The following is a 112,232-nucleotide window of genomic DNA, read 5'->3' on the forward strand; positions in this document are numbered from 1 at the left end:
CCCGGGTCTGCCATCTCACCCGCTACCTGCCCACCCTCGCGGCCCTGCCCGAGCCGCCGCGCGACGTCGCCGTCATCGGCGCCAGCCAGAGCGCGGTGGAGCTGACGCTCGATCTCGAACGGCGCTTCCCCGAGGCGCGGATCAGCATCTACGCACGCGGGCACTCGCTGCGCGAGAAGGACACCAGTCCGTTCAGCGAGGAGGGCTACTTCCCCGGCTTCACGGACTACTACTACCGGGCGAGCCGGGAGGGCAAGCGGGCCCTGGACGCCTACATGCGGCCCACGAACTACTCGGCCGCCGACGGGGACGTCCTGCGCGAGCTGTACCTGCTCATGTACGAGCACCGGCTCGACGGCGAGGAGCGCATCCGCGTCCTGGGCAACCAGCACATCACCGGGGCGGCCCCCGGCCCCGACGGCATCGGCATCACGGCGACGGAGACCATCACCGGCGAGCACGACACCCGGCGGGCCGACCTGGTGGTCCTCGCCACCGGGTTCCGCGACCTCGGCCCCGGACCCGGCCAGGAACGCTTCCCGCGCGTCGTGAGCGGCATCGCCGACCGCTTCGCGTACGACCCCGACGGCTATCCGAGCGTCTCCGCCGAGTACCTGGCGGAGCCGGCGCTCGCCGGAACGCCGCCGCTGTTCCTGAACGGCCTGTGCGAGTCCTCGCACGGCATCGGCGACGCGGGCTCGTTCAGCCTGCTCTCGCTGCGCGCCCGGACCATCGGTGACGGTCTGCGCAAGCTGGCCCACTGACCGCCGCCCGCCGCCCGCCCGCCCGAGACAGGAGAACCTCCGTGTCCGCCATCCTCGCCCCGTCCGCGCCGGACGGAACCGTCCAACTCCCCGACGCCGCAAGGGAGTCCGAGGTCCGCAGCTACAGCCGGGCCTGGCCCGTGCAGTTCACGCACGCCCGCGGCGCCCGCGTCCAGGACGTACAGGGGCGCAGCTACCTGGACTTCTTCGCCGGGGCCGGCACCCTCAACTACGGCCACAACCCGCCCGCCCTCAAGGAGGCCCTGCTGTCGTACGTGGCGGGCGACGGCATCACCCACAGCCTCGACCTGTTCACCGCCGCCCGCACGGAGCTGCTCACCGCGCTGCAACAGCACGTGCTGACCCCGCGCGGCCTCGACTACCGCGTCATGTTCCCCGGCCCCACCGGCACCAACAGCGTGGAGGCCGCGCTCAAGCTGGCCCGCAAGGTCACCGGACGCTCCACGATCGTGGCCTTCACCGGCGCCTTCCACGGCATGTCGCTCGGCTCCCTCGCGGTGACCGGCAGCGAGTCCAAGCGGGCCGGCGCGGGCATCCCGCTCGCCGGCGTGCACCGGCTGCCCTACGACGGTTTCGCGGACGGCACGGTCAACGGACCCGCGCTCCTCGACGCGATGCTGCGCAGCGGCAACAGCGGCCTGGACCGGCCCGCCGCCGTCATCGTCGAGACGGTCCAGGGCGAGGGCGGCATCAACGTCGCGTCGTCCGAGTGGCTCGGCGAACTGGCCGAGGTGTGCCGGCGCCACGGCATGCTCCTGATCGTCGACGACGTCCAGATGGGCTGCGGGCGCACCGGCCCCTTCTTCAGCTTCGAGACGGCGGGCGTGGTGCCCGACATCGTCTGTCTGTCCAAGGCGCTGAGCGGGTACGGGCTGCCGATGTCGCTGACGCTGTTCAGGTCCGAGCTCGACGTGTGGGAGCCGGGCGAGCACAACGGCACGTTCCGCGGCCACAACCTCGCCTTCGTCACCGCGGCCGCCGCCCTGCGCTCGTACTGGCAGGACAGCGCCCTGGAGAACTGGACGGAGCACCGGGCCGGACACGTCGGCGAGCGGCTGCGCGAACTGGCCGGCCGGCACCGGGACCTCGGTGCGCGGGTGCGCGGCCGTGGTCTGGTGTGGGGCGTGGAGTTCGACGACCCCGAGCTGGCCCGCCGGGCCGGCCGGGCCGCCTTCGCCCGCGGGCTCCTGGTGGAGACGTCCGGCGCCCGGGACGAGGTACTCAAACTGCTGCCCCCGCTGACCGTGTCCGACGCCGAACTCGACGAGGGCCTGGCGATCGTCGCCGAGTCGGTGGCCGCCGCGGCCCGCACCCCCTGGGAGACCCGCACACCATGACGACTGTTTCCGTTCCCTTCTCGACCCGTGCCGAGGACGTCGAACTGACCCGTGACACCCGCTTCCCCGGGGAGGTGCTCGCGGGCGACCCCGTGATGAGCACCGCCGTGCTGTGGGCCTCCGCGGACCGGGCGGTCGTGCGCGGCGTCTGGAACTGCGAACCGGGCAGGTTCACCTGGGAGTTCCCGCGCAACGAGACCCTGGTCGTCCTGCGCGGCCGGGCCCGCGTCCGGGTCGAGGGCGGCCCCGAGCTGACGCTCGAACCGGGCGCCATGGCCGCCTTCCGCGCCGGCGACAGCACGGTGTGGGAGGTCACCGAGTCCCTGCGCAAGGTGTTCTTCATCGACTCGGAGGGCTGACCGGCAGAACCGGCACGAGAGCCGGGAAAGACTCAGGGCCCACCCCGCGACCGGCCGGCGCGGGGTGGGCCCTGAGGGGGTTCAGGCAGCCAGCACGCGTGAGCGCGTGCGCGTGTGCACGTACGCGCGTCGCAGGTCGCGCAGCACGCTGGTGCGCTTGAGCCAGCGGTCGGTGCCGTCGTAGCGCGGGGTGAAGACGTCCCTGCCGTGCACGACGCGGTAGTTGTCGAGGAAGGCGACCGTGCCGGGGCGCAGCACCAGCCGCCGGGTGGCCGAGGAGAGCCCCCGCGCGCACTGCTCCAGGGCCCGCTGCGCCTCCGTGTCGCCCGGCAGCGCGCTCGTGAAGTCCGCGTCGATCCGCAGGTACGGTGCCTCGCCGGGCCCGAACAGCACGGACGCCTCCTCGTAGGGGCGCTCGCCCTCCTCGGCACCGGTGCCGTACGCGTCGGGCAGGTGGGAGTCGTCGGCGTAGAACCGGAACCGGTCCTGGCGCAGCACCTCGCGCACCGGCTCGGCGAGGTCAGCGGTCTCGACGCCCGCGATGCTGGTGCCGACCCCGTCGGGGTTGCGCAGGCACATCAGCACCACGTAGTCGCCGCGGCAGCTGTGGAAGACGTCCTCCGTGTGCAGCGTGAGCTCGGCCCTGCTGCTGGCGCTGGTCAGGGAGGTCTCCTGGCCCTGCGACGGGCAGACGTCGTGCACCAGGCGTCCGTCCTGCTGCCCGGACCAGGAGAACGGGTCGCCCAGCACCGAGGCGACAAGCAGCAGCACGACCTCCTCCCGGAGCGCCGCGTTCTCCTTCTCGGCGACGCGCCAGCTCGCGGGCGTCGGCACGAGGTCCGCGTCGACGGGCAGGTTCGACACCGTGATCACCGCGTCCTCCGCCGCGCGTGCCGCGACGAGGAACTGCCGCAGCCCGAGCGGCAGCCGTTCGGCCTCCACCCGGACCGCGTCGGCCCGCTCCACGGCGTCCCAGGCGGGATGTCTCGCCAGGAGTCCGTCGGCGAGATCCGCTGTCGCGTCCTTCTCACCCTCGCTGAGCACGTACTCGACCATGAGGCGCTCCCCTTTCGGCACATGAGGCACTTGAGGCAGATGTCTGCGCCTCGATCCTCAACGCGTGCCGTGCGGGAAAGAAGGCGGTGCCGGTGGCCTCAAGTGCCCTTGGCGCCAATCGGTCACGGCCCTGATCACGGACGCCCCGGCCGCCGTCGCCCCGGCGGTCCCGGCCAGCACCATGATCACGCCGACCATGTAGAGGCCGCTGGCGTCGTCCGACCAGTCGTAGAACGCGGCGCCGGTCAGGCCCGCGGTCAGGCCGGTCACGGCCGTGCCGGTGGTGCGGCGGGTCGCCGCCCAGTACAGGGCCGGAAGCAGCGTCACGACGAGGCCGAGGACCTGCCACGCCTCGTAGGGGCCGGTCGACGAGCCGTCCGGGTGCTCGTCGCGGTGCTGGTCCCAGCCGAGCCAGCCGGCCCAGGCCGCGGCGGCGAGGACGGCGAGCGCGAGGGTGGGCAGCAGTTGCTCGCGCGGCGCTCTGAGGTCTTCTCGGTTCATGGCCCCAGCGTTCCGCGGCGCCGCCGGGCCCGACAGCGTCCTCGTACTCACGCCCGTACTCAGATCGGGGACGGCGTGTACCCTTGACGGAGCAAGCGAAGGGGAGTAGCCCCGCGAACCGGTCGTCGACACACTGGAACCCCCGGGTTCCCGGTGGCCGGGCCCCACCACTGCGGTGCGGGCGGGCGAGACCTTCGATCAGGCAGCCGTACGCGTTCCCATGCGCCGCTGCCGGGTCGAGTGGTCCCCCGGAGCGGGTGGCGTCACAGGGCCCGGCCGTGGCCCGGACAGAAGGACCCGACCCCCGATGCATCTCGATCTCGATCCCGTGGCGATCATCACCGCCTTCGGGCTGATCTTCCTCGCCGAGCTTCCGGACAAGACCATGTTCGCGTCGCTGGCCATGGGCACGCGGATGAAGCCGCTGTACGTCTGGTTCGGCACCTCCGCGGCGTTCGCCGTGCACGTCGCCATCGCGGTCGGCGCCGGATCGCTGCTCGGGCTGCTTCCGGGCTGGATCGTGAAGCTGGTCTCCGGCCTGATGTTCCTGTTCGGCGCGTTCATGCTGCTGCGCGGCGGGGACGACGAGGACGGCGACGACGAGGCGGGCGCGAAGACCGTCACCGGGTTCTGGCCGGTGTTCGGCACCGCCTTCATGGCCGTGTTCATCGGCGAGTGGGGCGACCTGACCCAGATCACCACCGCCAACCTGGCCGCCACGAACGGCACCTGGTCGACCGCGATCGGCTCGTTCGCGGCGCTGATCTCCGTCTCCGGCCTCGCCCTGATCGCGGGCCGTTTCATCGCGAAGCGCGTCCCGCTCAAGACCGTCCAGCGCGTCGGCGGTGTCTTCATGCTGGGGCTCGCGGTGTGGTCGTTCGTGGAGATCTTCGCGGGCTGAGGCGGGGAGTACCGAGGGCTGTCCGTGGTCGATCTCCTGATAGCGGCGACGGCAGCGCACCACGGGCTCACCGTGCTGCACGACGACGCCGACTTCACGACCCTCGCGCGTACGGCACCGGATCTGCGCGCGCGCAGCGTCCGGGACATCTGAGTCCGCGCACGCCCCACGCCCCTTGTGGATACAGGAACGTATCGAATACGTTCCTGTATCCAACCGGCGACGGAGGCGACGATGCCCATCACCACGCGGCGCGCCCGCACACGGCAGCGGCTGCTCGACGCCGCCCTCGACGTGTTCGCCGAGGCCGGCTTCGGGCGGTCCACCGTCGAGCAGGTCTGCGAGCGGGCCGGCTTCACGCGCGGCGCCTTCTACTCCAACTTCTCCTCCCTCGATGAGCTGTTTCTCGCCTTGTGGGAGGAGCGTTCGGCGCGGATGCTCGACGATGTGCGGGCCGCCCTCGCCGGAATCGACCCCGGTGATCCCGAGACCGCGGTGCGGGCGGCCGTGGACGCCGCCCCGGTCGACGACGCCTGGTACCGGATCACGGCCGAGTTCACCGCGCACGCACTGCGCAACCCCGGCCTGCGGCGCGTCATGGCCGCACGCGAGAGCGCGATCAGGGACGCGATCCTGCCGGTGCTCACCGCCGCCCTGGAGCGGCTCGGGCGCCGGGTGACCGACGAGCGGGCCCTCGGGGACGCACTGGTCGCCGTGCACGACGGAACGGCCGTGCAGGTTCTGCTCCAGCCCGGTGACGACGCCGTACGGGAACGCCGCCGGGCCCTCTTCATGAACGTACTGAACGCCTACAGCACCCCCTGGGAGAGCGCATGAGTGACACCAACGCCGATGTCATCGTCGTGGGAGCCGGGCTCGCCGGGCTCGTCGCCACGTACGAACTGACCCGCGCGGGCAAGCGCGTCGTCCTCGTCGACCAGGAGAACGCGGCGAACCTGGGCGGCCAGGCGTTCTGGTCGCTCGGCGGTCTCTTCATGGTCGACAGCCCCGAGCAGCGGCGCATGGGCATCAAGGACAGCTACGAACTGGCCCTCGCCGACTGGATGGGCTCGGCCTCCTTCGACCGCGAGGACGAGGACCACTGGCCGCGCAAGTGGGCCGAGGCGTATGTGAAGTTCGCGGCCGGCGAGAAGCGGGACTACCTGTACGGGCTCGGGCTCAAGGTCACCCCGAACGTCGGCTGGGCCGAGCGCGGCGCGGGCACCGCCACCGGGCACGGCAACTCGGTGCCGCGCTTCCACCTCACCTGGGGCACGGGCCCCGAGGTCGTGCGCGTCTTCCGCGAGCCGGTCCTCGAGGCAGCCTCGCGGGGCCTGGTCACCTTCAAGTACCGCCACCAGGTGGACGAGTTGATCGTCGAGGACGGGGTCGCCGTCGGCGTGCGCGGCTCGCTGCTCGAACCCTCCGACGCGGCGCGCGGCGTCGCCTCCTCCCGCGAGACCGTCGGCGACTTCGAACTGCGCGCGCGGGCCGTCGTCGTGACGTCGGGCGGCATCGGCGGCAACCATGAACTGGTCCGTAAGAACTGGCCTGTTGACCGCGTGGGCTCGCCGCCTGAGTCGATGGTGACCGGCGTCCCCGCGTACGTCGACGGGCGGATGATCGGGATCACCGAGAGCGCCGGCGCCTCCGTCGTCAACCGCGACCGCATGTGGCACTACACCGAGGGCATCAAGAACTGGGACCCGATCTGGCCGGGCCACGGCATCCGGATCATCCCCGGCCCGTCGTCGCTGTGGCTGGACGCCGAGGGCAAGCGGCTGCCGGCCCCGCTCTTCCCCGGGCACGACACCCTCGCCACGCTCAAGCACATCACGGCGTCCGGGCACGACCACACCTGGTTCATCCTGACCCGGGCCATCGTGGAGAAGGAGTTCGCGCTCTCGGGCAGCGAGCAGAACCCCGACATCACCGGCAAGGACCTGAAGCTGGTGCTCCAGCGGGTCAAGAAGGGGGCGCCGGGTCCCGTGCAGGCGTTCCTCGACCGGGGCGAGGACTTCGTCGTACGGCGGAACCTGAAGGACCTGGTGGCGGGCATGAACGAGCTGACGCCGTCAACTCCCCTGTCGTACGAGCAGGTTGAGCGCGAGATCGTCGCCCGCGACCGGGAGGTCGACAACGGGTACTCCAAGGACCTCCAGCTCATGGCCATCAAGAACGCCCGCTCCTACTTCTTCGACCGCGTCACCCGCGTCGCCAAGCCGCACCGCCTCCTCGACCCGGCGCAGGGCCCGCTGATCGCCGTACGGCTGCACGTGCTGACCCGCAAGACGCTGGGCGGCCTGGAGACGAACCTCGACTCGCAGGTCATGCGGCCCGACGGCACCGTCTTCGAAGGGCTGTACGCGGCCGGGGAGGTCGCCGGGTTCGGCGGTGGCGGCGTCCACGGCTACAACGCGCTCGAAGGAACGTTCCTCGGCGGCTGCATCTTCTCCGGCCGGGCCGCCGGGCGCGCCCTCGCGCGGAGCCTCGCGTGACCGGGACGGCGCTCGTGACGGGCGCGTCGTCGGGCATCGGAGCGGCCGTCGCGGCGGCCCTGGTGCGGCGCGGGTACACGGTGTACGGCACGAGCCGGAACCCGGAGAAGGTCACCTCCCCCGTTCCCGGGGTGACTTACCTCGCCCTCGACCTCGCCGACGACGCCAGCATCGAGGCGTGCGCGGCCGCCGCGGGCGCCGTCGACGTCCTCGTCAACAACGCCGGCGAATCGCAGAGCGGGCCGTTCGAAGAGCTGCCGACGGACGCGGTGAAGCGGCTCTTCCAGCTGAACGTGTTCGGCGCGGTGCGGCTCAGCCAGCTGCTGCTTCCCGGGATGCGGGAGCGGCGGCGCGGGCGCGTCGTCATGGTCGGCTCGATGCTGGCCAGCTTCCCGCTCGCGTACCGGTCCTCGTACGTGGCGTCGAAGGCGGCGATCAAGGGGTTCGCCAGTGCGGCACGACGGGAGTACTCGCCGTACGGGGTCGCGATCACGACGGTCGAGCCGGGGTCCATCGCCACGGGGATCAGTGAGCGGCGCACCCAGTACGTGCGGGAGGACTCGCCGTTCCGTGCCGCGTACGACACGATGCTCGCCGCTCTCAACTCCAATGAGGCGAAGGGGATTTCGGCGGAGAAGGTCGCGGCGAAAGTCGTCTCCGTGGTGGAGGCGGGGCGGGTGCGGCCGTTCTATGCGGTGGGGAGTAACGCGCCGGTCGTCTTCGCGCTGCGGAGGGTGATGTCGCGGGGCGCGGCTGAACGGATGGTGGCTCGGCGGCATGGGCTGAGGTAGGGGGTCGGTCGTCGGGTGCGGGTTCGGAGGGGGCTGGTCGCGCAGTTCCCCGCGCCCCTGAGATGCGCACCTTCGGTGCGGCATCTCATCGGGCGCGTTCGCGTCGGGGAAATGCGCGACCAGCCACGACGCACCCGCAGCCGCGATACGACCGCACCCCTACGGCGAAGGCGGATCATCCGTCGAGGCCCGATCCCCATGCCCGGGCCACCAAGCCGCATGCCCGATCAGCGCGGTCAGCGCCGGCGTGAACACCATCGCCATCACGAACGCCGCGATCACGATCCCGAACGACAACGCGAACCCCATCTGGGACAGCGTCGAGTTCCCGGCCAGCATCAGCGTCGCGAACGTCCCGGCGAGAATCACCCCCGCCGAACCGATGGTCGGCCCGGAATGGCGGACCGCCGTGCCCGCCGCCTCGTGCGGGGTCCGCCCCGCCCGGGCCTCCTCGCGCAGCCGGGACACCATCAGGATGTTGTAGTCCGTGCCGAGCGCGACCACGAACAAGTACATGATCACCGGCAGCATGAACATCAGCCCGGGCTGGCTGCCGATCTGCGTGAACAGGAACGACGTCGCGCCGAGCGTCGCGCCGAAGCCGAGCGCCACCGACACCATCAGGTACCAGGGCGCCACCAGGCTGCGCAGCAGCAGGCCGAGGATGACCATGATGCAGAGCGCGGCGACGGGGAAGACCACCGAGTAGTCGCGGTCCACGGCCTTGTTGATGTCGACGTACACCGCGGTGATGCCGCCGACGACCGCCTGCGTACCGTCGGGCGCGTCCGCGTGGGCGGCCGGGCGCAACGCGTCGCGGACGGTGTTCATCGCCGCGTCGGAGGCCGGCGGGTCGTCGAGGACGACGCTGTACGCGGCGGCCGTGCCGTCCGCGCTGAGCGTGGCCGCGCCGACCGTGCCGACGCCGTCGACCTCGGTCAGGGACTTGCGGAACGCCGCGGTCTGCGCGACGCCGAGACGGTCGTCGGAGGTCAGGTACACGCTCGTCGGGTCCGTGGCACCGGCCGGGAACCCCTTCTCCAGGTCGGCGAGGGCCACCATGGACTCCTTGTCCTTGGGCAGCGCCGACGAGGCCAGGTCGAAGTTGGCCTGGTAGCCGAGGGCTCCGAGGGCCAGTACGCCCATGAAGAGCGCCGACACCAGCGCCCACACGGCGGGCCGGCGCGCGATCGCCGAGCCCAGCTTCGCGAAGCCCGTGCCCTGCGGCTCGCGCTGCCAGGACTTCGACGGCCAGAACACCTTCGTGCCGAGCAGCGAGACGACGGCCGGGACCAGGGTGAGGCCCGCGCACAGCGTCACGAACACGGCGATGGCGAGCGCCGGGCCCATCGACTTGAGCATGCCGAGCGTGGACAGGGCGAGCGCAGCGAACGCGACGATGACGGCGCCGGCCGCGGAGGTGATCGCCTCGCCGACCCGTTCCACGGCGTGCACCATGCCGCTCTTGGGGTCCTCCCCCGCCCGCAGCGCCTCCCGGTAGCGGAAGAGCAGGAACAGGATGTAGTCCGTGCCGACGCCGAACAGGACGACGGTGAGGAGTTCCTGGATCGACGAGTCCGCCTTCATGTCGAAGGCCTTGTTGGCGGAGGCGATCAGGCCGGTGGCCAGGGGGGAGATGAGGCCGATCAGGACGACGGGGAGCAGCGCGATGATCGGGCTGCGGAAGATGATCAGGAGCAGCACGACGATGATGACGATCGTGCCGACGCCGACCAGGATCCCGGCCCGCTCCGACGCGTCGGCCTCGTCGAGCGCGGTCGCCGCCGAGCCGGTGATGCCGGCCTTCAGGCCGGTGCCCTTGATCTCGTCCTGGAGGTCCGTGCGCAGCGTCTTCACGGCGTCCTGCTGCGAGGTGTCGGACGGGTCGGTGAGCTTGGGCATCGCGACCATGGACGTCTGCACGAGCCCGTTCGGCGACGGCTTGCCGGGCACGACAGCCTCGACCTCGGGGATGTCCTGGCCCGCCAGCTCCTTGGACACGCGGACCACTTCGGCCGAGTCGGCGGCCGTGAGGCGCTCACCGTCCGAGCGCTGGAAGACGATGACCGCGCCGATGTTCTGCTGCCGCGGGAACTTCGCCTCCTGGATGTCGGACGCCTCGATCGACTCGTAGCTGTCGGGCAGGAAGCTCGCCTCGTCCGAGCTGGACGTCAGCTTCGGCGCCATCGAGATCACGGCGGCCGCCACCACGACCCAGCCGAGAATCACCCACCAGGGCCTGCGGACCACGAACCGACCGAGCGCTGCGAACATCCCTGGACACCTCTCGTCACCGCCCCCCGGGTCACCCCGTCAGCCTCACCCGCACCCCACGGGCCCGCCACTCGGGGCGGCCCGACATGCGCGTTCCGTACCGTCGTCGGATGCTGGGAGCTGCCTGTTCGCCGACCGTGTAGCCGACCGTGTACGGGGGAGCGATGACACACGAACCGCCCGGCAGCCGTCCGTCCTGGGGGCGGCCGAGAACCGTCGTGGCCGTGCTGGCCGCGGTCTTCCTCGTGATCTCCGCCGTCTGCACGGTGACCATGGACGAGCCCATGCAGGACCTCCTGGGGACGGGCCTGCGCTCCACCGCCGCCCTGCTGTGCGGGGTCGTCGGCCTGTGTCTGCTCGCGGCCGCGGTGCTGTGGCCGACCCCCGCCCGCCCCCGCTCGCTGGCCCTGATGAGCGGCGTGATCAGCCTGGTCTGCCTGGCGGCCACGGTCCTGATCTGGGTGTGCGTCTCCGTCGACGACCAGCTGCACTCGATCCCCGGCACCGCCGTCTCCACCGCCGCGCAGGCCGACGAGGCGCTCGCACAGCAGGGGCTCGCGCGCGGCCGTACGGCGATCCCCACCGGCGTGATGATCGAGACGATGCAGTACACGAGCAGCAACAACGTGAAGCTGACCGGCTACGTCTGGCAGCGGCTGCCGAAGGACGACGCGAAGGGCCCGCAGATCGACCTGCCGAACGCCGTCGACGGCGGGATCGGCGAGGAGATCTACCGGGACCCGTCCCCGGGCGGCAAGGAAGTCGTCGGCTGGAAGCTGAACACCACGGTCCGCGAGTACTTCGACTACAGCAACTACCCGCTCGACCGGCAGGTGGTGTGGCTGACGATGTGGCCGCAGCACTCCGCCGTGAACACGCTCGTCCCGGACTTCTCCGCGTACCCGCCGTGGCAGACGCATGACTCGTACGGCGTCTACCACGACCTGGTCAGCGGCGACTGGCACCAGCAGTTCTCGACGTTCAGCATCGGCGCCGGCACCGCCAAGACCAACTACGGGCGTCCCGGGCTCTCCGTCGACAACAAGATCCCGCAGCTCTCGTACTCGATCGGCGTGACCCGCGCCTTCCTCAGCCCGCTGCTCAACCGCCTGGTGCCGCTCGCCGTGATCGCGATGCTGGTCTTCGCGTCGCTGTTCGTCGTCACGAAGGACTCCGACCGGCGCTCGCTGTCCGGGTTCAGCACGTGGGCGGTGATCGGGTTCTGCGGCTCGATGATGCTGGTGGTGTCGGTGCAGCACGGTTCGCTGCGGTCCGACACCGGCTCCGGCGGCGTCGTCTACGCCGAGTACTTCTACTTCATCCTCTACCTGGTCATCGGCTTGGTGGCGCTGAACGCGGTGGAGCACACCTCGGACAAACGCATCCGGCTCGTCGACTGGCGGAACAACACCGCGGCCCGGCTGCTGTACTGGCCGGTGACGTGTCTGCTCCTGTTCGCGGTGACGGCGGCGGTCTTCGTGGTCACGTCGACGACGACGTAGCGCCCCTCAGCCGCGCACCGTCCAGCTCACGCTGTTCGAGGCCGCCTTCCGTACAGCCGGGTCGCGCAGCGCCGCGCTGTGGTCGACGGCCGTGGCCGTCACCGTGTGCGTGCCCTTCCTGACCCCCAACGCCCGCGCGGTCAGGCCCGTTTCACCCTTCGCCTTCGCCACCTCCACGCCATCGACGGACCAGGTGACGGTGGTGGCGGAGAGGCCCTCGGCCAGCGGGGCGAGGTCGACGCGCAGCGCGTCGGTGGTGCTCAGCGTGCGGGCGGTGGAGGTGCGGGCGGTGAGCAGGTCGGCGTCGCGGTAGAAGCCGGCGATCATCGCCTCCTGGCCGGGCAGGTTGAACTTGTCGGTGTCCAGGGCCCGCATGATCGAGTTCGCGGTCGGCCGGTAGATCCCGTACTCGTAGTAGCCGCCGCCCTCGTACGTGCCGACGGTGCCGCCCGACGGGTCGCTCTCGCCGAGCCACCGGTACCACTTGGTCCTGCTGTTGAGCATCGCGTCGGCGGTCTGCTCGGTCGTGTTGGGCTCGGCGGGCTCGGGGCCGTCGTAGGTGCCGTAGCCCGCGTACTGGTACTCGTCCGCCAACAGGCCTATGGAGTGGCCGAGTTCATGGGCGCCTATCAGGTACGAGCGGTCGTTGTCGGACGACATGGTGGCGATGCCGGTGTGACCGGCCGTCGAGGTCAGTCCGCTGTAGCCGGCGCCGCCGTACTTGGTGGAGTTCGAGACGACGAAGACGATGTCGGAGTCCGGGGCCGCCTGCGCGTACGAGTCGACCTTCTTCTCGTCGACGCACAGGAGCCGCTCGATGCCGTCGCAGAAGAAGTAGCTGTTGACCGCGGTGTCCTTGACGACGTCCTGGGTGGGGTCGCCGGAGACACCGGAGTCGTTCGACACGGCGTCCACGAGCCAGAAGTTGAAGAGGCCCTTGTAGCTCTTGTACGGCTCTATCGCGAAGATCGCGTCCAGCTTGGACTGGGCGTCCTCCTGGAAATCGGCCTGCTGGGCGGCCGTGTAGCCGTCGCCGATGATCACGAGGTCGAGGCGGCCGTCGGAGGGCCCCGTCTTCTGGAGCGGGGTGACCTGGGCGGCGCCGGGGGCCTGGGCGGGGGCGCCCTTCTCGCGGGCGATGCGGTCGGGGACGGCGGTGGAGACCTTGGTGTGGCGGCCCTCGCCGTGGGCGTTCGGGAAGTACTCGACGGTGCGGGTGCCCTCGTCACCGGCCGCGTGCGTCACCGAGCCGGCCGCGCCGAGCGCCGCCACCGCGAGGGAGCCTGCGGCGAGCGCGGAGAACAGGGGGATGCGGACGCGCACGAGGACCTCGCAGTAAGTTGCCGGGCGACAGTGAGAGACAGCAAGGGCGGCAGTAAGTCAGCGGTTAAGCTGAATTAACTTCCCTTAACTGGTCGCACAACCTAGGGGGTTGGCGGGACCGAGGGCAAGAGGTGAGACTCACGGCATGCCGGAAGAACCAGCCCCGCACGACGACACGGAGCACGTGGGCCGCCGCGTCCTGCGGCTGCGCACCGAGCGCGGCCTCACCCAGCGCCAGGTCGCCGAACCCGCGTACACCCCCGCCTACATCTCCACCCTGGAGGCGGGCCGGGTCCGCCCCTCCGAGGCGGCACTGCGGCACATCGCGGAGCGCCTCGACGTCACGTACGAGGAACTGGCGACGGGCCGCTCCGCCCACCTGGCCACGGACCTGAGGCTGCGCCTGACCGAGGCGCAGCGCGCCCTCGCGACAGGGGCGGCGAGCGAAGCGGCCGTCTCCTACGGGGAGCTGAGCGCCGAAGCCGAACGGCTCGGGCTCGACGCGGAGCGGGCGGCGGCCGAACTGGGGCTCGGCGAATGCGCCCTGGAAATGGGTGAACTCCCCCTCGCCCGCGCACACTTCGACACCGCCGACGCACTGCTCACCGGGGCGGGGGCGCCGCTGCCGCAGCGGGCACCGGTGATCCGGGCGCGGGCCGTGGCCCACTACCTCTCCGGGTCACTGCGCTACGCCTGCTATCTCCTGGAGACCGCACTCGACGAGCTCAACACGTCCGGTCTCCACGACCCGGACGCGCTCGTGCTGCTCTACACCGCGTCCATCGCCCCCTACATGGACATGGGCGCCCACGCGCGCGCCGCACAGGCCGCCGAACTGGCCCTCGCGCTCGCCCCGCGCGTCGGCGACCCCGCGCTGGTGGCGCAGATGCACCGTTCCGTGGCCCGCACCCTGCTCGCCGAGGGCAAGGTCGCCCAGGCCGACGCGTCCCTCGCCAAGGCGGCCGAGCTCTACCAACAGCTCCAGATCCGCACGGAGTTGGCGCACTGCCACTGGATGCGCGGATACGTCCACGGGCAGGCGGGACGGCTCCAGGACGCGGAGAGCGAGCTGAGGACGGCGCGGGACATGCTCTCCGCCAAGCGGGCCGCTCTCTACACGCAGCAGGTCGAGGTCGAACTGGCCGATGTGCTGAGGCGGTTGGGCCGCACCGGGGAGGCCGAGCGGATGCTCCGGTCCCTGCTCGGCGCGATCGGCCCCGAGCGCGGCGCCGTCCACGCGGCGGGCGCGCACCGCATGCTCGGCCTGATCGCCCAGGAGGCGGGCCACGGCGAACGCGCCGAGGAGCACTACGTCACCGCCCTCAGCCTGCTCGAACGCGCGGGCGCCGCAGGGGACCTGGCGGACCTGTGCCGCCTCCTCGGCGACCTGTACCGGCGCACGGGGCGGATCGAGGCGGCCCTCGACACCTACCGCACGGGCCTCGGACACCGCGCGGCCCCCGGCACGACGACCCTGGGCCCCGCACCCGCGCGCCCGCCCCTGTAGATAAATGCTCCTGCGGGTATTCCTGGACGGGCCCCGCGGGCGTACATTCCCCTCACCGCCGCCGCACACCTGAACGCGGATGAACCGTGTCGGTGCAGTTCATCCCGCGCACGCGGACCGCGGCGGCCGACGGCAGGCGAAGATCCAGCGGGAGCACCTGCGAGAACCTGCCGCCCAGGACGGACCCGGCCGCTCCCCTCAGCACCACAGGGCCGGGTTCCGTCGGGGCGTCCGCTCAGCGGTTGCCCTGCCGGCGGGACTGCGCCTTCTGCTGCATGCCGCGTGACTTCGCGGACACCGAGTCGAGGTTCCGCCTGGCCTGCTGCGCCCGCTGCTCGGCCGCGTCGTTCCTGGCCTTCTGCGACTGTTCCCTGGGGTTCCTGCTCTGCTTGGCCATGGCACCTCTCCTGGCTCGGCCGGCCCCGAGACGGACCTCTCCACTGTGCCCTCGCGGGCAGGGATCGGCATCCGGGGGCGTGCCCGGCCGGGCCGCGGCGTGGCGCACTATGGGGCCATGACGAGTCAGAGCAATGGGTCCATGCCCGACTGGGAGAAGCGGTTCCGTGCGCCGCGCGTCTCACTGCCCGACTGGGCGGAGGACGCCCCCCATCGCAGCCTGTTCGTGTCCAACGCCACCGGTACGTACGAGATCTACGCGTGGGACCGCAGCACCGGCGAGCAGCGGCAGGCGACGGACCGGGCGAACGGGACGACGGACGGCGTGCTGTCCCCCGACGGCGACTGGATCTGGTGGTTCAGCGACACGGACGGCGACGAGTTCGGGGTGTGGCTGCGGCAGCCGTTCGCAGGGTGGGAGGGCGGGAACAGCGCAGCCGGCCCGGACGTCGAGGCCGTGCCGGGGCTCGCGCCCTCCTACCCGGCCGGGCTCGCCCTCGGCCGCGACGGGCACACCGCCGTCGTCGGGCGCTCCACGGACGAGGACGGGACGACGATCCACGTCGTGCGGCCCGGCTCCGACGGCCCCGTCGAGATCTACCGGCACCGCGAGTCCGCCGGCGTCGGCGACCTCAGCCACGACGGCACCCTGATCGCGATCGAGCACACCGAGCACGGCGACGCCATGCACTCGGCGCTGCGCGTGGTCCGCCTCGACGGATCGACCGTCGCCGAGCTGGACGACACCGAGGGCGGCGAGAAGGAGCTCGGCCTCGAAGTGCTCGGGTTCGCGCCCGTCGCGGGCGACACCCGGCTGCTCGTCGGGCATCAGCGGCGCGGGCGCTGGGAGCCGATGGTGTGGGACGTCGCCTCCGGCGAGCAGACCGACCTCGCCCTCGACCTGCCGGGCGACGTGTCCGCCGAGTGGTACCCGGACGGCTCCGCGCTGCTCGTCGCCCACGAGTTCGAGGCCCGCGGCGACCTGTGGCGGTACGAGTTCGCGACCGGCGCCCTCACCAAGGTCGACACCCCGGTCGGCACCGTCTCCGGCGCCTCGGCCCGCCCCGACGGCAGCGTCGAGTACCTGTGGTCGTCGGCCGAGCAGCCGCCGGTCGTGCGCTCGACCACCGGCGGGATCGTCCTCGATCCGCCGGGGATGAAGGCGCCCGCCTCCGTGCCGGTCCAGGACGCGTGGGTGGAGGGTCCCGGCGGCCGCGTCCACGCCCTCGTACAGCGTCCTGCCGGGACGACCGGGCCGCTGCCCACCGTCTTCGAGATCCACGGCGGGCCCACCTGGCACGACTCGGACGCGTTCGCGGCGGGCCCGGCGGCCTGGCTCGACCACGGGTACGCGGTGGTCCGGGTCAACTACCGCGGCTCCACCGGCTACGGGCGTGAGTGGACGGACGCGCTCAAGCACCGGGTCGGCCTGATCGAGCTGGAGGACATCGCGGCGGTGCGCGAGTGGGCGGTCACGTCCGGGCTCGCCGACCCCGAGCGGCTCGTCCTCGCGGGCGGCTCCTGGGGCGGATACCTGACCCTGCTGGGCCTCGGCACCCAGCCCGGCGCGTGGGCCGTGGGCCTCGCGGCGGTCCCGGTCGCGGACTACGTGGCGGCGTACGAGGACGAGATGGAGGCCCTCAAGGCGCTGGACCGCACCTTGTTCGGCGGCTCCCCCGAGGAGGTCCCCGACCGCTTCCACGCCTCGTCCCCGCTCACGTACGTCGACGACGTGAAGGCGCCGGTGCACATCTCGGCGGGGCTGAACGACCCGCGCTGCCCGATCCGCCAGATCGACAACTACGTGGACCGGCTCGCCGCCCGCGACGCCGTGCACGAGGTGTACCGGTACGACGCCGGGCACGGTTCGCTCGTCGTCGAGGAGCGCATCAAGCAGGTCGCCCTGGAGCTGGACTTCGTCAAGCGCCACCTGCCGAGCTGACCGCGCGCAGACGGGGGCCGCGAGCGGGGCCTTCACATCGGACCCGTACCTTTGAAGGCGTGTACCGGTTCCTGCTGACCCCCCGCTGGTGGGGGATCAACATCTTCGTCCTGCTGGCGATCCCCGTCTGCGTCTTCATGGGCTCGTGGCAGCTCAGCCGTTTCGAGGACCGGGTGCAGGACCACCGGTCCGCGAGCGAGCGCAGCACGGCCAACGAGAAGGCGGCCCCCGAGCCGCTCGCCTCGCTGCTGCCGGTGAGCACGGAGACCGCGGGCAAGCGCACCACGGCGACCGGCCGCTACGACAAGCAGCTCCTGATCCCCGACCGCGACCTCGACGACCGGACCGGCTTCTACGTCGTGACGCTCCTGAAGGTCGACGGCACCGGCAAGGCGCTGCCCGTCGTCCGCGGCTGGCTGCCCGGCTCCGCGTCCGCGTCGAAGGTGCCCGCACCGCCGAGGGGCGAGGTCACCGTGGTCGGCGCCCTCCAGGCCTCGGAGTCGGCGGGCTCGAACGGCGTGCGGGCGGCCGGCGGCCTGCCCGCCGGACAGGTCAGCATGATCAACGCGGCGTCGCTGGTGAACGTCGTCCCGTACGACGTCTACGACGCCTGGGTCACCCTCGACAAGGCCGACGGGCCGATGACGGCGGTCCCGGCCACGACCCCGCAGGGCAGCGGCCTGGACCTGAAGGCCTTCCAGAACCTCGGCTACACCGGCGAGTGGTTCGTCTTCGCGGGCTTCGTCGTGTTCATGTGGTTCCGCCTCGTGCGCCGCGAGGCGGAAGCCCTGCGCGACGCCGAACTGGGTCTCACGGAAGAAGCCGCCTGAGGCTTCGTACGAGCTACGACGCGGGCAGGACGCCCGTGTGGTAGACCGTCCCGGCGCACGCGTCCGGGATCTTCGCGGAGACGACGGGCGCGCCCGGCTCCGCCGTGTGCGAGACCACGACGCTGCCGTCGGCGGTGTCCTCGGTGCCGAGCTGCGTCGACAGACCGGAGTCCGTGCTGTCCGAGGTGGAGGGGGCCGTCTCTCCGGTCGGCGTGGGAGTCGGCGTCGGCGTCGGCGTGGCCTCGCCGCCGGAGGAGCCCCCGGTGCTCCCGCCGCCCGAACTGCCGCCCGTCGCGGGGCACTGCCCGGACGGCACGAACGCGAACCGCACCTCGTACGCCATGCCGGGCTCCAGGATGACCTGGCTCGGCTCGGTCGACGGGTCGGGCAGGCCGCTCGCCTGGTCGCCCGACGTGTGGTCCACGACGGTGACCCTGGCCGGGTCGGCGGCGCCCTGCGCGATGGTGGAGACACTGCCGGGGCTGTCGACCGTGCAGTTGGCGTCCGAGACGTTCGTGACGCGGAACGTGCCGTAGACCGTGCCCGAGCTGTCCGGCGACGAGACGGTCGGGACCGGCTGGCCCAGCTCGTCCGCGGCGCAGACCGGGGAGCTGGCGGCGGCCGTGGACGCCGGGTCGCTGCCGGCGGTGGCGCCGCCGGATGCCTTCCCCTTGTCGCCCTTCTTGCCGTCCTTGCCCTTGCCCTTCGACGCCGACGGCGAGCCCGAACCGTCCTGGCCGCCGCCCGAGGCCTTGTCGACGCCTGCGGTGCCATGGGAGTCCGAACTGTTCCCGGCCATCGACGGGTTGGCGCCCGAGGAACCCGAGTTCGCCACGTGCACCACCGCGGGCACCGCCATCGCGACGAACACCCCCGCGGCGACGGCTCCCACGAGGGCCTGCCGCTTACGGGCCCTGCGCGCCGGAACCGCGCGGCGCAGGTGCTCCAGCACCTCGTCCCGCGGCTCGATCTCCTGCACCGCCTGACGCATCATGCGCCGCAGTGCCAGCTCGTCGACGCCGAGGCCGGTGGCCCCGAGGGTGTCGGGTCCGCTCGCGTCGTCGGCCGCCGCATCGGCCGGACGGCGGGGTCCGTCGTTCACAGTTGCGTTCCCAGCGTGCTCGTCCTGCAAGTCCTGCTCGTACTTCCTGAACCGCTTGTCCGGATCGCGGTGGCGGGAGCTCATACCGGCTCCTCCATGGCGACCCGCAGAGCCGCGATGCCGCGTGAACCGTACGCCTTCACCGAGCCCAGGGATATCCCGAGGGCGTCGGCTACCTGCGCCTCGGTCATGTCCGCGAAGTAGCGCAGCACGAGCACCTCGCGCTGGCGCCGCTGAAGGCCCTTGAGCGCCTTCTTCAGCGCGTCCCGCTCCAGGAGGTCGTACGCACCCTCCTCGGCGCTCGCCATGTCGGGCATCGGCTTGGTGAGGAGCTTCAGCCCGAGGATGCGGCGGCGCAGGGTGGAACGGGAGAGGTTGACGACGGTCTGGCGCAGATACGCCAGCGTCTTCTCCGGCTCCCTGACCCGCTTGCGTGCCGAGTGGACGCGGATGAACGCTTCCTGCACGACGTCCTCGCACGAGGCGGTGTCGTCGAGCAGGAGCGCCGCGAGCCCCAGCAGCGAGCGGTAGTGGGTGCGATAGGTCTCGGTGAGATGGTCGACGGTGGTGCCTGCTGCCTCCATCGCCTCGTCAGCGCCCTGCGCCTGCGCCGGAACACGCGTGGGTCGCGTCACTGGCATGGGGGCGATCACCGGCATGCCGCCGGCCGCGCCCCCGCGGGGCCGACGAGTCCCGAGGGGAGCGAGGGGCGGACGAAGGGCCGCGCCCCTCGCCTGCACCGCTGTGAAGTCCAGTACCTCTGCCACGCTTGTTGGACACGCTTCCCCCCGTCAGGGTTGTACGCGTCCGGCGCCCCATTTGCGACAGACTTCGTCATCCCCACCGATGACGATGTGTCAGTTGCCGACATGCGTACCTGCTCTTCCCCTATGCCCCAATTGCCCTTTGCGGCCGATGCCCCGAAGACGGTGCCCCTGAAGGCGTGCGCCGGCCTTTTGAGCTACCGCAAAGACGCTCCCCGCCCTGCATGCGGTTGCAGGACGGGGAGGGAAATTCCTGGGAATCTTCCAACGTTCAAAGACCCGGGTTCAAGTGGTATATACCAACGTCACATGAGACGTCACCCACACAGAACTTACACAGATCCTACGTTCGGATCCGGATATGTGAAGGGGGTGACCGCTAAGCGGACCCGGCCACGACCAACTCGGCGATCTGCGCCGTGTTCAAAGCGGCACCTTTACGGAGATTGTCCCCGCACACGAAGAGTTCGAGCCCCGTCGGATCGTCGAGCGAGCGCCGCACGCGCCCCACCCACGTCGGATCCGTACCCACCACGTCGGCCGGCGTCGGGAACTCACCGGCGGCCGGATTGTCGAAGAGCACGACACCGGGCGCGGTCGCGAGGATCTCCCGCGCCCTGCCCACGGTGACCTCGCTCTGGAAGCGGGCGTGGACGGTCAGGGAGTGCGTGGTGACCACCGGGACGCGCACACACGTGACGGCGACCGGCAGCTCGGGCAGCCCGAGGATCTTGCGGGACTCGTCCCGCACCTTCATCTCCTCCGACGACCAGCCGTCCTCGGCCAGCGAACCGGCCCACGGCACGACGTTCAGCGCGACCGGCTCCGGGAACGGACCGGTCTGCTCGCCGACGACCCGGCGCACATCGCCCGGGCTGACCCCCAGCTCCGTACCGGCGACGAGGGAGAGCTGCGCCCGCAGCGTCTCGACCCCGGCGCGGCCCGCGCCGCTCACGGCCTGATAGCTGGAGACCACCAGCTCGCGCAGCCCGAACTCGGCGTGCAGCGCGCCGACGGCCACGATCATCGACAGGGTCGTGCAGTTGGGGTTCGCGATGATGCCGCGCGGACGCAGGCGCGCGGTGTGCGGATTGACCTCGGGGACGACGAGCGGCACGTCCGGGTCCATCCGGAAGGCGGCCGAGTTGTCCACGACCACCACGCCCTTGGACGCGGCGATCGGCGCCCACTGGGCGGCGACGTCCTCGGGCACGTCGAACATCGCGACGTCGACCCCGTCGAAGACCGACTCCTCCAGGGCGACGACCTCGACCTCCTCGCCGCGCACGGTGAGCTTGCGCCCGGCCGAGCGCGCCGAGGCGACCAGGCGGATCTCGCCCCAGATGTCCGCGTGCTGCGACAGGATCTGGAGCAGAACGGCACCGACACTCCCGGTCGCTCCCACGACCGCGAGCGTCGGACGCCGCGCTGTAGCGATGGCCATCAGCGGCCGGTGCCTCCGTAGACCACGGCCTCGTCGGAGTCCGAGTCGAGCCCGAAGGCGGAGTGCACGGCGCGCACCGCCTCGTTCACGTCGTCGGCCCGCGTGACCACGGAGATGCGGATCTCGGACGTCGAGATCAGCTCGATGTTGACGCCCGCGTCGGTGAGCGCCTCGAAGAACCCGGCCGTGACACCCGGGTTCGTCTTCATACCGGCGCCCACGAGCGAGATCTTGGCGATCTGGTCGTCGTAGCGCAGCGAGTCGAAGCCGACGTTGGCCTTCTGCTTCTCCAGGGCGTCGATGGCCTTGCGGCCCTCGCTCTTGGGAAGCGTGAAGGAGATGTCGGTCAGACCGGTGGAGGCGGCCGAGACGTTCTGGACGATCATGTCCAGGTTGATCTCGGCGTCCGCGACGGCCCGGAAGATCTTCGCGGCCTCGCCCGGCTTGTCCGGAACGCCGACGACGGTGACCTTCGCCTCGGAGGTGTCGTGCGCGACACCGGAGATGATCGCCTGCTCCACGGACTCTGCCCCTTGCTTCTTCACGAGCGGTTCGTTGCTGACCCAGGTCCCCTGCAGCCCGCTGAACGAGGACCGCACGTGGATCGGGATGTTGTAGCGGCGGGCGTACTCCACGCAGCGGTGGAGCAGCACCTTCGAGCCGGAGCTCGCGAGCTCCAGCATGTCCTCGAAGGAGATCCAGTCGATCTTCCGCGCCTTCTTCACGACGCGCGGGTCGGCGGTGAACACACCGTCGACGTCCGTGTAGATCTCGCAGACCTCGGCGTCGAGCGCGGCGGCAAGAGCGACGGCGGTCGTGTCCGACCCGCCACGGCCGAGCGTGGTGATGTCCTTCTTGTCCTGCGAGACGCCCTGGAAGCCGGCGACGATCGCGATGTTGCCCTTGTCGAGGGACTCGCGGATCCGGCCCGGCGTGACGTCGATGATCCGGGCTTTGTTGTGGACGGAGTCGGTGATGACGCCTGCCTGGCTGCCCGTGAACGACTGGGCCTCGTGGCCCAGGTTTTTGATCGCCATGGCCAGCAGGGCCATGGAGATCCGCTCTCCGGCGGTCAGCAGCATGTCGAACTCTCGTCCGGCAGGGATCGGGGATACCTGCTCGGCGAGATCGATCAACTCATCCGTCGTGTCACCCATCGCGGACACCACGACAACCACCTGGTTGCCGTTCTTCTTGGCGTCGACGATCCGCTTGGCGACCCGCTTGATGCCCTCGGCATCTGCAACGGAGGAGCCTCCGTACTTCTGCACGACAAGGCCCACGTGCGCTCCTCGCTCAGTCCGTCTGTCACCGCATGTACGTATGCGTACTGCGGTCGGCTCAGTTTAACGAGCGGCCGAAATCCGCCCCGGCCATATCGCATCGTGAGATGTCCCGCTCACGACGTGATCACCGGGTTTCCTGGGTACGGGGCCGGCCGCTCCGAACGAGCACATGCCCAGCTCCTCCGAGGACAACCGGAAAGGTGGCCCGGGTCACACTGGCCCGCGCGGCGGAGCCGCAGGACGACACAGCCCCGCGCCCCCTACGGGGCGCGTCTCACTTGACGGGGCGGAGACCGAGCGGCCCGGCGATCTCCTCCGCCATGACCCTCCCCGCCTCCTCCTCCAGGGTGGCCTCGGCCGTCGAGAGGTCCTCGTCGGTGTCGAGGCCGTCGAGGTCGTCGAGCGGCTGGTTGAGCCGGACATGCGCGACCAGGGACTGGAGGGCGCGCAGCGTCGCCGAGGCCGTCGAACCCCAGTTGGAGAAGTACGAGAACTGCCACCACCACAGCGCCTCGGTGACCCGGCCCGCACGGTAGTGGGCCATGCCGTGGCGCAGATCGGCGACGACGTCGGCCAGGTCGTCCGAGATCCGGGCGGCGACCGGCGCCTTGCGCGGCTCGTACGGGTCGAAGACCTCCGAGTACACGTCGACCGGGTCGAGCAGCCGCGCGAGACCCTCGCGCAGCACGTCGACATCCGCCTCGGGGCCCAGGTCCGGCTCGTAGCGCTCGTCCGGGACGATGTCCTCGTGCGCGCCGAGCCTGCCGCCCGCGAGCAGCAGCTGAGAGACCTCGAGCAGCAGGAACGGCACCGCCGAGTCCGGCTCGTCGCCCTTGGCGATCTCCGTGACCGCGACGATGAACGACTCGACCTGGTCGGAGATCTGGACCGCGAAATCGTCCGGATCCTGGGCGGTGGCGTGCAGCGTGGCGTCAGACATCGAGCAGTCTTCTCCCCTCGAAGGCGCGGCCGAGAGTCACCTCGTCCGCGTACTCCAGGTCGCCCCCGACGGGGAGGCCGCTGGCCAGGCGGGTGACCTTGAGGCCCATGGGCTTGATCATGCGGGCGAGGTACGTGGCCGTGGCCTCGCCTTCCAGGTTCGGGTCGGTGGCCAGGATCAGCTCCGTGACCGTCCCGTCGGCCAACCGCGCGAGAAGTTCCCGTATACGCAGGTCGTCGGGACCGACACCCTCGATCGGACTGATGGCGCCGCCGAGCACGTGGTACTTGCCGCGGAACTCACGGGTCCGCTCGATCGCCACGACGTCCTTGGGCTCCTCGACCACGCAGATGACGCTCAGGTCGCGGCGCGGGTCGCGGCAGATGTTGCACAGCTCTTCCTGCGCGACATTGCCGCACGTGGCGCAGAAGCGGACCTTCGCCTTGACCTCCATCAGAGCCTGCGCGAGACGCCGTACGTCCGTGGGCTCCGCCTGGAGGATGTGGAAGGCGATCCGCTGCGCGCTCTTGGGACCGACGCCGGGCAGCCTGCCCAACTCGTCGATGAGGTCCTGGACCACGCCTTCGTACACGGCTCCTACGCCTTCCAGTCGTCTTGGTACGTACGGTAGTTGGCGCCGGGGCTAGAAGGGGAGGCCCGGGATGCCGCTGCCGCCGCCGAGGCCCTGCGCGAGCGGGCCGAGCTTCTGCTGCTGAAGTGTCTGCGCGTTCTCGTTGGCCGCCGCCACCGCCGCGACCACCAGGTCGGCGAGGGTCTCGGTGTCCTCCGGGTCGACCGCCTTCGGGTCGATGACGAGGCCGCGAAGCTCACCCGATCCCGTCACCGTCGCCTTGACGAGGCCGCCGCCGGCCTGACCCTCGACCTCGGTCCGCGCCAGCTCCTCCTGGGCCTGCGCGAGGTCCTGCTGCATCTTCTGGGCCTGCTGGAGCAGCTGCTGCATGTTGGGCTGGCCACCACCGGGGATCACGATCAGCTCCTTTTCTACGGGGGTCCTGCGGGGGCCGTAGCCCCGCAAACGAGCCTACGTGGTCCAGGTGACGCCCGCCCCGGCACCTCACACTGCACTCTTTCGAGTGAGATACGGGGAAACGGCCCGCTTTCCTATACCTGATGAAGGCCTACTTCTGGGCGGAAAACCCGCGAAAACGGGGCCTTGGCCACCCATTGGGCGGTAGGAAGATGCTGCACATTCAGCCCCAGCCGTACCAGTCGAGGGAGTGCCGGGTGAGTCAGCCGGATATGCAGCCCGAAGGACCGCCCCAGGAGGGGGCAGGCCCGGGTGAGAACGGCGACCGGGGCACGCGTGACCTCATCGGACGGTCGTTCCCGCTCGGCGACTGGGGCGAGCCCGCGCAGCGGCTCGACGAGCTGTACCGCTGGGTCGAGCAGGGTGCACTGCGCACGGCCTCCTGGTATCTCGCCGACCGGGTGTGGAAGCGGCGGGGGGCGCGGGCGCTGCGCGGGGGCTCCGCGCTGGGGGCGGTGTGCGGGGGTGTGCTGCCGTTGCTCGATCTGACGGGGGCGGTGAGCGGGGTCGCTCCCTGGGGGTATGTGGCGCTGTTGCTCGCCGTGGCCTGCGTCGCGTGCGACCGGTACTTCGGGCTGACGTCCGGCTGGATAAGGGACGTCGCCACCGCGCAGGCCGTGCAGCGGCGGCTTCAGGTGCTCCAGTTCGACTGGGCGTCGGAGAGTGTGCGGGAGGTGCTCGGGCCGACCGACGGGACGGCGAGTGAGGCGGCCGAGCGGTGTCTCGGGGTGCTGCGGCGCTTCACGGAGGACGTGACGGAGCTGGTGCGCTCGGAGACGGCGGACTGGATGGTCGAATTCCGCTCGGGTCCTGCGCCGCTGGTGATGCAGTCCACGGTGCCGGGTGTCCCCCGCCCCGCGGAACCCTCCCAAGGCCGCTTCCCCCTCCCCCCGGGCGCCCGCCCGAACATGCCCCGCCAACGCCCTCCGGAGCCGAGGTAACCCGACGGGCCCGCCGGAAAAGCCCCCAGCGCGAAGCCCTCGCCGGGGCTGCACCCCCGGCCCCCTGAAACCCTCACCCGGCACCGGGGGCCGCCTTGCCCACCCTGCCGCCCCAGGCGGCAGATTGCCCAAGGCGACGGGCGGAACGCCCCGCCAGGGAAACGGGGCCGAGCGGGAGCGCCCCGCCAGGGACGCGGGGCCGAGCGGGAGCGCCCCGTCAGGGGCGCGGGGAACTGCGCGACCAGCCACGACGAAGCCGCGCACGAACACGCGACACCCGCCAACAACGGCGCGACGCCCCGCCAGGGAAGCAGGGCCGAACGGGAGCGCCCCGCCAGGGGCGCGGGGAACTGCGCGACCAGCCACGACGAAGCCGCGCACGAACACGCGACACCCGCCAACAACGGCGCGACGCCCCACCAGGGAAGCAGGCCCGAACGACAACCCCCCCCAGGGGCGCGGGGAACTGCGCGACCAGCCACGACGAAGCCGCAGACGAACACGCGACAGCGACCGGCAACGGCGCGACGGCAGGGGGCACGGGCAGCCAGCCCCCGTCAAAGCACCGGCCCGCCGCTAGGGTGGCCCGACGACATTGCCCAGCCGAACCGGGGGACCCGACCCGTGCCGCCCGTTCCCGACGGCCCCGCCGTCACCCGCAACACCCTGCGCCGGCAGATCGCGGACGCGCTGCGCGACGAGATCCTCGGGGGCCGCCTCGACCCCGGCCAGGAGTTCACGGTCAAGGAGATCGCCGAGGGGTACGGGGTGTCGGCCACCCCGGTCCGCGAGGCCCTGGTCGACCTCACCGCGCAGGGCCTGCTCGACTCCGCCCAGCACCGCGGCTTCCGCGTCCACGAGTACTCCCTCGCCGACTACCGCGCCATGATCGAGGCCCGCAGCCTCGTCGCCGACGGCATCTTCCGCGGCCTCACCGAGAACCCCCCGCAGGATCCGCGCACCCCCGACGCGCTGGCCGGCGTACGGCGCCGCGGCGAGGAGGCGGCCCGCGCCGCCGGCGCCGGTGACCTGAACGTCCTCATCGGCTACGACCTGCGGTTCTGGCGCGAACTGTCCGCCCTGTTCGGCAACACGTATCTCTCCGACTTCTTCCACCGGCTGCGCGTCCAGTCCTGGATGTGCGCCGTCCCCGTACTGCGTCGCGCGGGCGATCTGCGGGGCCGCCTGTGGTCCGGGCACTGCGATCTGGTGGACGCCCTGGCCCGCAGGGACGCGGCCGGCGCGCACGCGATCATCGCCGCGTACAACGCGGACTCGCTCGCCCTCATCGAGCGCCTCACGGACCGCCCGACGGACCGGTAGCGGGAGCGGCTGAGCGGGTACCTGCAAGGCAGGGCTGTGCCGGGGCGCCGCGCACTACCCTGACGTACGCCGCGAAAGCCCGCGCAACCGACCGGACTCTAAGGAGCCCCCTTGGCCTGTGACCTGTGGCTCGTCCCTCTCGTCGACGTGCTGTGCCACAGCCCCGACAACCCCTTCGCCGAAGAACTCGCCCTCTACGACAAGGCGTTGCACGAGGCAGGACTGCCGCCGGTGCCGGTCTACGCGTATATGCCGGGTCTGTCCGGTGACGTGGCGCCGGTCGCGGGGTTCGACTACGACGCGCTGCACTTCCTGCGCCGGGCGTATCTGCTCCAGTTGTGCGGCCTCGCGGTGACGCCGGTCGACGAACTGGGCGGTGACTACGAGCAGTTGCTGGAGATGTTCGAGTCGACGGCGCAGAGTTCGCATCTGGTGTGGCACTACGACCATGCGGGCGCGTACGTGCCGGTGGACTTCACCGAGCCGCTGTCCAACGACGAACTGCTCGCCGGGGGCGGGCCGTTGGGGTCGTCGCACGCGTTGCTGCGCGAGCTGGAGTATGTGGCGCCGTCGATCGGCATAGACGCGGCGAACCCTCCGCTGCCGCCGCCCGCTCCCCCGGCGCCGACGTCCCTGGAGGAACCGGCGGCGCCGGTGCCGCTGGACGACAGCCCGTTCGCGAGGGAGCGGCATGTGTGGCTCGGGCTGCACCAGGCGGCGACCCGGAGCCTGGCCCAGGGCTCAATGATCATCTTCAGCTGAAACGGACCGGGGCGAGCGGCCTGTCGGACGCCCGCCCCGGGCTGCGCCTGCCGACCGGCACCGTGCGCACGGGCCTGCCGGAGCGCTTACCCGGCTGGGGCGCCGCCGGGCACGGCGAGAAGCCCAACGGCCCGCGCACGCCGCCCGACGGCAAGAACGGCACGAGCCCGACGGCCCCCGCCGCACCCCGGAACCCGCTAAGCCACGACGTGCTCGTCCGCCACCGCAAGCGCCGCGTCCAGCGCCGCGAGGCCCTCCTTGGCCTCCGACTCCGTGATGTTCAGCGGCGGCACCACGTGGGTGCGGTTCATGTTGATGAAGGGCCACAGGCCGTTCGCCTTGGCGGCGGCGCCGAACGCGGCCATCGGGGCGTTCGCCTCACCGGCCGCGTTGTACGGCACGAGCGGCTCGCGCGTCTCCTTGTCCCGTACGAGGTCCAGGGCCCAGAACATGCCCACGCCGCGCACCTCGCCGACCGAAGGGTGCCGCTCGGCGAGCTCGCGCAGGGCCGGCTCGATGATCTCGGCGCCCGTCTTCGCGGCCTGCTCGACGATGCCTTCCTCCTCCATCACGTTGATGGTGGCGACGGCGGCGGCGCAGGCCAGCGGGTGGCCGGAGTAGGTGAGACCGCCGGGGTAGGCCCGCTTGGCGAACGTCTCGGCGATCGCCGCCGAGATCGCGACGCCGCCCAGCGGGACGTAGCCCGAGTTGACGCCCTTCGCGAAGGTCATCAGGTCCGGCGTGACGTCGTACAGATCGGCGGCGAACCACTTGCCGGTGCGGCCGAAGCCCGCCATGACCTCGTCGAGGACGAAGACGATGCCGTACTTGTCGCAGAGCTCGCGGACGCCCGCGAGGTAGCCCTTCGGCGGGAGCATGATGCCGGCCGTGCCGGGGACCGTCTCCAGGATGATCGCGGCGATCGTCGCCGGACCCTCGAACTGGATCGTCGTCTCCAGATGCTCAAGCGCGCGGGCGCACTCCTGCTCCTCCGTCTCGGCGTAGAAGCGCGAGCGGTAGAGGTACGGCGCCCAGAAGCGGACGACGCCGGCCGACGCGCTGTCGTTGGCCCAGCGGCGCGGGTCGCCGGTCACGTTGATCGCCTGCTGGGTGCCGCCGTGGTACGAGCGGTACGCGGAGAGCACCTTCGGGCGGCCCGTGTGCAGCCGGGCCATGCGCAGGGCGTGCTCGACGGCATCGGCGCCGCCGTTGGTGAAGAAGATCTTGTCGAGGTCGCCGGGGGTGCGCTCGGCGATGAGGCGTGCGGCCTCGGAGCGCGCCTCGACGGCGAAGGCGGGCGCGAACGTCGTCATCGTCGCGGCCTGCTCCTGGATCGCGGCGACGACCTTCGGGTGCTGGTACCCGATGTTCGTGTAGACGAGCCCGGAGGTGAAGTCGAGGTAGCGGTTGCCGTCGTAGTCCCAGAAGTACGAGCCTTCGGCACCGGCGACGGCCAGCGGGTCGATGAGCTCCTGTGCGGACCAGGAGTGGAACACGTGCGCACGGTCCGCGGCCTTCACGGCGGCGCCGACCTGGGGATTCGGCTGAGGGGTCATGGGGCCGAGGGTAAATGCGTCCCGCGCCCCGCGGCCATCGGCGTCCTGTCTGTGGGATGCCGCCGAACACGACAGTCTGTCGCGCCTAGGGCCTGTCAGGGGGTCCCCCCGGCCGAAGGCTGGGGGAGGGTGAGGTCGCATCACAGGAGGCCCGCGCACTTCATCGCTGGTGAGCGGGGTCCGGCGCGTCGAGATGCAAGGCGGAGGAGGGCGACAACGCGGAGCGTTGGCAACCGACGACAACGCCGCAGGTCGGCGTGGTGGACCCCGCGCCCGCGACAAGATCCGCCGGACAGGCCCTAGGCGCCGGGGAACGCCTCCCGTACCGCCGCCGCCCGCCGGTGCGCCCCCAGCTCCGGCCGGAGCGCCGCGAGGCCCGCGCAGTACTGGGTGACGTCGGACACCCGCACCCCGAACCGGTCGAGGACGCGGTCCGCCTCCGTCAGCGCCCCCCGCGTCTTCGTCTCCACCAGGACGAGGCCCCCGTCGGCCCGTACCGTCCGCCCGTCGGAGACGTCCCGCACCACGAGCCCCGCGTCGCACGTCACCCGCTGCCCGTCGGCGACGAACGTGGCGCGCTGGTAGTGCGTCACCAGCGAGGGCCGCAGCCCGTCCGGCGGGGCCACCCCGTACGCCCTGCTCAGGACGCCGGCGAGGAAGCCGCGCCCGGCCGCGTCGAGGACCTGGTCGTCGCCGGTGAGGCGGCGCCGGTGCTTGACCGTCTCGCCCCGCCCGTTCCCCACCTCGATCTCGAGCTGCCGTTGCCCGGTGTCCCGGTAGAGCCGCTCGCGGATCCGGTGGCGCGGCCGCAGGCCCTGCCGGTGGTCGTGGTAGGAGCGCAGGTCGGCGGTGTCGTAGTACGTCGACCGGTAGCCGAACCAGCGCCGCCCGTTCACCGAGAGCGCCCGGAACGGGCCGCCCGGCCGCCGCGGGTCCGTCAGCAGCGCCGCGAGGTCCGCGAACACCTCGACCGGCACCAGGTAGCCGCGGTCGCGGCGTGCCAACAGCTCGGCCCTGGTGTTGAGTTCGTCGAGCGAGAGCGGCCGGGCGGCGAGCGCGGCGCGCCCGATGGCACGTACGGCGGGGATCACACGGTCTCCTGGCGGTCGGCGTCGTCCTCATCTGTGCGGTACGAGGAGGACGTACGGGCGCCACTGATCGTTCCCCGGATTCCGTCCGTCGGAAATTAACTTCCGGAATTCGCCGGTGAGTTGGCCGGGAACGCTGCCCGTTGCATGACGGGGCGTCCGTTACGGAACCGTAGAAGCCACATCCGCCCTCTCTGTCGTATGTCCGCACTATTCTCGGGTAGTTGCTCACACACGGGGGAGGGTGGCGCGGCATGGACGGACTGGAGGCGCTGGGGCCGGGAGACCCGCAGCGGATCGGCGCGTACCGGCTGCTCGGGCGGCTCGGCGCGGGCGGCATGGGGCAGGTGTACCTGGCGCGTTCGGAGCGCGGGCGCACCGTCGCGGTGAAACTGGTGCGCCAGGAGCTCGCGGAGCAGGACGAGTTCAGGAACCGCTTCCGGCAGGAGGTGCGGGCCGCGCGGCGGGTCGGCGGCGCGTGGACGGCGCCCGTGCTCGACGCGGACACGGAGGCGGAGATCCCGTGGCTGGCGACGGGATATGTCGCGGGCCCCGCCCTGCAACAGGTCGTCTCGCACGACTACGGCGCGCTGCCGGAGCGCTCCGTGCGCATCCTCGCCGCCGGGCTCACCCACGCGATCAAGGACATTCACGACGCGGGCCTGATCCACCGCGACCTGAAGCCGTCGAACGTGCTGGTGACCATCGACGGCCCGCGCGTCATCGACTTCGGTATCGCCCGCGCCCTGGAGACCGTCACGGACGGCGGTCTGACGCGGACCGGCGCGCTCGTCGGCTCGCCCGGCTTCATGGCACCCGAGCAGGTGCGCGGCGACCGGATCACCCCGGCGTGCGACGTGTTCTGCCTGGGGTCCGTGCTCGCGTACGCGGCCACCGGCGCGCTGCCGTTCGGCACGTCCAACAGCGGGGTGCACGCCCTGATGTTCCGCATCGCCCAGGAGGAGCCCGACCTGTCGGACCTCCCCGAGGGCTTGCAGGATCTCGTACGGGACTGCCTGCGCAAGCGGCCCGAGGACCGGCCCTCGCTCGACGAACTCCTGGAGCGGACCGGCGCCGAGGACACCCTGGGCGACGGCGGGCGCACTCGCGATCCGTGGCTGCCGGGCGCGCTCGTGGCCCAACTCGGACGCCATGCGGTGCAGTTGCTCGACTCCGAGGACCCTTCGGAAGGCCCGGCCGGGGGCCCGGCGCAAGGGCCGCCCGCGCCGCCCGTGCCCGCGCCACCCGTGCCCGCGCCGCCGGTCGAGCCCCCCGGGCAGAGCGCCCCGCCGCCGCCCGGCAAGCCCGGCGCGGCCCCGCTCGATCACCTGCCGACGATGGTCGTCGGCGCCGACACCCCGGCGCCGCCGCCCGCCCCGGACATGCCCGGGTACGGCTACCCGCACGCCCAGCCGCAGCCGCCCGTCTACGGCTATCCGCACGGCAGTTGGGGACAGACGCCGCCCTACGGGCCAGGCGTCGCGCCCCTCGGCGCCCCGCCGCAGGAGCCGCCGCGCCGGGGCCGGTCGACCGCCGCGCTGGTCGCGGTGGCGCTGATCGTGGCGCTCGGCGCGGGCGGTTCGGTGTACGCCCTGATGAAGGACGACGGCTCGGACCCGTCGACGCGGGCCGGCGACCGGCAGAGCACCGCGGCGTCGACGCCCGGCTCGCCCGCGCCCTCGTCGCAGGGTGAGGAGGGTCCGGCCCCGCAGTCGAGCGAGCCGGCGGCGGAGTCGTCGCAACCGCCGTCGGACGCGGGCGAGATCCCGGAGAAGTTCCTGGGCACATGGGGCGGGGCGATCGACAACCAGTACGGGCACCACCCCCGCCGCATCACCATCCAGCAGGGCGAGCGCGGTGACACGGTCCTGTCGATGACGGCGGACGGCACCGACAAGGACGGCGTCTCCTACCACTGCGTCTTCGAGGGCGAGTTGACGTCCGCGTCGCCGTCCACCCTGCGCATCGGCGACACGGACCCGGTGGTCGCCGAACCGCCCGCGGACTGCACCCCCGGCAAGCCGAGCACCCTCACGGTCCTGCCGTCGGGCGAGCTGCGCCGCGTCATGGTCGACCTGACCGGCAAGAAGCAGACGCTGACGTACACGAAGGAAGGCTGAGAGCCCCGACGACCCTCCGCCGCGGGCGGACGGCCCCACCCGGTCGCCGTCGCCCCGGCCGTCTCCACGACCCCCGGCTGCGAGGCCCCGGATGCGGCCCACCGCTTCCACCTGGAGGACGGGGAGCCGGTCCGGTGGACGATGGCGAGGGCGCACAAGGACCGTTTCATGCCCGGGAGTTGAGCCCGTGCCCGCACGGGTTCGGGCCCACCGTGCCGCCCCCGCGTGCAAGGATCTTGGGCATGGATTTCGTGAGGGAGCTGACGCCGCAGGACCCCGCGCAGATAGGCCCGTACCGCATTCTGGGGCTGCTCGGAGCGGGCGGCATGGGCCGCGTCTACCTCGCCCGGTCCGCCGGAGGACGCACGGTCGCGGTCAAGCTGGTGCAGGGGGAGCTGGCCGGGCACGACGAGTTCCGGCGGCGGTTCGCCCGGGAGGTCCGGGCGGCACGGCAGGTCGGGGGCGCCTGGACCGCCCCGGTCCTGAACGCGGACACCGAGTCGGCGACGCCCTGGGTCGCCACCGGGTACGTGCCCGGGCCCTCGCTGCACCAGGCGGTGAACGACCACGGCGCGCTGCCCGCGCGTTCCGTCCAGGTCCTCGCGCACGGCCTGGCCGGGGCGCTCGCCGCCATCCACGGCACGGGCCTGATCCACCGCGACCTCAAACCCGGCAACGTCCTGGTCACCATCGACGGGCCACGCGTCATCGACTTCGGCATCGCGCACGCCCTGGACGCCGGGGCGGGCGCGTCGGGCCCCGCGCTCACCGCGACCGGTTCCGTCATCGGCTCACCCGGGTTCATGTCGCCCGAGCAGGTGCGCGGACAGCGGCTCACGCCCGCGGCTGACGTGTTCAGCCTCGGCTCCGTGCTCGCGTTCGCGGCCACCGGCCGGTCCCCGTTCGGCGGCGTCGACAGCGGGGCGCACGCGCTGATGTTCCGCATCGCCGAGGAGGAACCCGACCTCGACGGGCTGCCCCGGGACCTCACCGGTCTCGTACGGGACTGTCTGCACAAGGAACCCGGGCGCCGCCCGACGCCGGACGAACTGATCCGGCGTACGGCGCCGTACGCCGGCAGCGACGGGGAGCCCTGGCTGCCCGCCGTCGTCATCGCCGAACTCGGCCGCAGATCAGCGCAGTTGCTGGAGCTCGAAAGCGCGCCGACGGCGCCGCCCGTGCCCGCCGCGCCGTTCATGCCGCCGCCGACCGCGCCGTCCGTGCACGCCCTGCCCACCGTCACCGGTCCGCCGCGCCCGCCCGCTCCCCCGGTACGGCCCGGGCGGTCGCGCCGACCGGTGACCGTCGTGGCCTGCGCGGCGGCCGCCGTACTCGCCGTGGGCGTCGCGCTCGCCCTGTCCCTCAAGGGGTCGCCCGGCACCGGGACGGACGGCGGCAAGCAGCACGCGGACGAGGCCGGAAGCGCCGCCTCCGCCGAGCCGTCCCAGCGGCCGGCCACGACACCCGCCCCGAGCAAGGCCTCCCCGTCCACCGCCCGCCAGGGCGCCCTCCCGCCGGCCTACTTGGGCACCTGGGACGGTTACGCGAAGGACGAGTACGGCGAGCAGCTGGGCTACCGGCGCTACACGATCACCCAGGGCGAGGAGGGCGAGGTCGTCGCCCGGACCCTCGTCTCGTACGAGGACTCCATGTGCATCGGCGAGGCGAGCCTCGTCTCGTACAAGAACCTCGTGGTCTGGGACGTGCGGAACACCGTCAGCGTCCCCGAGGACCACTGCCCGGACGTCACCGAGGGCCAGACCATGCGGGCGCACGGCGACGGCACCCTGGTGTGGACGGACGGCCAGGGCGAGGACAGCGCGGTGCTGCACCGGGCGAAGCCGTCCGAGCGGCCCGTCCCCGCGGCGTTCCTCGGCCGCTGGACGTTCACCGAGCCGAAGTCGGGCGACGTGCGCACCCTGACCGTCTCGCAGGCCGCCTACGGCGAAGTGGCCGTCGCCTACACCCTCGACGGCGACGGCACCCACTGCGAGTGGGAGAGCCGGCTCGCCACGCTCGACGCCTCCCGGCTGCGGATCAGCCCGGCCGTCGTCACCGCGTCGGAGCCGAAGGACTCGTGCGATCCGTCCGACAGCACACGGACCCTGACCCTCGACGGCGACGACCGCCTCATGATGCGCGACGTGGCCGAGGACGCGCAGGCGCAGGCCCGGACGTATCGCCGTTCCCGGGACTGACCCCGGGCGACCGTACCGGCACGTGAACGCCGGTGCCCCGGCCCGCCGAAGCGGACCGGGGCACCGGGTGGCACGAACTCGTCGGCCGCAGGAGCTACAGGAACGAGTTGATCTCGATCGTCTCGTCGCGGCCGGGGCCGACGCCGATCGCCGAGATCGGGGCGCCGGACATCTCCTCCAGCGCCTTCACGTACGCCTGCGCGTTCTTCGGAAGGTCGGAGAAGGACTTCGCCTTGCTGATGTCCTCGGTCCAGCCGGGCAGGTACTCGTAGATCGGCTTCGCGTGGTGGAAGTCGGTCTGGGAGTACGGGAGTTCCTCGACGCGCTTGCCGTCGATCTCGTACGCGACGCAGACCGGGATCTGCTCCCAGCCGGTCAGGACGTCCAGCTTCGTGAGGAAGAAGTCCGTCAGACCGTTCACGCGGGTCGCGTAGCGGGCGATGACCGCGTCGAACCAGCCGCAGCGGCGGTCACGGCCGGTGGTGACACCGCGCTCGCCGCCGATGCGACGCAGCGCCTCGCCGTCGTCGTCGAAGAGCTCCGTGGGGAACGGGCCCGCGCCGACACGCGTGGTGTACGCCTTGAGGATGCCGATGACGCGGCTGATCTTCGTCGGGCCGACGCCGGTACCCGTGCAGGCGCCGCCCGCGGTCGGGTTCGACGACGTCACGAAGGGGTACGTGCCGTGGTCGATGTCGAGCAGCGTGCCCTGGCCGCCCTCGAAGAGGACGACCTTGTCCTCGTCCAGCGCGTCGTTCAGGATCAGGGTCGTGTCGGCCACGTAGCCCTTGATCTTGTCCGCGTAGCCGAGGAGCTCCTCCACCACCTGCTGCGCCTCGATGGCGCGGCGGTTGTAGAGCTTGGTCAGGAGCTGGTTCTTGACCTCGAGGGCCGCCTCGACCTTTTGGGTGAGGATCGACTCGTCGTAGAGGTCCTGGACGCGGATGCCGACCCGGTTGATCTTGTCCGCGTAGGTCGGGCCGATGCCGCGGCCCGTGGTGCCGATCTTGCGCTTGCCGAGGAAGCGCTCGGTGACCTTGTCGACGGTCACGTTGTACGGCGTGATGATGTGCGCGTTACCGCTGAGCAGGAGCTTGGACGTGTCGACGCCGCGCTCGTTCAGACCGCTCAGCTCGGAGAGCAGGACCGACGGGTCGACGACGACGCCGTTGCCAATGACTGGCGTGCACTCCGGGGAGAGGATTCCGGAAGGGAGGAGGTGCAGCGCGTACTTCTGGTCGCCTACGACGACCGTGTGGCCGGCGTTGTTGCCGCCCTGGTAGCGCACTACATAGTCCACGGATCCACCGAGCAGGTCGGTGGCCTTTCCCTTGCCTTCGTCACCCCACTGAGCACCGAGCAGCACAAGTGCGGGCACAGGCGTACACCCCTTCCGGGCGGGGCATGTCCAAGGTCAGGGGCTGGCGCCGCTTCTGTGCGGCGGGCCTTCGTGAGCCTTGGGGTGCCCCGGAATAGACGAAGCCCCTGGCGCAATAGCGCAAGGGGCTCTTGCACAAAGATGCTACCCGAGGAAGCGAGGCAAGGCCGAGGTGGCGGCTTTGGACCATCCATCTGACCGTGCGGACGGCGCCGGAGCGCGGCTGTCACGGCAGCTTCTGGTGATCGTCGATCCGCTCGCCCGGCGCGCGGACGGGGAGTCCGTACGGATCGCGAAGGACGTGCTGTGCGCCGGGGCGGCGGCGAAGATCTGCCTGCCCGACGGGCCTGCGGAATTCGCGAAAGCGCTGGCCAAGAGGGGTGTACGGCGTCCCGTGGTGATCGGCGACGACCGGGCGCTGCTGCGTGCCGTGTCGCTGTTGCACCGCGAGCGGGAGCTTTCCGGAGCGGTGCTCTCGATGGTTCCGGTGGGCGGCTCGGTGTCGCTGGCGCACGCGCTCGGAATTCCCCCGGGAACCGTCGCCGCGGCGCGGGCCGCGCTCGACGGGACCGAGCGGCGGCTCGATCTGCTGGTCGACGACAGCGACGGGGTGGTCCTCGGCGATCTGCGCATCCCGCCGGTGCCGGAGGCAGGCCCCGCGGCCCGGCCCTGGCTGCGCACGTGCAGATCGCTGGTGCGCACCCTCGCGGCGCGGCCCGCCCGCGCACCGGCCGCGGAGGGCGCGGGGCCCACGCGGCTGCGGGTCGAGGCGGACGGCGTGACGCTGGTCGACCTGGACCAGCCGGTGGAGGGCGTCTCGGTAGGGCCCGCCACGGGGACGGGGCTCGCCCGGGTCGAGGTCCTCGGGGCGCTCGGTCCGGTGTGCGTCGAGGCCCGTACGGTCACGGTGTCCGGGGCGGATTTCCGCTACCGGGCGGATGCGGTGACGATCGGGGGGCCGGTGCGGCGGCGGACGTGGACGGTGCGCGTGGGGGCCTGGGGGCTGGCGCTTCCCTGAAGCGCCGCCCCCTCAAGACGGTTCTTGCGGCTCCGCGCCGCGGTGGTCTCGGGGCTCCGCCCCGGACCCCGCTCCTCAATCGCCGGCGGGGCTTGATCCTGCCGGCGCAGGCTTGATCCCGTCAGTCCAGGTCGAGGGTTTTGCGGTGTTCGCGCCAGCGGTCCATCATCGCCGCCAGCTCCACCTGGATGAACTCGAAGAACGCCAGCGTCTCCCCGATCCGGCGGCCCGCCGGTGTCGTGGGGCCCAGGTCCCTGACGCCCTCGCGCAGGGAGTCCTCCCAGCGCTTGAGGATGCTGTCGCGGTTGGTCAGCGCCTCGTACCACTGGTTGTCGTGGACCCGGAAGAGATCGCGCCGCGTCCCGGGCTCGCGCTCGCGGGAGACCATGTGCTGCTGGTTCAGGTAGCGCACCGCCCCGGAGACCGCCGCAGGGCTGACCTTCAGCTGTTCGCCCAGCTGGGCCGAGGTGAGCGCGCCCGAGTCCGAGGCGAGCAGGGCCGCGAAGATCCGGGCCGGCATCCGCGTCATGCCGGCCTCGACGAGCTGGCCGGCGAAGCGCTCGACGAAACGGGACCGGGCCTCGTCCGAAGACTCCGAAGGCCTCGAAGATTCCGAAGGCCTCGAAGATTCCGAAGACGGCTGTTCCTCGACCATGTCCCGATCATCTCCCCTGCCACCGTTTGCCCGACCTGCGTCAGCGAGTTTATACGTTTCCTTAACTTCACAACTTTGTGAAATCAGCGTACGTTCAGAACCATGACGAAGGCAATCACGGTCTCCGGACTGCACAAGTCGTTCGGCAGGACGCACGCGCTCGACGGCCTCGACCTGGATGTCGAGACCGGCGAGGTGCACGGCTTCCTCGGCCCGAACGGCGCCGGCAAGTCGACCACCATCCGCGTCCTGCTCGGCCTGCTGCGCGCCGACTCCGGTGCCGTGCAGATGCTCGGCCGCGACCCCTGGGCCGACGCGGTCGAGCTGCACAAGAAGGTCGCGTACGTGCCCGGCGACGTGACCCTGTGGCGCAACCTCAGCGGCGGCGAGGTCATCGACCTGTACGGGCGGCTGCGCGGCGGCCTCGACCAGAAGCGCAAGGCCGAGCTGCTCGAACGGTTCGAGCTCGACCCCACCAAGAAGGGCCGCACCTACTCCAAGGGCAACCGGCAGAAGGTCGCGCTCGTCGCCGCCTTCGCCGCGTCCGACGTGGACCTGCTGATCCTCGACGAACCCACCTCCGGGCTCGACCCGTTGATGGAGGAGGTCTTCCAGTCCTGCGTCGAGGAGGCCACCCGCGAGCGCGGGCAGACGGTGCTGCTCTCGTCGCACATCCTCAGCGAGGTCGAGGAACTCTGCGACCGCGTCAGCATCATCCGCAAGGGCGCCACCGTCGAGAGCGGCTCCCTCGCCCAGCTGCGACACCTGACCCGGACGAGCATCACCGCCGAACTCGCCGGGGCGCCCGACGGGTTGGCGTCCCTGCCCGGGGTCCACGATCTTGACGTACAGGGGAACCGGGTCAAGCTCCAGGTCGACACCGACAAGCTCGACGCCGTGCTGCGGTCGCTGACCGCGTCCGGCGTGCGGTCGCTGACCAGCACGCCGCCCACCCTGGAGGAGCTGTTCCTGCGGCACTACCAGGACGACGTGCGCGGGGCCGAGAAGGAAGCGGTGGCGCGATGACCGCCATCAGCGGGACCTACGCCCCACGCGTGGGCGGGGGGCGTCAACTCGCGGGCACGGGCGCCCTGTTGAGGCTCGCGCTGCGCCGCGACCGGGTCCTCGTCCCCGTATGGATCGCCATCGTCGCGATGATGGTGCTGTCCATGCCGAACTCGCTCAAGAGCGTGTACGCGACGGCCGCCGAGCGCGCCGACGTCATGCGCTCCATGAACACCAACGGGTCGATCCGGGCCATGTACGGGCCCGTCTTCGGTGACTCGCTCGGCGCGCTGACGGCGTGGCGGATCGGCGCGTTCGCGGCGGTGCTCGCCGCCGTGATGAGCCTGCTCGTCGTCGTACGGCACACCCGTGACGAGGAGGAGAGCGGGCGGCAGGAGCTGGTGTCGTCGGCCGTGGTGGGGCGGCGCGCGCCGCTGACCGCCGCGCTGCTCGCGGCCCTCGTCGCCAACGGCGTGCTCACGCTGCTCATCGCGGGCGGCCTCGCGGCCCAAGGGGGCGCCGGGGCAGTGGCGTTCGGGCTCGCGGTCGGCGGGACCGGGATGGTGTTCGCGACGATGGCGGCGATCGTCGCGCAGTTCACCGAGAGCGCGCGGCTCGCGCGCGGTCTGACGTCGGCGGTGCTCGGCGTCGCGTTCGTGCTGCGGGCGGCCGGCGACTCCGGCACCGCCGACGGCTCCTCTCCGCTGACCTGGATCTCGCCGATCGGCTGGGTGGAGAACGTCCGGGCGTTCGCGGGCGAACGCTGGTGGGTGCTGTTGTTGTTCGTGGCCGCCGTCGCCCTCCAGGGCTTCGCCGCCCACGAGTTGGCCGGGCGGCGCGACATCGGCATGAGCTTCCTGCCGACCCGGCCGGGTCCCGCCGACGGACGCCTGGGCACGGCGGCCGGGCTCGCCTGGCGGTTGCAGCGCGGCAGCGTGCTCGGCTGGTCCATCGGGTTCCTCGCGGCCGGTGTCGTCTTCGGCGGCATGACCGAGGGGGCGACCGACCTCGTCGGCGACAACCAGAACACCATCGACATCATCGAGCGGATGGGCGGCCAGTCCGGTATCACCGACGCCTTCCTCGCCACGATGGTCGGCATGCTCGGGATGGTCGCCGCGCTGTACGTCGTCCAGGCCGTGCTGCGGCTCAACGGCGAGGAGACCTCGCAGCGCGCCGAGCCGATCCTCGCCAACGCGGTGGGACGCCTTGCGTGGGCGGGCGGCCATCTGGTGATCGCGTTCGCCGGGGCCGCGCTCATCATGGTGCTCGGCGGGCTCGGGCTCGCGCTCGGGTACGGGCACGAATTCGGCCCGATCCTCGGGGCCTGCCTCGCCCAACTGCCCGCCGTGTGGACGCTCGGTGGCGTGGCCGTCCTCCTGTACGGGCTGCTGCCCCGGGCCGCCGTCGCCGCGTGGGGCGTGGCGGGCGCGGCGCTGCTGCTCGGCTGGATCGGACCGGCGCTGAAGGTGCCGCAGTCGGTGATGGACCTGTCGCCGTTCGGGCATCTGCCGAAGCTGCCGGGCGGCACGATGAACTGGACGCCGGTGCTCGTCCTGACGGCGCTCGCGGCGGTCCTCGTGGCGGCCGGACTCGCGGGGCTGCGGCGGCGGGACATGTCCAGCTGAAGGCGCCACGCACGGTCGAGAGCGGCAGAACCCCAGCGGCCGGGGCGGGCCTGCCGCTCTCGCGTTCACAGTTCCACGGGAAGTCCCTCCAGCCCACGGATGACGAACGCCTGCTTGCGCACCGGCTCGGCCGCGAGCCGCAGCGTCGGCGCCTGGGTGAGCAACGCCCGCATGGACGCGGCGAGTTCGATCCGGGCGAGCGGCGCACCGATGCAGTAGTGGATGCCCGCCGAGAAGGAGATGTGGGGGTTGTCGGCCCGGGTCAGGTCAAGGCGGTCGGGGGCGGTGAAGACGACCGGGTCGTGGTTGGCCGAACCGAACAGGAGCGCCACCTCGGAGCCGCGCGGGATCGTCGTGCCGTCGACCTCGATGTCGTCGAGCACCCAGCGTTCGAAGAGCTGGAGCGGGGTGTCGTAGCGCATCAGCTCCTCGACGGCGGACGGCACGAGGGAGTGGTCGGCGCGCAGGGCCGCGAGCTGGTCGGGGTGGCGGAACAGGGCCCACCAGCCGTTGACCGTCGAGTTGACGGTGGCCTCGTGCCCGGCGTTGAGGAGCAGGACACAGGTCGAGATCATCTCCTGCTCGGTGAGCCGGTCCCCTTCGTCGTGCGCGGCGATGAGCCCGGAGATCAGGTCGTCGCCGGGGGCCGAGCGCCGCCGCGCTGTCAACTCGCGTAGATACTCGGTGAATTCGACCGACGCGCGCACGGCGGCGCGGGCCGTCTCCTCCGGCGGGTTCAGCTCGTACATGCCGCAGATCGCCGCCGACCAGGGGCGGAGCAGGGGCCGGTCGGCGTCCGGGATGCCGAGCATCTCGGCGATGACCGCGACCGGCAGGGGCTCGGCGACGTCGGCGAGGAGGTCGCCGCCGCCGTCCGCGACCAGGCCCGCGACCAGCTCACCGGCCAACTTCTCCACGTACGGCTGGAGTCGCCGCACGGTGCCCGGCGTGAACGCCTTGGAGACCAGGCGGCGGATGCGGGTGTGGTCCGGCGGTTCGAGGTCGAGCATGCCGTGGTCGTTGAGCGTGTGGAACGGCTCGTGCTCGGGCGGCGGCGCCGTGCGGCCGAAGTCCTCGTGGGCGTACCGGTGTTCATAGGTGCGCCCGAGGCGGCGGTCGCGCAGCAGCGCCGAGACGTCGGCGTGGTGCGGGATCAGGTACTGGTTCGTGGGCGCGTAGTGGTGGACCCGGCCGGTGGCGCGCAGCGCGGCGTAGGCCGGGTACGGGTCGGCGAGGAACGCCGGGGACCACGGGTCGAACAGAGGCGTGACGGTGGCTTCCATGCGGGGACGTTAGTCCTGGTCACCCGGGTGTGACCAGACGTGCCTCGTACGCGAACACGGCCGCCTGCGTGCGGTCGCGCAGCCCCAGCTTCACCAGGACACGGCTGACATGGGTCTTGATCGTCGACTCGGCGACGACGAGCCGCTCGGCGATCTCGGCGTTCGACAGGCCCTGCGCGATGAGCACGAGGACCTCCGTCTCACGGTCGGTGAGTTCGCCGTACGCGTCGGGCTGCTGCGCCGCGGGCAGCTTCGGGGTGTCGGCGAGCCGGGAGAACTCGGTGATCAGGCGGCGCGTCACCGACGGCGCGAGCAGCGCCTCGCCGGACGCCACCACCCGTACACCGTCCGCGAGTTGGCGGGCGGAGGCGTCCTTGAGCAGGAACCCGGAAGCTCCCGCGCGCAGCGCCTGATACACGTACTCGTCCAGGTCGAACGTCGTCAGGACGAGGACCTTCGCGCCCTCGTCGACGGCGACGATCTCGCGGGTCGCCTCGATGCCGTTCAGCTCCGGCATGCGGATGTCCATCAGGACGACGTCGGGGCGCAGTTCGCGGACCTTGGCGATCGCCTCGATGCCGTTGACCGCCTCGCCGACGACCTCGATGTCGGGCATCGCGCCGAGCAGCACCGAGAAACCCTCGCGGACCATCATCTGGTCGTCGGCGATCAGGACCTTGATCATGCGCCGCCCGCCTCGTCGCGCTCTTCGCGGGGGCCTGCCTCGCGGGCGGCGACCGGGATGAAGACGGTCACCTCGTACCCGCCGTCGGCCGTCCCGTCCGCCGTCATCTCGCCGCTCAGCATGGAGACGCGCTCGCGCATGCCGGTGATGCCGTGCCCGGCGCCGGGACTGGGTTTCACGAGCCCCGTCGGCGGACCGTTCACGACGCGCAGCCCGAGCCCTCCGAGCACGTACGACACCTCGACCGCGGCCTGCGCGCCCGGCGCGTGCCGCAGTGTGTTGCTCAGGGCCTCCTGCACGATCCGGTACGCCGACAGCTCGACGCCGGGCGGCAGTTCGCGGACCGCGCCGGTGACGGTCTTGGTGACGGACAGGCCCGCGTCCCGCACGTTCTCCAGGAGCCGGTCGAGGTCGGCGAGGGTGGGCTGCGGGGCGTCGGGCGCCTCGTAGTCCTCCGCCCGTACGACGCCCAGGACCCGGCGCAGTTCGGTCAGCGCCGCCACCGCGTTCTCCCGGATCGTGACGAAGGCCTGCTCCAGCTCGGGCGGCGGGTTCTCCACGCGGTAGGGCGCGGCCTCCGCCTGGATGGCGACCACCGACATGTGGTGCGCGACCACGTCGTGCAGCTCGCGGGCGATGGTCGTGCGCTCTTCCAGGAGGGTCCGCTTGTCGCGCTCGACGGCGGTGACGGTGCGCTCCTCGACGACCTGGCGCTTGGTGGTGCGGTTGGCCTGGACGAGCGTGACGAGCGCGACCGCGACGCCGGAGAAGATCAGGACGGGGACGGCGTCGCTGTCGTACCAGCCGCCCACCGCCGACGCAGCGAGCATCGAGTACACCGCGCTGAGGGTCCACATCCACCCCGCCGTACGCGGCCCGCTCCGCGCCGCGACCACCGTCATCACGGCCGTGTGACCGAGGATGCTGCCCGCCGGCCACGGGTACTGGCCGTTGGTCAGGGCCACCAGGACGGGGGCCACCATGAGCGACAGCCACCAGGCGAGGGTGGGCCGCAACAGGGTCAGCGCCACCGGGGCCGCCGCCAGGAACCCGGCCACGTAGGCGAAGGCGCCGGCGTCGCCGTAGTCGGTGGCACCCATGGTGCCCACGATGAACGTGAGCAGGGCCAGGCCCAGGACCACGGCGTGCGGCAGGTACTCCAGCTTCCTGCGTATCCGCTCGGGGAACAGCTGGGCCAGGGGTCCGCTCGCCGCCGCCCGCGGCAGCGGACGGTACGCGCGCACGTCCTGGAACAGATCCTCGCGCAGGCCCTGGAGCGCCGCCCTGGCGAGGCTGAACTCGGGGCTGTGGCCTCGGGGGGCCGCGGGGGTGGTCGTCTCGGTCATGGCACGACCGTACGGCTCGGGAAGGCGGGGGTCGTCCCCTGCGAGTCTGGTCCTCGGGGTCCGTCGTGAGTACTACCCGGGTATGCGTCCGGGTCGCGGGGCTCCGCCCGGACCCCGCTCCTCAATCGCCGGAGGGGCTTGATCTTGGCCGTACCAAGCCCGACTCGTACGCGAAGACCGCCGCCTGCGTCCGGTCCCTGAGCCCCAGCTTCACCAGGATCCGGCCCACATGTGTCTTCACCGTCTGCTCCGCCACCACGAGCCGCTCCGCGATCTCCGCGTTCGACAGACCCTGCGCGATCAGCACGAGGACCTCCGTCTCGCGGCCGGTCAGCTCCGCCACGCCGGCCGGGTCCCGCACCCCGGTGGCGCCGTCCGTCAGCCGGGCGTACTCGGCGATGAGGCGGCGCGTGACCCCGGGTGCCAGGAGGGCGTCGCCGGCCGCCACCACCCGTACCGCGTCGGCCAGTTGGTCCGCCGAGGCGTCCTTGAGGAGGAACCCGGAGGCTCCGGCCCGCAGCGCCTCGTACACGTACTCGTCGAGGTCGAAGGTGGTCAGCACGAGGACCCGCGCCCGCGAGCCCGACGCGGTGAGTCTGCGGGTCGCCTCGATGCCGCTCAGCTCGGGCATGCGGATGTCCATCAGGATCACGTCGGGTGCGAGTCCGGCCGCCTTATCCAGGGCGTCGAGACCGTCGACCGCCTGGCCGACGACCTCGATGTCGGGCTGCGTGTTCAGGAGCACGGTGAACCCCTGGCGGACCATCATCTGGTCGTCGGCGATCAGCACCCGGATCGGCATCAGTCGTCTCCTGGAAGGTCGAGGTGGGCGGGGGCGTCGCCGACCGGAAGGTAGGCGCGGATCTCGTAGCCGCCCGTCTCGGGGACCGGCCCCGCGGTCAGTGTGCCGCCCAGCATCGCGGTGCGCTCCCGCATGCCGAGCAGACCGTGGCCCGCGCCCGGGGAGGGCGGGGCCGGGCGGTCGGGGGCCGTGTTCGCGACCCGGACCCGCAGGCCGTCCTGGCCGTGGTCGAGGGCGACCTCCACGGTCGAACCCGGCGCGTGCCGCAGCGCGTTGCTCAACGCCTCCTGCACGATCCGGTACGCCGACAGCTCGACCCCGGGCGGCAGCGCCCGGCGCCGGCCGGTCTCCAGGACGGTGACCGCGAGCCCGGCCGCCCGGGTGCCGGACACCAGGGAGCCGAGCCGGTCGAGGGTGGGCTGGGGCCGCTGCGGCGCGGCGGCGGTTCCGGGGTCGCCGTCGGCCTCGGAGAATGCCTCGTCGGGGTGCTCGGCGCGCAGGACACCGAGGACGCGGCGCAGTTCGGTCAGGGCGTCGAGCGCGCTCTGCCGGATGCCCTCCAGGTTCTCCTTCAGCGCGTCCGGCGGGTTCTCCACCAGGTGCGGGGCCACCTGCGCCTGGATGGAGATGACGGACATGTGGTGGGCGACCACGTCGTGCAGCTCGCGGGCGATGCGGCTGCGCTCCTCCAGGACCGTGCGCCGGGCCCGCTCCTCTGCCGTGATCTCCTCCTGGGCGACGAGCTGGGTGCGGGCCTCGTGACGGCCCCGCAACGCGACCCCGACCAGGGCGACGACGGCGAACACGATCGCCGCGAGCCCGGTCGTCGAGGAGTACCGGGCGACCCCGCTGAGGGTCTCCTGGAGCAGCGGCCCGGCCGCCGCGCTGAGGCCCGCCGCGACCACCACGGCCCGGACCGGCGACCGCAGCGCGAACAGCACCAGCACCGTGGCGTGGGCGACGATCGTCGGGCCCGACCAGGGCCACTCCGTGTCGCCCGGCGCGGCCTGCCCGGTCAGCCAGTGCTCGGCGAGCCGCGCGACGAGCACCGTGTCGAGCAGCGACAGCCAGAACGCGGGCACCGGCCGCCACAGCGCGAGCACCATCGCCGCGCCCTGGACGAGGGCGAGCAACAGCCCCAGCGGAACGCCCAGTTCGTAGCGGACGGCGAACTGGTCGACGCTCGACACCGTCGCACCGAGCGTGATCCACGCGACGACCAGATGCGGCGCCCAGCGCAGCAGCCGCAGCTGCCGCAGCCGCGGCCTGGAGAGCGGCGGCAGCGGCATCGGTGCGAGCGTCCACAGGTCCTGGCGCAGCACGCGGCCGAGGATGCGGGCCACCGCCCCCAGATCCTCGCCGTCCCCCCGGTCCACCGCCACGCGGTCCACCTTGTCATCCGTCCCGCGGCGCCTAGCCATGTCGTGCGGCCCTCACTTCCGTCCGGCCCCCGGGCCGCACCGGCGCCCTGCGGACGCGCACCACCCGCGTGCCGCCCCGCGAGGCCCGCCGGCCGCCCTGCTCGTACGTACGGAACGCCGCCCAGCACACGGCCAGGCCCACCCCGAACACCGGCAGCCAGGCCGCCCGCGCCGCCACCCAGGCCAGGGAGTCGGGCGCGGTGTGCAGTCCGGGCAGCGGTCCCGCGGGCAGGGCGGTCGCGGTCACCGCCATCAGCGCCGTCTGGTGCCAGAGGAAGACCGTCATCGCCGAGAGGTTGACCAGCGCCACCGCCGCCCAGGCCGCGGGCCGCCGCATCCACACCCGCAGCCGCTCCCGGAGCAGCAGTGCCAGGCCGCACTGGGCGAGGCCGAAGGCGACCGCGGCGAGCGTCGGCGGGTTCAGGTTCGAGACGGCCGCGCCGGGCACGCCGACCATCGACGCCGGGTAGCCCGCGAAGGCGACCAGGCCCGCGGTCGCCGCGGCGCCGCCGACGAGCAGCACCCGGCCGGAGCGCCGGGTCAGCTCGCCGCGCGTCCAGGCGGCGCCCAGCGTGTAGGGCACGAGCCAGCCCGCCGCCACATTGACCCAGCCGAGCCAGGAGGGGCCGCCGAAGCCGAAGCGTATGAGGTCCACGTGGAGTACGACGGCCAGCGGCCACAGCGGGTTGACCCGCGTCACCAGCGGGGTCAGCGCCGTCAGGCCCGCGAAGACCAGCAGGAACCACATCGGGGACAGCGCCAGTTTCCCCAGGGTGTGGACGGTGGCGAGCGGGACTCCGGACAGGAGCAGCGCGGCCGACGCCGCCGACCAGAGCGCGAGCACCGCGGCCACCGGCCGGAACAGCCGGGTCAGCCGGGCCCTCAGCCACTGCCCGTACGTCTGGCCCCGCTCCCGCGCCGCGGCGTAGCTCTTCGTCGCCACGTGCCCGCCGACCAGGAAGAACACGGCGAGGGTCTGGAACAGCCAGGAGATCGGGGCGAGCCACGGCATGTCCCGGAGCGGGCTCGCCGTGTGCAGGGCGCCGTCGCCGCCGGGCACGAGCGCGGTGACGAACCAGTGGCCGAGGACGACGCCGAGGATTGCGACGGCGCGCAGCGCGTCCACCGCCCGGTCCCGGTCCGCCGGGGTCGCTTCGTCGACGCGGCGCGTGAACTTCCGTGCCGCGAGAAGGAGTTCGCTCATGGGTGCGTGACCTCCGCGTCCTGGCCCAGGACGATCCGGGCGAAGTTGTCGAGGGCGGGGGAACCGGCCCTGAAGTAGTCGCTGTGGCCGCCGTCGCCCGCGGCGAAGACGTGCGCGCCGAAGGAGGCGGAGACGGGGTCCGTGCCGAAGCCGACCGTGGTGCCGAAGACGTCGGCCTTCGCGTGCGGCACCCCGGCGATCCAGTCGTCGCCGCCGCGCCCCGCCCACACTTGTGCGGGGGTGTGCAGGCCGGCGACCGAGTCGGCGCCGGTCCCCGGGCTGCCGAACAGCACCAGGTCGCCGACGGCCGCGCCTCCGGTGAGCCCGGACGCGGCACGTCCGCACACCACGGACCCGTACGAATGACAGAGCAGCGAGACGGCGGGGGCGGGGCGGAATCCGGATATGGCGCGCAACTCGCGGACGAATCCGACCAGTTCGGGGGCGGCGTCCTGCGCCCGGCCCGTCGTCGTGACCGCCGCGCTGACCGTCCCCGGCGTCTCGTACCCGAGCCAGGCCACGACCGCCGCCCGTCCGCCGAGCCGCCCGTGCAGCGCGAGGGTGCCCGCGCGGAACCGGTCGTACGTGTCGAGGGAGGTGTCGGAGCCGGGGACCAGGACGGCGATCCGGTCCGCGTGCGCCAGGTCGCCGAAGACCTCGGCGGCCCGGCCCGCGCCGCGCGGGTCGAACGTCAGGAACGTCCGGTCACCGGCGGCCATCTCGCGCAGCTCGCGGGCGCGGCCGGTGTCCCCGTGGTCCCGCGCCATCGCGGCCGCGCTCCGCGCCGTCGCCCGGTTCGCCGCGTACACCGAGTCGAGCGTCGCCGCCGTGACCGGCCCGAGGCGGGCCGGGGCCGGGGCCGGGATCTCGGGGTGGGCGGCCGCCGAGACGGGCACGACGACCGCGCCCGTCACCAGCGCCGCGAGCAGCGCGCGCCGCAGCCGTCCCGACCACCTGCCGAAACCCATGGGTCCTCCCCGTCCAGAAGGCGCCGCCCGGCGCCCGGTGACGCCTGTCGACGTCTCTGGAAAGGAAGTTATGGATCACAGGCCGTAACCGGCATCACACCACGGAGCCAACTTCACGCGTAGCTCCCAGGTATCACTCGGCGGTCCCCGTCATACCCAGGTATGCATCCACCCGCTCGCAGCGCCTGTCACCAGGCCAGCTGCGCGATCTCCTCCGCGACCACCGCGCACGCGTCCGCCGCCGGATCGATCAGCGGGAAGTGCCCGACCTCCTGGAGGAACGTGACGCCCACGACCTCCCCGGCACCGGCCGCCGCGTCCGCGTACGCCTCGGCCACCGCGAACGGCACGGTCGTGTCCCTGCGGCCCTGGACGAGGGTCGTCGCGATGCCCGTCGGCAGCAGCAGCGCGGGGTCGGCCCACGGCCGCCGCTCCTCGAACAGCGCGCCCTTCCCGCCGAGCAGTTGGGCCGACGCCCCGCCGCACACCCCCAGCTCCTCGGCCAGACCGAGGTCGGCGATCGGGGCGAGCGCCACGACGCCGCGCAGCGCCGGCGGGGCCGGGGTGAACCAGGGCGCGTCCGCGGGCAGCACGTGCCGGGACGCGAGCCACAGCGCGAGATGGCCGCCCGCCGAGTGCCCGGTGAGGACGGTGCGCCGCGCGTCCGCCGTCGGCAGCCGATCGGCGACCAGGCCGGGCAGCGCGTCGAACGCGGCGGCCACGTCGTCGAACGTCTCCGGCCAGCGCCCCGCCACGGACCCCTCGGCACCCTGATGCGGCACCGAACTGCCGCGCCGGTACTCGACGTTGGCCACGGCGAACCCCCGCCGGGCCAGGAAGTCGCAGAACGGGCTCAGATGCTTCCGGTCGTACGGGGCCCGCCACGCTCCGCCGTGCAGGGCCACGACCAGCGGGGCCGCCGTCGAGCCGTCCCGGGGCGCGTAGAAGTCGACGACCTGATCCGGGTGATCTCCGTACGCCGCGGTGACGTCGGGGGGTACGGCGGGGTGCGAGAAGGCGGACGCCTCCTCGGCCTCGTCACGGGCAGCGGCAGCCCGGTCGGGGTCCGGCATGCTCCAACCTCTCGAAGTCGCAGGTGAATTGGCCCGAAGGAATCAGAACCGCAAGGTAAGCGGACGCTACCAGTCCCTTCACGTACGGGATCACGCGAGGCGATACGCACAGTGACCGCATTAACGGTTCGCCCGTTCCGTTACCCTGGACTTCATGACCGCCGTGAGCAGCGACCCCGCACGCGAACCCGAGCCCGGCACCCTCCGCCCCGGCGGCCGCACCGCCCGGGTCCGCGCCGCCGTGCTCGCCGCCGCCGGTGACGTCCTGGCCGAGCAGGGCTTCGACCGGCTCGACCTCGCCGACATCGCGCGCCGCGCGGACGTCGGCAAGACGACGGTGTACCGGCGCTGGACGTCGCCGACCGGCCTGGTCGCCGACCTGCTCGCCGAGATGGCCGAGGAGTCCCTGCCGCGCTCGGCGACCGGCTCGCTGCGCGGCGACCTGACCGCCAACGCCCGCCTCGTCCAGAAGACCCTGGCCGACCCGCGCCAGGGCCCCCTGTTCCGCGCGGTGATCGCCGCCGCGACGTGCGACGCCCGTACGGCCGAGGCCCTCGCGCGGTTCTACGAAGTGCGGGTCGCGGAGTGGGCGCCGGTGGTCGAAGAGGCCGTCGCCCGGGGCGAGTTGCCCGCGGGCACGGACGCCTCGGACGTCGTACGGGCCGTCTCCGCGCCCCTCTACTACCGGCTTCTGACGACCGGGGCCGCGCCCACCGAGGCGGACGCGGCCCGTGCCGTCGAGGCCGCCCTCGCGGCGGCGGCAGCCGGTGTCTACGTCACCTGAGCCCCTGCGTCACCTGAGGATCTCCGCGAGCACCCGCGCCGCCCGCTCCACGTCCGCGAACCCCAGGTACAGCGGCGTGAACCCGAACCGCAGCACGTCCGGCGCCCGGAAGTCGCCGACGACGCCCGCCGCGATGAGCCGCCCCATCACCTCGCCCGCGTCCGCGCAGCGCAGCGCGATCTGGCTGCCCCGCTCGGCGTGGGCGAGCGGGGTCACGACCTCGACCCGCCCCTCGGGCACGTACGCGGCGACGCACTCCAGGAAGAAGTCCGTCAGCGCGAGCGACTTGGCGCGCACCCCGCCGACCGACACGTCCGGCCGCTGCCACACCTCAAGTGCCGCCTCCAGAGCGAGCATTGACAGGATGTCAGGCGTACCGACCCGTCCGCGTACGGCGCCGTCCGCGGCCTCGTACTCGGGACGCATCCCGAACGGCTCGGCGTGCGAGTTCCACCCCGGCAGCGGCGAGTCGAAGGCGGCCTGATGGCGCTCGGCCACGTAGAGGTACGCGGGCGAACCCGGACCCCCGTTCAGGAACTTGTACGTGCAGCCGACCGCGAGGTCGACCCCGTGCGCGTCGAGCCCGACCGGCAGCGCGCCCGCGCTGTGGCACAGGTCCCACACGGAGACGGCCCCCGCCGCGCGCACAGCGGCCGTCAGTCCGGGCAGGTCGTGCAGGCGCCCGCTGCGGTAGTCGACGTGGTTCAACAGCACAGCGGCCGTACGGGAGTTCAGCGCGTCCGGCACCTCGCCGGGCTGCACGGCGCGTACCTCGCACCCCGTCATCCGCGCGGCCGAAGCGGCGATGTACCCGTCCGTCGGGAAGGTCGCGGCGTCGACGAGGATCTCGTCGCGCCCGGCCCCCGCGAGCCGCACCGCGCCCACAAGAGCCTTGAAGACATTGACACTTGTGGAGTCGCCGACGACGATCTGCCCGGCGGCGGCCCCGACCAGCGGGGCGATCAGATCGCCGATCCGCTCGGGCGCCGTCCACCAGCCGGACTCCGTCCACGACCGGATGCGCAGCTCGCCCCACTGCCGGCGGACGACGTCCTCGACCCGGCCGGGCACGTTCGCGGGCAGCGCGCCCAGCGAGTTCCCGTCGAGGTAGACGCCCGCGGCGTCAGCCGCATGATCGGACACGGTGTCGAGGACGAAGGCCCCGCGTACGCCCGCCAGTTGATCGGCCGAGTCGAGCTCAAGCGCACGCTCGCGCAGATCAGACATGAGACCTCGCCGTCCACAGCTCGGGGAACACGTTCTTCTGCGCCCGCTTCTCCAGCCACGCCACACCGGCCGAGCCACCCGTGCCGGTCTTGGCGCCCATCGCGCGGCGCGTGGCCACCAGATGGTCGTTGCGCCAGCGCCACACCAGCTCGGCGACATCGGTCAACGCCTCGCCCAGGCGGGCCAGTTCGGCGCTCTCGTCACCGGCGTAGAGATCCGTCCACACGGCCTCGACCTCGGGCGACGGCTCGTACTTCTGGGAGACGTCACGGTCGAGGACGGCGCGCGGCACGTCGTACCCGCGGCGGGCGAGCAGCCGCAGCACCTCGTCGTACAGGCTCGGCTCGTGCAGCGCCTTCTCCAGCTCGGCGTGGACGCGCGGTGCGCCCCGGTGCGGCACCAGCATCGACGCCGACTTGTCGCCGAGCAGGAACTCCATGCGCCGGTACATCGCCGACTGGAACCCGGAGCCCTCGCCGAGGGCGGAGCGGTACGAGTTGAACTGGGCGGGGGTGAGCTGCGCCAGCGGGCGCCACGAGTCGTTGAGCGCCTGCAGCTCCCGTACGGACCGCTTGAGCGCGGCCACGGCGGTGGGCACGTCGTCGGCGGCGAGAGCCCGGGCCGCGGTCTCCCACTCGTGCACGATGACGGTGAACCACAGCTCCATCACCTGGGTCGTGACCAGGAAGACCATCTCGCCGGGGTCGTCCGAGCGAAGGTGCTGAAGGTGGGTGAGGACGTCCGCCTGGACGTAGTCCTCGTAGGGCGTGGTGCCCGCGAAGTCGAGATGCGGGGTCGCTGGTGCTTCCGCGTCGTGGGACATCGCTGTCTCCTGTTGCGTACTCCGGGTAGCGGTCCGCCCTGCCGTTACCGGCACGGGGCCCCGGTCCCCACGTGCATCCTCCGCAATCGTCCCCCGAAACGGCAAGGCCCGCCTGATCACACCAGGCGGGCCCTGTGCGGAACGCGGCGAAGAGAACTAGCCGAGCGTCTGCGCGGCCGTCTCCGAGGAGTCCTTCAGGAACGTCGTGCAGCGCTCGTACTCCTCCTGCTCGCCGATGGAGCCGGCGGCGCGGGCCAGGGCGTGCAGGGCGCGCAGGAAGCCGCGGTTCGGCTCGTGCTCCCACGGCACCGGGCCGTGGCCCTTCCAGCCGCTGCGCCGCAGGGCGTCGAGGCCGCGGTGGTAGCCGGTGCGCGCGTACGCGTACGACTCGACGACGCTGCCCCGCTCGAACGCCTCGTCGGCGAGCTGCGCCCAGGCGAGCGAGGAGGTCGGGTACTTCGCGGCGACGTCGGCCGGCGCCGTGCCCGCCGCGAGCAGCTCGCGCGGCTCCGGGTCGTCGGGCAGGTGGGTCGGGGGCGGTCCCCCGAGCAGGTTCTCGTGAAGGCTCATGGGTCCCAGTGTGCCGCGCCTACCGGGCGACCCGGCGCGCGGCCCTGATCAGAGCGTCGATCCCGGCCTCGGCCTTGGACCGCGGGCAGCCGACGTTCAGCCGCACGAACCCTGGTGCCCCGTACGTGCCACCGGGCATCACGGCGACCTTCTCCTCCTCGACCAGGACCCGCTGGAGCTCGCCGTCCTCCTCGATGCCGAGCGGCCGCAGATCGATCCAGGCGAGATACCCGGCCTGCGGCACCCGCCAGCCCAGCTCGGGCAGCCCCGCCGCGAGCTTCTCCTCGACCATCCGCAGGTTCCCGTACGTGTACGCGCGCAGGGCGTCGAGCCACGGCCCGCCCTCGCGGTACGCGGCGATGTGCGCGGTCAGCGACAGCACGGCGGGCGACGCGAGCCCCTCGCCGGTGTCCATCCGCCGGACGAACTCGGCGTGGTCGTCCGGGTCGCCCACGAACCCGTAACTCCCGGTCAGCGCAGGGAAGTTGAAGGCCTTGGTGCCGGAGGTGACGAGCGCCCAGCGCAGCCCGCCCGCACCCGCGTCCGCGTCCGCATACCGCACGAACGGCCGGTGCACGTGCCCGTCGTGCGTGAGATCGGCGTGGATCTCGTCGCTGATGACGGCGACGTCGTACGTGCGCGCGAGGCCGGCCATGCGCCGCAGCTCGGCGTCCGTCCACACCCGCCCGGTCGGGTTGTGCGGCGAGCAGAGCACGAACACCCGGCTGTCGGGGCGCGCCAGCTCCCGCTCCAGGCCCGCCCAGTCGTCGCTCCCGACGGCCCGCAGCTCGCGCCCGAGCCCGGTGACGGCCTTGCGGAACCCGTCGTATGTCGGCGCGTGCAGCACGACGCCGTCGCCCGGCCCGGTCCACATGCGCAGCAGCTGCGAGATCTGGTTGAGCACCGACGGGGCGTACACGAGGCGCTCGGCGTCGACCTCGGTGGCGTACCGGGTGCGGAACCACTCGCGTATCGCACCGCGGAAGTCGTCGTTGCGCCAGTCCGTGTAGCCGAACACGCCATGCGCGACACGGGAGGTGAGGGCACTGAGCACCTGCGGCGCGCACGCGAAGTCCATGTCGGAGATCGTGAACGGCAGCAGGTCGGGCACGGGGAACCGGTCGGTGATGCCGTCCCACTGCACGCACCAGGTGCCGCGCCGGTCGACGGGTATGTCGAAGTCGTACGTCGCTGAAGACATCGGGAGACCTCCGGGCAGGGCACATGACACGGGCCCGGCACCCCGAGGGGACACCGGGCCCGTGCGCGAAGCGGACTACTTGATGCGCGTACCCGTGGAACGCAGGTTGGCGCAGGCCTCGACGATGCGGGCGGTCATGCCCGACTCGGCCTTCTTGCCCCACACGCGCGGGTCGTACGTCTTCTTGTTGCCGACCTCGCCGTCGACCTTCAGGACGCCGTCGTAGTTCTCGAACATGTGGCCCGCGATCGGCCGCGTGAAGGCGTACTGGGTGTCGGTGTCGAGGTTCATCTTCACGACGCCGTTCTCCAGCGCGGTGGTGATCTCCTCGACCGTCGAGCCGGAGCCGCCGTGGAAGACGAAGTCGAACGGCTTCGAGCCGGCCGGCTTGCCGTACTTCGCGGCGATGCCCTCGTTCAGCTCGGCGAGCAGGTCGGGGCGGAGCACGACGTTGCCCGGCTTGTACACGCCGTGCACGTTGCCGAACGACGCGGCGAGCAGGTAGCGGCCCTTCTCGCCCAGGCCCAGGGCCTCGACCGTGCGGATCGCGTCGTCGACCGAGGTGTAGAGGTTGTCGTTGATCTCGTGCGAGACGCCGTCCTCCTCACCACCGGTCGGGGTGATCTCGATCTCCAGGATGATGTTCGCGGCCTTGGCCTTGGCGAGCAGCTCCTGGGCGATCTCCAGGTTGTCGTTCAGCGTCTCGGCCGAGCCGTCCCACATGTGGGACTGGAACAGCGGGTTCTGGCCCTTGGCGACGCGGGCCGCGGAGATCTCGAGGAGCGGGCGCACGTAGCCGTCCAGCTTGCCCTTGGGGCAGTGGTCGGTGTGCAGCGCGATCTTGTTCGGGTAGCGCTCGGCGACGACGTGCGCGAACTCGGCCAGCGCCTGGGCGCCCACGACCATGTCCTTCACGCCCTGGCCCGACAGGTACTCGGCGCCGCCGGTGGAGATCTGGATGATGCCGTCGCTCTCGGCCTCGGCGAAGCCCTGGAGGGCCGCGTTGAGGGTCTGCGTCGACGAGACGTTGATGGCCGGGTAGGCGAACTTCCCCGCCTTGGCCCGGTCGAGCATCTCGTTGTACTGATCCGGGGTTGCGATGGGCATCTGCCGACTCCTCGTAAAGCTCGCGTTTGCGGGGTTTGGGTTGTTGCGCTGGGTGACCCTCACCAAGGGGGTGACATCATCGTCGCCCCCATCTTTCCAGACTTGTGCGAATGCTCCAGTCCGGCGAAAGTCCCGAGCTCTCGGACGTCAGTCGAGACCGAGCTCGTCCTTCGAGAAGGCGAAGAGGTACGGGACGCCCGCGCCCTCGGTGATCTTCTCGGCGGCGCCGGTGGCCCGGTCCACGATCGTCGCGACGCCGACGACCTCGGCCCCCGCCTCGCGCACGGCCTGCACGGCCTCAAGGGGGGAGCCGCCGGTGGTGGATGTGTCCTCGACGACGAGCACGCGGCGGCCCTCGATGTCCGGGCCCTCCACGCGGCGCTGCATGCCGTGCGCCTTCGCGGCCTTGCGGACGACGAACGCGTCGAGCCGCTCGCCCCGGGCCGCGGACGCGTGCAGCATCGCGCCGGCGACGGGGTCGGCGCCCATGGTCAGGCCGCCGACCGCGTCGAACTCCAGGTCCTTCGTGAGGTCGAGCAGCACCTGACCGACGAGCGGGGCGGCCTCCCCGTCGAGGGTGACGCGGCGCAGGTCGACGTAGTAGTCGGCCTCGATCCCGGAGGAGAGCGTCACCTTGCCGTGCACCACGGCCTTGTCCTTGATCTGCTGGAGCAGCGCGTCGCGCACGTCGTTCGAAGTCATGGCCATGAGCTTAAAGGCCGTGTTTCAGAGCCGCTGCCAGGTCCAGGTCGTCGACGCCTCCAGGGGGTCGACCGGCGTCACCAGCCGCGGCGCCGTGTTCAGGCCGTTCGGCGGCCCGGTCTGCGGCTCGACGCACACGGCCGCATCCTGCTCGTCGTAGACGACGACCCACGGCTCGCGGCTCTTCACGTTCACGGCGAGCTCGCCGGGCCAGGTCAGCGTGACGTCGACGCCGTCGGGCATCCCGAAGCAGTCGTCCCACGGCTGCGGCTGTACGTCGATGCGCTTGCCGGTGGGCAGGTGGTCGGCGCCGCGCTCCTCCTGCCAGGCGGCGTCGAAGGCGATCTCCACCGACGCGTCGCCCAGCTGCCGGTTGAACCACGGGTGCCAGCCGACCTGCGCCGGGAACGAGTCGCCGTACGTCTCGACGCCGAGGGTCAGCGTCAGCGCGTCCTCGGTGAGCGAGACGAGCTGCGTGACCCGGCCGGGGTAGGGCCAGGGCTCGGTGAGGTCGTACGTGAAGGCGGCCTCGTTCTCCGAGACGCGCACGGTCGTCCACTCGGCGCTGCGGGCGAAGCCGTGGATGGCGTGCGGCGGCGAGTTCAGCGGCATCTGGTACGTGTGGCCGCCGTTGCGGAACTGCCCGTCGCGAATGCGTCCGCACCACGGCACCATCGGGAAGCAGCCGTAGCGCTCCCCCTGCCGCAGCAGCTCCGTCCCGGCGATCTTGAGGCTGGTCACCCGGCACCCGTTCGCCGGGGCCACGGTCACTTCCGCGTCGCCCGCGGTCAGCGTCGTCTCCTGTGTCGTCACGACCCCTGACCCTATGCGGCGCGGTCCTAGCGGCGCCTGCGCAGGGCCCGGCCGACCACGATCGCCGAGGCGAGCGCGACCGCCGCGGCGGGGGCCGCCCAGCGCAGGGTCGCTCCCGCGGTGGCTCCCTCGGGGGCGGGCACCGGGGCGTAGCGGCCGCGCGGCGGGGCGTGGTCGACCTCCTCGGCACTGCGGCCGATCATGGTCCGCCGGGCGTGCGCGGCGAGCGGCTCCGCCGGGAGCTCGGTGTCCTGGTCGTCGACCTCCACGTCCGCGTCCGCGTCGGCGTCCACAGCCGCGTCCACGTGCACCTCCACCTCCACGTCCTGCATCTCGACGTCGAGGGACGGCGGCGGGATCTCGGTGTCGAAGACGGAAGCGGGCTCGGCGTCCTCCGAACCCGGCTCCTGGCCGGCTGCGCCCAGGTTCCCCGCGAAACGGTTCAGCAGTCGGTGGGCCGCCGATTCCACGGCCTCCTGCGGGAGTTCGGCCACACGGCCGTCGCCGGACGCGGTGCCGGTGAACGTGAGCGTGGAGCCGCCGTCGGCCGCGGCGACCCGGGCGGTGAGCGCGAACTTCACGCCTCCGGTGCCGCGGACCTCGGTGCCGTCACCGGTCACGGCGAACGATCCGTCGGACGCCTCGGCCACGCGGACGCTGCCGCGGTACGTGATGGCGTGGCCGCCGACCCGCACCTTCAGGCGGCCTCCGTCGCCGGCCGCGTCCCGCTGGAACCCGGGCAGCGCCCGGGCCACGCGAAGGGGATCGCAGAGCACCGCCCGCAGGGACTCCGCCGGAACCGGAACGTACACCTCATGCTCCATGTCACCCGAGCGTAGCGACTCCGTCGTGAACGTGGACCCTTCTTCGCCGGGCTGGACGGGTATTCGGTTCGACTGACCGTCCGGTGGGGGCTGGTCGCGCAGTTCCCCGCGCCCCTGGAGGCTTGCGGCTTCGCCGCTTGCCTCCATCGGGGAAATGCGGCCTGCGCAACCAGCCCCCACCGAACCCGCAGACGAAATCAGTAACGCGGGTGCACCAGCGTCGACGGGGCGTACCCAGGGTCAGGTCCCGCCGGGCGCGCCCCCGCAACCTCAGGCACCCCGGGCCACGACCACCCCGCGAGAACGAAACCCGCACCCCCGTCCCCCCGGTACGCCACCACCCGCAACCCCGCGGAGCGAACCGTCGAGGCCACCGTCCAGAAGCGGCGGTCCGGCGCCGGGCCGCCGTGCACCACGACCCGCCCGCGCTCCCCGAGCACCCGCCCCACGAGCCCGTAGAACTCCTGCGAGTACAGCTTCGTACTGGCCGTGCGGCCGGGGTCGGGGAGGTCGCAGATCACCACGTCGTAGGGGCGCACCCGGGCCCGTACGGCACCGCGCAGCCAGCCGAAGACATCACCGGTCGCGACCCGCACCCGCGCATCGCTCAGCGCCCGCCCGTTCAGACCGGTCAGGCCGGGGTCGGTGCGGGCGAGGCGGACCAGGCCGGGGTCGGTGTCGACGACGTCGACGGTGCGCACCCCGCGATGGCGAAGGACCTCGCGCACGGCGAGGCCGTCTCCGCCGCCGAGCACGAGGACCCGCTCGCGCGGTCCGCCGCTGAGGGCGGGGCCGACGAGCGCCGCGTGATAGCGGACGCGCAGCCGGCCGTCGAGGTACAGGTGGACGGGCCGCCCGTGTTCGCCGCCGGTGAGGACGACCTCCTGGTCGGCCGTCTGGACGGCGGCCCTGACGTGCGGCCCGAACATGGCCTGGCGTGCCGCGCGCTCGAAGTCGTCGACGAGGATCCACGCGGTGGCGAGCAGCCCGAGCACGGTCACGTTGGCGATCAGGAGCAGCAGGCGGCCGCGGGCGCTGAGGTCGCGCAGGAACAGGCCGAGGACGAGGGTGCCGCCGGCCACCGCGTTGACCGCGCCGGTCAGCAGCGCCCCGGTCAGCTGTCCGAGGAGGGGCAGGAGGAGGAACGGGAAGGCGAGGCCGCCGACCAGCGCGCCCACGTAGTCAGCGGCGAAGAGGTCGGCGACGGCCCCGCCGGGGTCCTGGCGCCGGATGCGCTGGATGAGGACCATGAGCAGCGGCACCTCGGCGCCGATGAGCACGCCGATGGCCAGGGAGAACGCGACCAGCAGATAGCGCGGGCCCTCCGTCCACGCCCCGCCCCAGTCGCCGGTCCAGGCGAACACCGCGTACAGGGCCATCGCGCTGCATCCGCCGACGAGGGCGAGGGCGGCCTCGACCATGCCGAAGCCGACGGCGGCCCGGTAGCGCAGCCGTTTGGCGGCGAGCGAGCCGAGGCCCATCGCGAAGACCATGACGGAGAGCACGACGGAGGCCTGGGTGACCGAGTCGCCCATCAGGTACGAGGCGAGCGCGACGAGTTCGAGTTCGTAGACCAGGCCGCAGGCCGCGCAGACGAAGACGCCGACGAGGACCAGGAACCGGCCGGTGCCCGGTTTGACCGGCAGCGGAGCCCGGCCCGGTCCGCCGAGGTGCCGTGGGGCCCCTCCGGGCGGGGCGGGCGCGTGCGGTTCGATCACCCTGGAACGCTACGTCACCGTTCGACTCCGCCCCGTCACCCACACGTGTGGAAACGGCGTACCGCACGCATACTCCGCAGGACAAAGCGCCCCAGACAGGGGCCGGTACGGCGGCCCGGGCCAGGGCTCAGAGGGCGGCCCCCGCGGGCACCCGCACACCCACCCGGCTGCGGGTGGCGACGAGTTGACCGTCCTGCGGATAGGCGTGCCAGGTGCGCCAGTGCACCTGCCCGTCGTCGTGCCGCTGGGCGAGCATGGCCGTGAAGGCGTGCGGGCTGCCGGGAAAGACCCCGGCGAGACCGTTCGGATGGTCGGCGACGAGCGCCAGCAACTCCTGCGCCCGCCCCGCGAATTGACCGGCCGTCAATTGTTCGACGCGCGCGGCGAATTCGTACTCCCAGTCGCCGAGGCGTTTGGCGACGCCGAGCGGGAGCGGGGTGCTGCTGCCGGGGATGCAGGCCACGGTCTCCGAACAGCTGCCGTGCTCCTCTTCGAGCAGCACCTGATGGGAGGCGCCGAGGAGTCTCAACTGCAGTTTGGCACCCGCGAGTTCGAGGTCGAGGGTGGCGAGTGCGGGCAAGGGCTCCCGGCCCAGGGCCCAGGCCAGGTCGGCCGCATTCGTGTCGGTGTAGGCGGTGTTCAGGGTCGTGAGCATGGGTCGGCTCCGCAAGCACGCATAAGGAGGTGAGACCGGCTTATGTCAAAGGGACCGGCTCGCGCCCACGCGAACGTGTCGAGTACGTAAGGGTCGGATACATCGATTACGTAGGCCGAGTACGTCGAACGAGGGCTGTTTTTGACGGTTAAAAGGGAATCATGGGCGGTGGCGCCACCACAGCGTTTTTACCCAACTTCGGAGGGTTTCCATCCCCCCGAGGGCTGCACAGCTCAACTGTTCAACTTCCAGGGCCGACTTTCGCGCCCGGCGCACAACTTCCGGGGGGACGACCGGACATGCGTGCGGCCCGCGCGGTCCGACTGCCCCGTGTCAGTCGCCTCCGCGCGGGCCGCACGCCCATGGGTCCGGCGTCAGCTGCCTCCGCCGCACCCCCCGCCACCCCCGCACGACGAGCCTCCGCCGCAGGAGCTGCCGCCACCGCACGAGGAGCTTCCCCCGCACGACGAGTGGTGGTGCCCGGACGACCCGCCCGAATGCCCGGACGACCCGCCCGAACAGGAGACGCCGCCACCGGACGCGGCACCGCCGGCCCACCAGCTGCTGCCGCTGCGGCTCTTGTGCGTCGACGTCCGCCGGTTCTTCCCGGCCTTCCTGGCGTCCCGCGGCGCGAGCGGGTCCCCGCGCCCGCCGGAGGACGCCAGCACGACGACCACGGCGACGACCACGAGTCCTACGACAATCGCTCCTACGATCACGGCACTCACCTGCTTTCACGTTCCCCCGTGCCCCTCGTGTGTCCCCCGAGGGACGCCCCGTGCGGGGCGTGTGAGGGGGATGCCCCTGCCCGCGCGCGGCCAAAGCAGAGTTGAGCAAGTCCAGAGGTTCGGCGCAGGATGGCCGCCATGACCTCCAGCGCGCGCCCTCTGCTCAACCGCCGACTCGCCGAGTTCGGGACGACGATCTTCGCGGAGATGTCCGCGCTGGCCCTGTCCACCGGGTCGATCAACCTCGGCCAGGGCTTCCCCGACACCGACGGCCCCGAAGCGATCAGGGAAGCCGCCGTCCGGGCGCTGCGCGACGGCCGCGGCAACCAGTACCCGCCGGGCCCGGGCGTCCCCGAGCTGCGCACCGCGATCGCGGACCACCAGCAGCGGCGGTACGGGACCCAGCTCGACGCCGACCGCGAGGTCCTCGTCACCGCGGGCGCCACCGAGGCCATCGCGGCGTCGCTGCTCGCGCTGGTCGAGCCCGGCGACGAGGTCATCGCGTTCGAGCCGTACTACGACTCGTACGCGGCGAGCATCGCGCTCGCGGGCGGCACCCGGGTCCCGGTGACGCTCAGGCCCGACGCGGGGGCCTTCCGCCTCGACCTCGACGAGCTGCGCGCCGCGGTCACCCCCCGCACCCGCCTGCTGCTCGTCAACACCCCGCACAACCCGACCGGCACCGTCCTCACCCGCGCCGAGCTGACCGCGATCGCCGAGCTGGCCGTCGAGCGCGACCTGCTCGTCGTCACCGACGAGGTGTACGAGCACCTGACGTTCGGCGCCGCCGAGCACATCCCGCTGGCCACGCTGCCGGGCATGCGCGAGCGCACCGTCACGATCGGCTCGGCGGGCAAGACGTTCTCGTTCACGGGCTGGAAGGTCGGCTGGGTGACGTCGACGCCGGAACTCGTCACAGCAGTCCGCTCGGCCAAGCAGTTCCTCACCTACGTGTCGGCGGGCCCCTTCCAGTACGCGATCGCCGAAGCCCTCACCCTGCCCGACTCCTACTTCGAGGACTTCCGCGCCGACATGACGGCCAAGCGGAACCTGCTCACGGCGGGTCTGCGGGACGCGGGCTTCGAGGTCTTCGAGCCGGCCGGCACCTACTTCGTCACGACCGACATCCGCCCGCTCGACCCGAGCGGCGACGGCTTCGCGTTCTGCCGGGCGCTGCCCGAGCGGTGCGGCGTCGTCGCGATCCCGAACGCCGTGTTCTACGACGACCGGGCGGCCGGGGCGCCCTTCGTACGGTTCGCGTTCTGCAAGCGGGAGTCCGTCCTCACGGAGGCGGTCGGCCGCCTCAAGCAGCTCTAGCACCCGGGGCCCCCCGTCTGGCCGCACCCAACTCGCGGGCGCGGCAGGGACATCGCAGGGTTCGGATGTGACCGAGCCGCACACCAGTGTTCTTGACGCCCCCTCAGGACCCGCCGCCGCCACCGCGGCCCGGGCTCTGCCGCGCCCGTCCGCGTCCGGCGCCGGACGGGCCCTCGCGCTCTTCGCCGCGGCCCGGCTCACCGGCATGCTCGCGGTCGCCGCCGGCGCCTGGCTCACCGGACAGAAGCCGCTCGCGCTGCTCGGCCGCTCCTGGGACTCGCTCTGGTACGAGGGGATCGCCGCGCACGGCTACGGCGTGCGCACGCTGCACTTCGGCGGCGGCGTCGTCCACAGCGACCTCGCCTTCTTCCCCCTCTACCCGGCGCTGATCCGCGCGGTGCACACGGTGCTGCCGCTGAGCACCGGGATGTGCGCCCTGCTCATCGCGTGGGCGGCGACACTGACCGCCGCGCTCGGCATCCACCGGATCGGCTTCCGTCTGCGCGGCAGGACGGTCGCGACGATCCTGGTCGTCCTGTGGGGCCTGCTCCCGCACTCCGTGGTCCTGTCCATGGCGTACACGGAACCCGTGCTCACGGCGCTCGCCGCCTGGTCCCTGTACGCGGTGCTCAGCGGCAGCTGGCTGTGGGCGGGCACGCTCGCCGCGCTCGCCGGCCTGTCCCGGCCGAACGGCTTCGCGGTCGCCGCCGCCGTCCTGTCCACAGCCGCGTACGAGATCGTCCGCCGCCGCGGCCGCGTTCCCCACAGGCTGTGGACGGGCGCACTGCTCGCGCCGCTGGGCTGGGCCTCGTACGTCGTCTGGGTCGGATGGCGCAAGGGCGATCCGCTCGGCGGCTACTTCGCGGTGCAGCGCGGCTGGGGTTCGACCTTCGACCTCGGGGCCGGTTCGGCCCGGTTCGTGAAGAACATGCTGCTGCACGGCGACCGCTTCGTCTTCCCGATGACGCTCCTGATCGTCGCGGCGGCGGTCCTCCTCTACGCGCTCCTGCTCCTGGACCGCGCCCCGCTCCCGCTGATCGCCTACACCGGCGTCCTGCTCCTGATCACGATCGGCGGCTCGGGCTTCTTCGAGTCGAAGCCGCGCTTCCTGCTGCCCGCGTTCCCGCTGCTGCTGCCGCTGGCCTGCGCGCTCGCCCGGACGGCGAGAGCCCGGCCCGCACACGCCGTCCTGGTGACGGCGGTACTGGCCGGGCTCTCCCTGACGTACGGGACGTATCTGATCGTCTACGCCCACACGCCGCTGTGATCTTCGGTGCTACTCGGCGTCGTCGCCGGGCTTCCCGTCCGACTCGGCCGAGTCGACGTCGGTCTCCAGACCGAGCTGCTCCACGAGCCAGCGGTCGAACTCGATCGCGGCGCGCACCCAGCTGACGGTCGACGACACGAAGTGCTCCAGCGAGACACCGGTGCCGATCAGCATCTGGGCCTCACCGATGAGACGGACCGTGCCGTCGTCGTGGGTGTGGCTGTAGACCTTGGGCCACAGGGTGCGGCGGTTCCAGTCGTCGATCGACTCCAGGAGCTGCGGCTTCACCTCGATGGCGTGCGGCCGGTCGTAGAACGTCCGCACCGAGAAGACCTGCTGGTCGCCCTCGCCGCGGAACATGAAGTACGTACGGAACTCCTCCCACGGAGCCGCGAGGTCGCCCTCTTCGTCCGTGACGTACTTGAGCTCCATCTGCTCCAGGAGCTGCTTGACCAGGTCCTGGTCGGGGATGACGGGACCTGCCGGTCCCCCACCCTGCGGCTGGGGGGGCTGCCCCCCGAAGTTGGGAATCGAGGACGGGTCGATGGTCACGTGCTTGGTCCCTTCGTATGGATGCGGCCATCCTCCCCCAGAGGGGCCCCCCGGGGGCAAGCCCGGGGGGCCTTCTGCCGCGCCTGTTCGCTCCCGGCTGCGCCCTCAGGGGCGCGGGGCTGTGTGCGGGGCTGTGTCATGAGCGGCTCCGCCGCGGGGCGCGACAAGCCACGACGAAACCCGCACTCGGCGACTACAGGGTCTTCCCGGTCGCGGGCCCGACCAGAAGGCCATCACCGAACGCGTCCACGCGCACCGTGTCGCCGTCGACGACCTCCCCGGACAAGATCTCCCTGGCGAGCCGGTCGCCGATCGCCGTCTGGACGAGCCGCCGCAGCGGACGCGCCCCGTACGCCGGATCGTTGCCCTCGGCCGCCAGCCAGTCCAGCGCCGCATCGCTGACGTCGAGCGTCAGCCGCCGCTCGGCCAGCCGCTTCGCGAGCCGGTCGATCTGGAGCCGCGCGATCCGGCGCAGCTCGTCCTTCTCCAGGGCGGAGAAGACGACCAGGTCGTCGAGCCGGTTCAGGAACTCGGGCTTGAAGGATGCCCGTACGACTTCGAGAACCTGCTGCTTCTTCTCCTCGGCCGAGGTCAGCGGCTCGACCAGGTACTGGCTGCCGAGATTCGACGTAAGGATGAGGATGGTGTTGCGGAAGTCGACCGTGCGCCCCTGCCCGTCGGTGAGCCGCCCGTCGTCCAGGACCTGGAGCAGCACGTCGAAGACCTCGGGGTGCGCCTTCTCCACCTCGTCGAGGAGCACCACGCTGTACGGGCGACGGCGCACCGCCTCCGTGAGCTGGCCGCCCTCCTCGTACCCGACGTAGCCGGGCGGGGCGCCGACGAGGCGCGCGACGCTGTGCTTCTCGCCGTACTCGCTCATGTCGATGCGGATCATGGCCCGCTCGTCGTCGAAGAGGAAGTCCGCGAGGGCCTTGGCCAGCTCGGTCTTGCCGACACCGGTCGGACCGAGGAAGAGGAACGACCCGGTGGGCCGGTCGGGGTCGGAGATCCCGGCGCGGGTGCGGCGCACGGCGTCGGAGACGGCGCGTACGGCCTCGCCCTGCCCGATGAGCCGCTTGCCGAGCTCGTCCTCCATGCGCAGCAGCTTCTGCGTCTCGCCTTCGAGGAGGCGCCCGGCGGGGATGCCGGTCCAGGAGGCGACGACGTCGGCGATGTCGTCGGGCCCGACCTCCTCCTTCACCATGGTGTCGCGGGCGACTTCCTCCTCGGCCTCGCTCGCTTCCTCCAAGTCCCGCTCCAGCGAAGGGATCTCGCCGTACAGGAGCTTGCTGGCGGTGTCGAAGTCGCCGTCGCGCTGGGCCCGTTCGGCCTGGCCGCGCAGTTCGTCGAGCTTCTCCTTCAGTTCACCGACGCGGTTGAGGGACTGCTTCTCCTTCTCCCAGCGGGCGGTGAGACCGCGCAACTCCTCTTCCTTGTCGGCGAGATCGCGCCGCAGCTTCTCCAGACGCTGCCTGCTGGCGGGGTCGGTCTCCTTGCCGATCGCCAGCTCCTCCATCTTCAACCGGTCGACGGCGCGCTGGAGTTCGTCGATCTCGACGGGCGAGGAGTCGATCTCCATGCGGAGCCGGGACGCGGACTCGTCGACGAGGTCGATGGCCTTGTCGGGCAGGAAGCGGGAGGTGATGTACCGGTCGGAGAGGGTCGCCGCGGCCACGAGGGCACTGTCCGCGATCTGCACCTTGTGATGGGCCTCGTACCGCCCCTTGAGCCCGCGCAGGATCGCGATCGAGTCCTCGACGGACGGCTCGGCGACGAGCACCTGCTGGAACCGGCGCTCCAGGGCGGGGTCCTTCTCGATCCGCTCCCGGTACTCGTCGAGCGTCGTCGCGCCGACCATGCGCAGCTCGCCGCGGGCGAGCATGGGCTTGAGCATGTTGCCGGCGTCCATGGCGGAGTCGCCCCCGGCGCCCGCACCGACCACGGTGTGCAACTCATCGATGAACGTGATGACCTGCCCGTCGCTCTCCTTGATCTCGGAGAGGACGGTCTTGAGCCGCTCCTCGAACTCGCCGCGGTACTTCGCGCCCGCGACCATCGCGCCGAGGTCCAGCGAGACGAGCCGCTTGTCCTTCAGCGACTCCGGCACGTCCCCCTTCACGATCCGCTGCGCGAGCCCCTCGACGACGGCGGTCTTGCCGACGCCGGGCTCACCGATGAGCACGGGATTGTTCTTGGTGCGGCGCGACAGCACCTGCACCACACGCCGGATCTCCTGATCACGCCCGATGACGGGATCGAGCTTGCCCTCCCGCGCGGCGGCGGTGAAGTCCGTACCGAACTTCTCCAGAGCCTTGTACGACCCCTCGGGGTCGGGTGTGGTCACCCGGCGCCCTCCCCTGCTCTTCGCGAAGGCCTCGGCCAGCTTCTTCGCACTGGCCCCATTCTCGGTCAGCACCTCACCGGCGGACCCGCCCTTGGCGGCGATGCCGATCAGCAGGTGCTCGGTGGACAGGAACTCGTCGCCCAGCTCCTTGGCGCGTTCCTGCGCGTCGGCGATGACGGCGAGCAGGTCGCGGCTGGGCTGCGGCGGCGCGACCGTCGACCCGGTGACGCTGGGCAGCGACGCGAGCACGCGCTCGGCGCCTTCCCGCACCCGCACCTGATCGGCATCGACGGCGGCCAGCAGATCAATGATGTTCTCGTTGTCCTGCCCTTCGAGCAGGGCAAGCAGCAGATGGGCCGGGGTCAGATCCGGGTGGCCCCCGGACACGGCCCGGCTGCTTGCCGCGTTGATCGCGTCGCGGCTCCGGTTCGTCAGCTCGGCGTCCACGTGCCTGTTCTCCTCCACGCAAGTCGTACAACTCTGACTTACTCAACGTACACAAAGTTGAGTCTATTCCACTCAAGGCGAAGGGTGGGAGCCCGTGGGGATAGGTTCCGGTCATGGCCAAGCGGATCGACCTCGACCACCCCGGCGCCGACTTCCTCACCTTCTGGCAGGAACGGCACCTGTGCACCCTCACCACCCTGCGCCCGGACGGCACCCCGCACGTCGTGCCGGTCGGCGTGACGTACGACGCCGAGCAGCGGGTGGCCCGCGTGATCACGAACAAGACCAGCCGGAAGGTCGCCCACATCCTGGAGAGCACGACGCCCGCCCGGGTCGCGGTCTGCCAGGTCGACGGCCGGCGCTGGGCGACACTGGAAGGCACGGCGACGATCCGCACGTCGACCGAGGACGTGGCCGACGCCGAGCGCCGCTACGCCGAGCGGTACACACGCGTTCCGCGCCCCAACCCGGACCGGGTCGTCATCGAGATCACGGTGGGCCGGGCCACGGGCAACGGCGTCTTCGCGGCCGGGTAGCCGCACGGCCGCGGCACAAACTGCAGCGGCGCCACCGTGTTTCAGGTCCACGGTGACGCCGCTGCGGGGGGAAGCACCTGCGCGATTTACAACGACGGGGGAATCGCGTCAGGCACTGCGGGGGGTGGCTGTGGTGCGTGACGGGGCATCCGAGGCCGCCTCGGCCTGCGGGCCCGCGTCCCCGACCAGCTGGTGATCACGCTGGTCGAGATTGACGAAGATCATTCCGTACCGGACGACGGTCCGCACCGGCTGCGGCGCCCCACGGGGCCTGCGCAGACACCGATAGGCCCGAATGTCGTCCTCGTCGTCCCGCGCCACGACGATCGGCTCCCCGAAGAGAGTGACCATCAGCGAGTCGCCGGGGTTCGGGATCGCCGTCACGAGATCGATCTGATGCCAGCCGGCCCGGTAGGCGATCGCCATCTCGCGGCGGAGGGATCTGTCGTCGGGTGGGGTGATCATGCGTCGACGCCTGTCGGTGCTGCGTCCCAGACCGGGTCCATCGACGCATCCGCCTGCAGAGCGGCTACCTTCACAGCGGTCGGCGCTCCGGTCCAGACCGCGTCACCGGGGGCGGCCTGAACTGTCGGCGAGGACGTCCAGACCGCGTCCGCCGGACCGACAGCATTCAGGACCAACCCGGCGGAGAAGGCGCCAGCAAGAACTGCACCAAATATCCTCTTACGCATAGCGGGCCTCGTCCTCACTTCCATGGCTTCTCTCCCCCGGCTCTCCACGACGATGGCTCATTCAGCCACGCAAACACCACAGGGTCGATGCATCATGTTCCTGCACGTTCAGGACCCTGGGGGGTGGAGCAATGCCAAATATGGGCTCTAACCGGGCACATCCACACGCCATGACCGAGCTGTGCGATGCCGGGAAGCAGCTCTACGCGGCAGCGCTGCGTACAGGCCACGTCATGCGCAGCGATACAACAGAGGCTCCCTGCCTGCTGGACCTCGCGCTCCTGCAGCCCGATCCGGATGACGCCGACCGGCTCCGTCCGGTTCCGCCGACTGCCGCGCTCTCGCAGCGACTCCATCCACTCGAACGCGAAATCCAGGAGAGGAGAGCACTGGCGGTCGAGCTCACCGAAACTTTTGAGCCTTTTCTGACCATCAGTGCCCAGCAACGACCTGCCACCCATGCGATCACTGTCCATGAAGGCAAGGACCGCATCAACTCCGCGATCGAGCTGGCCATCGCCGAGTCCAAGTTCGAGATCCTCACAGTGCAGCCCGGTGGCGGCCGTGACGAGCACACCCTCATCAAAGCGGTGCAGATGGGCCGCGAGTTCACCAGCCGGGGCATCCGGATGCGCACCCTCTACCAGCACACGGCCCGGCACAGCCACGGCACACTCGCCTACGCCGAAGCCTTCAAGCAGGGCAAGGTCGAGATACGTACGCTCGAAGAACTCATAGAACGACTCATGGTCTTCGATCGGGCAGTTGCCTTCATTCCCGCCCGCGAAGACCACGAAGCCGCGCTGGAGATCCGGCATGCCGGCCTCGTCGAATACCTGGCCAAGGTCTTCGAGCAACTCTGGCACCGCGCGGTACCGCTGCTGGAGGAAGCCCCCTACGCTCCACCGACCGACGGCATCACGGGCGTTCAGCGCTCGATCGCCAGACTCCTGGTCGAAGGTCACGTCGACGAGGCGATCGCTCGTCGGCTGGGCATGAACGTACGCACCTGCCGTGCCCACATCGCCAAGCTCGCAGCGGCACTCGGCAGCGGAAGCCGCGCCCAACTCGGCTTCCTGATAGCGCGATCCGGACTCCTCGAGGCAGCCGCGCCGACCACGAAGAAGAGGGATGAGCTGTGACTGCCCACGCCCACGGCGTCGCGGAGTTGTGCGAGACAGGCATGGTTCTCTACACCCGGGCGCTGCGTGAAGGACACGTTCCCCGGCAAGAGACAGCAGCCGCTCCGTGCCTCGAGGCCTACGGCCTGCTCCGCTCGGAGAGCGAAACCTCTCAGTGGCTGCGCCCCGTCCCTCCTGCCATCGCACTTCCGTCTCTGCTCAGGGCGGTTGAGGACGAGATCGCTCAACGCCGCAGCCAGGAGGAGAAGCTGGCCAAGACCTTCGCGAGTCTGATTGCCCTGGACGCGGAGCGGGCCGCCGTCCCCGATACACCCATGATGACGGTGCTCCTCGGCCTGCACCGCATCAACGAAGCGATAGCCGACGCCGCCTCCTCCTCGTCCGACGAGCTGCTCACCATCCAGCCCGGCGCCGCGAGACCGGCGAACGTGCTGGCGTCGAGCCTGCCGCGCGAGCAGAACCTGCTCGCCCGGGGCGGCCGCATGCGGACGCTTTACCAGCACAGCTCCCGCCACTCTCCCGCCATCCTCGCCCATTACGAGCAGATGGCCGGCGACGTGCAGGTCCGCACACTCGACGAAGTCACCGAGCGCCTCGTCATGTTCGACCGCACCGTCGCCTTCATCCCGGGAAACCCGGACCGCACCGTCGCCCTGGAGATCCGGCATCCCGCGCTGATCGCCTATCTGGCCACCACCTTCGAGAGGCTGTGGCGCCTGGCCACGCCGTTGTTCCCGCAGAGCGCGAGCGAGGACTTCCCGGCCGGCGGTGTCACTCCGCGCCAGCGCACCATCGCCACGCTCCTCATCGAAGGGCACACCGACGCCGTCGTGGCGGAGCGCCTCGGCATGAACATCCGCACCGTACGCGTCCACATCGCCAAACTCGCCGCCACCCTCGGCAGCGACAGCCGGGCCCAACTCGGCTATCTCATCGGTCAGTCGGGGATTCTCGATCAGGACCGCTGACCAGGCCGACGAGCCCGGCCTGCGCGATCCGCACCCCCAACTGCGCCCGACTGGAGGCCCCCAGCGTCTCCGCGAGCCGCGCGATGTGCGCCCGGCACGTCCGGACGTTCATCCCCAGACGCTCGGCGATGACCGCGTCCGTGTGGCCCTCCGCCAGGAGCGCCGCGATGGAACGGCCCCGGTGCGTGATGCCGTCCGCACCGGTGCGTGGAAGTTGGTCGGAGACGGGCGCCGCGAGCCGCCACAGGCGGTCGAAGACGGTGACCAGGTAGAGGATGAGCGCGGGGTGGCGGACTTCGAGAGCCAGCGTGCGGTCCGCGTTCGCCGGGATGTAGGCGACGGTGCGGTCGAACGCCATGAGTCGTTCGGGAACTTCGTCGAGCGTCCGCGCCTCGACGACGTCACCGAATCGGTCCAGGTACTCGTACAGTCCCTGACCGTGCCGCGCCACGTGGGTGTAGAGCGTGCGCATCCGCACGCGGCGCTCCCGCAGATCTCCCATGATCAGGACCGCCTTGCGCAGGTCCTCCTCGCTGCGGATACCGCCCGGCTGGATGGTGAGGATCTCGTCCGTGCTCGCCGCCGTGGCCTCGTAGACTGCCTCCTGAATCCGCCCCTTCCCCTCCACGACCCGCACGACGTCACTGCCCACCTGGAACCGCGGATCGGCCTCCGCGTACCGGGACAGCGCCCCCAGCGCAGCACCCATCCGCCGGTGCCCCGCGGTGACCTCCTCGTACGTCGCCCGCAGGAGCCCCGCCATCGCCTGCTGCGGAGGGACCGGGACCAGCCACCCGGCGTCCTTGGGATCGGGGTACAGGAGTGCCAGGTCCAGGAGGCAGGGCGCCCCGGCGACGACCTCACGTCGGTGCGCTCGCCCGGTACTCAATGCCTCCCGGTACAGGCGGTCTCCGGGTTCGCACAGCTCGCCAATGCCATGCGTGTGACCACTTCCGTGCAGACCGACCTCTCCAGCCATTGCCAACCCCCCTGGTCCCCATCAGCCGTGAAGCCTTCAAGTTAGACCAGCGGCCCGCCGACCTCGCGTCCCAAAAATGCCCCGATACCCGCAATCAACCATTCCTCCCACCCTCCGGATCGGCACTCCGCGAGAAGCTGACGGTGGCGTCCCCATGAACGGTCCGTGCATAGTTGGCGACAGCGGAAATCGACCAATTCCGCTGAGAGGAATGCCTAGGGGGAGGATCACGGTGATACGGATCGGCGTTTTCGGAAAGCAGCCCTTGGTGCGCTCGGGTATTCGCCGCATTCTGGAGAAGAATGCTCGGGCAAGCATTGTCGAGGCACCCTCTCCGGACATGATTCCGGCTGCCACGCTCCATGGTCTTCATTCGCTCGTCGTCTGTGCCGAGACCGCCGAGGCCGCGCTGTGCACGGTCAGGCAGATGAAGCAGCCCCCTGGCCGGTCCGCGGCCTCCGCCATAGTCGTGCTCAGCCGTCTCACCTCGGACGACGTGCCCGTACTGCTCCGGGAGGGCGTCCTGGGGCTCTTCCTCGACACCGACGTCGAACGGCACCTGTCCTGGGCCGTGGACGCCACCGTCTCCGGGAGCCTGGCCTTGTCACCCGTCGTCGCCGACTCCGTGATCGGTCAGTACGTACGTCACTTGCGGCGGAACGAACAAGACGCCGACTCCTGCGCGCAGTTGAGACGGCTCAGCCCTCGGCATCGGGACATTCTGGCCCTCATCGCAGAGGGACTTTCCAATCTCGACATCGCGGAAAAACTCAGCATCAGTACCCACACCGTCAAAGACCACGTCCGCACCATCTACGCGCGGCTCGACGTCGACAACCGTATCCAGGCCGCCCGGATCGCATGGCAGGCGGAACGCAGTCCCCTGTCCCGCACCGCCCTTCTTCAGCCCAGCTCCTGACGCTGCCCGACATCCTGAGCGATCAGTTGGCCACGCTGAACCATCCCGGCCGCACCTCGGTCAGAAGCGGGTGCAGGGACCGCACCGCGGCTCGCAGGTCCTCATCCGTGACATCAAGAGGCTCCGGCAGACTCAGCCCGTACCTGCGCAGCCGCCAGAGATCGAAGACCTCGCTCCCGTCGGCGGCGAAGTCCACATCGACCTCGGTGCCGTTGTCGCTCACAAAAAGGCACCCTGCCCCATGAACCGTGTAGGAGTAGGTGCCGACGTGCCCGCTCCGGCCGATGATCCGGCGTGAACGGACCAGGCCAAGGATGTCTGCGAGTCGCTCAAGCGAGGGGATCGCCGCCTTCATGGCCTCGTGAGCCGCGTTCAGAGCGTGGACGTACCCAAGAACGAGCTCCCGCGCCACCCCGACCCGTTCCATACGCCGCCCTCCCCTGAGCCCGTGACCGACGGGATTGTCCCACGGGCCGCCGGTGGCTGCGGGCCGCGCCCAGCGGCATCCCCCAGGACCCGCTCTACTCAGCCGACGGCCGCCACCCGTCCGCAGCTTTCGCGGCCGCCCGCGCTCCCCACCCCGCAAGCCCCACGGCGCACGCCAACGCACCCACGGTGATGGGCGCCATCGCCATCGGGGTCGCCTGTGCGGCACTGTTCAGCGGTGCGGCCATCCACCACGAGACCGTCACGCCGGTCAGTGCGGCCAATACCGCCGGCAGCAGCAGCGACCAGCCGGCCATGGCGTAGAAGACGCCGCGATTGCCCGTCAGTACGGACAGCGGTGCGATCTCCCGCCCGTGTCCGAGGAACTCGGACATCGCGCTCAGTCCTGCCACCAGCGCGACGATGCCCACGCCCAGCAACGCCATGAGCCGCACCCACCCCGCGGCGGTCACCAGCTCTCCCGTGCCGGAGAGATCGGCGAGCGGCCGCACCGACGCCTTCATCGCGAGGGTGCGGTTCGCCGTGGTGCTCAATTCGGGTACGGGCAACTGCCGGTGGTCCCTCCCCAGCAGCAGAAGGACTGTGTTGTCGCCCCGCTCGCCCTTGCCGTCGATACGGGAGACGTCGCCGCGCCGCACACTCAGTTTTGCTCCGTCGCCCGCGCCCGTCCTGCCGATGATCTCCCGCCACCGGACGTCCCCGGCCGTGCGGGACACGGACACAGGGGTCTTCCGGCACGGGACATCAAGCTCCGCGAGCGCCGCGCAGGAGCCGGTGACGTCGATGTCCGAGCGCACTACTCGTACGGCCACGGCGAGAGCGTCGGCGGGCAGGGCCCGTTCGAACGTCCTCACATGCGGGCCGTCGGCGTACGGCGCCACCCGCACCACGCTCGTCCCCACCCGCTTGTGCGTCTCGACCTCGCCCTGGATGAGAGTCCCGAAGACCGTGGTCCACATCTGGGCCTGGGCCGCCAGGCCGATCGCGATCACCATCGCGGCCACGAGCCGGGTCACCGAGCGGGCCCCCGACCCCAGCCTGCGTCCGGCCACCAACAGGCCGGGGCTGCCGGTGGTGCGCCCCAGCCGGGCCAGGATCGGGCCGAGCGCGCTGACCGCGGTGCCGATCACGGCCGGCAGCGTGGCGAAGACCAGAACGCATCCGACGGCGTAGACGGGGATGAGGAGCGACACCGGGACGAGTTCCGTGACGCGAACGGTGAGCAGCAGGGCGAAGGGGAAGATCCAGGGCAGCCAACTCCGGCGTTTGGCCAGGGCAGTTGGCCTCGTCGAGGCACCGGACCGGCGGCGGCCGGGCTGCAACACGACCGTGAGGACCATCACCGCGGCAGGCACCGCCAGCAGCCAGCCGACCAGCGCCGGCCACGCGCCTCGCGCGTCCCGCGCCGACAGGACGAAGTCGACCACGGGGTACGACGTGTCCGTCACCAGGGGCACGGCCGCGCACACGGCCGCCACTGCCGCGCCCACCCCGATCGGCAGCGCCGCCTCACCGACCGTGAAAGCCGCTCGTGCCGTGGTTCCCGCCCCGAGCGCGCTCAGCAGTGCGGTCCTGCGGTCGCGGGACGCCGCCCCGGCACGGGCCGCGATGACCACGAGCAGCAGCGCGGGGAGGAGCACCAGGACCACGTATCCCGCGAAGAACTTCTGCGGGCCGAAGTTGTGCGTGCTCTCGCCGACGAATCCGGCCGAGGCGTTCTCGCCGAATCCGCTGATCCTCAGCATCTGGGTCGTGTCCAGCAGCTCGGTTCCAGGGCGTACGTACGCGAAGCGCTCGGCGGGTGCCTCGAGCCCGGCGGGCGAGATGACGCCGCCGAACCGTCCGTACTGCGTGGCGATGCCGTCCTTCCTGCCTGCTTCGAGCAGCGCCGGCGACAGGAAGGCCTCACCGGGTTCCGGCCATCGCGGCAGCCCCGGGGGCAGGGGGGCGTCGGCGCGCGTCGGTTCGATGTACACGACGTCGTACGGCTTGTCGCCCATGCTCTGCACCACCGGCGCCCACAGGGCACGCGGCGTCTCCCGCGGATGCGCGTCGATCAGCCGCGGCGATCTCGCGACACTTCTCTCCGCTCTGGCGTCGAAGGAGTGTGCCGCCAGGACGAGACCTGCGACGGCGAGCGACGTCAGCGCGGTGGCCAGCACCAGCGCCCAGAACCGGATCCGTCCCGCCTCCGCCGTCAGGGCCGCGGCCCGGCCCATGCGCAGCAGTTGGGGAAGAAGCCCGCTGCCGCTCACAGCGGATCCCCTGCCGGGGCCTTCTCCACGATCGCTCCGCCGAGCAACTGCACGCACCGGTCGGCCCGCCGTGCGACATCGGAGTCATGGGTGACGAGGAGGAGTCCGCACCCGCGTTGCCGGGGAAGCCGGTAGAGCAGATCCGCCACGGCGTCCCGGTGTCGTGCGTCCAGGGAGCCGGTGGGTTCGTCGGCGAGCAGCAGGGTCGGCTCGTTGACGAGGGCGCGTGCCACCGCGGCCCGTTGCCGTTCGCCACCGGACAGGGTTCCCGTCGCCGCGTCCTGCGGGACGCCCAGCTCGGCGAGGAGCTCCGCGGCCTCGCGGTGTGCCTCGGCGCCGCGCTTGCCCGCGAGGAGACCTGCCAGCGCCACGTTCTCGACCGGCGTCAGTTCGGAGAGCAGTTCCCCGAACTGGAAGACCATGCCGATGGTGTCGCGCCGATGCCGGGCCAACGCCGCGCGGGACAGGCGTCCTTGGTCGACACCGGCGACCCGCACCACACCGGAGCGGGGGCGCAGGAGTCCGAGGACGCACATCAGCAGGGTGGACTTGCCACTGCCGCTCGCACCCATCACCGCGACGGACTCACCGGCGGCGATCCGCAGACTCACGCCGTCGAGCAGCGTGCGTCCGGGAACTCCGTACGTGAGCCCTTCGACTTCAAGAACGGCATGCTCGGCACCGCTGTCCACCCTGCCTCCAAGGGTTCCGCTTCCGCGTTCGCTGGCTAAACTCGCGCTGCGGGGGTGGCGGCCGCCAACATCGGCCGCCACCCCTGCCTCTGCACGAGGATGCGGAGTCGATCTCTCAACTACGCGATTGCACCGGTCACTTGCTGTGCCGGGGGCGCACTACCAACCGGTGCAGTCGTCGGGGAAGTTGTTGTAGACCTCGCACGCCTGCATCTTGAAGATCGTGGAGTACTTGCCGCTCTCGACGGTCCAGGAGTTCCCGTCGTTGTCCTCGAAGTAGGTGTCGCCGTACGCCTGCTTGTTCCACAGGGTCAGCTGATCACTGGGGTGAGCCGTCCGGTAGTAGTTCACCTTGACGTCATGACCGTCGTCCTGGGTGTCCTGGAGGTTCATGATGGTCGCGCTCGATTCCGTCCAGGCGCGCGCACCCCCCTTGGATGCCGACAGGGCGAACGCGGGCGACGCCCCCGCGAGGGCGAGCACGGTCAGCGCGCCGACTGCGGCGCGTCGGATACCTCTGCTGTTCATGGTGCCTTCCGTTGTCCGTCGCGGACACGCCCTGAGCGGGAGCGCCCTGCATGTGCCTTCAACTGGTGTTGAAGCACGGCCGGTTCGGCGTGGGTGCGCGAACCTGACAAGCAGAATTGAACCGTTCAGCAGTCGGCCACCGGCATCCCTCCGAGGACGGGTTCTCCATCCGCCGCCCCCTCCGGAGGGGGCGGTCAACAGGTCGGCACCGGAGTCCGCCTCGCCGCAATCTCCATCATCTGAAGCACCACAACAACAAGGGCCGACAGCCCGTACGGCCGTCGGCCCAGCCCACCAACACCCCGCGCACACCCCCTACTTCGTCAACCCCGCCTCCGCACAGGCCGCGGCATACTTCGGCGTGCAGATCTCCTTCACCGAGTAGATCCCGTCCTTGACCACCGTGTTCTTGATGTTCTTGCGCGTCAGTGCGACCACGCTCACGCTCGCCGTGCGGATCTGCTTCGTCGTCGGGCTGTCCGTGGAGTCCATCGCGAGGGCCTCGAACTCGATCGAGCGGCCCTGGGCGATGCGCACCGCCATCTCGGCCGCGGTGGCGGCCTCCTCCGGGTACGGCTTGTAGACGCTCATGTACTGGTCGCCGACGAGGATCCGCTGGACCGCGGCGAGTTCGGCGTCCTGGCCGGTGATCGGCGGGAGGTCGGTGACGCCGGCTTCCTTGAGGGCCTCGATGATGCCGCCGGCCATGCCGTCGTTCGCCGAGTAGACGCCCGCGATGTTGTCGGCGCCGATCGACGTGATGGCCTGTTTCATGGCCGCCTCGGCGTTCTTCGGCTTCCAGCCCACGATGTCGGCGGACTTCGCGATGGTCACCGAGTCGCCGAACTCCGCTCGCGCGCTCTCCTTGAAGACCGCCGCGTTCGGGTCGGTGCGCGCACCGTTGATCATGACGATCTTGCTGCTCTTGGTGGCGCGGGAGCCGAGCGCCTCGAGGAGCGCCTTGCCCTGGGTCTGGCCGACGAGTTCGTTGTCGAAGCCGACGTACGCGTCCACGGGGCCCTGCGCGAGACGGTCGTACGCGATGACGTGGATGCCCGCGTCCTTCGCCTTCTTCACGGACCCGGCGATGGACTTGGAGTCGACGGCGTCCACGAGGAGGGCGTCCACGCCGGCGTCGATCATCTCCTGCATCTGCCGCTTCTGGAGGGCAGCGTCCTCGTTCGCGTTCTTGTAGAGCAGCGTGCCCTTGCCCGAGGTCAGCTTCGCCACCGTCTTCATGACGATGGGGTAGTCGAACTTCTGATAGCGGGCGGTCTCCTTCTCCGGAAGGAGCAGACCTATCTTGACATCGTTGCCCTTGTGCACGGGCTCGTCGGAGTCGCTGTCCCCGCCGGGCAGCACACCACCGCAGGCCGAGAGCGAGACCAGCAGGACGGATGCGGCGCCGGCCATGGCGGCGGATCGCATTCGCGTGTTCATTACGGATACCTCCCTGACGTGGCCGCGACGGTGCGGCCGAGGTGCTCGAAGCCAACTCGGCCGCCCACGCGGGGTCAAGAGATGAAGCCACACCGCAACGAAACCGGATCCGTTACTTCCCCCCATGAAGCCGGATAAGGCGAATACTGGACACTCCTCCCGTCTTCACAGGAGCTTCACTTAACGTCCTGTTCTACGCGCACGCTCAGGCGGCCGGCACGCGGTCCAGGAACCCGTGCACCGCCGTGATCCGCCCGTCCCCGGCGATCTCGACGACGTCGAACCCGGCGACGGGCGCCGACCCGTCCGCCTCGCTGACCAGCTCCCACCCGAACCGGGCGACCCGGTGATGTCCGTCCACGGCCCCGAGCTGCCGGAAGAAGAACCCCGGGAACTGCTCGTGCGCGGCGCCCATGACCGCCGCGATCCCCTCGTGCCCCGCGACGTCGGCCAGCGGGTCGGTGTACGTGCCGTCCTCGGTCCAGGCGGCGGCGACGGCCTTGGCGCGCGCTTCGTCGGTACGGGCGTTCCACGCCTCGAAGTAGCGGGTGACGGCGGTGTCGTGGACAGCCGTGGCGTTCGTAGCGGTCATGGTGATCGGCCTCCTGAAGTCGGTGACGCGCGGTCCGGGACCCGGAGCCCGAGCGGAGTGCGCCGCCCGGGTTCCGGTGACTTCAGAGTGCCGGGGCGCGGGGCGGGGCGCGATTACGCGCGAGGTAATGCCGACGGGGTCAGCCGACTCTCTCTCCCCCCCGGCCGTCGGCCTCGGGGCCGCCGCGGCCGTGTCCACCACGGCGCCCTCCTCTGTGCGGGGCGGCGGCGGATCGTGGTGACCAGGGGACACAGGCACCCCACAGATAAATCTCAGGTCAAAGTCCCTCAGCAGGGCAACCCCGCGCCCCTCTCACCGGTCACCTTGCCGTCAGAACAGCCACCCCGTTCACCGACGAGGAGCCGCTGAGCCCATGCGCCAGCCCATCGCCGTCCCGCCGCGCCGCAACCGCGCCGCCGCGACCCTCACCGCCCTTGCGGCCGCAGCCCTGCTGACGGCCGCCGCGGCCGCCCCGGCCACCGCCGACGAGGTGGCCGAGAACGACGCCCTGTGGATCTCGGCGCCGTACGACCTGGTGCTGCCCGGCGCCGACGCCGACGGCAACACCGGCACCCAGTCCGTGGAGGTTCAGGTCTCCCACGACAACACCAACAACTCGGTCTCCGGCGGCACGCTCACCGTCGACGCGAGCGAGCTGGCCGGGATCGCGGACGTGACCTGGCCCGCCACCTGCACGCAGGACGGGACGAGCGCGCTGAAGGCGACCTGCTCGTTCGGGACGCTCGACACGTCGCCGTGGATCACCGCCGCCACCCTCGGCATCCGCGCCGAGGCCGACGCCCCGGCCGACGCCGCCGCGTACATCCACTACACGGCGAGCGCCGACAGCGCCTTCGGGCCGCTGACCGCGTACCCGTCGGACACCCACGTCTCCGTCGCCAACGGGCCCGACCTGGGCCTGAACGAGCTGCCGTTCAACACCAAGGTGGCCACGAACAGCGACGTCGCGCAGCCGGTGCGGCTGACCAACACCGGCAACGAGACGGCCGACCGCACCATCCTCACCCTGTTCGCCTCGCACGGCCTGGAGCTCGCGCACCGGTACGGCAACTGCACGTACGCGGAGGGCGACAAGGCCTCCAACCCGACGGGCACCACCGCCGTCTGCGTCCTCGACCAGGCCGTCGCGCCGGGTCAGACCTACGACCTGTCGCCGGCCACCGCCGTGCGCACCACGGGCGCCGCGCTGTACGAGCGCTTCGACTACCAGGTGACCCCGTACACCGACGAGGCCTACCAGCAGGCCATCGCCGGGCGGTCGTTCGTCCAGGGCACCGGCGACGCCTTCGTGCCCGCCCGGGTCTCCGCGCTGCGGGCCGCGTCCGGCACCACGGACCTGAACCCGGGCGACAACTACCGCATGGCGACGTACACCGCGGCCAACACCGCCGACCTGAAGGCGATCGGCAAGGACATCACCGGGGTCAGCGCCGGTGACACCGTCACCGCCCGCGTCGGCGTCCGCAACAAGGGCCCGGCCTGGGTCGCCTCGCTGGGCGCCGGGGCGAGCGTCGCCACGACCGACGTCACCCTGCCCTCCGGGACGACCGTCACGCAGAAGCCGGAGATGTGCGACGAGGTGGACGGTCGGCACTACGTGTGCCGCACGCCGATCCTGATGTGGGAGGACTCCCGTACCGTCTTCGACTTCACGCTGCACGTCGACAGCGTGAGCTCGACCGGCGCCACCGGCACCGTCGCCACGCGCAACGACGACCCCGAGCTGCGCATCAGCGCCTTCGACCCGAACCTGAGGAACAACAGCACGTCGTTCACGATCAGCGGCTGAAACGTCTGGAGTTGCACCAGCAGCCGGTGCGCGAGCAGGGCCGTCGGGCTGTGGATCGGGCGGTCCTGCGGCAGGTCCCGGGGATTGCCGTCCCGGCGGGGGCCGTCGCATGTTCTGAGGCTGTTGCGCTCGGGGCGAGAGTAGAGGGCCCAATTCTTTTCCCCATCGGCCGTTCCTTCGGGGTTGTCGTCCGTGGCACCGGAGTACGGGTTTCCGTGCGTCGGTCACCTCGGGTGCCGGCGCCCTCGATGCGCAGGGCGCGGCGCGGCCCGGGGCGAGTTCGTCGCGTACGCCGTACAACCAAGCTGACCCGTCGCACGTCTTCTCCTCGCCCGGACCGGGACACCGAGATCCGGCTCATCTGCCTGGAGAACCATGCGCATCCGTACGGCCGCCACCGCCGCCAGCGGCGCCATCGCGCTGCTCGCGTTCCTCGCCCCCGCCGCGCAGGCGGACATGCAGAAGGGCGACACCACGTTCACGTCGGTGACGTTCAGCAAGTCCACCGTGAACGTCGGCGTCAGCGCCGCCCAGTCCCTGACCGTCGTGGCGACCGCCAAGGACGACTCGGGGATCAAGGGCATCTACGGCCCCAAGGTGATCAGCCCCGACGAGCACGCCGCCTTCCCGACCGACGGGACCTGCACGCGGCCGACGACCACGACGATGCGGTGCACGTGGACGTACTCGTTCGACGCGAACGACAGTGACGACTACGCCGACCTGAAGAACTCCCAGGCCGGGACCTGGCGCTTCACCGCGGAGGCCGCCGCCAACGACCAGGACTTCTACGACCTCGAAACCAGCAAGACGGTCAAGGTGAAGCGCTACGCCAAGCTGTCCGCGACGAACGCGAGCCCCGAGCCCGTCACCCAGGGCGGCAAGCTGACCGTGACCGGCGCCCTGACCCGGGCCAACTGGAACACGAACGTCTACGCCGGTTACACCGGCCAGTCCGTGGCCCTCCAGTTCAAGAGGTCCGGCTCGTCGACGTACTCTACGGTGAAGACCGTCACGACCGACAGCGCGGGCAAGCTGAAGACGACGGTGACGGCGAACTACGCGGGCACCTGGCGCTGGAAGTTCGCCGGTACGGGCACGACGAGCCCGGTGACGGCCACGGGTGACGGCGTCGCGCTGAAGTAGCCCCGGCCGAAGCGGTCAGAGGCTGCCGATGATGAGCCAGGCGGCGATCCCCAGCACGGCGAGCACACCGCCGATGGAGATCGCCTTCCCGGCGCCCTCGTGGACGTTGTCACCTATGACGTTCCCGGCAATGCCGACCAGCGGGGCGCCGATGACGATCAGCGCGAGACCGATCGCGTAGGCCATCGCCGCCTCCTTTCCGGATGATCCCCGGGGTTACCGGGTCGCGACGGTAGCCCCGTTCCTGTCACGGAACAAGGTTGAAGACACAGGGCACTTGGGGATCACTCAGCCCTTTGCGCCCGCTCGCGCGCAGCATCACACGCGACCTCCATGAGCTCAGTGCCGGGTGGCGGTGGCCTGTCGGGGGCGCATGCCGGTCAGCCGTCCGTCGTCCCCCGCACGCCGCGCTGCCAGCGGGTCACTTCCCGCCGGATGCGCCGCGCCACCCACCACCGGCCGAACTCCGACGTCCAGGTCGCCGTCTTGAGGACCAGGTAGTTGCCGGGGTCGTCGGGGCGGCTGCCGAGGGTGTCCACGACTCCGAGCGGGAGGACGCGCTCGTGGGACGCCTCGGCCCCGATGAACACCCAGAAGACGGGGCGCCGGGCGGCCTTCCGCATCGTGGCCAGGAAGGCGGCGCCGTCGTCGGGTGACGCCGTCAGGACCACCACGGCGACCGTGGGGCCGTCCAGGCGGGCGGCGGAGTCGAGGATCTCGTCGAGGACCGGGGCGATGCGGAACCCGCCGGGCCCGAACCTGCGATCCTTGCGCAGAAGCCGGCGCACCGCGTTCGTCGGCCGCTCCCCGCGGTACGCGTCGACGGCGTCGCCCATGGTCAGCCACTCGTCCGCCCACTGCGCCGCGCCCACGACGCCCGGCCCGGGTTCCGGGATTCTCACGGGTTCACGCACGAAGAACCAGATCCCGGCGCCGGGGCCGTCGACGTAGCGCCGGAACAGGAACTCCACGGCGAAGCGCACTCCCCCGCACGCCATGTCGTCGAGCCACTCCCCGCCCGGAACCCCCATGGCCAACGCGGTGTTCACCCTGGGACGGGCCATCCGCGGCCCCTACTCCGGGGCCGGGCGCGCGTGCGGGCGGACCGTGGGGCGGAGCTGGCTGGACGGCTCCTGCTGCCAGCCGGTCCGGTGCCGCATGAGGTCGCGTACGTTCGCGTCGGGCGTCGTCGGAGGCACCGCGCCGGGATCCGCCGCGTCGTAACGGTCGTGGCGCGGCTCCTCGACTAAGCCGGGGGCGCGCTCCGGGAAGGCCAACAGCCGTGCGGGGACGGCACTTTGGGCGGGCCGGGGCGGCGGCGGTGCGTCGCCCGCCGCGTGGCGGGCGTGCTCCTCCCAGCCGAGGCGGAACCAGACGACCTGCTCGCGCTCCATCTCGTCGACGGTGACGATCCGCACCGCGCGTTCGCCGAACTCCGCTATTTTCCGGCCCAGTTCGACGAGCAGCTCACCCGTGAGGCGTGCCACCCCGTCCCCGGTGCCCGCGCCCGACGGGTCCCCCGTGTCGCGCGTAGACGAGTTCGTACCTGCGTCGACCCTGTCGCGGCCCATGCGTCCCCACCCTTCCGCCCCTCCCCAGGGGCGGTCACCTGTTCATCGAGTCACCACCCGGCAGGAACTGCTTCGCCACCCTGACGAACGTCTCCCGCAATTCGGGCGGTACACCCATTCTGCGGGCAGCCTCCTCAGGCGTCAGACGCGTCCCTTCCGTGGCTCCGTTCCCTGGATTCCCTTCCTGCGCGCCGCCAACCGGCAGATCCTCCTCGGAGAGCCGGCCCGACCGGATCAGTACGTCGCGCAGCGGCACGCCGAGCGCCACCGCGAGCCGCCGCATGGTCTCCAGGTCGGGCATGCTCTGCCGCTGCAACAGCCGGCTGACGGCCGCCCGGTGCACCCCCGCGTCGTCGGCCAGGCGCGAACGCCCGCCGCCGCGCGGGCTGTCGATCGTGTAGCCGCGCTGCCGCATCAGGTCCTCGATCCAGCTCGCGAAGGCGTCGAGCCCGGCGCGCGCCGCATCCTCCGCTTCGTCCCGGTGGTCCGGGTCGGTGTGGGCCCGCGCCCACGAACTGCTGCCCATGACGTTGATCTCCCCTCGTCGCGGGCACAGCGTACCGAGCGCGCACGCACGATAGGTGTGCGTGCGCGCACGCAGACGGGGACTTTGACAGCAACTCCACTAGCGGAAGCCCCACTTGGCGCTCACACATCGGCCTCCTCTCCCGGCTCTCGACTCCCTGTAGTCGCTTGCGCACGCGCGCGCATCATGCGACTCTGATCGCGCGTTCGCTTTTCTCGAACAAATGTTCCCATACGTGGGGAGGCGCTGCACGTGTTCAGCCCTGCAACTTCTTCGGAACCCCCTTTGACCAGGGGGTTTCCTCGATACGACGATGAGCTCGACTGGCGCAGATCGGCCGCCTGCGCCTCCCTCCCCCCGCACCACGTCTTCACGCGCGACCCCGACGACGCCGCCCGTACGTTGCGAGCGTGCAACCAATGTCCGATCCGGGCCGAGTGCGAGGCCGTCGTCGACCCCGCGCACACCTGGTTCGACGGGGTGAGCGGCGGACGGCTGTGGCGCAACGGACGCGAGGTGCCGGTTCCGGGCCACCGAGAGGAGCGTGCGTGATGAGTGACGCCGAACTGTGGCTGCACACCCTGGCCGAGCGATTCCCGCTGCTGCTCGCCGAGTTGGCGCCCTCCACCGGCCGCACCCTGCGCGAGCGGAGCGGCCCGGCCTCCGGCGGCGGACGCGCACCCGTCCGGCTCTACGTGTCCGACGCCCTGCGCGACATCACCGACGGGGTCGTGGAGCTGGAGGAGGCCGTGCGCGAACGGCTCGGGCTGCGTCCCGCGCGACCCGCACCCGTCGTCGTACGGCTGCGACGGCTCGCCGATCTCGCCGGGCGCGTCGCCGAACTCCCGGACCTGGACGCCCACTTGGTCAGCGAGGCGCGGCGGATGGCCGCGCGGTGCGGGCGCGCCGTCGGCGACCCGGAGCAGCTCGTGCGGATCGCCGGGCGCTGCCCCGCCTGCGATTCGGTGTCCCTGCGGGCCCTGCCGGAGCGGGCCGTGGTGATGTGCGTGAACCCCGTGTGCCGTCAGGAGGTCCGCGCGTGAGCTGCTTCATCACCGGCGAACTCGCCGCCGCCGAAGCCGGCGTCGCGCCCGCCACCATCCGCAAGTGGGTGCAGCTCGGGCATCTCAAGGCCGCCGGGAAGCAGGGGCGGCGGCTGATGTACCGCCTTGAGGACGTGTTCGCGGCGGAGCGGATCGCACGGGGGCGCGAACCCCGCGCCGCTCACTGAGCGCCCCCTGCACCACACGGAGAAGGGCCCGTCGACGATCACCGTCGGCGGGCCCTTCCCCGTGTGCGCGGGCACCTCAACTCCCGCTCTTACAAGGCGAGTTGCGGGATCCGGCCCGCTCGATCACACTTGGAGCAGCGGCAGAGCTGCGCCCGGAACCCCGGGCGGCGGACCTGCCGCTTCGTGTTGCCCGGGCCCCTCGTCGCGGTCGTGGTCCGGAGCGTGCAGGCCTGCGCGTACACCGCCCAGCACACCTCAACTCCCCCTTTTGACGGGAGCTTTCATGTGTCCGTACTGAACTTTCCCGACGTCGAGCGACTCGTCGTCGACTTCCTGAAGACCCGGGCCGAACTGACGGGCACGACGGTCGACAACCGGCCGCCCGCCGGATTCGACGGCACCCAGAAGGTCGTCCTCGTCTCGCGTACCGGCGGGACCTGGATCGACGACCTGTACCTCGACCACCCCGTGGTCGACCTGGAGGCGTACGCCGCCGACAAGACGGTCGCCCACACCATCGCCCTCGCCGCCCGCGCCTGTGTGCACGAGTTGCAGGGCACGGCCTACGGCACGGCGGTCGTCACCGACGTGTCCGAGGTCGAGGGGCCGCGCTGGCTGCCCGACTACAACCGGCCGGCCGCCAGCCGCTACCTGACCCGGTTGCAGCTCTCCATCCGTCCCGCCTGACCTGACCCGACCCACTGAAGGAGTCGTTCCATGGCCTCTCCGAACACCAGCTCCCAGATCCGCGTCCCGGGCACCGGCAAGGTGCTCGTCGCCGCCTTCAACGCCGCCACTCCGATCGCCGCTCCGGCCGACACCAGCGTGCCGTGGCCGACCGGGTGGACCGAGCTGGGCTACACGTCCACCGACGGCGTCAAGCTCGCCAAGAAGGACAAGATCGACCAGGTGGACGGCTGGCAGTCGGTGAGCGCGCTGCGCTACATCTACTCCGACCGCGAGCTGACGCTGAAGTTCCAGCTGATGCAGTTCAACAAGACCACCCTGCCGTTCTTCATGGGCGGCGGCTCCACGGCGACCGCGGGCACCCCGGCCGAGGCCGGCACGTACAAGTACGACCTCACCACCAACCCGGGCGCGGACGAGCGCTCGCTGGGCATCGAGTTCACCGACGTCCAGAACGGCGCGGCGGTCGTCTACCGGCTGATCGTCCCGCGCGGCCAGGTCACCGAGACCGAGGAGATCTCGATGACCCGCACCGGGGCCATGAAGCTCGGCGTCACCTTCACCGCGTACGCCCAGGACGACACGTCGAAGCCGCTGGCGACCTGGCTGATGAAGGACGGCGCCTACGCGTAACGGCGCGTAAAGGCACCACAAGTCGGACCGGCGCGCGCGGCTCGCGCGCGCCGGTCCGTCCCCTCCCACACTCCCCCGTCCTCCTCAACTTCCCCATCAGGAGCACCTCATGGCAGGTTTCAACGTCAACGCCGCCCGCGCGCAGCGCCTCGAAGCGCTCGGCCGGGCCTGGACCTTCCAGCTCGACGACGACACGTTCGAGCTGCCGACCGAACTCGGCCGCGGCGTCGCCCGCAAGCTGCGCGCCCTCGACGACAACGACGTGGACGGGCTGCTCCAACTCCTGCTCGGCGAGAGCCAGTTCGCGCGATTCGAGCGGCATGACGTCACCATGCAGGACATCGCCGCGATCCTTGAGGCCTACGGCAAGGAGACAGGTCTCGGCCTGGGGGAAGACTGAGCCTCGGCGAGCTCGTCGAAGAGCACGCCGAGGCCATCGAGGCCGATCTGCTGCGCCATTACGGCGTGGACCTGCTGGACTGGTACCGGGGGCGGCTGACCACACGCCGACTCGCCGTACTGGTGCGGCACCTGCCACGGGACAGCGCACTCACCCGTGAACTCGTCGGAGAAGCAGCCGAGTGGACCGTCACCGACCACCTGCTCGCGCACATCGCGGACCAACTGGCCGAAGCGAACTGGATGTTCGCGACGGTCAACCGGGACGAGGACACGGATCCGATCGAGTACCCGGCCCCCTTCCCCCGCCCCGGCGCGGAGGACTCTCCCTCCGCGGCGGCGCCCGAGGCCGAGCCCGCCCTCCAGCGGCCGAGTCCCGCTGAATTGACCCGGTTCTTCAGCGACTGACCGCGCGCCCTCAGCGGCGCGGCCACCGCCGCGCCCTGCCCGACGGCTCCGGCCCGGCTTCCTCGGCCGGCGCCGGGGGCTCCACGGACTCCACAAGTCGGCTCAGGGAGACCCGGAACGTGTAGTAGTCCTGCAGTTCCTCGCCCTTCCTGAACACCACGAGCCAGGAGTCCTCGCCCATCTGGTGAATTTCCCGTACGCAGTCGCGGCGGGCCGGCTCGTTGTATGTGCGTGCACACCGGAGAGCGGCTTCGCGAGCATTCTCCTTCGTGCCCTCTACATAAGTCACGTTGGGCCGCAGGTCGTTGACTTCCAGAACCAGGTACCACATCTCATCATTCACGGGATTCCTCGCTAGCCATCTACTCGGGAAAGACGGAACGTCATGGCAAATACTGGCGGAACGCCGCCTGAAGCCAACTTCCTGGATCAGGTCACCTGGATCAACAAAGCCGATTACGAGCGGACCAAGTCCAAAGCGTACGGGGCCTCGACCACCTCGAGCGGGATCAAGGGTGACATCACCCTGCTCAAGGCCGAACTGTCCGGATTGGCCCTGCTCTCCATCGGCTACTCCCTCTTCAAGATCGATGAAAAGGGCGTCTCCTATCGCGGCAAGATGATCTACGCGGCGAAATACGCGGACGCCGCGAAGCACTTCCAGGTAAAGGCAGAGCGCTTCCAGGAAAAGATGATCAAGGCGCACGCGAAACTCTCCACGGAAGTGCAGAACCTCCAGACTCTCCGTGGCAAACACGCGGAGAAGGTGTCTGCCGTGGAGCGCGCCACGGCAGAGGTAACACAGCTGGAACAGAACGGCGCCTCGGGCGAGCAGGTGGACGCCGCGAAGGCACGCCTGAAAAGAATGCGGGAAGAAGTCCGCACCCTGCGTACGGATATCCGCAACGCCGAGGGTGCCGCCAATATCTCGCTCAAGGCGGTGCGGAAACTCGCCGAGGAGACGAAAGATCGCGCGGCCGCAGCCGACGCGGAGAAGGGGCGGCTGAAGAAGAGTTCGGAGGAAGCCATCGCCACGCTGGACAACCTGAAGAGCAGCATCGACGGCGTCTCCGCCGCGGCCGCGGGCCCCTGATCACCGCGCCACCCCTGACTACCCCTAGGTGGAACCGTGAACTTGAAGCAGTCAATCGGTCAGGCGGCGACCAGTCTCGGCAAGCTGCGTACCGCGGCGTCGCAGACCTCGTCCGGCCTGAAGAACCTCCAGTCCTCCACGGCCTCGGCCTCGACCGCGGTGGGAAAGATCAAGTCCGCAACGGCCCAGGCCGATCCGGGGCTGACGAAGATGAAGAGCGGATCGGACGGGCTCAGCGGTTCGCTCGGCAAGTTGAAGAAATCCGCCGCGCTGGGCCGTGGTGAACTCGGCAAGGTCAAGTCCACCGCCTCGCAGGTGGACGGTGGGGTCAAGAAGGCCCGCACCACCACCGACACGTTCAAGTCCTCCCTCGACAAGCTCAAGTCCTCCTCCGGCAAGGCGAACACGGCCCTGCGCGACGTGAAGCGCCAGTCGGACGCCGTCGAGAAGTCCGTGGGCAAGGCCGGGAAGACGGCCACCGGCGGAGGCAAGTCCATGGGCGGGCTCGGCAAGGGGCTCAAGGGCGCCACCCTCGCCCAGAAGGGCCTCAACACCGCGATGAAGGCCAACGCCCTCGGCCTCGTCATCTCGCTGCTCGCGCCGATCATCAGCCAGTTCATCAACATGGACAAGGTGTCCAAGGCGCTGGCCGCCGGCGTGAAGTGGGCCTGGAACGCGATATCCGGGGCCATCAAGTCCCACGCCGGGCCGATCAAGAGCGTCATGAAGGGCCTGGTCAACGGGTTCACGGCGCTGCCGCGCGCCTACATCGGCGGCATCAACGCCATGATCCGCGGCCTCAACTCGATCCACGTCAAGATCCCGGGCTGGGTCCCGGTCGTCGGCGGCAGGGAGTTCGGGATCCACCTCCCGCAGCTCCCGAACATCCCCACGCTCGCCGAGGGCGGCGTCGTCCAGGCCCGCTCCGGCGGCCGGCTCGCGCTCATCGGTGAGGGCGGCGAGAACGAGGCCGTCATCCCGCTGTCCAAGCTCAGCCGCATGATCGGCCACCACCCGGGCAACGCCGCCACCCTGGCCCGGCTCGCCGCCGCCCTGGAGGCCATGTCCGCGCGGCCCGTGCACGTCGCGGTGGACTCCCAGGTCATCGCCCGCGCCGTCCAGGTCGGACAGCGTCAGCTCGCTCGGAGGTGAACCCCACGACATGACCAGAAACCTGTGGATAGGAAAGCCGGGACTGCTGCGCGAGATCTCCCAGGCCGCCAAGAGCTGGGACCGCACCGCCGACCTGAACGTCACCGAGTTCAAGTCCCTGGAGGGCGCCGTCACCACGGTCGCCCCGCCGCGCACCCCGCGCCGGATCAAGCTCTCCTGGGACCTGCTGCCGCCGGACGACGCCCAGCACCTGGCCCGGCTCGCCCGCCGCGTCAACGGGCCCGGCCTGCAAGGCAGTCCGACCACGTCGTACGGTCCGCTCGCCGTGCTCGACCCGGCGTCCGTGAACCTGCTCGACCCGTACCAGGCCGCCGCGCAGAGCAGCTCGCCCAGCGGCGGCGACCACTGGTTCACCATCGTCGGCACGATGGTCGTCAGCCCGGCCGACGGCGACACCGTCGTGGCGCAGTTCCAGGACATCACCAAGATCGGCTGGCGGCACGGCACCTGGGCCGGCTGGCCGGTGGCGCCCGGGATGCGGGTGTCGTGGCTGGTGCCGCCGGACTGGAGCCCGGTGACCGCCACCGCCCAGCTCGACTGGAAGGACGCCGACGGCGCGTATCTGAGCTCCACCTCCGTCAGCGGCGCGAGCGTCACCGGCACCGCCCCGGCCGGCGCCGCCTTCGTCACCCCGGTCGGCGGCCCCGGCGTCACCGGCCTGGCCGGGCTCGCCGGCGCCTGCCTGACCGTCGGCGACACCCCGGTCCCGTACGCGCTCGGCGACGGCTGCCCTGCGATGAGCGTGACCGCGTACGGCGACGCACCCGCGAACCCGCTGCCGTACCGCAACATCAGCATCGACCTGGTGGAGGTGCGCGGTGCTGAACTCTGACGACACCGGGCTCGACGACGCACTCGCCGCACCCGAGCGCGCGCCGGGCCACACCACCCGCTTCGGCGGCCGCGAACTCGGCCCGCAGGTGCAGTCCTGGAAGGTCGAGCGGGCCTACGCCACCGATCTGCCGGATGCGATGCGCGCGGTCTCCGGCAGTGCCTCCGCCCAGCTGGAGGTGCAGCTCGGCGGCGCCGGCGGCACCCCCGCGCCGCGCCTGTACTCGGCGTGGGCGCCGCGCGCCACGTCCGACGTGGTGCGGCCGGGACAGTCCGCGGTGCACGAGGCGGGCCTGTCCGGTCGCACCGTGCCCGCCTTCCGCGGCACCGTGCGCTCGCGCAGCGCCGCGTCCGGCAGCGACACCGTCACCGTGCAGGCCCTGGACGGCGCGGAGCGGCTGCGCGGCCCGGCCCAACTGCCGCGCCCGTACCACGGGTTGCTGTACGGCAGGCCGGTGGCGACCACCATGTGGTGCGTGGACGAGCTGCTGCGCCAGGGCGGCATCCACACCTGCCCGCCGCCGCGCGCCCCCGCGGTCGCGGCGAGCCTGGACGAGCCCTTCACCGCGCTGTACGCCTCGCTGCACGGCGGGTTCAACGCCACCTACGGCCAGCCCGAGACGCTGCCCGACCCGTCCGCGTACTCCTGGATCAGGGACGGCGCCCCCTACGAGATGGCGCTGATGCCGGCGGCCGCGCGGCTCGCCGTGTCGTGGATGCCGCGCTCGCGGTTCGCCGTGTCCGGGAAGGTGTTCCAGGCCGAGATGTACGTCAACACGGCGCTGGCCAAGGACAGCATCGTGGAGCTGAAGCTGGTCTTCGACCGCAGCGCGGGCAAGTACGGCTACTACACCGGCGTCTTCGACATCTCCACCGGCCAGGTCAAGATCGGCTCGGGCACGGTCGACGGTTCCGGCTGGCTGTTCATCTGGACGTTCAGCAAGCTCGCCTCGCTGCGCGGCGCCTGGCACCTCGGCTTCGCCGTGGACACCCGGGCGGGCGGCTCGTCGGTCATGGCGTCGGTGAAGCCGCGTCTGACGGCACCCGACGGTGAGTACCTGGCGGGCGGACCCGGCACCTACGTGGACGCCTCCGCCGGCCAGCCGCCGTCCGAGCTGCACCGCGTCGAGCTGACCACCGACATGGCCGTCGAGTGCGTCCAGGTCACCGACCGTTCGTGGTCCGACCTCGACTCGTACAACGGCAACGAGTGGGATCTGAAGGGCCGTTGGCGCAAGGGCGCCGTCCTCGACGAGGCCGACATCCCGCTGTACGACGTCCCTCAGGTGTCGGGGTCGCAGTGGGACGCCCTCACCGAGATCGCGCGGGCCACGATGTCGACCGCCGAGTTCGACGAGCAGGGCGTCTTCCGCTGGCACGGGCCCGCCCGGTTCCGTACGGTGCCGCCGCGCCCCGACCTGACGGTGACCACACGGCGCTCGATCGCCGGGCTCACCGTCTCCGAGGAGATCGACGCCTGCCGCAACTACTGCCAGCAGCCGTACGCCGACTGGACGGGCATCAAGAGCGTCAACGGCGAGACCGTCACCGACACCGTGGTCCGCAGGATCGACCCCGGCGCGGTGGTGGAGGTGCGCTACGCCATCGCCGAGGACGAGAACGACATCGGCCCGCTCCAGATCGACGACGACGCGGCGCCGATCACCGGCCACAAGGTGCGCTTCGGCTCCGCCGCCACCGGCGGCACCTCGGTCAAGGGCAGCGTCACCGTCAGCTCGCTGCGGGACGGCCCCGACTACGTCGTGCGGTTCATCAACCACGGCACCGCCGCCGTGTGGACCGTGACCAAGGACGGCAAGCCGTCGGTGCAGATCATCCCGCAGGTCCGCTCCGGCCAGTCCAAGCAGCGCACGTTCGCCTGGTACAACACCACGAGCCAGGCGTACTACGGCAGGCAGGTCTACGAGGCCGCCGCCTCCGCATGGGTGCAGTCCCGGCAGGCCGCCGACACCCTCTCGCACGCCATGCTCGACGCCGGCCGCTTCCCCGTCCCGGTGCTCGGCGAGGTGGAGGTGCTGCACGATCCGCGCATCCAGCTCGGCGACGTCGTACGGGTGGTGGACGTCACCGGCGCCGCGCTCGACACCCTCGCCTGGGTGGTCGGCATCCGCACCACGTGCCAGGCCGGGGCCGCGCCGCAGCAGACGCTGACCCTGCGCGGCACCGCGTACAACGGCGTACCGCTCGACCCCGGACTCACCCCCGATCCGCCGGTCGACCCGGTGTACGGCACGCAGCGCACGTACGCGGAGATCACCGCGGGCTATCCGACGCTCGGCGACCTGACCGCCGCCGGGTTCACCTACCGCACCCTGCTGACGCCGACCGGAGGCACCTCATGAGTGAACTCCCCGCCGAGGAGCCGGTCCCGGAGCCGGCCGACGACGGGAACGTGGCGCTGCCCGTCCCCGTCGACAGCGCGGCCGGGGCGGTCGGCGACGGCGCCTCGACCGCCGACACCCTGCCGCCGTCCCTGCCCCACTAGGAGGAACCCCGATGTCCCAGCTCACCCCGCTCGGCGGCCTGCCCTACCCCCAGCCGGCCGACGCCGCGAACATTCCGCTGCACGTGCAGTCCCTGGCGGAAGCGGTCGACGGCCGGACCGTGCTGCGGTTCTCCGACGCGGCCTCGCGCGACGCGAAGGTCGTCGCCCCGGTCGCCGGAATGCTCGCCTGGCTCAGCACGCCCAAGCAGTACACGTACTACACGGGCACCCTCTGGGCGCAGCTCGCGCCCGGCCCCCTGCACAAGGCCGGCACCACGACGGGCACCACCACGTCGACGGCCTATGTGGAGACGCTCACCGGCGCGACCGCCGACACCGTCACCTTCACCGCACCACCGTCGGGGGCCGTCCTCATCGCGGTCGGCGCCCGCGCCAACAGCTCGGCGGCGAGCGCGACGTACGTGTCGGCGAACGTCAAGAACGGCACGACGACCGTACTCGCCGCGGCCGACTCCCGGGCGGCGATCGTCACCGGTACGAGCGCCTTCTCGGCCTCGACCCAGTTCCAGGTCACGGGGCTGACGGCGAACACCGTGTACACCGTGACGCTCGCCTTCAAGTCGGCCGCCACCACCAGCACCGCCACCTTCACCAACCGCTTCGTCACGGTCACCTACGTGTGAGGAGCCCCGCCTCCATGGCCACACCCCTGACCGCGTACGCCCTCGCCCGCGCCCTGCGGGACGAGGGCGTCCGCGTCTCCGAGCACCCCAACTGGCAGACCCACAACCGCAATCACAAGGGGCCCTGGGGCCCGGTCCACGGCGTCCTGCTGCACCACACCGCGGGCCGCGACAGCCTCACCCTCTGCCGCCACGGCACCGCCGCGCTGCCAGGACCGCTCTGCGTCGGCCTGATCGCCAAGGACGGCACGGTCCATCTCGTCGGCTACGGCCGCACCAACCACGCGGGCGCCGGCTCGTCCGCCGTGTACGAGGCCGTACGCGCCGAACGCCCGGTGCCCACCCCGCCGGGCCCCGACGCCGTCGACGGCAACACCCACTTCTACGGCTTCGAGATCGAGAACCTGGGCACCGGCAAGGACCCCTACCCGGCCGCCCAACTCGCCGCCGTGGAACGGGTGTCCGCCGCCCTGTGCCGCGCCCACGGCTGGTCCGCGGCGAGCGTCATCGGGCACAAGGAGTGGACCCGGCGCAAGATCGACCCGTCGTTCTCGATGGCCGGCATGCGCACCCGCGTCGAGGCCCGGCTCGGGCTGCGCCCCGTCCCCGCTCCGCTCGCGTACGCGCCCTTCCCCGGCGCCGATTTCTTCGTGCCGGGGCGCCGCAGCGAGCTGTGCACGGCCGTCGGGCAGCGCCTCGTGGCGGAGGGCTGCGGCCGCTACCGCGTCGGGCCGGGACCGGTGTGGGGCGAGGCGGACGTGCTCTCGTACGCGGCCTGGCAGCGCCGGCTCGGATACGTGGGCGCCGCGGCCGACGGCGTCCCGGGGCGCGCGAGCTGGGACCGGCTGCGCGTCCCCCGCATCTGAGGAGAGGAGGTGATGAGGATGAGTGAGGCCGCACGCAGGACCCTGCGCACCGCACTCCAGACCGTCGTCGCACTGCTGCCGCTGCTCGCCGACGGCGGCGCCGCGGACATCCCCGCGCTCGCGGGGGTCGTCGCCGTGGCGGCCGCCGTCACCCGCGTGATGGCGCTGCCGGAGGTGGACCGGCTGCTGCCGCGCTGGCTGCGCAAGGGGGACGGTTCATGAACGATCTCGAACAGGCCGGTGTGGCCGTGGAGTTGGAGCGCCTGCGCCGCTCCGTCGACGTCGGCTTCGCCACCACGCAGGGCAACCTCGCACTGCTCCTGCAACGCGCAGACCAGACCGACAAGACCCTCGACGAGCACGAGGCCCGCCTGGACTCCCTGGAACGGGCCCGCTGGCCGCTGCCCTCCCTGGCGGCGCTCACCTCGTGCGCGGCGCTGGCCGTGGCCGTCTGGGAGTCGACGGCCCGCTGACCGCCCGGGCCGCGCCTACCCCTCGTACTCCGTCAGATCGATGGCGTACAGGCGGTTGCCGTCGGCCTCGCCCGTGAAGGTCATGCCCAGCTTGTCCAGGACCTTCGGGGACGAGGTGTCGCCCTGGGCCGTGACGGCGACGACGCGGTCGATGCCGCGGTCCTGGAGGGCGAACTCCAGCGTGGCCTGGGCGGCCTCGGAGGCGTAGCCCTGGCCCCAGAAGACGCGGGCGAGGCGCCACTGGATGCCGATGTGGCCCGCCACCTGGGGCGGGGCGTCGGGGACGTAGAGGCCGACGGCGCCGGCCAGCTCACCGGAGCCGAGGAGTTCGACGGCGAAGACACCGAAGCCCTCGTCGTCCCACTCCTCCTCCCAGCGCTCGATGTCCTCGGCGCTCTCGTCGAGGGAGCGCGGCTCCCCGTCGCCGATGTGCTGCATCACCACCGGGTCGGCCTGGATCTCGGCCAGCGGGCCCAGGTCGTCGTCGGGGTGCCAGCGGCGCAGGAGAAGGCGGGGGGTACGGATCTCGGTCATGGGTCCATCCTCCGGTACGCGGGAGGCGGAACGCGCGAAGGCCCCGGAGGTCGACACCTCCGGGGCCTTCACGTGCGTTCAGTCCTGCGGGCGCTTCGGCCGCCACACGACCAGCGCGCTGGTCTGCTGGACCTCCTGGTACGGGACCAGGTCGCGGCGGTACGAGGCGTGCACCGCCGCCTCACGTTGCTGCATGGCCGCGGCGGCTCCCTCCACGGCGGCGGAGAGCTCCGCCACGCGGGACTGGAGCGCGGCGACCTGGTTCTCCAGCTCGATGATGCGCTTGATGCCGGCCAGGTTGATGCCCTCGTCCTGCGACAACTGCTGGACGGTGCGCAGCAGTTCGATGTCGCGGGCCGAGTAGCGCCGGCCCCGCCCCGCCGTGCGGTCGGGGGAGACCAGGCCGAGGCGGTCGTACTGGCGCAGGGTCTGCGGGTGCAGGCCGGACAGTTGAGCCGCCACCGAGATCACGTACACCGGGGTCTCGTCGGTCAGTTCGTACGGGTTGCTTCGTCGACGGCCGTCCATCTGGCTCAGGCTCCCTTCGCGGCCTGGAACAGTTCTGCCCGCACATCGGTGTCCTCAGTCGCCTTGGCGTACGACTCGAGGGCCGAACGGGCCTCGTCGGTGAGGTCCTTGGGGACCGCCACCTCGACGGTGACCAGGAGGTCGCCGCGGGTGCCGTCCTTGCGGACCGCGCCCTTGCCGCGGGCCCGCATCGTCCGCCCGTTCGGCGTGCCCGGGGGCAGCTTCAGGGTGACGGCGGGGCCGCCGAGCGTGGGCACCTTGACCTCGCCGCCGAGCGACGCCTCGGAGAAGGTCACCGGGACGGTGACCGTGAGGTTGTCGCCCTTGCGGCCGAAGACCGGGTGCGCGTCGACATGGACCACGACGTACAGGTCGCCCGCGGGACCGCCCCGCTCACCCGGCGCGCCCTTGCCGCGCAGGCGGATGCGCTGGTTGTCGGAGACGCCCGCCGGGATGCGGACCTGCATCGTGCGGGACGACTTGGCGCGGCCGCTGCCCTTGCAGACCTCGCAGGGGGTCTCCGCGATGAGGCCGCGGCCCTTGCAGTCGACGCACGGGTCGGTGAGCGAGAAGCCGCCACCGCCGCCGCGCGAGACCTGCCCGGTGCCGACGCAGGTCGGGCACACGCGCGGCGTGCCGTTCTTGTCGCCGGTGCCGGAGCACGCCTTGCAGGGCGCCTGCGAGGACATGCGCAGCGGCACGGTCGCGCCGTCCACCGCCTCGGTGAAGCTGAGCGTCACCTCGGACTCGATGTCCTGGCCGCGGCGCGGCTGGGTACGGGTGCCCGTGCCCGCGCCGCCCCGGTTGAACAGGCCGCCGAAGACATCGCCGATGCCCCCGCCGAACCCGCCCTGACCGCCCTGGCCCTGCGCGCCGCCGCCGAACAGGTCGCCCAGGTCGAAGTTGAACGAGCCGCCGCCCGCACCGCCGGGTCCGGGGCGGAAGCCGCCGTTCCCGAAGAGCGCGCGCGCCTCGTCGTACTCCTTGCGCTTCTTGGGGTCACCGAGGACGTCGTTCGCCTCGGAGATCTCCTTGAAGCGCTCCTCCGCCTTGGGGTTGCCCTTGTTGGCGTCGGGGTGGTTCTCCCGGGCGAGCTTGCGGTACGCCTTCTTGATCTCGGCGTCCGTGGCGTCCTTGGGGACGCCGAGGACCTTGTAGTAGTCCTTCTCGATGAAGTCCTTGGTACTCATCGGCCTCGACGTCCCTCCTCACTTGCCTCTGTCTCGCGTATGACGTCAGCCCTCTTCCGGGCCACCGCTGTCCTTGTCGCCGGTGTCGTCGGCCTTCGTGTCGGCCGGCTCGGCAGCGCCTTCGGACTTGCCCTGCGCGCCCGGCTGCGGCTCGGCCACGGCCACCCGCGCGGGGCGGATGGTGCGCTCGCCGATCCGGTAACCCGGCTGAAGGATCGCCACGCAGGTCGTCTCCGTGACGTCCGGCGCGTAGCTGTGCATCAGGGCCTCGTGCACGGTCGGGTCGAAGGGCTCGCCCTCCTTGCCGAACTGCTGAAGCCCCATCTTGGCGACGACCGTCTCCAGCGACTCCGCGACGGACTTGAATCCGCCGACGAGCTCGCCGTGCTCACGGGCGCGGCCGATGTCGTCGAGGGTGGGAAGCAGCTCGGTCAGGAGGCTCGCCACGGCGATCTCCTTGACCGTGACGCGGTCCCGCTCCACCCGGCGACGGTAGTTCTGGTACTCGGCCTGAAGGCGCTGAAGGTCCGCGGTGCGCTCGCTGAGCGCGGTGCGCACCTGGTCCAACTGGGCCGTCAGGGCGACGTCTTGGGCGCCTTGAGGGCTGGAAGCTGAGTCCCCGGCCGGGGCCGCCCCCTCCTTCTCGGAGGGGGCAGCCTTCGGCTCGGCGTCGTCGGAGGTGGCGCCGGAGGGGACGTCAGGCTTCTCGTTCTCCTCGAAGCCCGGGGTCTCCTCCGTCACGCGGCACCGTCCTTGCGGTCCTCGTCGACGATCTCGGCGTCGACCACGTCGTCATCGGCGCCATCGGCCTTGCCGGCGCCGGGGGCGTCGGCCTGCGGGGCGTCACCGGCGGCCTGCGCGCCCTGGGCGTCGGCGTACATGGCCTGGCCCAGCTTCTGCGAGACGGCGGCGACCTTCTCGGTGGCGGTGCGGATCTCGGCCGAGTCGTCGCCCTTGAGCTTCTCCTTCAGCTCGGAGACGGCCTCTTCGACCTCGGTCTTCACGTCGCCCGGGACCTTGTCCGCGTTGTCGGCGAGGAACTTCTCCGTCTGGTAGACGAGCTGCTCGCCCTGGTTGCGGGACTCGGCGGCCTCGCGGCGGGCGTGGTCCTCCTCCGCGTACTTCTCGGCCTCTTCGCGCATCCGGTTGACCTCGTCCTTCGGCAGCGAGGAGCCACCGGTGACGGTCATCTTCTGCTCCTTGCCCGTGCCGAGGTCCTTGGCCGTGACGTGCATGATGCCGTTGGCGTCGATGTCGAAGGCGACCTCGATCTGCGGGACACCGCGCGGGGCCGGCGGCAGACCGGTCAGCTCGAACATCCCGAGCTTCTTGTTGTACGCCGCGATCTCGCGCTCGCCCTGGTAGACCTGGATCTGCACGGACGGCTGGTTGTCCTCGGCCGTCGTGAAGATCTCGGACCGCTTGGTCGGGATCGTCGTGTTGCGCTCGATGAGCTTCGTCATGATGCCGCCCTTGGTCTCGATACCAAGCGACAGCGGGGTCACGTCGAGGAGCAGGACGTCCTTGACCTCACCCTTGAGCACACCGGCCTGAAGGGCGGCGCCGATGGCGACGACCTCGTCCGGGTTCACGCCCTTGTTGGCCTCGTTGCCGCCGGTCAGTTCCTTGACCAGGTCGGCGACGGCCGGCATACGGGTCGAGCCACCGACGAGAACGACGTGGTCGATCTCGGAGAGCTGGATGCCCGCGTCCTTGATGACGTTGTGGAACGGCGTCTTGCAGCGCTCCAGGAGGTCGGACGTGAGCTGCTGGAACTGGGCGCGCGTGAGCTTCTCGTCCAGGTGCAGCGGGCCCTCGGCGGACGCCGTGATGTAGGGCAGGTTGATCGTGGTCTCGGTCGAGGACGAGAGCTCGATCTTCGCCTTCTCGGCGGCCTCGCGCAGGCGCTGGAGCGCCATCTTGTCCTTGGACAGGTCCACGCCGTGGCCGTTGTTGAACTGCTTGACCAGGTAGTCGACGACGCGCTGGTCCCAGTCGTCACCACCGAGGTGGTTGTCACCGTTGGTGGCCTTCACCTCGACGACGCCGTCGCCGATCTCCAGGAGGGACACGTCGAAGGTGCCGCCACCGAGGTCGAAGACGAGGATCGTCTGGTCGTCCTTGTCGAGGCCGTAGGCCAGGGCGGCGGCCGTCGGCTCGTTGACGATACGCAGGACGTTGAGGCCCGCGATCTCGCCGGCCTCCTTCGTGGCCTGACGCTCCGAGTCGTTGAAGTACGCGGGGACGGTGATGACCGCGTCGGTCACCTTCTCGCCCAGGTAGGACTCGGCGTCGCGCTTCAGCTTCTGCAGGATGAAGGCGCTCATCTGCTGCGGGTTGAAGTCCTTGCCGTCCAGGTTGATCTTCCAGTCAGTGCCCATGTGGCGCTTGACCGAGCGGACCGTACGGTCCACGTTCGTGACCGCCTGGCGCTTGGCGACCTCGCCGACCAGCACCTCGCCGTTCTTCGCGAAGGCGACGACGGACGGCGTGGTCCTGGCGCCCTCGGCGTTGGTGATGACGGTGGGCTCGCCGCCTTCCAGAACGCTGACGACGGAGTTAGTCGTGCCCAGGTCGATGCCGACCGCACGTGCCATTTCAAATCCTCCAGAACTCATACTTGAGTGGAACTGACTCAAGACTGCAACACCCGCCCCCTTCCCGTCAACAGACCTGAGTCGCCTGCACTCAACTTTTATCCTGGGCTTATGTTCAGCCTGACGGAAAAACGGCTCTGACCAGCTCTTTTACGAGATGCCGAGATCGCGGGCGCAGGTACGAAGGGCCCCTCCGTGTCGCCCACCACCGCCGCACGGACATGTCGCTGGGCGGATTCCCGGACTCGAAGCCAGAGACTTATGTGCTGAATGTCCGGCACGCTCGACGTAAGGAGCCCCACGTGGAGCCGCCCAGGCCGCCCCGGGTCGCTGTCCTGATGACCAGCCACAACCGGTGCGCCACCACGCTCGCGGCTCTCGACGCGCTCGCGGCGCAGCGCGGACTGCCACGGGGCACGACCGTCCGCGTCCACCTCGTCGACGCGGGCTCGACGGACGGCACGCCGGACGCGGTGCGCCGCGCCCACCCCGGCACGGAGGTGACCGTCGTCGGGCCCGACGTCTTCTGGGGCCACGGCATGCGGCTGGCCAGCCGCAACAGCCGCGCCGCGGGCAGCCCCGAGCCCACGCACCAACTGTGGCTCCATGCCGGCGTACGGCTCGCGCCCGACGCCCTGGCCCAACTCCTGCGCGTGTCCTGCCGGTTCGAGGACGCTGCCGTGATCGTGGGCGCCGTGCGGCACGAGGGCGTCACCACGTACTCCGGACGCCGCCGGCGCGGCGGCGCCCTCGCGCTGGTCGAGCCGACCGGGCGGCCCGAGCCCTGCGACACGTACAACGGCAACGTGGTGCTGCTGCCGCGGGCGGTGCGCGACCGGGTCGGCGACATCGACAAGGTGTTCCGGCACGGCATGGGCGACTACGACCACGGCTTCCGGGCTCGGCAGGCGGGCATCGCCGCGTACGTCGCCCCGCGCCACGTCGGCGACTGCCCGGCCGACCCGCCCCTGCCCGGCTCGCGCGAACCCGGCATCGGGGTGCGCGAGGCGCTGCGCCGGCGGGTGTCGCAGCCGGAGCTACCGGTGTGGCCGTGGTGGGTGTACTGCCGGCGGCACGCGGGGATGCGGGCTCCGGTCCTCATGCTGTCGCCGTACGTGGTGACGGTGGCGCAGGCGGCGCTGGCGCGGCGCACCACGCGCTGATGCGGCCCGGGCGGTCACAGCTCGTCGTTGTCCGGGTCGTACGCGTTGTAGAGGTGCGCGGGCAGCGGATCGTCCTTGCGCAGGGCCTCGAACAGCGCCTTCGCCTGGTCCTCGACCGGCATGTAGCGCCCCCAGTAGTCGGGGTGCTCCACGCTCGGGATCGTGACGATGGCCATGCGCCCCTCGGGTACCTGGCCCGCGCCCTCCGCGAGCCCGTACAGCTCGCTCAGCGAGTCGAGGCCCTTGTCGGCGGTGAGCGACGACGTGACGGCGTGCAGCGCCGGGTAGAGCCGGGTCGTGTGGTCGAGCAGGCCCGCCTCGCGGACCTGCTTGAGCAGATCCCGTACGAACTCCTTCTGCCGCTCGATGCGCTGCAGGTCGCTGCCGTCGCCGACGCCCGTGCGGCCGCGTACGAAGACGAGCGCCTCCTTGCCGTCGAGGTGCTGCTCGCCCTTGTGGAGGACGACCTTCCCGCCGGGGACCCGCATCCGCTCGTGCACCTTCACGTCGACGCCGCCGAGCGCGTCCACGACGTTCTCGAACCCGGTGAAGTCCAGGACGAGATGGTGGTCGACGCGGACGTCGGTGAGGTCCTCGAAGGTGCGGATCGCGCAGGCCGCGCCGCCGCGCTCGAACGCCCAGTTGAACTGCGCGTACTCGGGCTCGCTGCGCTCCCCGTCAGGCAGCCGGCAGGCCGGGATGTCGACCATCAGGTCGCGCGGCACGCTCACCAGGGCGGCCCGCTTCCGGTCGGCAGACAGGTGAAGCAGCATCGTCGTGTCGGAGCGCTGGCTGTCCTTGGTCGCCTCGATGTCCGAGCCCATGATCAGGATGTTCCGTGCGCCGGGCTCGAGCGCGGCGGGCCGTCTGCCGTGGTCGGCGTCGAGGGCCCGGTCGGTGGCCTCGTCGGTGCGGATGCTGCCGTCGAGGCGGGCGTAGGCCCAGGCGCCCGCGCCGAGCGCGACCGTCAGGAGCAGACAGACGCCGAGCAGGGCGCGCCGCACCCAGGGGCGGGACGGGACGAGATCACGGAGTGCCATGCAGGAGCCCTTCCACGCCGTGCGCGAACCGAGCCGCCATCCCCTCGACCGTGTACCGCTGCGCGTCGGCGCGGCGGGCCCGGCGCAGACCCGCCAACCGGCGGGGACGCGCGAGGAGTTCGGCGACCGCGGCCACGTAGGCGTGCTGGTCGTGGGGGGTGACGGCGGCGTTGCGGCCGTCGTCCAGATAGCCGAATTCGGGCCCGTGCCACGGCCAGTGGGTGGTGACCAGGGGCGTGCGCAGCGCGAACGAGTCGACCGCGCGCGGGCCCACCGCGCCCGGCACCGGCATCACGTCGGCCGCCGCGCCGGCCCGCTCACGCGCGCGCCCGCCGGTCGGCGCCGACGACACCGGCGTACAGCTCCTGCGCCCGCTCGACCCACGCGGCCTCCCCGTGCTGCTTCGCGTACACGGCGCGGCAGTGCTCGCGCAGGGTCGGGAAGATCCGGTCGGCCGCGTCGAGGGCGGCGGGCAGCGGGGCGTCCCAGCGGGTGACGGTGCCGGTCCCCTCGGCGCGCACCGCACGCGGCACCGCGGAGCCGCCCTCGAAGGCGAGGACGGGCAGGCCGGCGGCGAGCGCCTCCAGGTAGACCAGGGGCACCCCCTCCGACCAGCGGCTCGGGAACAGCAGGCCCCGGTAGCCGGGCAGGGAGCGGCGCAGCGCACCGCGCTCGACCGGCCCGGCGAACCGCACGGACGCGGGCGCCGCCGCCCGGCACTCGCGCTCCAGCGGGCCCGCGCCGATCACGTCGAGGCGGCGCCCCGCGGGCCACCGGCGCAGCAGATCGAGGATGCCCTTCTCCGGGGTGAGCCGCCCCACGTACACCCACGGCCCGTCGCCGCTCTGACGCGAACTCGCCTGCGGGGGAACGAAGTTGGGGAGCTGGGTGAGCCGCTCGGCCGGCACCCCGGCGCGTACGTACGTGTCCCCGATCAGCTCCGAGATCACCGCGAGGCGGTCGGCCCGGCGCAGCAGCGGGTCCCCGGCGGCGCCGCCCCGGCCCGCCCACGCCAGCGGCAGCGTCGCGAGCCGCGACCCCCGGTAGCAGCCGTGCCGCACGCCCGCCCACCGGTCCCCGTCGAGGCAGCTCGTGCAGGTCGCGCCGTCCCGGTACAGGACCGCGGAGGCGCACAGCGGCCGGTAGTTGTGCAGCGTCGCGACGAGCGGGCCCGTCCAGTCGGCGGCCCAGCTGCGGCCGAAGTTGGGGAAGAGGTTGTGGACGTGCACGACGTCCGGGGCGAGCGCGCTCAGCGCGGAGACCGGACTGCGGCCGTGCCCGGTGGCGACGGTGACGGCACAGCGGGCCGCGTACCCGGGCGCGTGCTGGAGGTCGTCGGTGCGGGCGGCGACGAGGTGCACGTCGTGGCCGGCGCGGCCGAGGGCCGCGGCCTGGTCGAGGACGGCCTCGTTCTCGCCGCCGGGCACGGAGGAACCGTAGAAGCTGTGGACCAGCGCGATCCTCATACGAGCACCGCCCCCGACCGTACGAGGGCCAGGTCGTCGCCGAACTCGCCCGCTCCGGCGAGGACTTCCGGCAGTTCGGGCGCGTGCTCGACCTGGAGAAGGATCCGCTCGCCCGGCGCGACGACGTCCTCCCACACCCCGTCGAGGCGCCGTGTCCACAGGCCGTCCCGGTCGCCGAGCGCGTACGGCAGGACGCTCCACTCCAGGTCCCGTGCGGCGAACCGGCGCACCTTGGCGCGCGGCCCGCCGAACGGCTGGAAGGAGACGATCCGCCCCCGGTAGCCGGCCCGGCGCAGGCCCCGCCCGAAGCGGCCGTGGTGCGCTCCCGAGTCGAGGACGAGGTCGATCTCGTACTGGTCGAGCCGGCGCACCAGTTCAGCGGTTCGGCCGATGCGGATCATGCCTGCTCTCCTTTGCGCACGCGGCTCCTGAAGGCCGCCCGAACGAACCGGATCTCCGGCGAGCGCCACCCGGGCGGCCGCCATGCTCATCAACCCCGCACCAGATCGACGGACCGGGGCGCCTCGGCGGCCCGCACCCGGCGCCGCCCCCCGTACACCGGCACCCGCAGCAGCAGCCCCACCGCGACGGCGGCCGCACCGCCCAGCCACCACACCACCGAGACGCCGGCCGTCCCGCGGTGCAGCAGCACCCCGGTGAGCGTGCCGAGCGCGGCGGCGGCACCGAGCACCACGGCGGCGCCGGGCACGGTCAGGCCGAGGCGGCGCAGCCGGTGCGCGATGTGGTCCTGGCCGCCGCGCAGCAGCCCGCGTCCGGCCCTGCGCCGCGAGACGAGGACGAGGACCGTGTCGGCGCCGGCCACGACGGTCAGCGCGAACAGCGAGGCCAGGGAGGCGGACGCCTCGTGCTCGACGTTGACGAGCAGCGCCGCGCACGCGATGAGGAACCCGGTGAACAGCGAGCCGCAGTCGCCCAGGAAGACCCGCGCCGGATGCCAGTTGTGCATCAGGAACCCGGTCAGCGAGGCGGCGAGCAGCCCGAGGACGACAGCGAGCGCGCCGGTCCCCTCGGCGCCCGCGCACACGCACAGGCCGAGCGCGGTGACGACGCCGACGGTGCCCATCGCCCCGTCGGAGCTGTCGAGCAGGCTGTGGGCGTTCGTCACGAAGACGATCCACAGCACCGCCAACCCGCCGACGACGAGGCCGAGCTGGGTGCCGTGCACGACGACGGTCGCCGCCCCCGCCTCCACGATGATCCGGGCCCGCGCCCCCACCGGCCGCAGGTCGCCGAGGAGCCCGATCAGGGCGACGGCGCCCGCGGCGAGCAGCAGCGTGGCGGTGGTCGAACCGAGCGGCGCGAGCCCGGTGACGGCGCCCGCCGCCGAGACCCCGCCCGTCGCGAGCGCCACCGCGACGCCGCCGAGGCGCGGGGTGGGCCGGGTGTGTGCCCTGCGCCCGCCGGGCCGGTCGACGCCGAGGGACGTGCGCAGCGCGAAGGCGCGCAGCGCGGCGGTGAGGGCGGCGGCGAGCAGCAGCGCGGTCGCGGCGGCCGCGATCCCGTACAGCACGCTCACACCCGGACCGGGGCCGGGAAGGACGCGGGTGCGGCGGGCCCGGGGAAGCCGCCCCCGGCGTCGAGGAGCGCCGCGTCGACGATGTCGGTGAGCCGGTGCCCGGCCTCCCAGCCGGTGAGCTCGCGCAGCTTGCGGGTGTCGGGGACGCGCCGGGCCAGGTCCTCGAAGCCGTGGCCCCCCGCGTGCGCCTCCTCGTACGGGATGAACCGCAGCGGCGACGGCGAGCCCGCGCGCTCCACGACGAGGCCCGCCAGGTCGCCGATGCTGGTCTCCTCGCCGCTGCCGACGTCGAAGACCTCGCCGACGGCGCCGGGGTGGTCGAGCAGCCGGAGCAGCGCGTCGACGACGTCGGTGACGTGCGCGAAGCAGCGCCGCTGGGTGCCGTCCCCGTAGACGGTGAGCGGCTGCCCCGCGACCGCCTGCGCGGCGAGCCGCATCACGACCGTGCCGTACGCGGGCGACTGGCGCGGGCCGGCGGTGTCGAAGAGCCGGGCGATCGTCACCGGCAGGCCGTGCTCGCGGTGGTAGCCGAGGGCGAGGACCTCGTCGGCGGCCTTCGCGGTGGCGTACGACCAGCGGGCGACGGTGCTCTGGCCGAGGACGCGGTCGGCGGTCTCGGCGACCGGGCCCGCGCCGTTCTTGCCGTAGATCTCGGAGGTCGAGGCGAGCAGCAGCGGGCGGCCGTGCCGGTGGGCGGCCTCGACGACGGTCTCGGTGCCGCGCACGTTCGTCGTGAACGACTTCAGCGGCTGCTCGACGACGAGCCGCACGCCGACGGCGGCGGCGAGGTGCACGACCCGGTCGCAGCGGCCCACGAGTTCGTCGACGAGCCGGGCGTCGAGGACCGAACCGCGCACGAAGCGGAGCCTCGGGTCCGGCCAGGCGGTGGCGAGGTTGGCGCGGTCACCGGTGGAGAGGTCGTCGAGCACGACGACGGTATGGCCGTGCGCGAGCAGCGCGTCGGCGAGGTGCGAGCCGATGAAGCCCGCGCCTCCGGTGACCAGGTACGTCAGGGGTGCGGGTGCGGTCATCGTGGGCCCCTCGGTGGATTACGGAAGCAGGGTGGCGGCGAACGAGGTGGCCATCGGGGTGACACCGGGCGGCCACGCCCGTCCAGAGCCCTACATAAGCTATTCCGTTATGTCCAAATATGGGGCGAATAACACGATCTGCTTTGGCGTCGGCCTCACCGCCGCGCAGGGGCCCGGCGCCGCCGAGGCCGCCGTGAGGGTTGCCTCAGCGACGCAGATCACGAACCCGCCGACTACATTGCGTCGACGTAAGTGGGTAGTCTCAGACGGACTACATAAGTTACCGCTTAGTAATGCCTGGTAATGCCACCTCGCAGGCCCGAGGAGCCCTCAAATGCAACTCGCCGCGATCATCGTGTCGCTGGTTACGATCGTGGTCGGCGTGGCCCTGTTCGTCCGCGCCCTCCTGCAGATCTACAACTTCATGCGGCTCGGCCAGAACGTGCCCGCGGGCACCCGCACCGACGAGCCGGTACAGCGCACCGTCACCGTGGCCAAGGAGTTCCTCGGCCACACCCGGATGAACCGCTGGGGCATCGTCGGTGTCGCGCACTGGTTCGTGGCGGTGGGCTTCTTCTCGCTGCTGCTCACGATCGTCAACGCCATCGGCCAGCTCTTCCAGGCCGACTGGCTGCTGCCGATCGTCGGTGAGTGGGCCCCGTACAACATGTTCGTGGAGCTGATCGGCACCCTGACGATCATCGGGATCGCGGTCCTGATCGTCATCCGCCAGCTGTCCCACCCCCGCAAGCCGGGCCGCAAGTCCCGCTTCGCCGGCTCCAACTTCGGCCAGGCGTACTTCGTCGAGGCCGTCATCCTCATCGTCGGCGTCTGCATCTTCCTGCTGCACGCCCTCGAAGGCGCCCAGCACCACGTGGACAGCTACGAGGCGTCGTTCTTCATCTCGTACCCGGTGGTCAACTGGTTCGAGGGCATGGACACCTCCACGCTCCAGAACCTCACGTACTTCTTCGCCGGCCTGAAGATCGCGACCTCCTTCATCTGGATGATCACGGTCGCCCTGAAGACCGACATGGGTGTCGCCTGGCACCGCTTCCTCGCGTTCCCGAACATCTGGTTCAAGCGCAACGCCGACGGCGACGTGTCGCTCGGCGCGCTGCTGCCGATGACCTCGGGCGGCAAGGAGATCGACTTCGAGGACCCGGGCGAGGACGACACGTTCGGCGTCAGCCAGGTCGAGCAGTTCTCCTGGAAGGGCCTGCTCGACTTCTCCACCTGCACCGAGTGCGGCCGCTGCCAGTCGCAGTGCCCCGCCTGGAACACCGGCAAGCCGCTCTCGCCGAAGCTCCTGATCATGTCGCTGCGCGACCACGCGCACGCCAAGGCCCCGTACCTGCTCGCCGGTGGCGGCAAGTCCATGGAGGGCGAGGAGAAGGCGACCGACGAGCAGCTCGCCGGCGTCCCCGCCGCCGCGCTGGCCGAGGCCGAGCGCCCGCTCATCGGCACCGCCGAGGAGAACGGCGTCATCGACCCCGACGTCCTGTGGTCCTGCACCACCTGCGGCGCCTGCGTCGAGCAGTGCCCGGTCGACATCGAGCACATCGACCACATCGTCGACATGCGCCGCTACCAGGTGATGATCGAGTCCGCGTTCCCGTCGGAAGCCGGGACGATGCTCAAGAACCTGGAGAAGAAGGGCAACCCCTGGGGCCTGGCGAAGAAGCAGCGCCTGGAGTGGCTCAAGGAGCTCGACTTCGAGGTCCCGGTCGTCGGCAAGGACATCGAGGACCTCACGGAGGTCGAGTACCTCTACTGGGTCGGCTGCGCGGGCGCCCTGGAAGACCGGGCCAAGAAGACCACGAAGGCCTTCGCCGAGCTGCTCAACATCGCGGGCGTGAAGTTCGCGATCATGGGCGGCGACGAGAAGTGCACCGGTGACTCCGCCCGCCGCCTCGGCAACGAGCCGCTGTTCCAGCAGCTCGGCCAGGAGAACGTCATGGCGCTCAACATGGCGTTCGGCGAGGAGCTCGACGACGACGGCAAGGTCGTCCCCGAGTCGGCCAAGCCGAAGTCGGCGAAGAAGATCGTCGCCACCTGCCCGCACTGCCTCAACACGATCGGCAACGAGTACCCGCAGCTCGGCGGCGATTACGAAGTAATCCACCACACCCAGCTGCTCCAGCACCTCGTCGACGAGGGCAAGCTCGTCCCGGTCACTCCGGTCGAGGGCATCATCACGTACCACGACCCGTGCTACCTGGGCCGCCACAACAAGATCTACACGCCCCCGCGCGAGATCATCGGCAAGGTCCCTGGCCTCCGCAACGAGGAGATGCACCGCCACAAGGAGCGCGGCTTCTGCTGTGGCGCCGGTGGTGCGCGGATGTGGATGGAGGAGCGGATCGGCAAGCGCATCAACAACGAGCGCGTCGACGAGGCTCTGTCCCTCAACCCGGACATCGTCTCCACCGCCTGCCCGTTCTGCCTCGTCATGCTGACCGACTCGGTCAACGGCAAGAAGAACGACGGCAAGGCCAAGGAGTCCATCCAGGTCGTCGACGTCGCGCAGCTCCTGCTCGACTCCGTGAAGACGCCGGCCGACCCGGCGGGCGACGCGGAGCCGGCGGACGCGCCGGAGCCGGAGCCGGTGAAGTAGCCGGTCCGTACGTCAGCCCTGAGGCCCCGTCCCTGGTGGGACGGGGCCTTTGGCGTTCCGGAGTGAGCTGGACATCGGTTCCGCGGATGGTGTCGGCCAGTGGGGGAAGGCCGGAGCGCCGGTCCGGCTCACTGGTCGTCGCCGCCGGCGTCGCAGGACGGGGAAGGGCTCGCGGGCGTACGCGTCCGAGCTCGTCATCGGCTACGGGTGGGGCGCCTCGCGCACCGCGCACTCCGCACCGGCGGACGTGGGCGTGAGCCGCACCCTCGCGCAGCCGCAGTGAATTGGCGGCCGCCCCCGTACAACCCCCACCCCGACCTCACGTGTCACATCAGTGAACCGAAGCAACACCCGTACTTCCCCCTGGAGTTGACCGTGCGCATCAGGAAGCTGGCCGTCGCCGCAGGCGTGGCCGCCCTCGTCACCGGCGGACTCACCCTCCCCCTGGCCGGCACGGCGTCCGCCGCGACGGCCCTCAAGGACGACTACAACGGCGACGGCTACCGCGACCTCGCCATCGGTACGCCCAAGGCCAACTCCGTGACGGTCACCTACGGTTCGGCGTCCGGCGTCGGACCGGCGAAATCCGTGACGATCACCCAGGAGAGCGCCGGCGTGCCCGGCGTCACCGAGGCCGAGGACGAGTTCGGCGAGAACGTCTCCAGCGGCGACGTGAACCACGACGGCTTCGCCGACCTGATCATCGGCGCCCCCGGCGAGCAGGTCGCCGACTGGGCGTCCGGCGCCGTCACCGTGATGTGGGGCGGCTCGGGCGGCCTCACGCACGGCGCGCAGGTCTACCACGCGCCGACCGCCGACGACGAACGGTTCGGCGAGGGCACCGTCTTCGTCGACCTCGACGGCGACGACTGGGCCCAGCTCTCCGTGGTGAGCGCCAAGAAGTGGTGGTGGTACGGGGACGGCACCCCGGCGTCCGCGTACGCGCCCGAGGTCGACTTCGTCCCCGACGACGTGACCCTGGAGGGCCAGACCGCCGCCCAGTTCCACGGCGTCGGCACCGGCAGGACGTACACGTACGTCCTCTACGGCAAGCACGCCGACGGCAGCCCGTACACGGGCTGGGTCAACGGCGGCGCCGGCGACATCGGCTACTACTCCGGGCAGATCGACGGGAACTACACCGGCTCCACCACCGGGGCCGCCGCCACCGGCGACGTGAACTGCGACGGCTACCCCGACCTGGTCACCGGGCAGCCCGAGGGGAACTCGATCTGGGTGTTCCTGGGCGGCTCCGCCATCTTCGGCGACGAGATGGAGGGCATGACCAAGTTCACCCAGGACAGCGTCGACGTCCCCGGCGCGACGGAGGCCGAGGACCGGTTCGGCGCGTCGGTCGCCGTCGGTGACCTGGACGGCGACGGCTGCGACGACATCGCGGTCGGCGCACCCGGCGAGACCGTCGACGGCGTCAAGGGCACCGGCTCCGTCACCGTCCTCAAGGGCCGGGTCAACTACCCCCAGGGGGGCCGCGCCTACCACCAGGCGACCAGCGGCGTCCCCGGCGCGGCCGAGGCCGGCGACGCGTTCGGCTCGTCGCTGCGCCTCAAGGACATCAACGGCGGCGGCCGGGCGGACCTCGCGATCGGCGCGTCCGGCGAGGACATCGGCACGAAGGCCGACGCGGGCGCCGTCACCGTGCTGCGCGGCAGCTCCCCGTACCTGACGACGACGTCGGCGACGTCCTTCAACGGCGCGGACTTCGGACTGCCGGGCGCGGGCATCCGGTTCGGCACCGAGCTGCGCTGACGCGTTGGGGGGAGGGAACGTGACCAACCCGGCACCTCCCACCCCTTAACGCCCCCCGGCCCCGTCGGCATCATGAACCGGAAGAGACACTTCACTCTCGGATCACTCTCGGGTCCCTTTCGGATCCCTTTTGGATCCCTTTCGGAACGACTACATCATCGGCGGGGCGGGCGGGACATGGCGTTGACAGGCATAGGCGGACACGGTCGCCGCCGCACGGCGGTCCTGGGAGCAGCGCTGCTCGCCGCCGCGCTCACCGCCTGCGGCGGCGCCACGCACCCGGACGCCGCCGCGTCCCACAGCCCCGTCGCCCTCGCGAACAAGGACGCGGCCGCCGTCGCCCCGATCCCGCGCGGCACGGGCAGCAAGGCCGCGTCCCACTCGCCCCGCTCCACGGACTTCAACGGCGACGGCGCCCCGGACCTCGTCCTCGACGACCTCGCGCACGACGACGGCGGCGACGACCCCGGCATCGGCATCGTCTACGGCAGGAAGAAGCACGGACTCGTCCCGGCGGCACGGCAGTTGCTGTCCCCGGCGAAGTACGCGGCGCGGACGAAGGGGCAGACCCCGGCGGCGTTCGGCTCCGAGGCGGCCTGTGACCTGAACGCGGACGGCTTCTCCGACCTGGTCGTCTCCACCGACCCGCCCTACGACGGCCAGGGCATGCCCCCGGTCCCGCTCCAGCTCCTCTTCGGCTCGCCGACGGGGATCGCCGGGAAGGGCGTGAAGCTGCGCATCCCCGCGCAGGCACGTTTCGGCAACGACTGGCCGGACCAGCCGGTCTGCGGCGACTTCGACGGCGACGGCAAGGACGACCTGGTCGTCCACGCGAGCGCCGGCCGCCTGACGTACCTGCCGGGACCGTTCAGCCGCAAGGGCGCCCCGGGCGGCACGCCCCGCGTCGCGCAGTCCTCCGGCAACGTCCCGGCGGGCGCCGCCGACCTGAACGGGGACGGCGCCGACGACGTCCTGGTCCGCGCCCACAACGGCACCGCCCGCTCGGCCGTCGTCCTCGGCGGGCCCACGGGACCGGCCCGCCCCGGCGCGGCCTACCCCGCGGGCACGGACGTCGCGTTCGGCGACTTCGGCACGGCCGTCCTGACCGAGGGCGGGCTCACGGTGTACGCGGGCCAGGGCGCCGCCCCGCGCACGGTGAAGGCCACCGGTCAGACGCTCGACACGGGCGACCTCGACGGCGACGGCCGCACGGATGTCGTGGTCTCGGGGGAGACCTCGAAACTCCGACTGGTGCGCGGCGGCACGCAGTTGGCGCCCGGCGACCTCGGCACGGGCCGGGTCGTCGCCGTGGCGGACTTCGACGGGGACGGCCGCGACGACGTGGCCCTGCAACGCACGCCGGACACCTCGCACGAGACGGACACGGTGCTGATCCTGCCGGGAGCCCGCACCGCTTCCCTGCTTGCCAAGGCCCCCCGACTCACCTTCTCCACAACGGAGTTCACCTCTCACTGACCCCTCCCACTGCCCCCTCTCGCTGACTCCTCTCACTGACCTCGACACAACCATCCGTACGCCTCACCCGTCACACTCCCGGAAGCGAACTCCACCCCACCCCACTCCACCCCTCCGGGAGCCCACCGTGCGCGTACGAAACCTGGCCCTCCTGTGCGCCGCAGCCCTCACCACGACGGGTCTCGCCCTGTCCGCGGCGAGCCCGGCGACGGCCCAACCGGCCGGGACCGGCAGCGACTTCAACGGTGACGGCTACACCGACCTCGCCGTGGGCGTACCGGCGGCGACCGTCGCCGGCCACGCGAAGGCCGGATACGTGAACGTGGTCTGGGGCGGCGCCGGCGGCCCCGGCAAGCACGGCTCGACGACCATCAGCCAGAACTCGCCCTCGATACCCGGCACTTCGGAGTCCGGCGACCGCTTCGGCTCCGCGCTCTCCCCCGCCGACCTGAACGGCGACGGCTACGCCGACCTCGCCGTCTCCGCCCCGGACGAGACCCTCGACGTACCCGGCGAGCACTACGAAGGCGCCGTCTACGTCCTGTGGGGCTCGGCCCACGGCCTCACGTCCGGGACGACCACCGCCAAGGGCGGCCACGACGAGGCCCACATCGGCGCGCTGCTCGCCACCGGCGACTACGACCACGACGGCCGCACCGACGTCACGTACAGCAGCAGTTCGGAGGAGGGCGCGGCCCTGTTCCTGCGCACCCCCGGCGGCGCCGCCCCCACGGTCGTCCGCAACTGGCACTTCGCGGGCCCGACCGCCCTCGCCACCGCCGACTTCGACGGCGACGGCGGCGACGACCTCGCGGTCACGTACAGCGGCATGGAGGATCAGGGCACGTTCGTGATGACGAAGACGGCGGGCGGTGACGGTGACGGCTGGCGCACCACCTGGTCGACGCCCGACCACGGCGCGGCCCTCGCCGCGGGCGACTTCGACGCGGACGGCACGCAGGACCTGGCGATCGGCCTCGTCCGCCCCAACTCCGAGGTGGAGACCACGTACTGCCCGCAGCGCCTCGGCGGCGCCGTCGCGCTCGTCCTCGGCAAGCCGGGCACCACGCTCGGCGGAGCCGCCGGCTGCACCACGCAGGACTCCCCGTACGTCGGCGGCGCGGCCGAGGCGGCGGACGACTTCGGCGCGTCCCTCGCCACGGTCCACGACACCGTGCACGACGGCCACGACGCGCTCCTCGTGGGCACACCGCACGAGGCGGTGGGCGCCGAGACGGCGGCGGGCGCGTACACGTACCTGGAGAAGGCGTACGGCGAACCCCGCTTCCTCGGCAGCAACCAGACCACCCAGAACAGCAGCCAGGTCGCGGGCACCGCGGAGGCGGGCGACCGCTTCGGCGCCACTCTCGCCGCCGCGGACTACGACGGCGACCGCCTCGCGGACTTCGCGATCGGCGCGCCCGGCGAGAACGGATCGACCGGCGGCGTCTGGTTCCACAAGACGGACGAGGAGCCGCCGTACCCGGACACGGTGGCGCTGACCCCGACGAAGCTGGGCCTTTCGGGAGCGGTCGGATACGGGACCGCCCTGGCCCGCTGAGCCTCGGCGAAGAACCCCGTAAAACCTCACCTGTCCCGTACAACCATCACACCCCACTAAGTGTCTCCTGTTCGCCAACCGGCGGGCTGCACCCGGGACAACTCCCGGCAAACGCCCGCCAAACGGCGCCCCGTTGACGGGATGTCCGCCAGACATCCCCCTTCTCGCAGGAGCCACCGCATGGCCAAGCACAGACGACTTCCCGCCCCGTCTCCGACCCTCATACGCCTTGCCACGGCCGCGGCGGCCGCCCTGACCGGCGGGTTCTTCGTCGCCGCCGGCGGCACGGCGTCCGCGGCCACGCCGGGGGTGTCGGCGTCCGACGCGGACTTCAACGGGGACGGGGTGGCGGACGTCGCGGTGTCCGCCCCTGCGGCCGACGTGAACGGACACCTCGGTGCGGGCGCGGTCAGTGTCCT

113 protein-coding genes (2 of these 113 running past the window's edge) are annotated in these 112,232 nt (G+C 71.5%); 52 read left to right on the forward strand and 61 right to left on the reverse strand.

The features are described from left to right. The 3 genes in view from AB0L37_RS00285 to AB0L37_RS00295 are tightly spaced (at most 50 nt apart) and all read left to right on the forward strand, a layout consistent with a single transcriptional unit that may run on beyond the window. Positions 1–764 carry the 3' portion of a SidA/IucD/PvdA family monooxygenase gene (locus AB0L37_RS00285; protein WP_365497637.1) on the forward strand. The gene continues 523 nt to the left of window position 1, outside the view, so 764 of the gene's 1,287 nt are visible here — the last part of the coding sequence; its start codon lies off the left edge, out of view; the stop codon is at positions 762–764. Positions 765–814: 50 nt separating this feature from the next. Further along, positions 815–2,122: a diaminobutyrate--2-oxoglutarate transaminase gene (ectB, locus tag AB0L37_RS00290; RefSeq protein WP_365499146.1), complete on the forward strand. Its 1,308-nt coding sequence runs from the start codon at positions 815–817 to the stop codon at positions 2,120–2,122. Continuing rightward, positions 2,119–2,481, forward strand: a complete 363-nt coding sequence (locus AB0L37_RS00295; protein ID WP_365497640.1) for a cupin domain-containing protein — start codon at positions 2,119–2,121, stop codon at positions 2,479–2,481. Before ectB ends, AB0L37_RS00295 begins: the two co-directional genes overlap by 4 nt. A gap of 81 nt (positions 2,482–2,562) precedes the next feature. Here AB0L37_RS00295 and AB0L37_RS00300 read toward each other — a convergent pair whose 3' ends face one another. Both AB0L37_RS00300 and AB0L37_RS00305 read right to left on the reverse strand, forming a co-directional pair. After that, positions 2,563–3,537: a TauD/TfdA family dioxygenase gene (locus AB0L37_RS00300; RefSeq protein WP_365497644.1), complete on the reverse strand. Its 975-nt coding sequence runs from the start codon at positions 3,535–3,537 to the stop codon at positions 2,563–2,565. Between the two features lie 57 nt (positions 3,538–3,594). Continuing rightward, the gene (locus tag AB0L37_RS00305) at positions 3,595–4,038 is read right to left on the reverse strand and encodes a hypothetical protein (RefSeq protein WP_365497647.1); all 444 of its coding nucleotides are present in this window, start codon (positions 4,036–4,038) and stop codon (positions 3,595–3,597) included. Positions 4,039–4,345: 307 nt separating this feature from the next. On the opposite strand from AB0L37_RS00305, the gene AB0L37_RS00310 reads away from it, so the two are divergent. The 5 genes from AB0L37_RS00310 to AB0L37_RS00330 all read left to right on the forward strand — a co-directional run bounded on the left by AB0L37_RS00310 (position 4,346) and on the right by AB0L37_RS00330 (position 8,228). Continuing rightward, positions 4,346–4,939 carry a TMEM165/GDT1 family protein gene (locus AB0L37_RS00310; protein WP_365497650.1) on the forward strand — a complete coding sequence of 198 codons (594 nt, stop codon included), beginning with the start codon at positions 4,346–4,348 and terminating at the stop codon, positions 4,937–4,939. 18 nt (positions 4,940–4,957) lie between these two features. Then, on the forward strand, positions 4,958–5,092 hold the full coding sequence (locus AB0L37_RS00315) for a PIN domain-containing protein (protein WP_365499149.1): 135 nt from the start codon (positions 4,958–4,960) through the stop codon (positions 5,090–5,092). Positions 5,093–5,173: 81 nt separating this feature from the next. Next, a complete protein-coding gene (locus AB0L37_RS00320) occupies positions 5,174–5,776 on the forward strand; it encodes a TetR/AcrR family transcriptional regulator (protein WP_365497654.1) in 603 nt (200 codons plus the stop codon). Beyond that, positions 5,773–7,437, forward strand: a complete 1,665-nt coding sequence (locus tag AB0L37_RS00325; RefSeq protein WP_365497657.1) for an FAD-binding dehydrogenase — start codon at positions 5,773–5,775, stop codon at positions 7,435–7,437. The genes AB0L37_RS00320 and AB0L37_RS00325 overlap by 4 nt, the downstream gene beginning before the upstream one ends. Beyond that, a complete protein-coding gene (locus tag AB0L37_RS00330; protein ID WP_365497660.1) occupies positions 7,434–8,228 on the forward strand; it encodes an SDR family NAD(P)-dependent oxidoreductase in 795 nt (264 codons plus the stop codon). Before AB0L37_RS00325 ends, AB0L37_RS00330 begins: the two co-directional genes overlap by 4 nt. 159 nt (positions 8,229–8,387) lie before the next feature. Here the strand turns inward: AB0L37_RS00330 and AB0L37_RS00335 are convergent, their stop codons facing one another. Then, positions 8,388–10,502 (reverse strand): MMPL family transporter, encoded by a 2,115-nt coding sequence (locus AB0L37_RS00335; protein ID WP_365497663.1) that lies wholly within the window; start codon positions 10,500–10,502, stop codon positions 8,388–8,390. Between the two features lie 164 nt (positions 10,503–10,666). Between AB0L37_RS00335 and AB0L37_RS00340 the strand changes: the two genes are divergently transcribed. Then, complete coding sequence (locus AB0L37_RS00340) at positions 10,667–12,004, forward strand: hypothetical protein (protein WP_365497666.1); 1,338 nt, start codon at positions 10,667–10,669, stop codon at positions 12,002–12,004. A gap of 6 nt (positions 12,005–12,010) precedes the next feature. Here the strand turns inward: AB0L37_RS00340 and AB0L37_RS00345 are convergent, their stop codons facing one another. Continuing rightward, positions 12,011–13,327 carry a M64 family metallopeptidase gene (locus AB0L37_RS00345; protein WP_365497670.1) on the reverse strand — a complete coding sequence of 439 codons (1,317 nt, stop codon included), beginning with the start codon at positions 13,325–13,327 and terminating at the stop codon, positions 12,011–12,013. A 145-nt stretch (positions 13,328–13,472) separates the two neighbouring features. On the opposite strand from AB0L37_RS00345, the gene AB0L37_RS00350 reads away from it, so the two are divergent. Continuing rightward, positions 13,473–14,834: a helix-turn-helix transcriptional regulator gene (locus tag AB0L37_RS00350; RefSeq protein ID WP_365497673.1), complete on the forward strand. Its 1,362-nt coding sequence runs from the start codon at positions 13,473–13,475 to the stop codon at positions 14,832–14,834. A gap of 235 nt (positions 14,835–15,069) precedes the next feature. Here AB0L37_RS00350 and AB0L37_RS00355 read toward each other — a convergent pair whose 3' ends face one another. Further along, positions 15,070–15,231, reverse strand: a complete 162-nt coding sequence (locus tag AB0L37_RS00355) for a hypothetical protein (RefSeq protein ID WP_365497676.1) — start codon at positions 15,229–15,231, stop codon at positions 15,070–15,072. A 117-nt stretch (positions 15,232–15,348) separates the two neighbouring features. Here AB0L37_RS00355 and AB0L37_RS00360 point away from each other — a divergent pair, with 117 nt between their 5' ends. Both AB0L37_RS00360 and AB0L37_RS00365 read left to right on the forward strand, forming a co-directional pair. Further along, on the forward strand, positions 15,349–17,172 hold the full coding sequence (locus tag AB0L37_RS00360) for a prolyl oligopeptidase family serine peptidase (protein WP_365497679.1): 1,824 nt from the start codon (positions 15,349–15,351) through the stop codon (positions 17,170–17,172). A 59-nt stretch (positions 17,173–17,231) separates the two neighbouring features. Next, positions 17,232–18,002, forward strand: a complete 771-nt coding sequence (locus AB0L37_RS00365; RefSeq protein ID WP_365497682.1) for an SURF1 family protein — start codon at positions 17,232–17,234, stop codon at positions 18,000–18,002. Between the two features lie 13 nt (positions 18,003–18,015). Here AB0L37_RS00365 and AB0L37_RS00370 read toward each other — a convergent pair whose 3' ends face one another. The 7 genes from AB0L37_RS00370 to AB0L37_RS00400 all read right to left on the reverse strand — a co-directional run bounded on the left by AB0L37_RS00370 (position 18,016) and on the right by AB0L37_RS00400 (position 24,526). Then, positions 18,016–19,188, reverse strand: coding sequence for a hypothetical protein (locus AB0L37_RS00370; RefSeq protein WP_365497685.1), 1,173 nt, complete (start codon positions 19,186–19,188; stop codon positions 18,016–18,018). Continuing rightward, positions 19,185–19,871: a SigE family RNA polymerase sigma factor gene (locus AB0L37_RS00375; protein WP_365497688.1), complete on the reverse strand. Its 687-nt coding sequence runs from the start codon at positions 19,869–19,871 to the stop codon at positions 19,185–19,187. The genes AB0L37_RS00370 and AB0L37_RS00375 overlap by 4 nt, the downstream gene beginning before the upstream one ends. Before the next feature lie 376 nt (positions 19,872–20,247). Next, positions 20,248–21,312, reverse strand: a complete 1,065-nt coding sequence (locus AB0L37_RS00380; RefSeq protein ID WP_365497691.1) for an aspartate-semialdehyde dehydrogenase — start codon at positions 21,310–21,312, stop codon at positions 20,248–20,250. Then, positions 21,312–22,595: an aspartate kinase gene (locus AB0L37_RS00385; protein WP_365497694.1), complete on the reverse strand. Its 1,284-nt coding sequence runs from the start codon at positions 22,593–22,595 to the stop codon at positions 21,312–21,314. Before AB0L37_RS00385 ends, AB0L37_RS00380 begins: the two co-directional genes overlap by 1 nt. Positions 22,596–22,872: 277 nt before the next feature. Beyond that, the gene (locus AB0L37_RS00390; protein WP_365497697.1) at positions 22,873–23,538 is read right to left on the reverse strand and encodes a DUF5063 domain-containing protein; all 666 of its coding nucleotides are present in this window, start codon (positions 23,536–23,538) and stop codon (positions 22,873–22,875) included. After that, positions 23,531–24,130 (reverse strand): recombination mediator RecR, encoded by a 600-nt coding sequence (gene recR, locus AB0L37_RS00395; RefSeq protein WP_018529216.1) that lies wholly within the window; start codon positions 24,128–24,130, stop codon positions 23,531–23,533. The genes AB0L37_RS00390 and recR overlap by 8 nt, the downstream gene beginning before the upstream one ends. A gap of 51 nt (positions 24,131–24,181) precedes the next feature. Further along, positions 24,182–24,526 carry a YbaB/EbfC family nucleoid-associated protein gene (locus tag AB0L37_RS00400; protein ID WP_365497700.1) on the reverse strand — a complete coding sequence of 115 codons (345 nt, stop codon included), beginning with the start codon at positions 24,524–24,526 and terminating at the stop codon, positions 24,182–24,184. A 257-nt stretch (positions 24,527–24,783) separates the two neighbouring features. Between AB0L37_RS00400 and AB0L37_RS00405 the strand changes: the two genes are divergently transcribed. From AB0L37_RS00405 to AB0L37_RS00415, 3 genes are all read left to right on the forward strand, one after another. After that, the gene (locus AB0L37_RS00405; protein ID WP_365497703.1) at positions 24,784–25,527 is read left to right on the forward strand and encodes an SLATT domain-containing protein; all 744 of its coding nucleotides are present in this window, start codon (positions 24,784–24,786) and stop codon (positions 25,525–25,527) included. 624 nt (positions 25,528–26,151) lie between these two features. Further along, positions 26,152–26,850, forward strand: a complete 699-nt coding sequence (locus AB0L37_RS00410) for a GntR family transcriptional regulator (protein ID WP_365497706.1) — start codon at positions 26,152–26,154, stop codon at positions 26,848–26,850. 111 nt (positions 26,851–26,961) lie between these two features. Next, positions 26,962–27,612: a hypothetical protein gene (locus AB0L37_RS00415; protein WP_365497709.1), complete on the forward strand. Its 651-nt coding sequence runs from the start codon at positions 26,962–26,964 to the stop codon at positions 27,610–27,612. Between the two features lie 197 nt (positions 27,613–27,809). Here AB0L37_RS00415 and AB0L37_RS00420 read toward each other — a convergent pair whose 3' ends face one another. Both AB0L37_RS00420 and AB0L37_RS00425 read right to left on the reverse strand, forming a co-directional pair. Further along, a complete protein-coding gene (locus AB0L37_RS00420; protein WP_365497712.1) occupies positions 27,810–29,168 on the reverse strand; it encodes an aspartate aminotransferase family protein in 1,359 nt (452 codons plus the stop codon). Between the two features lie 299 nt (positions 29,169–29,467). Further along, a complete protein-coding gene (locus AB0L37_RS00425; protein WP_365497715.1) occupies positions 29,468–30,259 on the reverse strand; it encodes a VTC domain-containing protein in 792 nt (263 codons plus the stop codon). 251 nt (positions 30,260–30,510) lie between these two features. Here AB0L37_RS00425 and AB0L37_RS00430 point away from each other — a divergent pair, with 251 nt between their 5' ends. Together AB0L37_RS00430 and AB0L37_RS00435 are read left to right on the forward strand one after the other, a co-directional pair. Continuing rightward, positions 30,511–32,376 (forward strand): protein kinase, encoded by a 1,866-nt coding sequence (locus AB0L37_RS00430; RefSeq protein WP_365497718.1) that lies wholly within the window; start codon positions 30,511–30,513, stop codon positions 32,374–32,376. Between the two features lie 242 nt (positions 32,377–32,618). After that, positions 32,619–34,574, forward strand: coding sequence for a serine/threonine-protein kinase (locus AB0L37_RS00435; RefSeq protein ID WP_365497721.1), 1,956 nt, complete (start codon positions 32,619–32,621; stop codon positions 34,572–34,574). 94 nt (positions 34,575–34,668) lie between these two features. Here AB0L37_RS00435 and AB0L37_RS00440 read toward each other — a convergent pair whose 3' ends face one another. Next, complete coding sequence (locus AB0L37_RS00440; RefSeq protein ID WP_365497724.1) at positions 34,669–35,952, reverse strand: adenylosuccinate synthase; 1,284 nt, start codon at positions 35,950–35,952, stop codon at positions 34,669–34,671. Between the two features lie 181 nt (positions 35,953–36,133). On the opposite strand from AB0L37_RS00440, the gene AB0L37_RS00445 reads away from it, so the two are divergent. Next, the gene (locus AB0L37_RS00445; RefSeq protein WP_365497727.1) at positions 36,134–36,970 is read left to right on the forward strand and encodes a diacylglycerol kinase; all 837 of its coding nucleotides are present in this window, start codon (positions 36,134–36,136) and stop codon (positions 36,968–36,970) included. A gap of 121 nt (positions 36,971–37,091) precedes the next feature. On the opposite strand, the gene AB0L37_RS00450 is transcribed toward AB0L37_RS00445, so the two are convergent. Continuing rightward, positions 37,092–37,499 (reverse strand): MarR family transcriptional regulator, encoded by a 408-nt coding sequence (locus AB0L37_RS00450; protein WP_365497730.1) that lies wholly within the window; start codon positions 37,497–37,499, stop codon positions 37,092–37,094. 228 nt (positions 37,500–37,727) lie between these two features. On the opposite strand from AB0L37_RS00450, the gene AB0L37_RS00455 reads away from it, so the two are divergent. Both AB0L37_RS00455 and AB0L37_RS00460 read left to right on the forward strand, forming a co-directional pair. After that, positions 37,728–38,651 carry an ABC transporter ATP-binding protein gene (locus tag AB0L37_RS00455; RefSeq protein WP_365497733.1) on the forward strand — a complete coding sequence of 308 codons (924 nt, stop codon included), beginning with the start codon at positions 37,728–37,730 and terminating at the stop codon, positions 38,649–38,651. Next, positions 38,648–40,258, forward strand: coding sequence for an ABC transporter permease (locus tag AB0L37_RS00460; protein ID WP_365497736.1), 1,611 nt, complete (start codon positions 38,648–38,650; stop codon positions 40,256–40,258). The genes AB0L37_RS00455 and AB0L37_RS00460 overlap by 4 nt, the downstream gene beginning before the upstream one ends. Before the next feature lie 65 nt (positions 40,259–40,323). On the opposite strand, the gene AB0L37_RS00465 is transcribed toward AB0L37_RS00460, so the two are convergent. The 8 genes from AB0L37_RS00465 to AB0L37_RS00500 all read right to left on the reverse strand — a co-directional run bounded on the left by AB0L37_RS00465 (position 40,324) and on the right by AB0L37_RS00500 (position 49,040). Beyond that, positions 40,324–41,541, reverse strand: coding sequence for a cytochrome P450 (locus AB0L37_RS00465; RefSeq protein WP_365497739.1), 1,218 nt, complete (start codon positions 41,539–41,541; stop codon positions 40,324–40,326). 19 nt (positions 41,542–41,560) lie between these two features. Next, entirely contained in the window at positions 41,561–42,226 is a 666-nt protein-coding gene (locus AB0L37_RS00470) for a response regulator transcription factor (protein WP_365497741.1), read from the reverse strand. Next, on the reverse strand, positions 42,223–43,572 hold the full coding sequence (locus AB0L37_RS00475; RefSeq protein WP_365497744.1) for a histidine kinase: 1,350 nt from the start codon (positions 43,570–43,572) through the stop codon (positions 42,223–42,225). Before AB0L37_RS00475 ends, AB0L37_RS00470 begins: the two co-directional genes overlap by 4 nt. Positions 43,573–43,693: 121 nt before the next feature. After that, on the reverse strand, positions 43,694–44,374 hold the full coding sequence (locus AB0L37_RS00480) for a response regulator transcription factor (protein WP_365497747.1): 681 nt from the start codon (positions 44,372–44,374) through the stop codon (positions 43,694–43,696). Continuing rightward, entirely contained in the window at positions 44,374–45,663 is a 1,290-nt protein-coding gene (locus AB0L37_RS00485) for a histidine kinase (protein ID WP_365499152.1), read from the reverse strand. Before AB0L37_RS00485 ends, AB0L37_RS00480 begins: the two co-directional genes overlap by 1 nt. Positions 45,664–45,787: 124 nt before the next feature. Further along, positions 45,788–46,999 (reverse strand): acyltransferase, encoded by a 1,212-nt coding sequence (locus AB0L37_RS00490; RefSeq protein ID WP_365497750.1) that lies wholly within the window; start codon positions 46,997–46,999, stop codon positions 45,788–45,790. Beyond that, positions 46,996–47,967: an alpha/beta hydrolase gene (locus AB0L37_RS00495; protein WP_365497753.1), complete on the reverse strand. Its 972-nt coding sequence runs from the start codon at positions 47,965–47,967 to the stop codon at positions 46,996–46,998. Before AB0L37_RS00495 ends, AB0L37_RS00490 begins: the two co-directional genes overlap by 4 nt. A gap of 188 nt (positions 47,968–48,155) precedes the next feature. Then, complete coding sequence (locus AB0L37_RS00500) at positions 48,156–49,040, reverse strand: alpha/beta hydrolase (protein ID WP_365497756.1); 885 nt, start codon at positions 49,038–49,040, stop codon at positions 48,156–48,158. 154 nt (positions 49,041–49,194) lie between these two features. On the opposite strand from AB0L37_RS00500, the gene AB0L37_RS00505 reads away from it, so the two are divergent. Further along, on the forward strand, positions 49,195–49,824 hold the full coding sequence (locus AB0L37_RS00505) for a TetR/AcrR family transcriptional regulator (RefSeq protein ID WP_365497759.1): 630 nt from the start codon (positions 49,195–49,197) through the stop codon (positions 49,822–49,824). A 9-nt stretch (positions 49,825–49,833) separates the two neighbouring features. On the opposite strand, the gene kynU is transcribed toward AB0L37_RS00505, so the two are convergent. The 11 genes from kynU to AB0L37_RS00560 all read right to left on the reverse strand — a co-directional run bounded on the left by kynU (position 49,834) and on the right by AB0L37_RS00560 (position 60,183). Next, positions 49,834–51,051 carry a kynureninase gene (kynU, locus tag AB0L37_RS00510; RefSeq protein WP_365497762.1) on the reverse strand — a complete coding sequence of 406 codons (1,218 nt, stop codon included), beginning with the start codon at positions 51,049–51,051 and terminating at the stop codon, positions 49,834–49,836. Then, complete coding sequence (locus AB0L37_RS00515; RefSeq protein WP_365497765.1) at positions 51,044–51,874, reverse strand: tryptophan 2,3-dioxygenase family protein; 831 nt, start codon at positions 51,872–51,874, stop codon at positions 51,044–51,046. The genes kynU and AB0L37_RS00515 overlap by 8 nt, the downstream gene beginning before the upstream one ends. Before the next feature lie 156 nt (positions 51,875–52,030). Next, positions 52,031–52,444, reverse strand: coding sequence for a DUF3151 domain-containing protein (locus AB0L37_RS00520; RefSeq protein WP_365497768.1), 414 nt, complete (start codon positions 52,442–52,444; stop codon positions 52,031–52,033). Positions 52,445–52,463: 19 nt separating this feature from the next. Continuing rightward, positions 52,464–53,645 carry an aminotransferase class I/II-fold pyridoxal phosphate-dependent enzyme gene (locus AB0L37_RS00525; RefSeq protein WP_365497771.1) on the reverse strand — a complete coding sequence of 394 codons (1,182 nt, stop codon included), beginning with the start codon at positions 53,643–53,645 and terminating at the stop codon, positions 52,464–52,466. A 75-nt stretch (positions 53,646–53,720) separates the two neighbouring features. Next, entirely contained in the window at positions 53,721–54,752 is a 1,032-nt protein-coding gene (gene fbaA, locus AB0L37_RS00530) for a class II fructose-bisphosphate aldolase (protein WP_365497774.1), read from the reverse strand. Between the two features lie 147 nt (positions 54,753–54,899). Next, complete coding sequence (gene pyrE / locus AB0L37_RS00535; RefSeq protein ID WP_365497777.1) at positions 54,900–55,454, reverse strand: orotate phosphoribosyltransferase; 555 nt, start codon at positions 55,452–55,454, stop codon at positions 54,900–54,902. A gap of 24 nt (positions 55,455–55,478) precedes the next feature. Beyond that, positions 55,479–56,267: an aldose 1-epimerase gene (locus AB0L37_RS00540; protein ID WP_365497780.1), complete on the reverse strand. Its 789-nt coding sequence runs from the start codon at positions 56,265–56,267 to the stop codon at positions 55,479–55,481. A gap of 26 nt (positions 56,268–56,293) precedes the next feature. Next, a complete protein-coding gene (locus AB0L37_RS00545; protein WP_365497783.1) occupies positions 56,294–57,091 on the reverse strand; it encodes an SRPBCC domain-containing protein in 798 nt (265 codons plus the stop codon). Between the two features lie 197 nt (positions 57,092–57,288). Further along, positions 57,289–58,809: a polyamine aminopropyltransferase gene (locus AB0L37_RS00550; RefSeq protein WP_365497786.1), complete on the reverse strand. Its 1,521-nt coding sequence runs from the start codon at positions 58,807–58,809 to the stop codon at positions 57,289–57,291. Between the two features lie 127 nt (positions 58,810–58,936). Next, positions 58,937–59,464, reverse strand: coding sequence for a DUF2617 family protein (locus tag AB0L37_RS00555; RefSeq protein WP_365497789.1), 528 nt, complete (start codon positions 59,462–59,464; stop codon positions 58,937–58,939). A gap of 374 nt (positions 59,465–59,838) precedes the next feature. After that, complete coding sequence (locus tag AB0L37_RS00560) at positions 59,839–60,183, reverse strand: hypothetical protein (protein ID WP_365497792.1); 345 nt, start codon at positions 60,181–60,183, stop codon at positions 59,839–59,841. 138 nt (positions 60,184–60,321) lie between these two features. On the opposite strand from AB0L37_RS00560, the gene AB0L37_RS00565 reads away from it, so the two are divergent. Both AB0L37_RS00565 and AB0L37_RS00570 read left to right on the forward strand, forming a co-directional pair. Further along, positions 60,322–61,509 carry a pyridoxal phosphate-dependent aminotransferase gene (locus AB0L37_RS00565; protein WP_365497795.1) on the forward strand — a complete coding sequence of 396 codons (1,188 nt, stop codon included), beginning with the start codon at positions 60,322–60,324 and terminating at the stop codon, positions 61,507–61,509. Between the two features lie 205 nt (positions 61,510–61,714). Next, a complete protein-coding gene (locus tag AB0L37_RS00570) occupies positions 61,715–62,776 on the forward strand; it encodes a hypothetical protein (protein ID WP_365499155.1) in 1,062 nt (353 codons plus the stop codon). A 9-nt stretch (positions 62,777–62,785) separates the two neighbouring features. Here AB0L37_RS00570 and AB0L37_RS00575 read toward each other — a convergent pair whose 3' ends face one another. Both AB0L37_RS00575 and clpB read right to left on the reverse strand, forming a co-directional pair. Then, positions 62,786–63,328, reverse strand: coding sequence for a YbjN domain-containing protein (locus tag AB0L37_RS00575; protein ID WP_365497798.1), 543 nt, complete (start codon positions 63,326–63,328; stop codon positions 62,786–62,788). 193 nt (positions 63,329–63,521) lie between these two features. Next, positions 63,522–66,119 (reverse strand): ATP-dependent chaperone ClpB, encoded by a 2,598-nt coding sequence (clpB, locus tag AB0L37_RS00580; RefSeq protein WP_365497801.1) that lies wholly within the window; start codon positions 66,117–66,119, stop codon positions 63,522–63,524. Between the two features lie 113 nt (positions 66,120–66,232). Between clpB and AB0L37_RS00585 the strand changes: the two genes are divergently transcribed. After that, on the forward strand, positions 66,233–66,655 hold the full coding sequence (locus AB0L37_RS00585; RefSeq protein ID WP_365497805.1) for a TIGR03618 family F420-dependent PPOX class oxidoreductase: 423 nt from the start codon (positions 66,233–66,235) through the stop codon (positions 66,653–66,655). A 108-nt stretch (positions 66,656–66,763) separates the two neighbouring features. Here the strand turns inward: AB0L37_RS00585 and AB0L37_RS00590 are convergent, their stop codons facing one another. Further along, the gene (locus tag AB0L37_RS00590; protein ID WP_365497807.1) at positions 66,764–67,120 is read right to left on the reverse strand and encodes a hypothetical protein; all 357 of its coding nucleotides are present in this window, start codon (positions 67,118–67,120) and stop codon (positions 66,764–66,766) included. Positions 67,121–67,517: 397 nt separating this feature from the next. Here AB0L37_RS00590 and AB0L37_RS00595 point away from each other — a divergent pair, with 397 nt between their 5' ends. Together AB0L37_RS00595 and AB0L37_RS00600 are read left to right on the forward strand one after the other, a co-directional pair. Beyond that, positions 67,518–68,489, forward strand: coding sequence for a helix-turn-helix transcriptional regulator (locus tag AB0L37_RS00595; protein WP_365497809.1), 972 nt, complete (start codon positions 67,518–67,520; stop codon positions 68,487–68,489). 41 nt (positions 68,490–68,530) lie between these two features. Continuing rightward, positions 68,531–69,457: a helix-turn-helix transcriptional regulator gene (locus AB0L37_RS00600; RefSeq protein WP_365499158.1), complete on the forward strand. Its 927-nt coding sequence runs from the start codon at positions 68,531–68,533 to the stop codon at positions 69,455–69,457. On the opposite strand, the gene AB0L37_RS00605 is transcribed toward AB0L37_RS00600, so the two are convergent. Beyond that, complete coding sequence (locus AB0L37_RS00605; protein ID WP_365497812.1) at positions 69,420–70,346, reverse strand: helix-turn-helix transcriptional regulator; 927 nt, start codon at positions 70,344–70,346, stop codon at positions 69,420–69,422. The two genes, AB0L37_RS00600 and AB0L37_RS00605, sit on opposite strands and share 38 nt — an antisense overlap. A gap of 322 nt (positions 70,347–70,668) precedes the next feature. Between AB0L37_RS00605 and AB0L37_RS00610 the strand changes: the two genes are divergently transcribed. Further along, complete coding sequence (locus tag AB0L37_RS00610) at positions 70,669–71,355, forward strand: response regulator transcription factor (RefSeq protein WP_365497815.1); 687 nt, start codon at positions 70,669–70,671, stop codon at positions 71,353–71,355. Between the two features lie 22 nt (positions 71,356–71,377). Here AB0L37_RS00610 and AB0L37_RS00615 read toward each other — a convergent pair whose 3' ends face one another. The 6 genes from AB0L37_RS00615 to AB0L37_RS00640 form a co-directional block, all read right to left on the reverse strand. Next, positions 71,378–71,782, reverse strand: a complete 405-nt coding sequence (locus AB0L37_RS00615; RefSeq protein ID WP_365497818.1) for a hypothetical protein — start codon at positions 71,780–71,782, stop codon at positions 71,378–71,380. A 94-nt stretch (positions 71,783–71,876) separates the two neighbouring features. Then, a complete protein-coding gene (locus AB0L37_RS00620; protein ID WP_365497821.1) occupies positions 71,877–74,057 on the reverse strand; it encodes a hypothetical protein in 2,181 nt (726 codons plus the stop codon). Next, positions 74,054–74,749, reverse strand: coding sequence for an ABC transporter ATP-binding protein (locus AB0L37_RS00625; protein ID WP_365497824.1), 696 nt, complete (start codon positions 74,747–74,749; stop codon positions 74,054–74,056). Before AB0L37_RS00625 ends, AB0L37_RS00620 begins: the two co-directional genes overlap by 4 nt. A gap of 159 nt (positions 74,750–74,908) precedes the next feature. Then, a complete protein-coding gene (locus AB0L37_RS00630) occupies positions 74,909–75,277 on the reverse strand; it encodes a hypothetical protein (protein ID WP_365497827.1) in 369 nt (122 codons plus the stop codon). A 315-nt stretch (positions 75,278–75,592) separates the two neighbouring features. Beyond that, the gene (locus AB0L37_RS00635) at positions 75,593–76,717 is read right to left on the reverse strand and encodes a substrate-binding domain-containing protein (RefSeq protein WP_365497830.1); all 1,125 of its coding nucleotides are present in this window, start codon (positions 76,715–76,717) and stop codon (positions 75,593–75,595) included. Positions 76,718–76,922: 205 nt separating this feature from the next. Then, positions 76,923–77,309, reverse strand: a complete 387-nt coding sequence (locus AB0L37_RS00640; RefSeq protein WP_365497833.1) for a nuclear transport factor 2 family protein — start codon at positions 77,307–77,309, stop codon at positions 76,923–76,925. Between the two features lie 373 nt (positions 77,310–77,682). Between AB0L37_RS00640 and AB0L37_RS00645 the strand changes: the two genes are divergently transcribed. Continuing rightward, positions 77,683–79,119: a hypothetical protein gene (locus AB0L37_RS00645; RefSeq protein ID WP_365497836.1), complete on the forward strand. Its 1,437-nt coding sequence runs from the start codon at positions 77,683–77,685 to the stop codon at positions 79,117–79,119. Between the two features lie 375 nt (positions 79,120–79,494). Then, on the forward strand, positions 79,495–80,265 hold the full coding sequence (locus AB0L37_RS00650; protein ID WP_365497839.1) for a calcium-binding protein: 771 nt from the start codon (positions 79,495–79,497) through the stop codon (positions 80,263–80,265). A 15-nt stretch (positions 80,266–80,280) separates the two neighbouring features. Here the strand turns inward: AB0L37_RS00650 and AB0L37_RS00655 are convergent, their stop codons facing one another. From AB0L37_RS00655 to AB0L37_RS00670, 4 genes are all read right to left on the reverse strand, one after another. Further along, positions 80,281–80,451 (reverse strand): hypothetical protein, encoded by a 171-nt coding sequence (locus AB0L37_RS00655; RefSeq protein WP_365497842.1) that lies wholly within the window; start codon positions 80,449–80,451, stop codon positions 80,281–80,283. Between the two features lie 194 nt (positions 80,452–80,645). Beyond that, a complete protein-coding gene (locus AB0L37_RS00660; RefSeq protein WP_365497845.1) occupies positions 80,646–81,329 on the reverse strand; it encodes a hypothetical protein in 684 nt (227 codons plus the stop codon). A gap of 9 nt (positions 81,330–81,338) precedes the next feature. Beyond that, complete coding sequence (locus AB0L37_RS00665) at positions 81,339–81,836, reverse strand: hypothetical protein (protein ID WP_365497848.1); 498 nt, start codon at positions 81,834–81,836, stop codon at positions 81,339–81,341. A 34-nt stretch (positions 81,837–81,870) separates the two neighbouring features. Then, entirely contained in the window at positions 81,871–82,251 is a 381-nt protein-coding gene (locus AB0L37_RS00670; RefSeq protein ID WP_365499161.1) for a helix-turn-helix transcriptional regulator, read from the reverse strand. A 363-nt stretch (positions 82,252–82,614) separates the two neighbouring features. Here AB0L37_RS00670 and AB0L37_RS00675 point away from each other — a divergent pair, with 363 nt between their 5' ends. The 7 genes from AB0L37_RS00675 to AB0L37_RS00705 all read left to right on the forward strand — a co-directional run bounded on the left by AB0L37_RS00675 (position 82,615) and on the right by AB0L37_RS00705 (position 85,720). After that, entirely contained in the window at positions 82,615–82,914 is a 300-nt protein-coding gene (locus AB0L37_RS00675; RefSeq protein WP_365497851.1) for a WhiB family transcriptional regulator, read from the forward strand. Then, complete coding sequence (locus AB0L37_RS00680; RefSeq protein ID WP_365497854.1) at positions 82,914–83,405, forward strand: hypothetical protein; 492 nt, start codon at positions 82,914–82,916, stop codon at positions 83,403–83,405. The genes AB0L37_RS00675 and AB0L37_RS00680 overlap by 1 nt, the downstream gene beginning before the upstream one ends. After that, a complete protein-coding gene (locus AB0L37_RS00685) occupies positions 83,402–83,593 on the forward strand; it encodes a helix-turn-helix domain-containing protein (RefSeq protein ID WP_365497857.1) in 192 nt (63 codons plus the stop codon). Before AB0L37_RS00680 ends, AB0L37_RS00685 begins: the two co-directional genes overlap by 4 nt. Positions 83,594–83,878: 285 nt before the next feature. Then, positions 83,879–84,280 carry a hypothetical protein gene (locus AB0L37_RS00690; RefSeq protein WP_365497860.1) on the forward strand — a complete coding sequence of 134 codons (402 nt, stop codon included), beginning with the start codon at positions 83,879–83,881 and terminating at the stop codon, positions 84,278–84,280. Between the two features lie 30 nt (positions 84,281–84,310). Continuing rightward, positions 84,311–84,913, forward strand: a complete 603-nt coding sequence (locus AB0L37_RS00695; protein ID WP_365497863.1) for a phage tail protein — start codon at positions 84,311–84,313, stop codon at positions 84,911–84,913. Positions 84,914–85,022: 109 nt separating this feature from the next. After that, positions 85,023–85,313, forward strand: coding sequence for a hypothetical protein (locus AB0L37_RS00700; protein ID WP_365497865.1), 291 nt, complete (start codon positions 85,023–85,025; stop codon positions 85,311–85,313). 65 nt (positions 85,314–85,378) lie between these two features. Next, on the forward strand, positions 85,379–85,720 hold the full coding sequence (locus tag AB0L37_RS00705; RefSeq protein ID WP_365497868.1) for a hypothetical protein: 342 nt from the start codon (positions 85,379–85,381) through the stop codon (positions 85,718–85,720). Positions 85,721–85,730: 10 nt separating this feature from the next. Here the strand turns inward: AB0L37_RS00705 and AB0L37_RS00710 are convergent, their stop codons facing one another. Continuing rightward, on the reverse strand, positions 85,731–85,901 hold the full coding sequence (locus AB0L37_RS00710; RefSeq protein WP_365497871.1) for a hypothetical protein: 171 nt from the start codon (positions 85,899–85,901) through the stop codon (positions 85,731–85,733). 204 nt (positions 85,902–86,105) lie between these two features. Between AB0L37_RS00710 and AB0L37_RS00715 the strand changes: the two genes are divergently transcribed. The 9 genes from AB0L37_RS00715 to AB0L37_RS00755 are packed head-to-tail and all read left to right on the forward strand — an operon-like array spanning position 86,106 to position 93,306. Beyond that, the gene (locus AB0L37_RS00715; RefSeq protein WP_365497874.1) at positions 86,106–86,813 is read left to right on the forward strand and encodes a hypothetical protein; all 708 of its coding nucleotides are present in this window, start codon (positions 86,106–86,108) and stop codon (positions 86,811–86,813) included. A gap of 36 nt (positions 86,814–86,849) precedes the next feature. After that, entirely contained in the window at positions 86,850–87,965 is a 1,116-nt protein-coding gene (locus AB0L37_RS00720) for a hypothetical protein (protein WP_365497877.1), read from the forward strand. A gap of 10 nt (positions 87,966–87,975) precedes the next feature. After that, positions 87,976–88,818, forward strand: a complete 843-nt coding sequence (locus AB0L37_RS00725; protein ID WP_365497880.1) for a hypothetical protein — start codon at positions 87,976–87,978, stop codon at positions 88,816–88,818. Further along, positions 88,805–91,180 carry a hypothetical protein gene (locus AB0L37_RS00730; protein ID WP_365497883.1) on the forward strand — a complete coding sequence of 792 codons (2,376 nt, stop codon included), beginning with the start codon at positions 88,805–88,807 and terminating at the stop codon, positions 91,178–91,180. Before AB0L37_RS00725 ends, AB0L37_RS00730 begins: the two co-directional genes overlap by 14 nt. Further along, a complete protein-coding gene (locus tag AB0L37_RS00735) occupies positions 91,177–91,323 on the forward strand; it encodes a hypothetical protein (protein ID WP_365497886.1) in 147 nt (48 codons plus the stop codon). Before AB0L37_RS00730 ends, AB0L37_RS00735 begins: the two co-directional genes overlap by 4 nt. An 11-nt stretch (positions 91,324–91,334) precedes the next feature. Continuing rightward, entirely contained in the window at positions 91,335–91,967 is a 633-nt protein-coding gene (locus tag AB0L37_RS00740; RefSeq protein WP_365497889.1) for a hypothetical protein, read from the forward strand. Positions 91,968–91,981: 14 nt separating this feature from the next. Beyond that, on the forward strand, positions 91,982–92,833 hold the full coding sequence (locus AB0L37_RS00745; protein WP_365497892.1) for a peptidoglycan-binding protein: 852 nt from the start codon (positions 91,982–91,984) through the stop codon (positions 92,831–92,833). Positions 92,834–92,851: 18 nt separating this feature from the next. Then, positions 92,852–93,055, forward strand: a complete 204-nt coding sequence (locus AB0L37_RS00750) for a hypothetical protein (protein ID WP_365497895.1) — start codon at positions 92,852–92,854, stop codon at positions 93,053–93,055. Beyond that, complete coding sequence (locus AB0L37_RS00755) at positions 93,052–93,306, forward strand: hypothetical protein (RefSeq protein ID WP_365497898.1); 255 nt, start codon at positions 93,052–93,054, stop codon at positions 93,304–93,306. Before AB0L37_RS00750 ends, AB0L37_RS00755 begins: the two co-directional genes overlap by 4 nt. Positions 93,307–93,321: 15 nt before the next feature. Here the strand turns inward: AB0L37_RS00755 and AB0L37_RS00760 are convergent, their stop codons facing one another. The 5 genes from AB0L37_RS00760 to dnaK form a co-directional block, all read right to left on the reverse strand. Beyond that, positions 93,322–93,840, reverse strand: coding sequence for a GNAT family N-acetyltransferase (locus AB0L37_RS00760; protein WP_365497901.1), 519 nt, complete (start codon positions 93,838–93,840; stop codon positions 93,322–93,324). Positions 93,841–93,918: 78 nt separating this feature from the next. Continuing rightward, positions 93,919–94,368: a helix-turn-helix domain-containing protein gene (locus AB0L37_RS00765; protein WP_255978107.1), complete on the reverse strand. Its 450-nt coding sequence runs from the start codon at positions 94,366–94,368 to the stop codon at positions 93,919–93,921. Positions 94,369–94,373: 5 nt separating this feature from the next. Next, positions 94,374–95,558 (reverse strand): molecular chaperone DnaJ, encoded by a 1,185-nt coding sequence (dnaJ, locus tag AB0L37_RS00770; RefSeq protein WP_365497905.1) that lies wholly within the window; start codon positions 95,556–95,558, stop codon positions 94,374–94,376. A 45-nt stretch (positions 95,559–95,603) separates the two neighbouring features. Continuing rightward, positions 95,604–96,299: a nucleotide exchange factor GrpE gene (grpE, locus tag AB0L37_RS00775; protein WP_365497908.1), complete on the reverse strand. Its 696-nt coding sequence runs from the start codon at positions 96,297–96,299 to the stop codon at positions 95,604–95,606. Next, on the reverse strand, positions 96,296–98,155 hold the full coding sequence (gene dnaK, locus AB0L37_RS00780; protein WP_365497911.1) for a molecular chaperone DnaK: 1,860 nt from the start codon (positions 98,153–98,155) through the stop codon (positions 96,296–96,298). Before dnaK ends, grpE begins: the two co-directional genes overlap by 4 nt. A gap of 302 nt (positions 98,156–98,457) precedes the next feature. Here dnaK and AB0L37_RS00785 point away from each other — a divergent pair, with 302 nt between their 5' ends. Next, positions 98,458–99,318 (forward strand): glycosyltransferase, encoded by an 861-nt coding sequence (locus tag AB0L37_RS00785; protein WP_365497914.1) that lies wholly within the window; start codon positions 98,458–98,460, stop codon positions 99,316–99,318. Between the two features lie 14 nt (positions 99,319–99,332). Here the strand turns inward: AB0L37_RS00785 and AB0L37_RS00790 are convergent, their stop codons facing one another. From AB0L37_RS00790 to AB0L37_RS00815, 6 genes are all read right to left on the reverse strand, one after another. After that, positions 99,333–100,358, reverse strand: coding sequence for an LCP family protein (locus AB0L37_RS00790; protein ID WP_365497917.1), 1,026 nt, complete (start codon positions 100,356–100,358; stop codon positions 99,333–99,335). Beyond that, positions 100,345–100,710: a hypothetical protein gene (locus tag AB0L37_RS00795; protein ID WP_365497920.1), complete on the reverse strand. Its 366-nt coding sequence runs from the start codon at positions 100,708–100,710 to the stop codon at positions 100,345–100,347. The genes AB0L37_RS00790 and AB0L37_RS00795 overlap by 14 nt, the downstream gene beginning before the upstream one ends. Then, positions 100,676–101,824: a glycosyltransferase family 4 protein gene (locus tag AB0L37_RS00800; RefSeq protein ID WP_365497923.1), complete on the reverse strand. Its 1,149-nt coding sequence runs from the start codon at positions 101,822–101,824 to the stop codon at positions 100,676–100,678. Before AB0L37_RS00800 ends, AB0L37_RS00795 begins: the two co-directional genes overlap by 35 nt. Then, positions 101,821–102,225 (reverse strand): hypothetical protein, encoded by a 405-nt coding sequence (locus tag AB0L37_RS00805; RefSeq protein WP_365497926.1) that lies wholly within the window; start codon positions 102,223–102,225, stop codon positions 101,821–101,823. Before AB0L37_RS00805 ends, AB0L37_RS00800 begins: the two co-directional genes overlap by 4 nt. 89 nt (positions 102,226–102,314) lie before the next feature. Then, entirely contained in the window at positions 102,315–103,361 is a 1,047-nt protein-coding gene (locus tag AB0L37_RS00810) for an MraY family glycosyltransferase (RefSeq protein ID WP_365497929.1), read from the reverse strand. Then, on the reverse strand, positions 103,358–104,392 hold the full coding sequence (locus tag AB0L37_RS00815; protein ID WP_365497932.1) for an NAD-dependent epimerase/dehydratase family protein: 1,035 nt from the start codon (positions 104,390–104,392) through the stop codon (positions 103,358–103,360). The genes AB0L37_RS00810 and AB0L37_RS00815 overlap by 4 nt, the downstream gene beginning before the upstream one ends. A 334-nt stretch (positions 104,393–104,726) precedes the next feature. On the opposite strand from AB0L37_RS00815, the gene AB0L37_RS00820 reads away from it, so the two are divergent. The 6 genes from AB0L37_RS00820 to AB0L37_RS00845 all read left to right on the forward strand — a co-directional run. After that, on the forward strand, positions 104,727–107,009 hold the full coding sequence (locus tag AB0L37_RS00820) for a (Fe-S)-binding protein (protein WP_365497935.1): 2,283 nt from the start codon (positions 104,727–104,729) through the stop codon (positions 107,007–107,009). Between the two features lie 49 nt (positions 107,010–107,058). Then, entirely contained in the window at positions 107,059–107,292 is a 234-nt protein-coding gene (locus AB0L37_RS00825; RefSeq protein ID WP_365497938.1) for a hypothetical protein, read from the forward strand. Between the two features lie 92 nt (positions 107,293–107,384). Further along, on the forward strand, positions 107,385–108,776 hold the full coding sequence (locus AB0L37_RS00830) for an FG-GAP repeat protein (RefSeq protein ID WP_365497941.1): 1,392 nt from the start codon (positions 107,385–107,387) through the stop codon (positions 108,774–108,776). Positions 108,777–108,953: 177 nt separating this feature from the next. Continuing rightward, complete coding sequence (locus tag AB0L37_RS00835; protein WP_365497944.1) at positions 108,954–110,252, forward strand: VCBS repeat-containing protein; 1,299 nt, start codon at positions 108,954–108,956, stop codon at positions 110,250–110,252. A gap of 127 nt (positions 110,253–110,379) precedes the next feature. Then, complete coding sequence (locus tag AB0L37_RS00840; RefSeq protein WP_365497947.1) at positions 110,380–111,813, forward strand: FG-GAP and VCBS repeat-containing protein; 1,434 nt, start codon at positions 110,380–110,382, stop codon at positions 111,811–111,813. Between the two features lie 180 nt (positions 111,814–111,993). Further along, positions 111,994–112,232, forward strand: the 5' portion of a protein-coding gene (locus AB0L37_RS00845; protein ID WP_365497950.1) for an FG-GAP repeat protein. Its footprint extends 1,240 nt past the window's final position; 239 of the gene's 1,479 nt are visible here — the first part of the coding sequence; its start codon is at positions 111,994–111,996; its stop codon lies beyond the right edge, outside the window.

This window comes from Streptomyces sp. NPDC052225, from assembly GCF_040679615.1.
GTDB lineage: Bacteria > Actinomycetota > Actinomycetes > Streptomycetales > Streptomycetaceae > Streptomyces.

What these genes read in the sequence shown, in the direction of transcription:
- AB0L37_RS00295 (WP_365497640.1), top strand. Translation starts at nt 2,119, where the DNA reads ATGACGACTGTTTCCGTTCCCTTCTCGACCCGTGCCGAGGACGTCGAA.
- AB0L37_RS00300 (WP_365497644.1), bottom strand. Translation starts at nt 3,537, where the DNA reads ATGGTCGAGTACGTGCTCAGCGAGGGTGAGAAGGACGCGACAGCGGAT.
- AB0L37_RS00305 (WP_365497647.1), bottom strand. Translation starts at nt 4,038, where the DNA reads ATGAACCGAGAAGACCTCAGAGCGCCGCGCGAGCAACTGCTGCCCACC.
- AB0L37_RS00310 (WP_365497650.1), top strand. Translation starts at nt 4,346, where the DNA reads ATGCATCTCGATCTCGATCCCGTGGCGATCATCACCGCCTTCGGGCTG.
- AB0L37_RS00320 (WP_365497654.1), top strand. Translation starts at nt 5,174, where the DNA reads ATGCCCATCACCACGCGGCGCGCCCGCACACGGCAGCGGCTGCTCGAC.
- AB0L37_RS00325 (WP_365497657.1), top strand. Translation starts at nt 5,773, where the DNA reads ATGAGTGACACCAACGCCGATGTCATCGTCGTGGGAGCCGGGCTCGCC.
- AB0L37_RS00335 (WP_365497663.1), bottom strand. Translation starts at nt 10,502, where the DNA reads ATGTTCGCAGCGCTCGGTCGGTTCGTGGTCCGCAGGCCCTGGTGGGTG.
- AB0L37_RS00340 (WP_365497666.1), top strand. Translation starts at nt 10,667, where the DNA reads ATGACACACGAACCGCCCGGCAGCCGTCCGTCCTGGGGGCGGCCGAGA.
- AB0L37_RS00350 (WP_365497673.1), top strand. Translation starts at nt 13,473, where the DNA reads ATGCCGGAAGAACCAGCCCCGCACGACGACACGGAGCACGTGGGCCGC.
- AB0L37_RS00355 (WP_365497676.1), bottom strand. Translation starts at nt 15,231, where the DNA reads ATGGCCAAGCAGAGCAGGAACCCCAGGGAACAGTCGCAGAAGGCCAGG.
- AB0L37_RS00360 (WP_365497679.1), top strand. Translation starts at nt 15,349, where the DNA reads ATGACGAGTCAGAGCAATGGGTCCATGCCCGACTGGGAGAAGCGGTTC.
- AB0L37_RS00370 (WP_365497685.1), bottom strand. Translation starts at nt 19,188, where the DNA reads ATGAGCTCCCGCCACCGCGATCCGGACAAGCGGTTCAGGAAGTACGAG.
- AB0L37_RS00380 (WP_365497691.1), bottom strand. Translation starts at nt 21,312, where the DNA reads ATGGCCATCGCTACAGCGCGGCGTCCGACGCTCGCGGTCGTGGGAGCG.
- AB0L37_RS00390 (WP_365497697.1), bottom strand. Translation starts at nt 23,538, where the DNA reads ATGTCTGACGCCACGCTGCACGCCACCGCCCAGGATCCGGACGATTTC.
- AB0L37_RS00420 (WP_365497712.1), bottom strand. Translation starts at nt 29,168, where the DNA reads ATGACCCCTCAGCCGAATCCCCAGGTCGGCGCCGCCGTGAAGGCCGCG.
- AB0L37_RS00430 (WP_365497718.1), top strand. Translation starts at nt 30,511, where the DNA reads ATGGACGGACTGGAGGCGCTGGGGCCGGGAGACCCGCAGCGGATCGGC.
- AB0L37_RS00435 (WP_365497721.1), top strand. Translation starts at nt 32,619, where the DNA reads ATGGATTTCGTGAGGGAGCTGACGCCGCAGGACCCCGCGCAGATAGGC.
- AB0L37_RS00450 (WP_365497730.1), bottom strand. Translation starts at nt 37,499, where the DNA reads ATGACGCGGATGCCGGCCCGGATCTTCGCGGCCCTGCTCGCCTCGGAC.
- AB0L37_RS00455 (WP_365497733.1), top strand. Translation starts at nt 37,728, where the DNA reads ATGACGAAGGCAATCACGGTCTCCGGACTGCACAAGTCGTTCGGCAGG.
- AB0L37_RS00460 (WP_365497736.1), top strand. Translation starts at nt 38,648, where the DNA reads ATGACCGCCATCAGCGGGACCTACGCCCCACGCGTGGGCGGGGGGCGT.
- AB0L37_RS00465 (WP_365497739.1), bottom strand. Translation starts at nt 41,541, where the DNA reads ATGGAAGCCACCGTCACGCCTCTGTTCGACCCGTGGTCCCCGGCGTTC.
- AB0L37_RS00470 (WP_365497741.1), bottom strand. Translation starts at nt 42,226, where the DNA reads ATGATCAAGGTCCTGATCGCCGACGACCAGATGATGGTCCGCGAGGGT.
- AB0L37_RS00475 (WP_365497744.1), bottom strand. Translation starts at nt 43,572, where the DNA reads ATGACCGAGACGACCACCCCCGCGGCCCCCCGAGGCCACAGCCCCGAG.
- AB0L37_RS00480 (WP_365497747.1), bottom strand. Translation starts at nt 44,374, where the DNA reads ATGCCGATCCGGGTGCTGATCGCCGACGACCAGATGATGGTCCGCCAG.
- AB0L37_RS00485 (WP_365499152.1), bottom strand. Translation starts at nt 45,663, where the DNA reads ATGCCGCTGCCGCCGCTCTCCAGGCCGCGGCTGCGGCAGCTGCGGCTG.
- AB0L37_RS00490 (WP_365497750.1), bottom strand. Translation starts at nt 46,999, where the DNA reads ATGAGCGAACTCCTTCTCGCGGCACGGAAGTTCACGCGCCGCGTCGAC.
- AB0L37_RS00495 (WP_365497753.1), bottom strand. Translation starts at nt 47,967, where the DNA reads ATGGGTTTCGGCAGGTGGTCGGGACGGCTGCGGCGCGCGCTGCTCGCG.
- AB0L37_RS00500 (WP_365497756.1), bottom strand. Translation starts at nt 49,040, where the DNA reads ATGCCGGACCCCGACCGGGCTGCCGCTGCCCGTGACGAGGCCGAGGAG.
- AB0L37_RS00505 (WP_365497759.1), top strand. Translation starts at nt 49,195, where the DNA reads ATGACCGCCGTGAGCAGCGACCCCGCACGCGAACCCGAGCCCGGCACC.
- kynU (WP_365497762.1), bottom strand. Translation starts at nt 51,051, where the DNA reads ATGTCTGATCTGCGCGAGCGTGCGCTTGAGCTCGACTCGGCCGATCAA.
- AB0L37_RS00515 (WP_365497765.1), bottom strand. Translation starts at nt 51,874, where the DNA reads ATGTCCCACGACGCGGAAGCACCAGCGACCCCGCATCTCGACTTCGCG.
- AB0L37_RS00520 (WP_365497768.1), bottom strand. Translation starts at nt 52,444, where the DNA reads ATGAGCCTTCACGAGAACCTGCTCGGGGGACCGCCCCCGACCCACCTG.
- AB0L37_RS00525 (WP_365497771.1), bottom strand. Translation starts at nt 53,645, where the DNA reads ATGTCTTCAGCGACGTACGACTTCGACATACCCGTCGACCGGCGCGGC.
- fbaA (WP_365497774.1), bottom strand. Translation starts at nt 54,752, where the DNA reads ATGCCCATCGCAACCCCGGATCAGTACAACGAGATGCTCGACCGGGCC.
- pyrE (WP_365497777.1), bottom strand. Translation starts at nt 55,454, where the DNA reads ATGACTTCGAACGACGTGCGCGACGCGCTGCTCCAGCAGATCAAGGAC.
- AB0L37_RS00545 (WP_365497783.1), bottom strand. Translation starts at nt 57,091, where the DNA reads ATGGAGCATGAGGTGTACGTTCCGGTTCCGGCGGAGTCCCTGCGGGCG.
- AB0L37_RS00555 (WP_365497789.1), bottom strand. Translation starts at nt 59,464, where the DNA reads ATGCTCACGACCCTGAACACCGCCTACACCGACACGAATGCGGCCGAC.
- AB0L37_RS00565 (WP_365497795.1), top strand. Translation starts at nt 60,322, where the DNA reads ATGGCCGCCATGACCTCCAGCGCGCGCCCTCTGCTCAACCGCCGACTC.
- AB0L37_RS00570 (WP_365499155.1), top strand. Translation starts at nt 61,715, where the DNA reads ATGCTCGCGGTCGCCGCCGGCGCCTGGCTCACCGGACAGAAGCCGCTC.
- AB0L37_RS00585 (WP_365497805.1), top strand. Translation starts at nt 66,233, where the DNA reads ATGGCCAAGCGGATCGACCTCGACCACCCCGGCGCCGACTTCCTCACC.
- AB0L37_RS00590 (WP_365497807.1), bottom strand. Translation starts at nt 67,120, where the DNA reads ATGATCACCCCACCCGACGACAGATCCCTCCGCCGCGAGATGGCGATC.
- AB0L37_RS00595 (WP_365497809.1), top strand. Translation starts at nt 67,518, where the DNA reads ATGACCGAGCTGTGCGATGCCGGGAAGCAGCTCTACGCGGCAGCGCTG.
- AB0L37_RS00600 (WP_365499158.1), top strand. Translation starts at nt 68,531, where the DNA reads ATGGTTCTCTACACCCGGGCGCTGCGTGAAGGACACGTTCCCCGGCAA.
- AB0L37_RS00615 (WP_365497818.1), bottom strand. Translation starts at nt 71,782, where the DNA reads ATGGAACGGGTCGGGGTGGCGCGGGAGCTCGTTCTTGGGTACGTCCAC.
- AB0L37_RS00630 (WP_365497827.1), bottom strand. Translation starts at nt 75,277, where the DNA reads ATGAACAGCAGAGGTATCCGACGCGCCGCAGTCGGCGCGCTGACCGTG.
- AB0L37_RS00635 (WP_365497830.1), bottom strand. Translation starts at nt 76,717, where the DNA reads ATGAACACGCGAATGCGATCCGCCGCCATGGCCGGCGCCGCATCCGTC.
- AB0L37_RS00640 (WP_365497833.1), bottom strand. Translation starts at nt 77,309, where the DNA reads ATGACCGCTACGAACGCCACGGCTGTCCACGACACCGCCGTCACCCGC.
- AB0L37_RS00645 (WP_365497836.1), top strand. Translation starts at nt 77,683, where the DNA reads ATGCGCCAGCCCATCGCCGTCCCGCCGCGCCGCAACCGCGCCGCCGCG.
- AB0L37_RS00650 (WP_365497839.1), top strand. Translation starts at nt 79,495, where the DNA reads ATGCGCATCCGTACGGCCGCCACCGCCGCCAGCGGCGCCATCGCGCTG.
- AB0L37_RS00655 (WP_365497842.1), bottom strand. Translation starts at nt 80,451, where the DNA reads ATGGCCTACGCGATCGGTCTCGCGCTGATCGTCATCGGCGCCCCGCTG.
- AB0L37_RS00660 (WP_365497845.1), bottom strand. Translation starts at nt 81,329, where the DNA reads ATGGCCCGTCCCAGGGTGAACACCGCGTTGGCCATGGGGGTTCCGGGC.
- AB0L37_RS00665 (WP_365497848.1), bottom strand. Translation starts at nt 81,836, where the DNA reads ATGGGCCGCGACAGGGTCGACGCAGGTACGAACTCGTCTACGCGCGAC.
- AB0L37_RS00670 (WP_365499161.1), bottom strand. Translation starts at nt 82,251, where the DNA reads ATGCGGCAGCGCGGCTACACGATCGACAGCCCGCGCGGCGGCGGGCGT.
- AB0L37_RS00680 (WP_365497854.1), top strand. Translation starts at nt 82,914, where the DNA reads ATGAGTGACGCCGAACTGTGGCTGCACACCCTGGCCGAGCGATTCCCG.
- AB0L37_RS00695 (WP_365497863.1), top strand. Translation starts at nt 84,311, where the DNA reads ATGGCCTCTCCGAACACCAGCTCCCAGATCCGCGTCCCGGGCACCGGC.
- AB0L37_RS00700 (WP_365497865.1), top strand. Translation starts at nt 85,023, where the DNA reads ATGGCAGGTTTCAACGTCAACGCCGCCCGCGCGCAGCGCCTCGAAGCG.
- AB0L37_RS00710 (WP_365497871.1), bottom strand. Translation starts at nt 85,901, where the DNA reads ATGGGCGAGGACTCCTGGCTCGTGGTGTTCAGGAAGGGCGAGGAACTG.
- AB0L37_RS00715 (WP_365497874.1), top strand. Translation starts at nt 86,106, where the DNA reads ATGGCAAATACTGGCGGAACGCCGCCTGAAGCCAACTTCCTGGATCAG.
- AB0L37_RS00725 (WP_365497880.1), top strand. Translation starts at nt 87,976, where the DNA reads ATGACCAGAAACCTGTGGATAGGAAAGCCGGGACTGCTGCGCGAGATC.
- AB0L37_RS00735 (WP_365497886.1), top strand. Translation starts at nt 91,177, where the DNA reads ATGAGTGAACTCCCCGCCGAGGAGCCGGTCCCGGAGCCGGCCGACGAC.
- AB0L37_RS00740 (WP_365497889.1), top strand. Translation starts at nt 91,335, where the DNA reads ATGTCCCAGCTCACCCCGCTCGGCGGCCTGCCCTACCCCCAGCCGGCC.
- AB0L37_RS00745 (WP_365497892.1), top strand. Translation starts at nt 91,982, where the DNA reads ATGGCCACACCCCTGACCGCGTACGCCCTCGCCCGCGCCCTGCGGGAC.
- AB0L37_RS00750 (WP_365497895.1), top strand. Translation starts at nt 92,852, where the DNA reads ATGAGTGAGGCCGCACGCAGGACCCTGCGCACCGCACTCCAGACCGTC.
- AB0L37_RS00755 (WP_365497898.1), top strand. Translation starts at nt 93,052, where the DNA reads ATGAACGATCTCGAACAGGCCGGTGTGGCCGTGGAGTTGGAGCGCCTG.
- AB0L37_RS00760 (WP_365497901.1), bottom strand. Translation starts at nt 93,840, where the DNA reads ATGACCGAGATCCGTACCCCCCGCCTTCTCCTGCGCCGCTGGCACCCC.
- AB0L37_RS00765 (WP_255978107.1), bottom strand. Translation starts at nt 94,368, where the DNA reads ATGGACGGCCGTCGACGAAGCAACCCGTACGAACTGACCGACGAGACC.
- dnaJ (WP_365497905.1), bottom strand. Translation starts at nt 95,558, where the DNA reads ATGAGTACCAAGGACTTCATCGAGAAGGACTACTACAAGGTCCTCGGC.
- dnaK (WP_365497911.1), bottom strand. Translation starts at nt 98,155, where the DNA reads ATGGCACGTGCGGTCGGCATCGACCTGGGCACGACTAACTCCGTCGTC.
- AB0L37_RS00790 (WP_365497917.1), bottom strand. Translation starts at nt 100,358, where the DNA reads ATGGCACTCCGTGATCTCGTCCCGTCCCGCCCCTGGGTGCGGCGCGCC.
- AB0L37_RS00800 (WP_365497923.1), bottom strand. Translation starts at nt 101,824, where the DNA reads ATGAGGATCGCGCTGGTCCACAGCTTCTACGGTTCCTCCGTGCCCGGC.
- AB0L37_RS00805 (WP_365497926.1), bottom strand. Translation starts at nt 102,225, where the DNA reads ATGATCCGCATCGGCCGAACCGCTGAACTGGTGCGCCGGCTCGACCAG.
- AB0L37_RS00815 (WP_365497932.1), bottom strand. Translation starts at nt 104,392, where the DNA reads ATGACCGCACCCGCACCCCTGACGTACCTGGTCACCGGAGGCGCGGGC.
- AB0L37_RS00820 (WP_365497935.1), top strand. Translation starts at nt 104,727, where the DNA reads ATGCAACTCGCCGCGATCATCGTGTCGCTGGTTACGATCGTGGTCGGC.
- AB0L37_RS00835 (WP_365497944.1), top strand. Translation starts at nt 108,954, where the DNA reads ATGGCGTTGACAGGCATAGGCGGACACGGTCGCCGCCGCACGGCGGTC.